Annotated in this window: 104 protein-coding genes and 9 pseudogenes (2 of these 113 only partly in view); 54 read left to right on the forward strand and 59 right to left on the reverse strand. The window is 72.9% G+C overall.

Annotated elements, in window-relative coordinates:
- Positions 1-59, reverse strand: partial view of a dispase autolysis-inducing protein gene (locus ACH4TP_RS12675; protein WP_398437469.1) — the 5' end (the start) only. The gene continues 1,054 nt to the left of window position 1, outside the view; only the first 59 of its 1,113 coding nucleotides appear in the window; its start codon is at positions 57-59; its stop codon lies off the left edge, out of view.
- A gap of 301 nt (positions 60-360) precedes the next feature.
- Here ACH4TP_RS12675 and ACH4TP_RS12680 point away from each other — a divergent pair, with 301 nt between their 5' ends.
- The 4 genes from ACH4TP_RS12680 (at position 361) to ACH4TP_RS12695 (ending at position 5,261) form a co-directional block, all read left to right on the forward strand.
- The gene (locus ACH4TP_RS12680; RefSeq protein WP_398437471.1) at positions 361-1,122 is read left to right on the forward strand and encodes a MerR family transcriptional regulator; all 762 of its coding nucleotides are present in this window, start codon (positions 361-363) and stop codon (positions 1,120-1,122) included.
- 277 nt (positions 1,123-1,399) lie between these two features.
- Positions 1,400-3,226 (forward strand): endonuclease/exonuclease/phosphatase family protein, encoded by a 1,827-nt coding sequence (locus ACH4TP_RS12685; protein WP_398437473.1) that lies wholly within the window; start codon positions 1,400-1,402, stop codon positions 3,224-3,226.
- Positions 3,227-3,310: 84 nt separating this feature from the next.
- Positions 3,311-4,804 carry a carboxylesterase/lipase family protein gene (locus ACH4TP_RS12690; RefSeq protein WP_398437475.1) on the forward strand — a complete coding sequence of 498 codons (1,494 nt, stop codon included), beginning with the start codon at positions 3,311-3,313 and terminating at the stop codon, positions 4,802-4,804.
- A gap of 154 nt (positions 4,805-4,958) precedes the next feature.
- Positions 4,959-5,261 (forward strand): antibiotic biosynthesis monooxygenase, encoded by a 303-nt coding sequence (locus ACH4TP_RS12695; protein WP_389225479.1) that lies wholly within the window; start codon positions 4,959-4,961, stop codon positions 5,259-5,261.
- A gap of 11 nt (positions 5,262-5,272) precedes the next feature.
- On the opposite strand, the gene ACH4TP_RS12700 is transcribed toward ACH4TP_RS12695, so the two are convergent.
- The 9 genes from ACH4TP_RS12700 to ACH4TP_RS12740 all read right to left on the reverse strand — a co-directional run bounded on the left by ACH4TP_RS12700 (position 5,273) and on the right by ACH4TP_RS12740 (position 12,801).
- The gene (locus ACH4TP_RS12700; protein ID WP_398437478.1) at positions 5,273-5,938 is read right to left on the reverse strand and encodes a lactate utilization protein C; all 666 of its coding nucleotides are present in this window, start codon (positions 5,936-5,938) and stop codon (positions 5,273-5,275) included.
- Positions 5,939-5,964: 26 nt separating this feature from the next.
- Complete coding sequence (locus ACH4TP_RS12705; RefSeq protein WP_398437480.1) at positions 5,965-7,389, reverse strand: LutB/LldF family L-lactate oxidation iron-sulfur protein; 1,425 nt, start codon at positions 7,387-7,389, stop codon at positions 5,965-5,967.
- On the reverse strand, positions 7,386-8,102 hold the full coding sequence (locus ACH4TP_RS12710) for a (Fe-S)-binding protein (RefSeq protein ID WP_398437482.1): 717 nt from the start codon (positions 8,100-8,102) through the stop codon (positions 7,386-7,388). The genes ACH4TP_RS12705 and ACH4TP_RS12710 overlap by 4 nt, the downstream gene beginning before the upstream one ends.
- On the reverse strand, positions 8,102-8,368 hold the full coding sequence (locus tag ACH4TP_RS12715; protein ID WP_398437484.1) for a hypothetical protein: 267 nt from the start codon (positions 8,366-8,368) through the stop codon (positions 8,102-8,104). The genes ACH4TP_RS12710 and ACH4TP_RS12715 overlap by 1 nt, the downstream gene beginning before the upstream one ends.
- A 165-nt stretch (positions 8,369-8,533) precedes the next feature.
- The gene (locus ACH4TP_RS12720; protein ID WP_398437486.1) at positions 8,534-9,043 is read right to left on the reverse strand and encodes a hypothetical protein; all 510 of its coding nucleotides are present in this window, start codon (positions 9,041-9,043) and stop codon (positions 8,534-8,536) included.
- Positions 9,044-9,132: 89 nt separating this feature from the next.
- Positions 9,133-10,089 carry a ketopantoate reductase family protein gene (locus ACH4TP_RS12725; RefSeq protein WP_398437488.1) on the reverse strand — a complete coding sequence of 319 codons (957 nt, stop codon included), beginning with the start codon at positions 10,087-10,089 and terminating at the stop codon, positions 9,133-9,135.
- Positions 10,086-10,655, reverse strand: coding sequence for a winged helix-turn-helix transcriptional regulator (locus ACH4TP_RS12730; RefSeq protein ID WP_398437490.1), 570 nt, complete (start codon positions 10,653-10,655; stop codon positions 10,086-10,088). The genes ACH4TP_RS12725 and ACH4TP_RS12730 overlap by 4 nt, the downstream gene beginning before the upstream one ends.
- Positions 10,656-10,726: 71 nt before the next feature.
- On the reverse strand, positions 10,727-11,671 hold the full coding sequence (locus ACH4TP_RS12735; protein WP_398437492.1) for a M23 family metallopeptidase: 945 nt from the start codon (positions 11,669-11,671) through the stop codon (positions 10,727-10,729).
- 8 nt (positions 11,672-11,679) lie between these two features.
- Positions 11,680-12,801: an SPFH domain-containing protein gene (locus ACH4TP_RS12740; RefSeq protein ID WP_398437494.1), complete on the reverse strand. Its 1,122-nt coding sequence runs from the start codon at positions 12,799-12,801 to the stop codon at positions 11,680-11,682.
- 176 nt (positions 12,802-12,977) lie between these two features.
- On the opposite strand from ACH4TP_RS12740, the gene ACH4TP_RS12745 reads away from it, so the two are divergent.
- Together ACH4TP_RS12745 and ACH4TP_RS12750 are read left to right on the forward strand one after the other, a co-directional pair.
- Positions 12,978-14,414: a WGR domain-containing protein gene (locus tag ACH4TP_RS12745; protein ID WP_389225448.1), complete on the forward strand. Its 1,437-nt coding sequence runs from the start codon at positions 12,978-12,980 to the stop codon at positions 14,412-14,414.
- A gap of 44 nt (positions 14,415-14,458) precedes the next feature.
- On the forward strand, positions 14,459-14,911 hold the full coding sequence (locus ACH4TP_RS12750; protein WP_398437496.1) for a hypothetical protein: 453 nt from the start codon (positions 14,459-14,461) through the stop codon (positions 14,909-14,911).
- An 11-nt stretch (positions 14,912-14,922) separates the two neighbouring features.
- Here ACH4TP_RS12750 and ACH4TP_RS12755 read toward each other — a convergent pair whose 3' ends face one another.
- The 3 genes from ACH4TP_RS12755 to ACH4TP_RS12765 all read right to left on the reverse strand — a co-directional run bounded on the left by ACH4TP_RS12755 (position 14,923) and on the right by ACH4TP_RS12765 (position 17,515).
- On the reverse strand, positions 14,923-15,345 hold the full coding sequence (locus tag ACH4TP_RS12755) for a DUF350 domain-containing protein (RefSeq protein ID WP_389225443.1): 423 nt from the start codon (positions 15,343-15,345) through the stop codon (positions 14,923-14,925).
- Positions 15,346-15,481: 136 nt separating this feature from the next.
- The gene (locus tag ACH4TP_RS12760; protein ID WP_041132365.1) at positions 15,482-16,099 is read right to left on the reverse strand and encodes an HdeD family acid-resistance protein; all 618 of its coding nucleotides are present in this window, start codon (positions 16,097-16,099) and stop codon (positions 15,482-15,484) included.
- Positions 16,100-16,138: 39 nt separating this feature from the next.
- Complete coding sequence (locus tag ACH4TP_RS12765; protein ID WP_398437499.1) at positions 16,139-17,515, reverse strand: dipeptidase; 1,377 nt, start codon at positions 17,513-17,515, stop codon at positions 16,139-16,141.
- A 172-nt stretch (positions 17,516-17,687) separates the two neighbouring features.
- Between ACH4TP_RS12765 and ACH4TP_RS12770 the strand changes: the two genes are divergently transcribed.
- Together ACH4TP_RS12770 and opcA are read left to right on the forward strand one after the other, a co-directional pair.
- Positions 17,688-18,233 carry a DoxX family membrane protein gene (locus ACH4TP_RS12770; protein WP_398437844.1) on the forward strand — a complete coding sequence of 182 codons (546 nt, stop codon included), beginning with the start codon at positions 17,688-17,690 and terminating at the stop codon, positions 18,231-18,233.
- 77 nt (positions 18,234-18,310) lie between these two features.
- The gene (gene opcA / locus ACH4TP_RS12775) at positions 18,311-19,222 is read left to right on the forward strand and encodes a glucose-6-phosphate dehydrogenase assembly protein OpcA (protein ID WP_398187609.1); all 912 of its coding nucleotides are present in this window, start codon (positions 18,311-18,313) and stop codon (positions 19,220-19,222) included.
- A gap of 455 nt (positions 19,223-19,677) precedes the next feature.
- Here the strand turns inward: opcA and ACH4TP_RS12780 are convergent, their stop codons facing one another.
- Both ACH4TP_RS12780 and ACH4TP_RS12785 read right to left on the reverse strand, forming a co-directional pair.
- The gene (locus ACH4TP_RS12780) at positions 19,678-20,442 is read right to left on the reverse strand and encodes a class I SAM-dependent methyltransferase (protein WP_398437501.1); all 765 of its coding nucleotides are present in this window, start codon (positions 20,440-20,442) and stop codon (positions 19,678-19,680) included.
- Positions 20,443-20,453: 11 nt separating this feature from the next.
- Complete coding sequence (locus tag ACH4TP_RS12785) at positions 20,454-21,539, reverse strand: cytochrome P450 (RefSeq protein WP_398437503.1); 1,086 nt, start codon at positions 21,537-21,539, stop codon at positions 20,454-20,456.
- A gap of 378 nt (positions 21,540-21,917) precedes the next feature.
- Between ACH4TP_RS12785 and ACH4TP_RS12790 the strand changes: the two genes are divergently transcribed.
- The 3 genes from ACH4TP_RS12790 to ACH4TP_RS12800 all read left to right on the forward strand — a co-directional run bounded on the left by ACH4TP_RS12790 (position 21,918) and on the right by ACH4TP_RS12800 (position 23,963).
- Positions 21,918-23,108, forward strand: a complete 1,191-nt coding sequence (locus ACH4TP_RS12790; protein ID WP_398437505.1) for a cytochrome P450 — start codon at positions 21,918-21,920, stop codon at positions 23,106-23,108.
- Between the two features lie 291 nt (positions 23,109-23,399).
- Complete coding sequence (locus ACH4TP_RS12795; protein WP_398437507.1) at positions 23,400-23,681, forward strand: hypothetical protein; 282 nt, start codon at positions 23,400-23,402, stop codon at positions 23,679-23,681.
- A gap of 96 nt (positions 23,682-23,777) precedes the next feature.
- A complete protein-coding gene (locus ACH4TP_RS12800) occupies positions 23,778-23,963 on the forward strand; it encodes a hypothetical protein (RefSeq protein ID WP_398437509.1) in 186 nt (61 codons plus the stop codon).
- On the opposite strand, the gene ACH4TP_RS12805 is transcribed toward ACH4TP_RS12800, so the two are convergent.
- Together ACH4TP_RS12805 and ACH4TP_RS12810 are read right to left on the reverse strand one after the other, a co-directional pair.
- Positions 23,932-24,348: a hypothetical protein gene (locus ACH4TP_RS12805; RefSeq protein WP_389225421.1), complete on the reverse strand. Its 417-nt coding sequence runs from the start codon at positions 24,346-24,348 to the stop codon at positions 23,932-23,934. The two genes, ACH4TP_RS12800 and ACH4TP_RS12805, sit on opposite strands and share 32 nt — an antisense overlap.
- The gene (locus tag ACH4TP_RS12810; protein ID WP_398437512.1) at positions 24,338-24,847 is read right to left on the reverse strand and encodes a copper-binding protein; all 510 of its coding nucleotides are present in this window, start codon (positions 24,845-24,847) and stop codon (positions 24,338-24,340) included. The genes ACH4TP_RS12805 and ACH4TP_RS12810 overlap by 11 nt, the downstream gene beginning before the upstream one ends.
- A 165-nt stretch (positions 24,848-25,012) precedes the next feature.
- Between ACH4TP_RS12810 and ACH4TP_RS12815 the strand changes: the two genes are divergently transcribed.
- Together ACH4TP_RS12815 and ACH4TP_RS12820 are read left to right on the forward strand one after the other, a co-directional pair.
- Positions 25,013-25,579: an RNA polymerase sigma factor gene (locus tag ACH4TP_RS12815; RefSeq protein ID WP_398437515.1), complete on the forward strand. Its 567-nt coding sequence runs from the start codon at positions 25,013-25,015 to the stop codon at positions 25,577-25,579.
- 5 nt (positions 25,580-25,584) lie between these two features.
- Complete coding sequence (locus tag ACH4TP_RS12820) at positions 25,585-26,436, forward strand: anti-sigma factor family protein (protein WP_398437846.1); 852 nt, start codon at positions 25,585-25,587, stop codon at positions 26,434-26,436.
- 215 nt (positions 26,437-26,651) lie between these two features.
- On the opposite strand, the gene ACH4TP_RS12825 is transcribed toward ACH4TP_RS12820, so the two are convergent.
- Together ACH4TP_RS12825 and ACH4TP_RS12830 are read right to left on the reverse strand one after the other, a co-directional pair.
- Positions 26,652-27,722, reverse strand: a complete 1,071-nt coding sequence (locus ACH4TP_RS12825; protein ID WP_398437848.1) for a protein kinase family protein — start codon at positions 27,720-27,722, stop codon at positions 26,652-26,654.
- A gap of 177 nt (positions 27,723-27,899) precedes the next feature.
- A complete protein-coding gene (locus ACH4TP_RS12830; RefSeq protein WP_398437517.1) occupies positions 27,900-28,523 on the reverse strand; it encodes a type III effector protein in 624 nt (207 codons plus the stop codon).
- 128 nt (positions 28,524-28,651) lie between these two features.
- Here ACH4TP_RS12830 and ACH4TP_RS12835 point away from each other — a divergent pair, with 128 nt between their 5' ends.
- The 5 genes from ACH4TP_RS12835 (at position 28,652) to ACH4TP_RS12855 (ending at position 31,449) form a co-directional block, all read left to right on the forward strand.
- Complete coding sequence (locus ACH4TP_RS12835; RefSeq protein WP_389225409.1) at positions 28,652-29,083, forward strand: Hsp20/alpha crystallin family protein; 432 nt, start codon at positions 28,652-28,654, stop codon at positions 29,081-29,083.
- Between the two features lie 100 nt (positions 29,084-29,183).
- Entirely contained in the window at positions 29,184-29,579 is a 396-nt protein-coding gene (locus ACH4TP_RS12840; protein WP_389225406.1) for a DUF2267 domain-containing protein, read from the forward strand.
- Positions 29,580-29,643: 64 nt separating this feature from the next.
- Entirely contained in the window at positions 29,644-30,087 is a 444-nt protein-coding gene (locus tag ACH4TP_RS12845) for a DUF2267 domain-containing protein (protein WP_398187631.1), read from the forward strand.
- Between the two features lie 689 nt (positions 30,088-30,776).
- Complete coding sequence (locus ACH4TP_RS12850) at positions 30,777-30,899, forward strand: hypothetical protein (RefSeq protein WP_398437520.1); 123 nt, start codon at positions 30,777-30,779, stop codon at positions 30,897-30,899.
- 16 nt (positions 30,900-30,915) lie between these two features.
- Positions 30,916-31,449 (forward strand): SixA phosphatase family protein, encoded by a 534-nt coding sequence (locus ACH4TP_RS12855; RefSeq protein ID WP_398187637.1) that lies wholly within the window; start codon positions 30,916-30,918, stop codon positions 31,447-31,449.
- A 39-nt stretch (positions 31,450-31,488) separates the two neighbouring features.
- Here ACH4TP_RS12855 and ACH4TP_RS12860 read toward each other — a convergent pair.
- Both ACH4TP_RS12860 and ACH4TP_RS12865 read right to left on the reverse strand, forming a co-directional pair.
- A pseudogene (locus ACH4TP_RS12860) lies at positions 31,489-32,108 on the reverse strand (phytoene desaturase family protein); the annotation flags it as partial.
- A gap of 286 nt (positions 32,109-32,394) precedes the next feature.
- Positions 32,395-32,721 (reverse strand): plasmid stabilization protein, encoded by a 327-nt coding sequence (locus tag ACH4TP_RS12865; RefSeq protein WP_398437522.1) that lies wholly within the window; start codon positions 32,719-32,721, stop codon positions 32,395-32,397.
- Between the two features lie 525 nt (positions 32,722-33,246).
- Between ACH4TP_RS12865 and ACH4TP_RS12870 the strand changes: the two genes are divergently transcribed.
- From ACH4TP_RS12870 to ACH4TP_RS12885, 4 genes and pseudogenes are all read left to right on the forward strand, one after another.
- Positions 33,247-34,386: a glutamate--cysteine ligase gene (locus ACH4TP_RS12870; RefSeq protein WP_398187643.1), complete on the forward strand. Its 1,140-nt coding sequence runs from the start codon at positions 33,247-33,249 to the stop codon at positions 34,384-34,386.
- A gap of 399 nt (positions 34,387-34,785) precedes the next feature.
- Positions 34,786-35,262: a hemerythrin domain-containing protein gene (locus ACH4TP_RS12875; RefSeq protein ID WP_398437524.1), complete on the forward strand. Its 477-nt coding sequence runs from the start codon at positions 34,786-34,788 to the stop codon at positions 35,260-35,262.
- A gap of 614 nt (positions 35,263-35,876) precedes the next feature.
- A pseudogene (locus ACH4TP_RS12880) lies at positions 35,877-36,212 on the forward strand (phage holin family protein); the annotation flags it as partial.
- Between the two features lie 199 nt (positions 36,213-36,411).
- On the forward strand, positions 36,412-36,678 hold the full coding sequence (locus ACH4TP_RS12885; protein WP_389225379.1) for a DUF4235 domain-containing protein: 267 nt from the start codon (positions 36,412-36,414) through the stop codon (positions 36,676-36,678).
- A 556-nt stretch (positions 36,679-37,234) separates the two neighbouring features.
- Here the strand turns inward: ACH4TP_RS12885 and ACH4TP_RS12890 are convergent.
- Positions 37,235-37,759: an SRPBCC domain-containing protein gene (locus tag ACH4TP_RS12890; RefSeq protein ID WP_398437527.1), complete on the reverse strand. Its 525-nt coding sequence runs from the start codon at positions 37,757-37,759 to the stop codon at positions 37,235-37,237.
- A 145-nt stretch (positions 37,760-37,904) separates the two neighbouring features.
- Between ACH4TP_RS12890 and ACH4TP_RS12895 the strand changes: the two genes are divergently transcribed.
- The 3 genes and pseudogenes from ACH4TP_RS12895 to ACH4TP_RS12905 all read left to right on the forward strand — a co-directional run bounded on the left by ACH4TP_RS12895 (position 37,905) and on the right by ACH4TP_RS12905 (position 42,073).
- Positions 37,905-38,372: a winged helix-turn-helix transcriptional regulator gene (locus ACH4TP_RS12895; RefSeq protein ID WP_398437529.1), complete on the forward strand. Its 468-nt coding sequence runs from the start codon at positions 37,905-37,907 to the stop codon at positions 38,370-38,372.
- Between the two features lie 303 nt (positions 38,373-38,675).
- Positions 38,676-39,529 (forward strand): annotated as a pseudogene (locus ACH4TP_RS12900) (amino acid decarboxylase).
- A gap of 120 nt (positions 39,530-39,649) precedes the next feature.
- Complete coding sequence (locus tag ACH4TP_RS12905; RefSeq protein ID WP_398437531.1) at positions 39,650-42,073, forward strand: SpoIIE family protein phosphatase; 2,424 nt, start codon at positions 39,650-39,652, stop codon at positions 42,071-42,073.
- Positions 42,074-42,112: 39 nt separating this feature from the next.
- Here the strand turns inward: ACH4TP_RS12905 and ACH4TP_RS12910 are convergent, their stop codons facing one another.
- From ACH4TP_RS12910 to ACH4TP_RS12930, 5 genes are all read right to left on the reverse strand, one after another.
- Positions 42,113-43,006 (reverse strand): SDR family oxidoreductase, encoded by an 894-nt coding sequence (locus ACH4TP_RS12910; protein WP_398437533.1) that lies wholly within the window; start codon positions 43,004-43,006, stop codon positions 42,113-42,115.
- A gap of 48 nt (positions 43,007-43,054) precedes the next feature.
- Positions 43,055-43,681 (reverse strand): flavodoxin family protein, encoded by a 627-nt coding sequence (locus tag ACH4TP_RS12915; RefSeq protein WP_398437535.1) that lies wholly within the window; start codon positions 43,679-43,681, stop codon positions 43,055-43,057.
- An 84-nt stretch (positions 43,682-43,765) separates the two neighbouring features.
- The gene (locus tag ACH4TP_RS12920; RefSeq protein WP_398437537.1) at positions 43,766-44,029 is read right to left on the reverse strand and encodes a hypothetical protein; all 264 of its coding nucleotides are present in this window, start codon (positions 44,027-44,029) and stop codon (positions 43,766-43,768) included.
- Positions 44,030-44,031: 2 nt separating this feature from the next.
- Entirely contained in the window at positions 44,032-44,235 is a 204-nt protein-coding gene (locus tag ACH4TP_RS12925) for a hypothetical protein (protein WP_398437539.1), read from the reverse strand.
- 856 nt (positions 44,236-45,091) lie between these two features.
- Positions 45,092-45,337 carry a hypothetical protein gene (locus tag ACH4TP_RS12930; protein WP_389225352.1) on the reverse strand — a complete coding sequence of 82 codons (246 nt, stop codon included), beginning with the start codon at positions 45,335-45,337 and terminating at the stop codon, positions 45,092-45,094.
- A 322-nt stretch (positions 45,338-45,659) separates the two neighbouring features.
- Here ACH4TP_RS12930 and ACH4TP_RS12935 point away from each other — a divergent pair, with 322 nt between their 5' ends.
- Positions 45,660-46,247, forward strand: a complete 588-nt coding sequence (locus ACH4TP_RS12935) for an isochorismatase family cysteine hydrolase (RefSeq protein WP_389225349.1) — start codon at positions 45,660-45,662, stop codon at positions 46,245-46,247.
- An 84-nt stretch (positions 46,248-46,331) separates the two neighbouring features.
- Here ACH4TP_RS12935 and ACH4TP_RS12940 read toward each other — a convergent pair.
- A pseudogene (locus ACH4TP_RS12940) lies at positions 46,332-46,781 on the reverse strand (DNA topoisomerase IB); the annotation flags it as partial.
- An 89-nt stretch (positions 46,782-46,870) separates the two neighbouring features.
- Here ACH4TP_RS12940 and ACH4TP_RS12945 point away from each other — a divergent pair.
- Positions 46,871-47,047: a hypothetical protein gene (locus ACH4TP_RS12945; protein ID WP_398437542.1), complete on the forward strand. Its 177-nt coding sequence runs from the start codon at positions 46,871-46,873 to the stop codon at positions 47,045-47,047.
- Here ACH4TP_RS12945 and ACH4TP_RS12950 read toward each other — a convergent pair.
- From ACH4TP_RS12950 to ACH4TP_RS12985, 8 genes are all read right to left on the reverse strand, one after another.
- Positions 47,022-47,348, reverse strand: coding sequence for an SCO0607 family lipoprotein (locus tag ACH4TP_RS12950; RefSeq protein ID WP_398437849.1), 327 nt, complete (start codon positions 47,346-47,348; stop codon positions 47,022-47,024). The two genes, ACH4TP_RS12945 and ACH4TP_RS12950, sit on opposite strands and share 26 nt — an antisense overlap.
- Before the next feature lie 237 nt (positions 47,349-47,585).
- Positions 47,586-47,948, reverse strand: coding sequence for a hypothetical protein (locus ACH4TP_RS12955; RefSeq protein WP_398437544.1), 363 nt, complete (start codon positions 47,946-47,948; stop codon positions 47,586-47,588).
- 192 nt (positions 47,949-48,140) lie between these two features.
- Entirely contained in the window at positions 48,141-48,929 is a 789-nt protein-coding gene (locus ACH4TP_RS12960) for an SDR family NAD(P)-dependent oxidoreductase (protein ID WP_398437546.1), read from the reverse strand.
- A gap of 627 nt (positions 48,930-49,556) precedes the next feature.
- The gene (locus ACH4TP_RS12965) at positions 49,557-52,019 is read right to left on the reverse strand and encodes an RICIN domain-containing protein (RefSeq protein ID WP_398437548.1); all 2,463 of its coding nucleotides are present in this window, start codon (positions 52,017-52,019) and stop codon (positions 49,557-49,559) included.
- Positions 52,020-52,105: 86 nt separating this feature from the next.
- Positions 52,106-54,001, reverse strand: coding sequence for a DUF5107 domain-containing protein (locus ACH4TP_RS12970; RefSeq protein ID WP_398437551.1), 1,896 nt, complete (start codon positions 53,999-54,001; stop codon positions 52,106-52,108).
- Positions 53,998-54,843: a carbohydrate ABC transporter permease gene (locus tag ACH4TP_RS12975; protein ID WP_398187691.1), complete on the reverse strand. Its 846-nt coding sequence runs from the start codon at positions 54,841-54,843 to the stop codon at positions 53,998-54,000. The genes ACH4TP_RS12970 and ACH4TP_RS12975 overlap by 4 nt, the downstream gene beginning before the upstream one ends.
- Positions 54,844-54,858: 15 nt before the next feature.
- The gene (locus ACH4TP_RS12980; RefSeq protein WP_398437553.1) at positions 54,859-55,824 is read right to left on the reverse strand and encodes a carbohydrate ABC transporter permease; all 966 of its coding nucleotides are present in this window, start codon (positions 55,822-55,824) and stop codon (positions 54,859-54,861) included.
- Positions 55,825-55,828: 4 nt separating this feature from the next.
- Entirely contained in the window at positions 55,829-57,127 is a 1,299-nt protein-coding gene (locus ACH4TP_RS12985; protein ID WP_398437555.1) for an ABC transporter substrate-binding protein, read from the reverse strand.
- A gap of 229 nt (positions 57,128-57,356) precedes the next feature.
- Between ACH4TP_RS12985 and ACH4TP_RS12990 the strand changes: the two genes are divergently transcribed.
- Positions 57,357-58,373 carry a LacI family DNA-binding transcriptional regulator gene (locus ACH4TP_RS12990; protein ID WP_398437557.1) on the forward strand — a complete coding sequence of 339 codons (1,017 nt, stop codon included), beginning with the start codon at positions 57,357-57,359 and terminating at the stop codon, positions 58,371-58,373.
- A gap of 55 nt (positions 58,374-58,428) precedes the next feature.
- Positions 58,429-60,819 carry a glycosyl hydrolase family 95 catalytic domain-containing protein gene (locus ACH4TP_RS12995; RefSeq protein ID WP_398437559.1) on the forward strand — a complete coding sequence of 797 codons (2,391 nt, stop codon included), beginning with the start codon at positions 58,429-58,431 and terminating at the stop codon, positions 60,817-60,819.
- Here the strand turns inward: ACH4TP_RS12995 and ACH4TP_RS13000 are convergent.
- On the reverse strand, positions 60,809-64,345 hold the full coding sequence (locus ACH4TP_RS13000) for a discoidin domain-containing protein (protein ID WP_398437561.1): 3,537 nt from the start codon (positions 64,343-64,345) through the stop codon (positions 60,809-60,811). The two genes, ACH4TP_RS12995 and ACH4TP_RS13000, sit on opposite strands and share 11 nt — an antisense overlap.
- A 123-nt stretch (positions 64,346-64,468) precedes the next feature.
- A complete protein-coding gene (locus ACH4TP_RS13005; protein WP_398437563.1) occupies positions 64,469-66,949 on the reverse strand; it encodes an RICIN domain-containing protein in 2,481 nt (826 codons plus the stop codon).
- Positions 66,950-67,362: 413 nt separating this feature from the next.
- On the opposite strand from ACH4TP_RS13005, the gene ACH4TP_RS13010 reads away from it, so the two are divergent.
- The 4 genes from ACH4TP_RS13010 to ACH4TP_RS13025 all read left to right on the forward strand — a co-directional run bounded on the left by ACH4TP_RS13010 (position 67,363) and on the right by ACH4TP_RS13025 (position 73,127).
- Positions 67,363-68,418: a substrate-binding domain-containing protein gene (locus ACH4TP_RS13010; protein ID WP_398437565.1), complete on the forward strand. Its 1,056-nt coding sequence runs from the start codon at positions 67,363-67,365 to the stop codon at positions 68,416-68,418.
- 23 nt (positions 68,419-68,441) lie between these two features.
- Complete coding sequence (locus ACH4TP_RS13015) at positions 68,442-70,019, forward strand: sugar ABC transporter ATP-binding protein (protein ID WP_398437567.1); 1,578 nt, start codon at positions 68,442-68,444, stop codon at positions 70,017-70,019.
- Positions 70,016-71,065: an ABC transporter permease gene (locus ACH4TP_RS13020; protein ID WP_398437569.1), complete on the forward strand. Its 1,050-nt coding sequence runs from the start codon at positions 70,016-70,018 to the stop codon at positions 71,063-71,065. The genes ACH4TP_RS13015 and ACH4TP_RS13020 overlap by 4 nt, the downstream gene beginning before the upstream one ends.
- Before the next feature lie 130 nt (positions 71,066-71,195).
- Positions 71,196-73,127, forward strand: coding sequence for an NPCBM/NEW2 domain-containing protein (locus ACH4TP_RS13025; RefSeq protein ID WP_398437851.1), 1,932 nt, complete (start codon positions 71,196-71,198; stop codon positions 73,125-73,127).
- A gap of 11 nt (positions 73,128-73,138) precedes the next feature.
- Here the strand turns inward: ACH4TP_RS13025 and ACH4TP_RS13030 are convergent, their stop codons facing one another.
- Positions 73,139-73,633, reverse strand: coding sequence for an Lrp/AsnC family transcriptional regulator (locus tag ACH4TP_RS13030; protein ID WP_041132895.1), 495 nt, complete (start codon positions 73,631-73,633; stop codon positions 73,139-73,141).
- A gap of 148 nt (positions 73,634-73,781) precedes the next feature.
- Here ACH4TP_RS13030 and ACH4TP_RS13035 point away from each other — a divergent pair, with 148 nt between their 5' ends.
- Positions 73,782-74,759: a DMT family transporter gene (locus tag ACH4TP_RS13035; RefSeq protein WP_398437571.1), complete on the forward strand. Its 978-nt coding sequence runs from the start codon at positions 73,782-73,784 to the stop codon at positions 74,757-74,759.
- Positions 74,752-75,957: an aromatic amino acid transaminase gene (locus ACH4TP_RS13040; protein WP_398437573.1), complete on the forward strand. Its 1,206-nt coding sequence runs from the start codon at positions 74,752-74,754 to the stop codon at positions 75,955-75,957. The genes ACH4TP_RS13035 and ACH4TP_RS13040 overlap by 8 nt, the downstream gene beginning before the upstream one ends.
- 5 nt (positions 75,958-75,962) lie before the next feature.
- Here the strand turns inward: ACH4TP_RS13040 and ACH4TP_RS13045 are convergent, their stop codons facing one another.
- Positions 75,963-76,742 carry a TIGR01458 family HAD-type hydrolase gene (locus tag ACH4TP_RS13045; protein ID WP_398187864.1) on the reverse strand — a complete coding sequence of 260 codons (780 nt, stop codon included), beginning with the start codon at positions 76,740-76,742 and terminating at the stop codon, positions 75,963-75,965.
- Between the two features lie 554 nt (positions 76,743-77,296).
- Positions 77,297-77,602 (reverse strand): annotated as a pseudogene (locus ACH4TP_RS13050) (hypothetical protein); the annotation flags it as partial.
- Here ACH4TP_RS13050 and ACH4TP_RS13055 point away from each other — a divergent pair.
- From ACH4TP_RS13055 to ACH4TP_RS13075, 5 genes are all read left to right on the forward strand, one after another.
- Positions 77,601-78,491, forward strand: a complete 891-nt coding sequence (locus ACH4TP_RS13055) for a universal stress protein (protein ID WP_398437575.1) — start codon at positions 77,601-77,603, stop codon at positions 78,489-78,491. The pseudogene ACH4TP_RS13050 and the gene ACH4TP_RS13055 overlap by 2 nt on opposite strands.
- An 11-nt stretch (positions 78,492-78,502) precedes the next feature.
- Positions 78,503-79,423, forward strand: coding sequence for a universal stress protein (locus ACH4TP_RS13060; protein ID WP_398437577.1), 921 nt, complete (start codon positions 78,503-78,505; stop codon positions 79,421-79,423).
- Between the two features lie 475 nt (positions 79,424-79,898).
- Positions 79,899-80,351 (forward strand): Hsp20/alpha crystallin family protein, encoded by a 453-nt coding sequence (locus ACH4TP_RS13065; protein WP_389225325.1) that lies wholly within the window; start codon positions 79,899-79,901, stop codon positions 80,349-80,351.
- On the forward strand, positions 80,348-80,851 hold the full coding sequence (locus ACH4TP_RS13070) for a flavodoxin domain-containing protein (protein ID WP_389225324.1): 504 nt from the start codon (positions 80,348-80,350) through the stop codon (positions 80,849-80,851). Before ACH4TP_RS13065 ends, ACH4TP_RS13070 begins: the two co-directional genes overlap by 4 nt.
- Positions 80,852-80,898: 47 nt before the next feature.
- On the forward strand, positions 80,899-81,492 hold the full coding sequence (locus ACH4TP_RS13075) for a hypothetical protein (RefSeq protein WP_398437580.1): 594 nt from the start codon (positions 80,899-80,901) through the stop codon (positions 81,490-81,492).
- A 69-nt stretch (positions 81,493-81,561) separates the two neighbouring features.
- Here ACH4TP_RS13075 and ACH4TP_RS13080 read toward each other — a convergent pair whose 3' ends face one another.
- On the reverse strand, positions 81,562-82,437 hold the full coding sequence (locus ACH4TP_RS13080; RefSeq protein WP_398437583.1) for an MBL fold metallo-hydrolase: 876 nt from the start codon (positions 82,435-82,437) through the stop codon (positions 81,562-81,564).
- On the opposite strand from ACH4TP_RS13080, the gene ACH4TP_RS13085 reads away from it, so the two are divergent.
- Both ACH4TP_RS13085 and ACH4TP_RS13090 read left to right on the forward strand, forming a co-directional pair.
- On the forward strand, positions 82,328-83,410 hold the full coding sequence (locus ACH4TP_RS13085; protein WP_398437585.1) for a zinc-dependent alcohol dehydrogenase family protein: 1,083 nt from the start codon (positions 82,328-82,330) through the stop codon (positions 83,408-83,410). The genes ACH4TP_RS13080 and ACH4TP_RS13085 overlap by 110 nt on opposite strands.
- A gap of 76 nt (positions 83,411-83,486) precedes the next feature.
- A pseudogene (locus ACH4TP_RS13090) lies at positions 83,487-83,849 on the forward strand (hydrolase); the annotation flags it as partial.
- 184 nt (positions 83,850-84,033) lie between these two features.
- Here the strand turns inward: ACH4TP_RS13090 and ACH4TP_RS13095 are convergent.
- Positions 84,034-85,020 carry an Acg family FMN-binding oxidoreductase gene (locus ACH4TP_RS13095; RefSeq protein WP_398437587.1) on the reverse strand — a complete coding sequence of 329 codons (987 nt, stop codon included), beginning with the start codon at positions 85,018-85,020 and terminating at the stop codon, positions 84,034-84,036.
- Between the two features lie 34 nt (positions 85,021-85,054).
- Positions 85,055-85,678 (reverse strand): CBS domain-containing protein, encoded by a 624-nt coding sequence (locus ACH4TP_RS13100; RefSeq protein ID WP_398187744.1) that lies wholly within the window; start codon positions 85,676-85,678, stop codon positions 85,055-85,057.
- A 268-nt stretch (positions 85,679-85,946) separates the two neighbouring features.
- On the opposite strand from ACH4TP_RS13100, the gene ACH4TP_RS13105 reads away from it, so the two are divergent.
- The 6 genes and pseudogenes from ACH4TP_RS13105 to ACH4TP_RS13130 all read left to right on the forward strand — a co-directional run bounded on the left by ACH4TP_RS13105 (position 85,947) and on the right by ACH4TP_RS13130 (position 90,264).
- Entirely contained in the window at positions 85,947-86,849 is a 903-nt protein-coding gene (locus ACH4TP_RS13105; RefSeq protein WP_398437589.1) for a universal stress protein, read from the forward strand.
- Entirely contained in the window at positions 86,846-87,706 is an 861-nt protein-coding gene (locus ACH4TP_RS13110; RefSeq protein WP_398187750.1) for a universal stress protein, read from the forward strand. The genes ACH4TP_RS13105 and ACH4TP_RS13110 overlap by 4 nt, the downstream gene beginning before the upstream one ends.
- A 7-nt stretch (positions 87,707-87,713) precedes the next feature.
- A complete protein-coding gene (locus ACH4TP_RS13115) occupies positions 87,714-87,917 on the forward strand; it encodes a cation-transporting P-type ATPase (protein ID WP_398437591.1) in 204 nt (67 codons plus the stop codon).
- Positions 87,918-87,989: 72 nt separating this feature from the next.
- Positions 87,990-88,109: pseudogene (locus tag ACH4TP_RS13120) on the forward strand (hypothetical protein); the annotation flags it as partial.
- 109 nt (positions 88,110-88,218) lie between these two features.
- Positions 88,219-88,479 carry a hypothetical protein gene (locus ACH4TP_RS13125; protein ID WP_398437593.1) on the forward strand — a complete coding sequence of 87 codons (261 nt, stop codon included), beginning with the start codon at positions 88,219-88,221 and terminating at the stop codon, positions 88,477-88,479.
- Between the two features lie 51 nt (positions 88,480-88,530).
- On the forward strand, positions 88,531-90,264 hold the full coding sequence (locus tag ACH4TP_RS13130) for a GAF domain-containing protein (RefSeq protein ID WP_398437595.1): 1,734 nt from the start codon (positions 88,531-88,533) through the stop codon (positions 90,262-90,264).
- 9 nt (positions 90,265-90,273) lie between these two features.
- Here the strand turns inward: ACH4TP_RS13130 and ACH4TP_RS13135 are convergent, their stop codons facing one another.
- On the reverse strand, positions 90,274-90,960 hold the full coding sequence (locus ACH4TP_RS13135; RefSeq protein ID WP_398437597.1) for a response regulator: 687 nt from the start codon (positions 90,958-90,960) through the stop codon (positions 90,274-90,276).
- Between the two features lie 35 nt (positions 90,961-90,995).
- A complete protein-coding gene (locus ACH4TP_RS13140) occupies positions 90,996-91,628 on the reverse strand; it encodes a CBS domain-containing protein (protein WP_398437599.1) in 633 nt (210 codons plus the stop codon).
- Positions 91,629-92,404: 776 nt separating this feature from the next.
- On the opposite strand from ACH4TP_RS13140, the pseudogene ACH4TP_RS13145 reads away from it, so the two are divergent.
- Positions 92,405-92,796 (forward strand): annotated as a pseudogene (locus ACH4TP_RS13145) (transposase family protein); the annotation flags it as partial.
- A gap of 103 nt (positions 92,797-92,899) precedes the next feature.
- Here the strand turns inward: ACH4TP_RS13145 and ACH4TP_RS13150 are convergent.
- The 3 genes from ACH4TP_RS13150 to ACH4TP_RS13160 all read right to left on the reverse strand — a co-directional run bounded on the left by ACH4TP_RS13150 (position 92,900) and on the right by ACH4TP_RS13160 (position 95,563).
- On the reverse strand, positions 92,900-93,733 hold the full coding sequence (locus ACH4TP_RS13150; RefSeq protein ID WP_389225300.1) for a class II glutamine amidotransferase: 834 nt from the start codon (positions 93,731-93,733) through the stop codon (positions 92,900-92,902).
- A gap of 121 nt (positions 93,734-93,854) precedes the next feature.
- The gene (locus ACH4TP_RS13155) at positions 93,855-94,937 is read right to left on the reverse strand and encodes a YihY/virulence factor BrkB family protein (RefSeq protein WP_398437602.1); all 1,083 of its coding nucleotides are present in this window, start codon (positions 94,935-94,937) and stop codon (positions 93,855-93,857) included.
- A 56-nt stretch (positions 94,938-94,993) separates the two neighbouring features.
- Positions 94,994-95,563: a VanZ family protein gene (locus ACH4TP_RS13160; protein ID WP_398187870.1), complete on the reverse strand. Its 570-nt coding sequence runs from the start codon at positions 95,561-95,563 to the stop codon at positions 94,994-94,996.
- A gap of 205 nt (positions 95,564-95,768) precedes the next feature.
- On the opposite strand from ACH4TP_RS13160, the pseudogene ACH4TP_RS13165 reads away from it, so the two are divergent.
- A pseudogene (locus ACH4TP_RS13165) lies at positions 95,769-96,008 on the forward strand (DUF4230 domain-containing protein); the annotation flags it as partial.
- 170 nt (positions 96,009-96,178) lie between these two features.
- A complete protein-coding gene (locus ACH4TP_RS13170) occupies positions 96,179-96,583 on the forward strand; it encodes a hypothetical protein (protein WP_398437604.1) in 405 nt (134 codons plus the stop codon).
- A gap of 72 nt (positions 96,584-96,655) precedes the next feature.
- Here the strand turns inward: ACH4TP_RS13170 and ACH4TP_RS13175 are convergent, their stop codons facing one another.
- Positions 96,656-97,498, reverse strand: a complete 843-nt coding sequence (locus ACH4TP_RS13175) for an RNA polymerase sigma factor SigF (RefSeq protein ID WP_389225511.1) — start codon at positions 97,496-97,498, stop codon at positions 96,656-96,658.
- Positions 97,499-97,681: 183 nt separating this feature from the next.
- On the opposite strand from ACH4TP_RS13175, the gene ACH4TP_RS13180 reads away from it, so the two are divergent.
- The gene (locus ACH4TP_RS13180; RefSeq protein WP_389225294.1) at positions 97,682-98,104 is read left to right on the forward strand and encodes an ATP-binding protein; all 423 of its coding nucleotides are present in this window, start codon (positions 97,682-97,684) and stop codon (positions 98,102-98,104) included.
- Between the two features lie 22 nt (positions 98,105-98,126).
- Here the strand turns inward: ACH4TP_RS13180 and ACH4TP_RS13185 are convergent, their stop codons facing one another.
- From ACH4TP_RS13185 to ACH4TP_RS13195, 3 genes are all read right to left on the reverse strand, one after another.
- Positions 98,127-98,492, reverse strand: a complete 366-nt coding sequence (locus tag ACH4TP_RS13185) for an SsgA family sporulation/cell division regulator (RefSeq protein ID WP_398437606.1) — start codon at positions 98,490-98,492, stop codon at positions 98,127-98,129.
- A gap of 258 nt (positions 98,493-98,750) precedes the next feature.
- Positions 98,751-98,903, reverse strand: a complete 153-nt coding sequence (locus tag ACH4TP_RS13190; RefSeq protein WP_398437608.1) for a hypothetical protein — start codon at positions 98,901-98,903, stop codon at positions 98,751-98,753.
- Positions 98,900-100,570: a SpoIIE family protein phosphatase gene (locus ACH4TP_RS13195; RefSeq protein ID WP_398437610.1), complete on the reverse strand. Its 1,671-nt coding sequence runs from the start codon at positions 100,568-100,570 to the stop codon at positions 98,900-98,902. The genes ACH4TP_RS13190 and ACH4TP_RS13195 overlap by 4 nt, the downstream gene beginning before the upstream one ends.
- 523 nt (positions 100,571-101,093) lie before the next feature.
- On the opposite strand from ACH4TP_RS13195, the gene ACH4TP_RS13200 reads away from it, so the two are divergent.
- Complete coding sequence (locus ACH4TP_RS13200; protein ID WP_398187775.1) at positions 101,094-101,348, forward strand: WhiB family transcriptional regulator; 255 nt, start codon at positions 101,094-101,096, stop codon at positions 101,346-101,348.
- Positions 101,349-101,416: 68 nt separating this feature from the next.
- Here the strand turns inward: ACH4TP_RS13200 and ACH4TP_RS13205 are convergent, their stop codons facing one another.
- Both ACH4TP_RS13205 and ACH4TP_RS13210 read right to left on the reverse strand, forming a co-directional pair.
- Complete coding sequence (locus ACH4TP_RS13205) at positions 101,417-101,902, reverse strand: ATP-binding protein (RefSeq protein ID WP_398187778.1); 486 nt, start codon at positions 101,900-101,902, stop codon at positions 101,417-101,419.
- Between the two features lie 112 nt (positions 101,903-102,014).
- On the reverse strand, positions 102,015-103,217 hold the full coding sequence (locus ACH4TP_RS13210; RefSeq protein WP_398437613.1) for a PP2C family protein-serine/threonine phosphatase: 1,203 nt from the start codon (positions 103,215-103,217) through the stop codon (positions 102,015-102,017).
- Positions 103,218-103,324: 107 nt separating this feature from the next.
- Between ACH4TP_RS13210 and ACH4TP_RS13215 the strand changes: the two genes are divergently transcribed.
- Positions 103,325-103,837, forward strand: a complete 513-nt coding sequence (locus ACH4TP_RS13215; protein WP_041132383.1) for a MarR family winged helix-turn-helix transcriptional regulator — start codon at positions 103,325-103,327, stop codon at positions 103,835-103,837.
- Positions 103,838-103,954: 117 nt separating this feature from the next.
- Here the strand turns inward: ACH4TP_RS13215 and ACH4TP_RS13220 are convergent, their stop codons facing one another.
- The 4 genes in view from ACH4TP_RS13220 to ACH4TP_RS13235 are tightly spaced (at most 57 nt apart) and all read right to left on the reverse strand, a layout consistent with a single transcriptional unit that may run on beyond the window.
- The gene (locus ACH4TP_RS13220) at positions 103,955-105,127 is read right to left on the reverse strand and encodes a PP2C family protein-serine/threonine phosphatase (protein WP_389225280.1); all 1,173 of its coding nucleotides are present in this window, start codon (positions 105,125-105,127) and stop codon (positions 103,955-103,957) included.
- 57 nt (positions 105,128-105,184) lie between these two features.
- On the reverse strand, positions 105,185-105,553 hold the full coding sequence (locus tag ACH4TP_RS13225; protein ID WP_398437616.1) for an STAS domain-containing protein: 369 nt from the start codon (positions 105,551-105,553) through the stop codon (positions 105,185-105,187).
- 48 nt (positions 105,554-105,601) lie between these two features.
- Positions 105,602-108,022, reverse strand: a complete 2,421-nt coding sequence (locus ACH4TP_RS13230) for a SpoIIE family protein phosphatase (RefSeq protein WP_398437618.1) — start codon at positions 108,020-108,022, stop codon at positions 105,602-105,604.
- Positions 108,019-111,093: the 3' portion of a HAMP domain-containing protein gene (locus tag ACH4TP_RS13235; RefSeq protein WP_398437620.1), read on the reverse strand. It continues 954 nt past the right edge of the window; only the last 3,075 of its 4,029 coding nucleotides appear in the window; the start codon falls outside the window, past its right edge — the gene reads right to left on this strand; the stop codon is at positions 108,019-108,021. The genes ACH4TP_RS13230 and ACH4TP_RS13235 overlap by 4 nt, the downstream gene beginning before the upstream one ends.

The following is a 111,093-nucleotide window of genomic DNA, read 5'->3' on the forward strand; positions in this document are numbered from 1 at the left end:
GGCTGGACGAGGGCGAGAGCGGCGGCGGCCGTGATGACGGCGATGCCGGTTCGCTTCATGGTTGCCTCCCTTGTGGGGTGGGGCGCACAGGCGCTTGTTGATCTTGTTTCTATCCGGAGGAGGTGATCTTGGTCAGCATGATCATTTGCCAAACTTGTTGACTGGAAAGCTTCTTGACGAAGGATCTTCGTGAAATGCCGGTGGAGAGAGCAAGAACTCCGCGCGACGCACATGCGGCGAAGCTTCGCCGAAGTCCTGTCAGGGCCCCGCCGGAGCACACTTGCGGTTGACGCGGCGGCAACCCCTACGGTCTTCGAACGGGGCCGGAACACCGGCCCCGGCGAAGGAGAGGACACCGTCATGGCCTGGTCGATCGCGGAGGTGGCCCGGATGTCCGGGGTGACCTCCCGGACGCTGCGGCACTACGACGAGATCGGTCTGCTGGAGCCGGCGTGGACCGCGAGCGACGGGCACCGCCACTACGAGGAGCCCCAGCTGCTGCGCCTCCAGCAGATCCTGCTCATGCGGGAGCTGGACGTGGGCCTGCGCGAGATCCGGGAGGTCCTGGACAGCCGGGCCGACCGCGTGACCGTCCTGCGCGAGCACCATGCCCGGCTGCTCGCGGAGCGGGACCGGCTCGGCACCCTGGCCCGCACGGTCGCCCGCACCATCGCCGAACTCCAGGAGAACGAGGACCAGGACATGGTGAGCATCAACCGCCCCGAGAACCTCTTCGAGGGCTTCCGGCCCGACCCCGCGATCGAGGCCGAGACGCGGGAGCGCTGGCCGGAGGCGTACGAGCAGTCCCGGCAGGTCATCGAGGGGATGAGCCCCGAGACCACCGAGCAGTGGCAGCGTGAGGCCACCGCCCAGATGATCCGCTTCGCCGAGCACATGGCCGCCGGCACGCCCGCCGACGACCCGGCGGTCCAGGTCGAGGTGGACGCCCACTACCGGGACGTCTGCCGCTTCTGGACCCCGAACGCCGAGGGGTACCGGGGCCTGGCGAAGACCTACGCCGAGGACCACCGGTTCCGCGAGAACTTCGACAAGATCGCCGTCGGCCTCGCCGAGTACCAGCAGCGGGCCATGAACGTCTACGCGGACACCCGGCTGGGCTGAGGCCCGCCCGTCCGTGACTCCGGACCGAGCCCCCTCCCGCCTGCGCGGCGGAGGGGGCTCGGCCCGTCAGGCGAGGAGACGGGGAGGTGGTGACAGGGGCATGGCGAGACGGGCACACTGTGCGACGCGCGTAGAAGTGACACGCGCAGCACATCCTCCGGTTCCCTCCGCGCCATTCGCCGCCACTACAACTGCCCTGCCGCCACGGTGTGTCCCCCACGCACACCCGGCGCGGTGCTCCGCGAACCCTCCACGACACCTCGCGAAAGGCACCCCCATGACCTCCCGTCACATACCCGTCCGCGGCCGCCGCACCGGCCTGCTCGCCGCCACCGCCCTCGTCGGCTCCCTCACGGCCGGCCTCCTCGCGCTTCCCGCGCACGCCGCCACCGTCACCATCGCCGCCGTCCAGGGCGCCAAGCGGCTCTCGCCGTACAGCGGCCAGCAGGTCACCGTCACCGGCATCGTGACCGCGATCCGCTCCACCGGAACCTCCCGCGGATACTGGATCCAGGATCCGATCGGCGACGGCAACGCGGCCACCAGCGAAGCCCTCTTCGTGTACACCGGATCCACCACCCCCGCCACCAAGACCGGCAACAAGGTCACCGTCAGGGGCACGGTCTCCGAGTACTACCCCGGCGGCTCCGCCGAGGGCGGCCAGTCCGTCACCGAACTGACCTCCGCGACGATCACCTCCACCCTCTCCACCGGCAACGCGCTCCCGGCCGCCTTCACGCTGGACGCGGCCTCGATCCCGGACGCGTACGCACCCGACGCCGGGGGCGGTTCCATCGAGGGCCTGACCCTCGCCCCCTCGACGTACGCGCTCGACCTCTACGAGTCCCTGGAAGGCATGCGCGTCCAGGTGGGCGGCGCCCGCGTCGTCGGCGCCACCACGCCCTACGGCGAACTCTTCGTCACCGCCGACCCGAACGAGCACGCCACCCCGCGCGGCGGCACCGTCTACGGTTCGTACGCCTCCCAGAACGTCGGCCGCGTCAAGGTCGAGTCCCTGCTGAGCTCCGCCTTCCCGGTCGCCGACGTCGGCGACGTCCTCAGCGGCACGACCGCCGGACCGCTCGACTACGACAACTTCGGCGGCTACGGCATCCAGGCCACCACCCTCGGCACCCTCACCGACAACGCCCTCGCCCCCGAGACCACCCGGGCGCAGACCGCGGGCGAGCTCGCCGTCGCCACGTACAACGTCGAGAACCTCGACCCGACCGACCCGCAGAGCAAGTTCGACCGGCTCGCCGCGGGGATCGTCCGCAACCTCGCCTCGCCCGACGTCGTGGCCCTGGAGGAGGTCCAGGACAACAACGGCGTGACGGACGACGGCGTCGTCGCCGCCGACCAGACCTACGCCAAGCTGATCGCCGCCATCACGGCCGCGGGCGGCCCGGCCTACCAGTACCGCCAGATCAACCCGGTCGACGACCAGGACGGCGGCGAGCCCGGCGGCAACATCCGCGTCGGCTTCCTCTACAACCCGGCCCGCGTCGGCTTCACCGACCGCCCCGGCGGCAGCTCCACCACCGCCGTCTCCGTCGTGGACAACGCCGGCACCGCCGCCCTGTCGGTCTCGCCCGGCCGGATCAACCCGTCCGACTCCGCCTGGAACGCCAGCCGCAAGCCGCTCGTCGGCGAGTTCACCTTCCAGGGCAAGACCGTGTTCGTCGTCGCCGACCACTTCACCTCCAAGGGAGGCGACCAGCCCCTGCACTCCCGCTTCCAGCCGCCGGCCCGCTCCTCGGAGACCCAGCGCGGACAGCAGGCCACGCAGGTCAACGGCTTCGTCAAGCAGATCCTCGCCGTGCAGCCCTCGGCCCGCGTCGTCGTCCTCGGCGACCTCAACGACTTCGAGTTCTCCCGCACGGTCACCACGCTGACCTCCGGCGGAGTCCTCACCCCGCTCGTCGGCACCCTCCCGGCCGCGGAGCGCTACACCTACGTCTACCAGGGCAACTCCCAGGCCATCGACCACATCCTGACGAGCCCGGCCCTCACCTCGTACGACTACGACATCGTCCACGTCAACAGCGAGTTCGCCGACCAGGCCAGCGACCACGACCCGCAGGTCGTCCGCCTCGTCCCCTGAGACGGGGATTGACATCGCCCGTGCGTGAATCGTCCTGATCCCGGTGTTGGCGCCGGGCGGAGGCCCGATGACACGCTGAGCCCCATGGACACCTTCAAGACGACGAGCGGTGCGGTACGGGGCTTCCGGGCGTCCGACGGCGTGGTCGCCGTGCTCGGAATCCCCTACGCCGCACCGCCGTTCGGCGCCCTCCGGTTCCGCGAGCCCGCTCCGGCGGCCGCGTGGACCGGAGCGCGGGACTGTACGGCCTTCGGCCCCGTCGCCCCGCAGTCGGCGGAGCTGCCCGGCGCGCCCCTGTGGTCGCCCGGCGACGAGGACGTCCTCACCGTCAACGTCTGGACCCCGGCCGCGGACCGCGCCCCCCTGCCCGTCCTGGTCTGGATCCACGGCGGCGCCTACACCTTCGGCTCCTCGGCCCAGCCCGACTTCGACGGAGCCGCCCTCGCCCGCGCCGGACTGGTCGTGGTCACCCTCAACCACCGGCTCGGCTTCGAGGGGTTCGGGCACGTCCCGGCTTCCGGCGGGACGTCGTACCCCGACAACCGGGGACTCCTCGACCAGGTCGCGGCCCTGCGCTGGGTGCGGGAGAACATCGCCGCGTTCGGCGGCGACCCCGGCGACGTCACGCTCGCCGGCCAGTCCTCCGGGGCCGCGTCGGTCGCCTGCCTCATGGTGATGGACCGGGCGCGCGGCCTGTTCCACCGCGCCGTCGCGCACAGCCCCGCCAGCCCCCACTACACCCTCGACATCGCCGCCGCGACCACGCGCGAGATCGCCGCGGCGGCCGGTTGCCCGGCCACTCCGGAGGGCCTGACCGCCGCGACTCCGCAGGCCCTGGTCGCCGCCTCCGACCAGGTCGTCGAGGCGTACCGGCGCGACCCCGACTCAGGGTCCCGCCACTACGACCCCTCGCTCTACGCCCCCGTCCTCGACGGGGACGTCCTGCCCGTCGACCCGCTCACGGGCCTCGCCGCCGGGGCGGCCCGGGACGTGGACCTCCTGGTCTGCCACACCACGGAGGAGTACTGGCTGCTCGACGCCGTGGGCAGCTGCGCGAAGGTCACCACCGAGGGGCGACTGGCCCGATTCGCGGAGGACTTCGGGCTCCCCGACGGCCTGATCGCCGGCTACCGCGCCGCGCTGCCCGACGCCCCGCCGTCCGACGTCTACCTGTCCGTCTTCGGTGACCTCCTCTTCGGCGAGTACGCCCACCGGCTCGTCGAGCAGCAGGTCCGGGGCGGGGGCCGGGCGTTCCTCTCGCGCTTCGACCGCCGCCGCACGGGCCCGAACGGGACCGTTCGGGCCTGGCACTGCGCGGACGTCCCCTTCGCCTTCGGCAACGTCGACAAGGACTGCGTGGCCTTCCTCGTCGGCGGCGCCCCCACCCCCGCCGACCACGAGCTGGCGGGCCGGATGACGCGCGCCTGGGCCGACTTCGCCGCCACCGGGGATCCGGGCTGGCCCCCGTACGACGACACCACCCGGCCCGCGATGGTCTGGCGGACCGACGAGGGGGACGAGCCCCCGGCCCTCCGCGCGCTCTGGACGGGGGCCGAGTTCCCGCTCCTGCGGGCCTGAGGAGCGGACCCGGCCGCCGTCGGAGAAGCCGTGAGCCGCCCCGCCCACGGTCGGGTCTACCGAACCGTTCAGTCTTGACCGTGAACTGGTCGGTATAGTTCAGTGCTTCCTGGAGGCGGCGCGGGGTGCCGCACGTGACGAGGGAGGCGGGGAGATGTTCGCTGTGGTGTACCGGTGGCGGGTGCGTCCGGGGAAGGAGCAGCTGCTCGTCGACGGCTGGCACCGGGTGACCGTGGCGATCCACCAGGAGTGCGGGAGCTACGGCTCCCGGCTCCACAAGGCGGACGACGGCAGCTGGGTCGCGTACGCGCGCTGGCCCGACCGGGAGACCCGGGAGAAGTGCGGGACCCCCGACCCGGAGGGCGAGGCGATGATGCGCGAGGCGATCGCCGAGTACTTCCCCGAGACGCGCCTCGCCATCGTCGACGACCTCCTCGCCGAACCGGACGCCGACTGAACCGGCCCGTCTCAGGCCTCCGTCACCAGGATCACCTCCAGGGTCCGCGGCCCGTGCACGCCCTCCACCCGGTCGAGTTCGATGTCGCTCGTCGCGGACGGCCCCGAGATCCACGTCAGCGGACGCGCCGGGTCGAGCCGGGGAAGCGCGAGCGGCACCGAGGCCACGACCTGCTCCGGGGCCCGCACCACGCACAGGTGCAGATCGGGGACGAGGGTGAGCGCCCGGCGGCCCTGGCCCGGACCGCCGTCCAGGACGAGGGTGCCGGTCTCCGCGATCGCCACCGCGCACCCCGTCACCACGGCGTCCGCGCCGTCCAGTTCGTACGGGCTCAGCCGGGGCTCGTCGAACCGCCGGGCGGCCCCGGTCGCGGCGAGCCACTCCTCGGGCAGCCCGGGCGGCACGACGACACCGCGCGCGCCGCGCTCCGCGAGGAGCCGCGCGACGAGCCCGGCGAGGCCGTTCCGGGTGGTGCGGTGGACGTGGGCGCGGTAGTCGGCGAGGTTCTCGTGGAGGAGGTCGAGGAGGCCGTCCGGGTCGTCCGGGACGTGGGCGGCCCGGTAGTCGCGGGCGACGGGGACGGCCTCGGGAGCGTCCGCGACCGCGGTACGGATCCGGGCGAGGATCCGCTCACGGGAATCGGTCGTGTGCGCTTTCCCCGCGCTGGGGTCGGTCATGTGCGGTTCCCTCGCGCCGGAGTCGGTCATGTGCGGTTCTTCCTCCACCAGTCGCGGAACGGCTCGGCCGGCAGTTCGGGCAGGTCGCGGTGGTCCGACCACTGGCGGGCGCCCGGTCCCGGCAGGCGCCTGGGGTGCAGGGCGCGGGTCCGGGACGCGAGGCGCTCCCCGGCCGCGAGCACGCCGGGGTGGTCCAGGACCCAGGTGGACGCCTTGATCGCGGCCCGCTCCAGGCGGTGGCCCTTCCCGCCCTCCTCGGCGACCCGCTCGCGCAGGTGCACCAGGACCTCGGGGATGTCGATGGCGACCGGGCACACCTCGTAGCAGGCGCCGCACAGCGAGGAGGCGTACGGCAGGGAGGCGTCGATCTCGCTCGTGGTGCCCCGGAGTTGCGGGGTGAGGATCGCGCCGATCGGACCGGGGTAGACCGAGCCGTACGCGTGGCCGCCGGCCCGCTCGTACACCGGGCAGACGTTGAGGCAGGCCGAGCAGCGGATGCAGCGCAGCGCCTGTCGTCCCACCTCGTCGGCGAGCGCGTCGGTGCGGCCGTTGTCGAGGAGGACCAGGTGGAAGGTGCTCGGCCCGTCGCCGTCGGTGGTGCCGGTCCACATGCTCGTGTACGGGTTCATCCGCTCGGCCGTCGAGGAGCGGGGGAGCGTCTGGAGGAAGACCTCCAGGTCCCGCCAGGTCGGCACCACCTTCTCGATGCCGACGACGGAGATCAGCGTCTCGGGGAGGGTGAGGCACATCCGCCCGTTGCCCTCGGACTCCACCACCACGAGGGTGCCGGTCTCGGCGACCATGAAGTTGGCGCCCGAGATCCCGACCTTCGCCCGCAGGAACTTCTCACGCAGGTGGAGCCGGGCCGCCTCCGCCAGCTCGGCCGGGGTGTCGCTCAGCCCCTCCGGCGCCGGGCGGCCCCAACTCCCCATCTTCTCGCGGAAGACGTCGCGGATCTCGCCGCGGTTGCGGTGGATCGCCGGGACCAGGATGTGCGAGGGGCGGTCCTCGCCGAGCTGCACGATCAGCTCCGCGAGGTCCGTCTCGTAGGCGGCGATGCCCTCGGCCTCCAGGTGCTCGTTGAGCCCGATCTCCTGCGTGGCCATGGACTTGACCTTGACCACCTCGGTCTCCCCGGTGGCCCGCACGAGCTCGGTGACGATCCGGTCGGCCTCCGCCGCGTCGGCCGCCCAGTGCACGGTGCCGCCGGCCGCCGTCACCGACTCCTCCAACCGGAGGAGGTACGTGTCGAGGTGACGGAGCGTCTGGTCCTTGATCCGCTTGCCCGCCTCGCGCAGCGCGGCCCAGTCGTCCAGCTCGGCCACCGCCCGCGCCCGCTTGTCCCGGATGGTGTGGGTGGCGTGCCGCAGGTTGGCGCGCAGCCGTTCGTCCCGCACGGCCTCGTGCGCGGCCTTCGGAAAGGCCGGCATCCCGAGGAACGTACCGCTCATGCCCAGGGCTCCTCTTCCGTGCTCGCCAGGATCTCCGCCAGGTGCAGCGCGCGCAGCGGCGCGTCCTGCCGTCTCAGCATGCCGCCCACGTGCAGCAGGCAGGAGTTGTCCGCGCCGCAGAGCACCTCCGCGCCCGTGGACAGCGCGTTCGTGATCTTGTCGGCGCCCATCGCCGCCGAGACGTCCGGGTTCTTCACCGCGAAGGTGCCGCCGAAGCCGCAGCACTCCTCCGCGCCCGGCAGCTCCACGAGCTCCAGGCCCTTCACGGCCTCCAGGAGCCGCCGCGGCCGCTCCCCGAGCCCCAGGAGCCGCAGACCGTGACAGGATGGGTGGTACGTCACCCGGTGCGGGAAGTACGCGCCCACGTCCGTCACGCCGAGCACGTCCACCAGGAACTCCGTCAGTTCGTACACGCGCGGCGCCAGGGCCCCGGCCTCCGTGCCGAAGGACGGGTAGTGGTGCCGGACCATCGCCACGCACGAACCGGACGGCGCGACGACGTGCTCGTACCCCTCGAAGGCCCGGACCGTGCGCCGTACGAGCGGCTCGGTCTCCGCGCGGTAGCCGGTGTTGAACTGCGGCTGCCCGCAGCAGGACTGCGCCGCCGGGAAGTCGACCTCCACGCCGAGCCGTTCGAGGAGCCGGACCGTGGCCACGCCCGTGGAGGGGAAGACGGCGTCGTTGACGCAGGTGACGAAGAGGGCGACGCGCATCACGGTTCCTCGGGGACGGCTCGGGTCGGGCGGTGGCCCTGAGGTACGTAGTGTGGCAGGAGCGCGCGGTGCGGAGGGAGCCCTCGGGCCCGTCCCCGCCGGGTGAAGCGGCGCAGGGCCTCGGCCCCGTCGAGGTGATGGGTGGTCGGCACCACGGTCCGGCCGGTCGCGTACAGCTCTCCGACGATCCGCCAGAGGTCCGCGCGCGCCCGGGGGTCGACGCCGACGGTCGGCTCGTCCAGGAAGAGCACCTCGGGCAGGTGCATCAGGGCCCGGCCGATGCGGCACAGGCCACCCGTCCGTCGCGGGCGTCCGTCTCGCGCGCGACCAGTCCGATCCGCTCCGGCGGAGCCGGTCCCCGGGTCACCCCGGAGGCGGTCAGCCCCTTCGGCGTGCCCGGCGGCCTCGGAAAACCGCTGATCGTCTGATCGTCACCCCGCTCGGCGGCGGCGGTGGTACGCGACGGCCACCGCCGTGAGCAGCGGGGCCCAGGCCGCGAGCGGGAGGTAGCAGGCGAGGAAGAGGGTCTTCTGGAGGGGGCTCTCGGTGATGTTGCCGGGGGAGTACGGGGCGAGGTCCGCGAACGCCGCGTACGTGAACCAGCAGGTGAGAACGGCGAGTCCGAACGCGCCGGACAGCGCGGCGAACGTCGCGCCCCGGGCGGCGACCGGGCGGCCGCCGAGGAACGGCAGCCGGCGGGGGAACACCTCGCCCCAGGCGCGGACCAGACCCAGCGTCAGGAAGGCGAGCAGTTCCGCGAAGACGGTCAGGCACAGCTGGTAGACGGCCAGGCCGGGTGTCGGGTCCTCGACCCGGGCCACCGGCGCGCCGAACGTCAGGGCGACGCGCCAGACGCCGGACGGCAGGACGACCAGCGGTACGGCGTGCGCGGCGACGGCGGCCCAACGGGGCACGCCCGGCAGGGCCTCGATCTTCATCATGGAGGCAAGGCTGCCGCCGGACCGGGTGTCCCGGCGTCGCCCCCGCGGGCGCACCGTCTCCCCCGCGCGGGGGAGACGGCGTCCTCCCGTCAGGCCCCGGCGGCCGTGGCCCGGCGCTGGTGGACGCGCAGGTGCAGTGTCGCCAGGTCAAGGAGCGGCGTCGCCACGCCCAGGGCGCGCGCCCGGTCCGTCAGGTCGCCGAAGAGGTGCTCGACCTCGGTCGGGCGGCCCGCCGCCAGGTCGCGGTAGAGCGACGGCACCATCGGCGAGCCCGGGGCGGACACGACGGCGAGGGTCGCCGCCCGCTCCTCCTCCGGTACGGGGTGTCCGGCCGCGGCGGCCACCGCGGCCGCCTCGTCGAGCAGTGCCGGACCGAGGCCGGGGCCGCCGGGCGCGTCGTACACCTCGCCGACCGTGCCGCGCATCAGACTCGTCAGCGCGCCGAACGTCGTGATGAACACCCACTTGTGCCACATCGCCGTGAGGACGTCGGCCGGCACCGGCGCGTCGATCCCCGCCCCTTCGAGGACCTTGCGGATCCGCTCCACGCGCGCGGAGACCGCCCCGTCCCGTACGTCCTGCTCGCCGAAGGCCAGATGGGCGAGCGGGGCGAGCCGCCGGATGTCACCGGAGTCGTCGAGGGTGGTCACCACCTTGGCCACGCCGCCGAGGACGGCCCGCGCGCCGAAGCGGGCGTTGAGGGCGTCGAGGTGGGCGAGGCCGTTGAGGAGCGGGACGACGGCCGTGTCCGGGCCGACGGCCGGTGCGAGGTCCTCGATCGCCCGGTCGAGGCCGGTGGACTTCACCGACAGCAGGACGAGGTCGTACGGCTCGCTCGGTCCGTGCGGATCGCGCAGCTCGTCGGCCGTGACGAGGCGGGGCTCCACCGTCCACTCCTCGTCCCGCCCCACGACCCGCAGTCCGCGTGCGCGCAGCGCGGCCGCCCGGGCCGGCCGGACCAGGAAGGTGACGTCCTCGCCGGCGCGGGCGAGCAGGGCGCCGAAGTAGCCACCGGTGGCACCGGCGCCGACGACCAGGATCTTCATGAGGGTGAACCCTTCGTGGGGCGCCCCGGGGGCGCGGTGGCGAGCAGCGGGGTGAGCAGCCGGTGCGGCCGGGCGAGCGCCGCCGTCACCGGGTCGGCGCCCGGGGCCGCGGGGGCGAGCCCCGGGCCGGGGGCGACCAGGACGTCCTGGACGGGCGCGGCCGCGCCGCAGGCGGTGCAGCGCCCGTCCGGTTCGAGCGGGGCCTCGTCCGCCGCATGCAGGAAGACGCGGCGCGGGCCGCCCTCCGCCGCGTAGAACTCCTCGCCCCAGACGGTGAGCGCGCGGACGGCCGGCCAGAGGGCGACCCCCTTGGGCGTCAGCCCGTACACCTCGCGGCGGCCCGTGCCCGGCTCGGGGCGGCGCGCCAGGACGCCCGCCTCCGTGAGGGCGGCGAGCCGGTCGGTGAGGACGGCCCGGGGGACGCCCAGATGGGCGGCGAACTCCCCGAACCTGCGCACCCCGTAGAAGGCGTCGCGCAGGATCAGCAGCGTCCAGCGCTCGCCGACGATCTCCATCGAGCGGGCGAGGGCGCAGGTCTGGCCGCGGTAGTCGCGCGGAAGCGTCACGGGCGGGAGCCTAGCGCGGAAGAGTTCGGTCACCGAACTGTTTTCGTGTGACCGCAAGGGACCCTCGGGTCCTATACGGACACGCCGTGGCCGCGCAGATAGGCCAGCGGGTCGATGTCCGAGCCGAAGTACGGCGTGGTCCGCGCCTCGAAGTGCAGGTGCGGGCCCGTCACCCGCCCCGTCGCCCCCGACCGGGCGATCCGCTGCCCGCCCGACACGCTCTGCCCGGGCGACACGTCGATCCGGGAGAGATGGGCGTACTGGGTGTAGCGGCCGTCGGGATGGCGGATCACCACCTCGTAGCCGTACGAGCGTCCGTACCCGGCCCTCACCACCCGGCCCGGCCCCACCGCGCGGACCGCCGTGCCGGACGGCACCGCGAAGTCCTGCCCCGTGTGGTAGCCCTTCGACCAGGAGCCCGGCTGCCCGTAGTACCCGGTGAAGACGTACGAGGAGACCGGCGCCGTCCACCCGCGCGCGGAGGGCTTCACGGGGGCGGTCGGTTTCGGGGGGTGCGCGGGGCGGCCCGTCCGCTGCTCGTACTTCCAGGCGTGACTGGTCCAGTACCAGTGGCCGCGCGACGGGTACCAGTAGACGCGGCACGTGGCGTCCCAGCCCTGCTTGCCGTGGAAGACCGGTTCTCCCGCGCGTCCTCCGGTGCGCCCGCCGCCGGCCCTCGCGCCGGTGCGCTGCTGGTACGTGGCGTGGTGGCTGGTCCAGCGCCACTCGCCCGCCGCGTTCCGGAACCAGTACCGGGAGCCGTCCCAGCCCGCGTGCGCCGGGGCGGGTTCGGCGGCGGCCGGGCCCGCGCCCGCGCCGGTCAGGGCGACGACGCCGACGGTCGCCACGACCGCGCGGCGCACCCCGTGCAGGGCGCGCGGCCCGCCCGGCGCGTGGCCGGCGCGGGCGGTGTCCGTGCAGCCCGCGCACGCGCAGTCCGGGGGTATCGCGTCGGTGAACGCGGGAACGTCGAAGGCGGAAACGCCGAACTCGGGGGCGTCGCTGTGCGGATCCATGGTCCTCGTCACTCCTGGTTCGGTTCGGCCGGACCGCCACTCCGGGTGTAGAAGGCCACGGTCAAGTCCTTGACCAGGGCCTGGCGTTCGAAGTCGTCGAGCTCGACGAGCCCCCGCGTGGTCAGCCGGGTGACGGTGTCGTCCACGGCGTCGATCACGCCGGTCAGGACGGAGTCCCGGTGCTTGGCGTCCAGGACGGCGATCTGGCGCCGGCGCATGGCGGCGGCGACCTCGGGGGCGTACTCGATGCGGGTGGGCTGGGCGGAGAAGACGGCGATGCCGACCGGCCGGCACTCGGCCGCGAGCATCCGGGTCAGCGCGTCGCCGACCGCCTCGGCGTTCCGCAGGGTCGGCGCGCCGCCCCGGAACGCGTCCGCCGGCAGCTGCGAGAGCACACGCGCGGCCGCCGCCTCCACCTGCTCGCGCAGATAGCCGAGATGGTCGTCGACCGCGAGCAGCGCGCGGGCGGTGTCCCGCACCGACCAGACGACCAGGACGACCACGCGCAGCGCCGAACCCTCCGCGTCGACGACGGCGATGGGCTCGCTGCGCCAGTGCCGCAGCCGTACGTCGATCCGGCGCCGCAGCACGAACGGGCTGATCCAGACGAGGCCCGTGCGCCGGACGCTGCCCCGGTAGCGGCCGAAGAGCGAGAGCACCCGGGCGGAGCCCGTCCGGCCCCGGGTGAGACCGCCGAAGGACACGACGGCGACGACGGCACAGCAGGCGAGCGCGGCCCACTGCCACGCCGGCAGCTCGACGGCGCGCAGCGGGCGGGCCCGCCACAGCGCCGCCCCCGCGCCCGCGAGCGCGGTGACGCCGGTCAGGACCGCGACCCAGCCGGGGGCGGAGGGCCCCGGACGCTCCGTCAGGTCGGGGTCGGCGGGTGGTGGGCGGCGGGGCAGGGGCAGGGAGGGGGCGGGCGCTTGCCCCGGCCGCTTCGCGGTCCGGTCGGTCAGGTCGGCCCGGTCGGTCCGGTCGGCCCGGTTCGGCGGAGTGCGCACGGTCGCCGGAGTGCGCTCGGTCATCGGCATGCGCTCGGTCGTCGAGCGGAAGAGGTCGTTCATCGGTATGCCGTCCGTGTGCCGGCGGACGCGGACGGGCAGGGGCCGCTTCTGTGGCTCGGTCATGGGGCCCTTCCGGCCGTTCCTGAGGTGACGGCTCGTCGGATGATCTTCACGCACCATCGTTACAGGGGTTAATGTCCGGAATGCCGCGACGAAAGTCCCGAATGCCCGGGTCTTTGGTCCCCTGGCCAAGGCTTCACCGAGGGCCGTTGTCAGTGGTGGCCCCTACCGTTTTCACCATGACGACGACGACCTATCTGGAGCTGTCGCAGGACGGCGGCGGTGCCCACAAGTTCTACGAAGTGACCGTCGACGACCTCGCGGTGTCGGTCCGCTACGGCCGGATCGGCGCGGACGGCCAGACCCAGCGGTCCACCTTCCCGACGGCGGCGAAGGCCCAGGCCGCGGCGGCGAAGAAGATCGGCGAGAAGGTCCGCAAGGGGTACGCCCCCGCGGTCCGGGGGCAGCGTGCCGCGCGCGCCGTGACGCGCCGTGAGGTCACGTCCGCGCCCTCCACCGCGCGGGCCGTCGCCCCCGTCCTGTGGCGCTTCCGCACCGGCTCGGCCGCCTTCGGCATCCACGTCGACGAGGAGCGCTGCTGGGTGGGCAACCAGGCGGGGGACGTCTTCACGCTCGACCGCGCCGGCGAGGTCCAGGCCAGGTTCAGCCTGCCGGACGGCGTCAAGTGCCTGGTCGCCGACGACTTCTGGATCTACGCGGGCTGCGACGACGGCAAGGTGTACGACCTCTCGTCCAAGCTCCCCTTCGCCGCGTACGACATCGCCACCGACGTCGACATCTTCTGGCTCGATATCCACGAGGGCGTCCTGCACGTCGCCGACCGCTCCGGCCGGCTCACCGTCATCGACCACGAGGACGAGCACCAGTGGGCGCGCGGCGGCCAGGGCGAGCACGCCTGGATGGTCCGCGCCGACGGCGACGCCGTCTACTACGGGGACACGCGGGGCGTCGCCGCCCACGCGCCGGACGGCGGCGGCGAGTTGTGGCACACGGCCACCGAAGGAGGGGTCCTCTTCGGCTGGCAGGAGGACACCGCGGTCTACGCGGGCACGTCCCGCAAGAAGGTGCTGCGGCTCGCGAAGAGGGACGGGCGGGTGGAGGCGGTGTACTCCTGCGACAGCCCGGTCTACTCCTGCGCCACCTCGCCCGGCGGCCGGTTCGTCTTCGCCGCCGACTCCGCCTCCTCCGTCTACTGCTTCGCGGAGGACGGCACCCGGCTGTGGAAGCTCGGCACGGGCGGCGGTTCGGCGCTCTCCATGCAGTACCGGGACGAGCGGCTCTACCTGGTGACCACGGACGGTTCGCTGGTCTGCGTGGACGCGAGCGAGACGGCGATCGAGGCCGCCAAGGAGGGCACGGTCCCGGTCGCGCGGGACGTCAAGCTCGCCGCGGCCCTGCCCGTGTACGAGCCGGCGACGACCGTGACCGCCGTGACGGCCGTCAGCGACGCCCCGGCCGGATCGGTGGTCGTGGAGTGTGTGACCGAGTCGGGCCGGACCCGGGTGCGGGTCGTCTCGCAGGGGTACGAGCCCGGGTGGAACGTGCAGTTCCCGCGGGCGATCCGGGAGCCCGGCGCGCGGTACGTGGTGGATGCCCTGCACCCGGCGGCGGGCGGGTTCTACCGGGTCCGCGGCGACATCCGGCGGCTCCTGTGACGAGCGGTGCGAGTGGTGTGAGCGGTACGGGTGGTGGCTCGGGTGTGTTCGAGGCGGCCACGGGCGACGGGCCGCCGGTGCCTCCCGGCGAGGCCGAGCAGCGGTCGCGGGAGATCCGCGCGGCCGTCGAAGGGCTGCTCCAGATCAGGCGGCTGACCCTGCGCCAGGGCGGCGACCCGAGGACCGTCCCGGCCGACTGGGAGCGGAGCCGACCGGTCCGCGCGGTGGCCCTCGCCCTGGAGGCCGGCGGGATCACCCCCTCGTCCGTGGACGCCTCCGGGGCGCGGCGCTCCACCGGCTACCGGGTCAGGGCGGGGGACCGGTCCTGGACGGCCGTGGTGGAGTGGCTCGGCCCGCCGGGCGCGGGCGCCGCCCAGGAGGAGGCGGCGGCCCTGGGCGCCTGCGTCCCCGCGCTCGAACGGCTCGGCTGGGACGCGCTCCTCTACAAGGGGCCGCGCGGCCGCCGCTTCCTGGAGGTCGAGCCCATGTCCCGGTGACGCCCGTCCGGTCAGGCGATCGAGGCGGAGACGATCGCCGAGACCGCGATGTTGCAGGAGGCCGTCACCCAGACCGCCGGATGCGGCTCGGGGTCCACGAGCGTGGCACCGAGCTTGCCCGGCGTGACCAGGTCGACGACGAGGAAGGCCACGGCCATCATCACCAGGCCGAGGAGGCCGAACGCGGCCGTCGAGACGAGCCCCTTGCCGAAGTTCTCGTACGTCGTCCAGATCGAGGTGAAGACGATGCCGCCGATGCCGAGGAGCGCGGAGCTCAGCAGGACCGCCGCGTTGCGGTTGCGGTCCTCCCATATCTGGCGCCCGAGCTTGCCGGGGGTCAGCAGGTCCACCAGCACGATGCCGAGGATCAGCAGGACCACGCCGAGGGCGCCGTACGCTCCGGCCCGGCCGAGACCGTTGACGATGTCGCTCATGGAATGCCGGCTCCGGGAGGTCGCGATCACGGGGGATCGGTGGTCAAGGACCGGCAAAATGTAGCGCACGGATCGAGAAGGCCCGCCGCCCGCCCGGAGACCGGGCGGGCGGCGGACGACGGTGACGCATGCGGGTTCAGGCGCCCGGCGGGAGGTCCTTGGCGCGGGAGCGGACCATGAAGGCCGTGATGAGCTCGACCACGCCGACGACGAGAAGCCAGATGCCGCCGAGGACCGTGAGCACCGTGGCCGACTCCAGCGGGGACACGATGAGCACGATGCCGGCGAGCGCGCTGACGATGCCGAGGAAGATCTGCCAGCCGCGCGCCGGCATCGCCGGGTCGGAGGCGGCCGCCACGGTCTGGGTGATGCCGCGGAAGAGCCAGCCGATCCCGATCCACAGCGCGAGCAGCAGGGTCGACTGCGTCGCGCCGCGGAAGCAGAACAGGCCGAGCAGGATCGACAGCGCGCCACTGATGAAGGCCATGACCCGCAGTGCCGTGGTGGCGTGCGTGCCGAAGGCGGCGACCAGTTGCATCACACCGCTGAGCAGCAGGTACAGGCCGAAGAGCACGCCCACCACGCGCAGGGTGGCCTCCGGCCAGGCCAGCACCATGACGCCGAGGATCAGCGAGACGAGTCCGGCGACGAGCAGGGCCTGCCAGGCGAAGCCCGCGAGGAGTCCCACGGGCCCGGGTGGCACGTCCCCTCGGGTGGGGCGGCCGCCGTAGGGATCTTCATGAGTCTGTGTCATGGAACCGCACCGGTCCTTTCGTTGCGGGTGGGGGTGGGGTCAGAGGGGGGTGGCGTACGAACTCAGGAAGAGGGCCTCGGCCAGCGCCATGCGCTCGATCTCCGAGGGGTCCACGCTCTCGTTCGGCGCGTGGATGAGACAGCCCGGCTCCTCGACGCCGATCAGGGCGATCTCCGCCTCCGGGAAGTGCGCGGCGAGCACGTTGCACAGCGGGATCGAACCGCCCTGCCCCGACTGCACCATGTCCTTGCCGTACGCCGCGCGGAGCGCCGCCCCCAGGGCCCGGTAGGCAGGGCCGTCGGTGCGGGCCTTGAAGGGCTGGCCGGCGCTCTCCGGCTCGACCTCCACCCGGGCGCCCCACGGGGCGGCCGAGGTCAGGTGGTCGGTGAGGGCGCGCAGGGCGTCGTCGGCGTCGATCCCCGGCGGCACCCGCAGGCTGACCCTGGCCCGTACCCTCGCCTGGATCGCGGCCGAGGAACCCACCACCGGCGGGCAGTCGATGCCGAGGACGGTGACGGCGGGCCGGGCCCACAGCTCGTCGGCGACCGAGCCCGTGCCGACGAGGGACACCCCGTCGAGGACGCCCGCGTCGGTGCGGAACTGCTCGGCCGGATAGGCCACCCCCTCCCAGGAGCCGTCGCCGGGCAGCCCCTTGACGGCGGTGTTGCCGTGCTCGTCGCGGAGGCTGTCGAGGATCCGGACGAGCGCGGCCAGCGCGTCGGGCGCCGGGCCGCCGAACATGCCGGAGTGCATCTCGCCCTTGAGGGTGGAGACGGTCACGACGACGTTGGTGAGCCCGCGCAGCGAGGTGGTGGCCGTGGGCAGGCCGAGCGCGAAGTTGCCGGTGTCGCAGACCAGCAGGGTGTCGGCGGCGAACAGTTCGGGCTGGAGCGGCACGAGCCGCTCCAGGCCGCCCGTGCCCTGCTCCTCCGAACCCTCCGCCACGAACTTGAGGTTCACCGGGAAGCCCCGGCCCTCCGGACCGCCGAGCGCGCGCAGCGCCGTCAGGTGCATCGCGATGTTGCCCTTGCAGTCGGCGGCGCCGCGCCCGTACCAGCGCCCGTCGCGCTCGGTCAGCTCGAACGGCGGGGTCCGCCAGGCGGCGTCGTCGAGGGGCGGCTGCACGTCGTAGTGGCAGTACAGCAGCACGGTCGGCGCCCCCTCGGGCCCCGGCGCGTGCCCCACCACCGCGTCCGTGCCGTCCGGGGTAGTCACCCGGCGCATGTCCCGCAGCCCGGCCTCCGTGAAGGCCCGTACGAGGAAGTCGGCGGTCTTCGCGCACTCCTCGGGCGGGAACTGGCGCGGGTCGGCGACGGAGCGCATCGCCACCAGCGCGGTCAGGTCCTCCTTCGCCCGGGGCATCAGCGCCCGGACCCTCTCCCGCAGGGCTGCGGTCTCGGTGGACTCGGCGGACATGCGTACCCACTTCCCTCGGGGACGTAAAGCCCATTCAGTCAAGCAACAGTGGGCAATCGCCGCAAAACATGACTCAAGTGGAGTATTCCGGGCTGGGTTCAGGGGGCGCGCGGGGGCGGACCGGACGAGAGTGGACGGCGTACGCCTCCGCCTCCCGCACCTGGAGAACCTCATGGGCCACCCCAACCGACGCGATCTCGGGCTGCTCGTGCTCAGGGTCGGCACCGGCGCCGTGCTCGCCGCGCACGGCACGCAGAAGCTCCTCGGCTGGTTCGGGGGAGGTGGCATCGAGGGCACCTCCAAGGCGATGGAGGCCATGGGCTTCGACCCGCCCCGCGAGAGCGCGATCGCCGCCGGTCTCGGCGAGGCGGGCGGCGGAGTGCTCCTCGCCCTCGGCCTCGCCACCCCGGCCGCCGGCGCCGCCGCGGCCGGCGCCATGGCGGGAGCCGTCGCCGTCCACGCCCCGGCCGGCTTCTTCGCCATGGGCGGCGGCTACGAGTACCCGGCCTTCCTCGGCTTCGCGGCCGCCGCGATCGGCATCACCGGCGCCGGGCGCTACTCCCTGGACCACGCCACCGGACACGTCCTCGACCGCCCCTGGGTGGTGGCCACCGCCTTCCTCGGCACGGCGGTCGCCGCCTCGGCCGTCATCGGCCGCCGCGCCGAGGCCCGGGCCGCCGCACGCCGCGAGGCGCCCGAGGAGGAACAGTCCGAGTAGGACCTGTCCGGGGACCCGCACGCGCCGGCCGTGCGGGAGGGTTAGGCTCACCGCAGAGGAAGGGACGGGCGGCGCACATGAAGATCGATCTGACGGACACCGACTCCAGCAGGATCAACAAGGCGATCCTGCAAGGTCGCAGGGCCGTGGGCACTCCCGCCGTCGGCGCCGTGCTCACCCTCGTCGTCGTCACCGACGAGGAGAACGCCTACGACTCCGTCAAGGCGGCGAACGAGGCCTCCCGGGAGCATCCCTCCCGCACCCTCGTCGTCATCAAGCGCCACGCCCGCACCCCCCGCGAGCGGTACGAGACCCGGCTCGACGCCGAGGTCCGGCTCGGCACCGACGCCGGCTCGGGCGAGACGGTCCTCCTCCGGCTCTACGGCGAACTCGGCGCCCGCGCCGACTCCGTGGTCCTGCCGCTGCTCCTGCCGGACGCGCCCGTCGTCGTCTGGTGGCCCGTCGACGCGCCCGAGGTGCCCTCCCGGGACCCGCTGGGCTCGCTCGCGCAGCGCCGCATCACCGACATGTACGCGGTCGAGGACCCCCTCGGCGCCCTGGAGCGGCGCGCCGCCTCCTACGCCCCCGGCGACACCGACCTCGCCTGGACTCGGCTCACCCCCTGGCGCTCGATGCTGGCCGCCGCCCTCGACCAGGCCCCGCTCACCGTCACCTCCGCCGCCGTCGAGAGCGAGGCGGAGAACCCCAGCGCCGAGCTCCTCGCCCGCTGGTTCGAGGTCCGCCTCGGCGTCCCCGTCGACCGGGTCGTCACCGACGGCCCCGTCGTCACGGCCGTCCGCATGGGCACCGCCGACGGCGAGATCCGCATCGACCGCCCCGAAGGCCCCGTCGCCCGCCTCGCCATCCCCGGCCAGCCCAGCCGAGTCCTCGCCCTCAAGGTCCGCACCACCGCCGAACTCATCGCCGAGGAACTCCGCCGCCTCGACCCCGACGAGATCTACGCGACGGCACTGCGCGGCCGCGCCTGACACGACCGAGCCACACCCACGCGGGGCGCCGCGCTCCACCCGGGGCTTCGCCCCCGCCCCCCCGTGTGGGGCCCGCCCCGGCGGGGCGGTGCGCTCCGCCCGGGGCTTCGCCCACGCCCCCCGTGTGGGGGCCGCACCCGCTGCCTGTGTGGGCCCGCGCCCGCGCGGGGCGGTGCGCTTCGTTCACCCCCGTGTGGGCAATCGTCCCGCTGGGCGGGACGGGTGGGCACACGGGACGGCGCCCTCTAGCGGCGCCTCCGCGTTCCGCGCCTGGACCCGCACCCGTTGTGCGTTGTGCACAGGGGTGCGGGTTCGGGCTCGTAAGCCTCTGGCGCCGGCAGGGCGCGGGTCCGTTGTGCCCACCCGTTCCGCCCTGCGGAACGATTGCCCACAACGGGGGGGGTGGCGGGCGGGCACCGCCTTGGCGAGCGCGCGCCCGCAACGGGGGCGGGGAGTCAGTCCGTGACGGGTTCTCGGGTGAAGAGCAGGACGACGTCTGCGGACCGTCTGACCCGGGGGACGTCCGGGGAGGGGAGGGCGAGGAGGCGGGAGCGGGTTTCGGTCACGAGGGCGGTGGCGTCGCCGTTCACCGTCCAGGCGCCGGTGAACAGACCGCGCGTCAGGGAGTCGGCCATCGCGCGCGGGGACACGGCGAAGGAGGTGGGGCGTTCGGAGGCCGTTCCCTGGTAGACGAGGCCGTGGGTCGCGGCGATGGGGGCCAGCCACTCCGGGCCGTCGCGGCGGGTGCCGTCGGGGTCGAGGCGGTCCTCCAGTTCTCCGACGAGGGAGCCGACGTCGTCCGTCGGGCGTGTTCCGCCCGCCGGGATCACCAGGTAGCGGCCGCCGGGCCGCAGGATCCGCGCGACCTCGGCGAGGACGGCCCGGTTGTCGGGGCCCGCGTGCAGCAGCCAGGTCGAGACCGCCTGGTCCACGGAACCGCTCCGCACCGGCAGCCGGGAGGCGTCGCCGACGGCGACCCGGGCGCCGAGCCGGGCCCGCGCCAGGGCGAGCATCCCGGGGGAGAGGTCGAGGCCGTGCACGGTGTGCCCGAGCGCGGTCAGTTCGGCCGCCACGATCCCGGTGCCGACGCCGATGTCGAGCACCGGGCGCGCCGGGTCGAGCAGCGGCGCCAGCATGTGCGCGAAGCCGGCCGCCCGTTCCGTACCGCCGCGCGACTCGTCGTACCCCGGGGCGATCTCGTCGAATTCCGCCGCCGTCACCGTCGTGCCCCTCACGCCTGCGGGGTGAAGGTCACGGGCAGCGTCGCCATGCCGCGCAGGATGCCCTCGCGCCGGCTCAGGTCCGCGTCCGGGTCGGCGAGCCGGAGGTCGGGGAAGCGCCGCAGCAGGGTGCCGATGGCGATCCTGGCCTCCGCGCGGGCGAGCGGAGCGCCCAGGCAGAAATGCACACCATGGCCGAAAGCGAGCTGTTGCGGAACCTCGCGGCGGGCCACGTCGAGGATGTCGGCACGGTCGTAGCGCGCGGGGTCGCGGTTGGCCGCGGCGAGCCCGATGATGATCATCTCGCCGGGCGGGACGGTGACGCCGCCGATCTCGTACGCGTCGACCGTGAAGCGCGCGACGCCCCGGCTCACCGGGCCCTCGTAGCGCAGGAGTTCCTCGATCGCGCCGGGCAGCAGCGAGGGGTCGTCGCGCAGCGCGGCGAACTGCTCCGGGTGGCGCAGCAGGGCGTGGACGCCGTTCGCGATGAGGCTCGCCGTGGTCTCGTGGCCGGCGAGCGTGAGCAGGATGGCCATGGCCGTCAGCTCGCGGTCGCTGATCTTCTCCTCGGCCTGCGCGGCGCACAGCGCGCTCAGCAGGTCGTCCTTCGGATCCGCCTTGCGTGCGGCGATCAACGGCTCGAAGAACTCCATGAGTTCGGCGCGCGCCTTGGCTCCCTTGGCGAGCCGCTCCGGGGTGTTGGGCGGCATGATGAGACCGACCGCGAGACGGGCGAAGTCCGGCTGCCCCTCGGCCGGGATGCCGATGAGCTCGCTGAGGACGGCCATCGGCAGCGGCAGCGCGAACTCGGAGACCAGATCGGCGGATCCGCGCCGCGCGATGGCGTCGAGGAAGGCGTCGGTGTGCGCCTGGACGCGCGGTGCGAGCGCCTCCACGCGGCGGAAGGTGAAGGCCTTCGATACGAGGTTGCGCAGCCGGGTGTGGTTCTCGCCGTCGGCCACGAGCATGCTGGCCATCAGGACGTTGGTGCGCTCCTGGTGGGCCATCTCCTCCTCGAGGCCGTTGACCCCGACGGGGCTGCTGCTGAGGCGCGGGTCGGTGAGCGCCGCCACCGCCTCGTCGTAGCCGGTGACCATCCAGACTTCAAGAGTGGGATTCAGCCGGACGCGCTGGACGACGCCGTGCTCACGGATGCGTTCGAAGAGCGGGTAGGGGTTGGGCTGTTGAGCAACGTTTACCGGGACATCGTGAACGATTGTCTGGTCTTGGCTGGTCATCTTCCGTAACTCCCCGAAGGTTTGTGAAAGATCTGTGGCAGGTAGTCATACCAGCCGCCCCAGTTGCGTGGTAGCGTCACCGGCGCTCGACTCGGATCATGCAAGGGAAAGCGCCGGCGAACCGTCGGTGAAGCATCAGCGAGGCGTTCCACCCACCGGTGATCCGGCGTCTCGCACGCTCGACTCGGACAGCAGCCAAGGCCTCGACCAGGCCCGATGCGCAAGGGGAGACGTTTCGTGGAGCAAACGGCAGCCGTGGACCCGATCCTGGATCTGGCCCGTCCGTCGATCCTGCGGAACCCCTACCCGGCCTATGCCCGCCTGCGGGAGGGCACCCCGGTCTTCTGGCACGAACTGCTCGGTTCCTGGGTGCTGACCCGCCATGCCGACTGCCTCGCGGTCCTCACCGACAGCAACCGTTTCGCCTCCGACTGGCGCCGCGCCGGCGAGGACATCCCCGCCCCCCTGCTGAGCGTCCAGACCCTCGACCCGCCGGAGCACACCGCCATCCGGCACCTGCTGCTCGACGGCTTCCGCGCCCAGGACCGCCAGGCCCTGCACGAGGACCTGGAGCACCGGATCGCGGACCTGCTCGCCGGGCTGGCCGACCGTCCCTCCTTCGACTTCGTCGGAGAGCTCGCCGAACCGGTCGCCCTGCGCTTCGTCACCGCCTTCCTCGGCGTCCCCGCGCCCGAGCTCGACTGGTTCGTGCCCATGTCCCGTACCGTCGTCGACGGCATGGACGCCGGGCTGTGGCCCGAGAAGCGCGAACCGGCCGTCGCCGCCCGGGCGCGGCTCGCGGAGTACGCGGGCGGGTGGCTCGCGGATCCGCCCGAGGAAGGGCTCATCGCGTACGTGGCGGAGCACGCGGCGGACAGCGGCGTGGCAGAAACGGTTCTGCGGAACAGTCTGCGCGCCGTCCTCCACGCGGGCTACGAATCGGCCTCGCGGCTCCTCGGCAACGCCGGGGCCGCCCTCCTCACCACCCCCGGCGCGCTCGCCGCGTTCCGGGCGACCCCGGCCACGGCCGTGGACGAACTCATCCGGTACGACGCACCCGTCCAGGCGGACGCCCGGGTCTGCGTCACCGACACCGAACTGGGTGGCGTCACCATCAAGGCGGGTGATCCGGTCACGCTCTTCCTGGGCGCGGCCAACCACGACCCGCTGCGGTTCGACCACCCCGCAGAGCTGCGACTCGACCGCGCCCCGAACCCGCACCTCGGGTTCGGACGCGGGGCCCATGCCTGTCTGGGCGCGTCCATGGCGATCCGGCTCGCCGGATCGGTCCTCGGGGCCCTGGCCAGGGACTACCCGGACGCACGGGCGGTCGCGGAACCGGACCACCGGCGCAATCTGACCCTCCGCGGTCTCGACCGCTTCGAGGTCACCCTGCGCCCACGAGCGGGGGAGGAGGTTCGACCATGAAGTACTGGCACTGAAACCCACGAGCGTGACGCCCGTCCGGGAGGCGGGCGACATGCCGGTGTACGGCTCACGTGCACCCCGCCGGAGCCCGGGCCCGCTGCGCGGCCCGGGCTCCGGCCCTTTCCGGCAAACCCCGGCGCACCCCGGATCCCGCACGTCACCGCTGCACGGACACTCCGCGGCGCGCACGTCACGAGGACCCCACCGGGCCACCAGTCATGACATCCTCGGACGAACCGCCCACGCGGACGTCCAGTCGTGGGCCTTCCTCGTCTCCCGTGCGGAGGGACCATGCTCATCAGCCACGCCGTACGTCACGATGCCCTGCACGTGACGCTCCACCGCGACCTGGACGTCACCAATCGCGCCGCGGCCGCCCTCCGGATCCAGGCCCTCGTCGAGGAGCACCGCCCCGCCCGGGTGGTCATCGCGGTCCCGGCCGCCGACCCCAGCCCCGCCACCCTCAGCGCCCTCGCCCGCACCCACCGCATGTGCGCCGGCCTCGGCGTCCCCCTCGCCCTCAGCGGCGCGAGCGACCGCACCCGCCGCCTCCTGGACGCCAACAGCACCTGACTCCGACCACTTCCCTTCCAGGCCCCGTCCTTCCCCGGGCGTCGGCTCGGCGACGCGTCCCCCGTCATCGGGCCGGCGCTGGTCCACGCCGCCAGGATGGGAGGGCGTTTCCGGGAACCGGCCCTGTGGGGCGACGCGTTCACCCTCCTCGGCCACGGCGCCGTCAAGACGTACATCGGACGGCTCCCGCACAGGCTGCGGGCGCGTGACCGCGCCCAACCGGTGATCGGCGCCTACGAGTCGGGGCTCGTCAGTGCCGACCGGGATGGTGGCGGTGGCTGAGCGCGGACACCGCCAGGGTGGTCAGGACGAGGACGCCCGCCGTCTCGACCCCGATGGTGGGGCGGACCAGGTCGGCGTCGGCCGACTCCTCGAAGCCGAACAGGCCCGTGGTGAGGCTCAGGAACAGCGCGCCGAGCGTGCCCGCCGTGAACAGCGCGGTGGCGGTGGCGACCAGGCCGAGCCAGCGGTACGGGGTGAGCAGCAGGGCCACGGCGAGGAGGCAGCCGAGGACGCCGTTCAGCAGGAACAGGCCGCCGATGGTGGCCAGATCGCGGTAGCCGTCGGCCCACAGGTAGAGGTGGATGGCGCCCATCGCCGCCGTCAGGCCCGCTGCGGCCAGCCGCAGCACCACCACGGCGGCGCGGCGGGTCCGGTCAGTAACCATTGCCGGGAGAGGTCGGAGGAGCGGGAGTGGCCGGGTTGGTGCCGGTCTTGTCGACCGGGGCGCCGGCCACCGTGATCGCGGTCTTCATCCCCAGGTCCTTGTGTCCGTCGACCGGGCAGTAGATCTCGTACTTCCCGTCCTTCAAGGTCACCGTGAGGGTGGTGGACTCCCCCGGGGAGACGGTGCTGGAGCGGTTCTCGCCGCCGGGTCCCTGGATCTCCAGGGCGTGCTCGTGGTGCCCGGTGTTCCTCGCGACGAAGGCGTACGTGCCGGGGGTGAAGGTCTGCCGGGACAGCGTGATCCTGAAGTCGGCCAGGTCCGCGGTCACCCGGGTCGCGCCCGCGGGTGCCGTGCTCTTCTGCGCCGGGGGCGGGGTGGTCGTGCCGCTGCTCGAACCGCCGTCGCCGCCTCCGCAGGCGGCGAGCAGTCCGGCCAGCGAGGCGGCCGACAGGGCGAGCAGCGCGCGGCTGCGCGGTCCGCGGATACGTGGTGTCGTCATCGTTCGGTCCTCCGGTGGTGCCCCCACAGGAGGTACGGCGCCGGGCCGCGCCGGGATTGCGGGTGCGGCGGACAATGGGCTCGGACGATCCCTTCGGGCACCGGCGATCCTTTCGGGACCGGCGATCCCTTCGGGGACTTCGGACGTACCACGGGTGTGGGACGCATGGGCCTTCCGCTGGAGCGGGTTCCCGACGAGGCACTGCTCTCCGGTCTCGCCACGGGCGATCCGGAGATCGCGGTGGCGTTCGTGCGCCGGTTCCAGCGCTCGGTCTACGGGGTGGCGGTCGCCGTGGTCGGCGACCCGGCACTCGCGGAGGACGTGGCCCAGCAGACCTTCGAGCGGGCCTGGCGGCACGCCCAGGTGTACGACGGCCGGCGCGGCTCCGTACGGACCTGGCTGACGGCCATCGCGCACAACCTGGCGATCGACGCGGTACGGGCCCGGCGCGCGACCCCGGTGGCCCCGGAGGACCTGGAGACGCTGGTCGGGATCGTCACGGAGACGCCGGAGCGCCGCGCCCTCGCCGACGACGCGGCCGAGCGGGTCCGGCGGGCGGTGGCCGCACTGCCCCGGGAGCAGGCGCGGGCGCTGGTGATGGCCGGGATCTACGGGATGACGGCGCGGGAGGTCGCCGCCTTCGAGGGCGTGCCGCTGGGCACGGCGAAGACCAGGATCCGGACGGGGACGATCAAGGTGCGGGCGCTCCTGGAGAGCGAGGAGACGCGGTGAGCGGCATGGACTGCGAGCGGCTGCGCGAGGAGGGCGCCGAACTCGCGCTCGGGATCCTCCCCGCGCGCGAGCGCGCCGAGGCGGTGGCCCACCTGGACCGCTGCCCGGACTGCCGGGCCTACGTGGAGCGGCTCACGGCGGTCGGGGACGGTCTGCTCGGGCTGCTGCCGGGAGCGGAACCGCCGGTGGGCTTCGAGAGCCGGGTGGTACGGGCGATGACCCCGGCCCCGGCCCAGGCCCCGGCCCAGGCTCAGGCCTCGACCCCGGCCCCGGCTCAGGCCCCGGCCCCGGCTCAGGCCCCGGCTCAGGCCCCGGCTCAGGCCCCGGCCCCGGCCCAGGCCCAGGCCCCCACACCCGCTCCGGCGGCCCGGCGCCGGGCCCGGGGGCACCGCCTCCGGATCGCCCTGGCGGGTGTGGCCACGGCCCTGGCCTTCGGGTTCGGCGGCTGGACGGTCGGCACCGCGGTGGAGGGCGCGCCCCCGGCCGTGGCCCCGTCGCCGCACGTCCTGGAGGCGGCGCTGCTCACCCCCGCCGGCACCGGGAGCGGCCGCGAGGTGGGCCGGATCTACGCCCACCCGACGGACGCCACCGGCGGCAACGGCTGGGTGTACATGTCCGTCGACCTCGGCCGCAACCGGACGACCGACGGCCCGGTCCGGTGCCTCCTGACCCGGGCCGACGGCTCCACCGTCCCCCTCGGCTCCTTCCCCCTCCGCGCCGGCTACGGCTACTGGGGCGCCCCGACCCCCGTCGACCCCACCACCCTGACCGGCGCCCGCCTCCTGGCCGCGGACGGCACGCTCCTGGCGACGGCCCACTTCACGGGGACCACGACGGGGTCGCCCGCCACGGGGTGAGGGCGGACCCGGCGCCCCGAAGGCCGTGCACGTGGAAGGCCGTGCACGTGCCGATGCCGCCGACAGGTTCCCCAGCACCCGGCCGAAGTACCCGTCTCCGGCCCGCAAGCCCAACCACCGGGCAAGCTCAACCACCGGGCCGACCGGCCGCCGGCCTTCGTCGCCCGGCACGCCACCCGTCACGAGACGTCCTGACGGCGATCTCCAGGCCGGCCTCAGCGGGGTGCCGGGACCGCAGTGTCCCAGGCCCGCTCGATCTCGGCGGCCGGAAACGGCGTCCGCTTGCTCTCGGTGAGCAGACGACGGGCGAATTCGCCGAAGACCACGGCGGCCCGGGAATGCCGGTCGATCATCGCGGCGATCTCGTCCGGGACGCCATCGGGCCGGTGGCCGGCGATCCACTCGCGCAGGAACGCCTGGTGTTCCCTCCCGCCGCGCACGCCATCGGGCAGGTGGTGGCGGAGCAGATGACTCGCGGTGTGGCAGCGGTCGTACGCGAGATGGTCGGAGAGGAACTCCGCCTCGGCCGGCGACAGTTCGAAGCCGGAACTCAGAGCGAGTCCGAAGTCCGTGAAGTAGAGCAGCCGGCCGTCGGTCAGGACATTGGCGAAGTGGGCATCGAAGTGGACGAGTCCGCGCGAGCTCATGAAGGCGCTCCCGCGCGCCAGGGCCTCCTCCACCCATGGGTACGGCGAGCCCTCGCCGACCTCCGGCGTCGCGGTCCGGTGGTCGTGCAGCCAGTCGGCGAGGGTCTGCGGGACGTGTTCCAGGAAGAGCACCAGGCTGAAAGAGGAACGGCCGATGGCCTCCAGCCGTTCACGCACGGCCGATGACCCCTCCCAGTGCGTGACCGCCCCGTCGATGCCCCCGAACTCGTCGACGAAACCCTGGGGAGGGCGGTCGGGCAGGACTCGCCAGTGGTACATCAGCGGAAAGCCCTCGTACTCGTTCCCGAGGACCCAGTTGGTGGTCATGACGTGCACGGCCAGCTCTCGCCAGGCTCCGAACCCCGCTGAGCCCACCCCGTACTGGTAGAACATCGGCAGTCCGAAGAGGTTCGCCGTCGACCGCGCGTTCTCCGGCCGCAACTCGGTGTCCGTGAGGGGGACCCGCTTGACGAACACCCGCGTGCCTTCGACGTCCAGCTCCGCCGATCTGCCGCCGATGCCGGATCCGAGCGGGTCGGCGGCGGCCACGACCTCGCCGAGCCGGCGGTCGCTCAGCAGGGACAGGTGCGTGGCCACGGTCCCGTACGTGGCCAGCCGCACGGCATGCCGCGGGTCCAGGTGGTGCGTCGACGACTCCTCGGCGCCCGGAACCAGGGCCTTGATGATCTCCACGCTGTCGAGCCTATCCGCCCGGCCCGCAGAAGGAGCAGGCACGCGAAGCCACTTGGAGCGCTTGCCCCGGGGCGACTCCTCGAAGGACTCGGTCGGGTTGCTGTCGCGGTGCGCCGGGCGGGGTCAGGGAGGTGTGAGGGAGTCGAGCCGGGCGGTGAGGTCGGGGTGGGCGGTGGCCAGGTGCGGGCGGGCAGCGGTCAGGGGGGCGATGAGGTCGGCGGGATCGTCGTGGGCGAGGGCCGCGTGGAGCTCGCTGATCGGGCGGCGGGCGGCGGGGGGAAGGTCGGTGAGAGCGGTGATCTGGCCGGCGAGGCGGCGCAGGTCGGCCGCGTTGCGGCGGGCCCAGGCGGCGGTGCTGCGGTCGGCGGCCCGGGCCTGACGGGTGGCCTGGACGCGCTGCTCGCCGGTGGTCCCGGCCGGGCCGGGACGGCCGCGCAGGTAGCGGCGTTCGGCGGCCTGGCGGCTGGCGACGCCGAGGGGGTGGGCGAGGTCGGCCCAGCTGGCGCCCGCGTCGCGGGCCGTTTCGATCAGGCCGGTCTCCCACCCGGCGAGCTGCTCGCGCACCTGCCGCAGCAGCGACAAGGAGGCCAGGGCCTGTTCCGGACCCGGGGCAGGGGCGTTCAGGGTCTTGTGCCGGGCTTCGCGCAGGGCGGCGTCTATGGCGTCGAGGGCGGCCGCGGCGGCCAGGTACGACACCGGGCCGTGGACGTCGGCGCGGGACGGGGACGGCTGGTCGGCCGGGGTCACGGGCGCCTCCCTCGGGTTGTCATCGAGCTGACGACATCATGTTTGTCATCCATTGGATGACATGTTACAACGGTGTCAGTGAGGCGCATTGGCAGCAACTGCCTGAACCTGCTGGAGGTGTTTTCACGATGTTGATGCGCACTGACCCCTTCCGTGAGCTGGACCGGCTGACGCAGCAGCTGATGGGCCCGGGGACCTGGTCGAGGCCGTCGGCGATGCCGATGGACGCCTACCGCGAGGGTGACGAGTACGTGGTGGCCTTCGACCTTCCCGGCGTCTCCGCGGACGCGATCGACATCGACGTCGAGCGGAACATGCTGACCGTCAAGGCCGAGCGCCGGCCGGTGGCGAAGTCCGACGACGTGCAGATGGAGCTGTCCGAGCGGCCGCTGGGCGTCTTCTCCCGTCAGATCGTGCTCGCCGACACCCTCGACACCGAGCACATCCAGGCCGACTACGACGCGGGCGTGCTCACCCTGCGGATCCCGATCGCCGAGCGCGCCAAGCCCCGCAAGATCTCCGTCGGCGTCGGATCCGGCCGCAAGGAGATCTCCGGCTGACACCGGCCGGACCGGTGCGGAGGACGGGCACCTGATCTCCCCCTCATCCCGCCCTCCGCACCCCCATGGGCAGTCCGAAGAACAAGGGGTGATGGCCGAGATGACACTGCGACGCGAAGTATTCCTCGACCACGTCAAGGAACGCGGCGAGTACGGCACCGTGGAGGAAGCCGAGCGCGCGGCCCGTGTGGTGCTCGCCCTGCTCGGCGCGCACCTGGTCGGCGGAGTCCGCGCCCGGCTCGCGGCACGCCTGCCGGAGGACTTCGCCCTGATCCTCCTCAACCCGCTCCAGAGCGCCGAACCGCTGTCGCCGGAGCGGTTCGTGCGGGCGACCGCAGCCTGGATCGAGGGAGCCACCGAGCAGACCGCGACCTGGGACGTCAGCGCCGTGCTGTCCACGGTCGCCGACACCGCCGGCGACGCCCTCCTCAAGGAGGTCCTGCTCCAGCTCCCCGCCGGCTACGACCTCCTCTTCGGGCGCCCCCAGCCCACCTGACCACCGACCCGGTGCCGCACACCGGCACCACCCGACCCCGGCTCCACGAAAGGCATGCACCGCAGTGATCACCGACGTGCGCGCACCGCTTGAGCACCAGCAGCCGTACGGGACGGCGTATGAGCAGATGCTGGAGAAGGTCCGCTACGAAGGCGCCTACCCCACCCGCGAGAAAGCCGACGAAGCCGTCCGCCTGGTCCTTTCGGGCCTGGGACGCGCGCTGACCGGCGACGAACGCGTCGACCTGGCCGCCCGGCTGCCCCTGGAGGCCGCCCGCGTCCTGACCGCGCAGATCCCCGACGCGCAGCCGCTGACCGGCTGGGCCTTCGTCAAGGACCTCGCCGCCCGCACCGGCGCCTCCCTCGCCACCACCCGCTGGGACACCGGCTCCGTCTTCTCCGCCGTCGCGGCCTGCGCCGGCCCCGACCTGATCACCCGCATCCTGCACCAGCTCCCCACCGGCTACGCCCTGCTGTTCGGCCGCGCCGAACTCGCCCCCGCCGCGTAAAAGAGCACCCGGGGCGGCCACAGGGCCCCGCCCAGACCCCCTCCGGCCGTCACCCCTGCCTGTCCGTCAGGGGTGGCGGTCTGCCAATCCGGCGGAAAGCAACGCGCCATGCCCGTGGAGCCTGTCGGCGAGGGTCGGATCCTGGCCCTGAACGTGCCGGCTGATCTTGAGGTGGCCTCCCGCGCCGCCGCGGTGCCGCATGTGCGGCACCTGATCCGCGCCTACCGGCTCCGGACCGCGCCCCTCCAGACGGCCGCCCCTGGTGCTGTCGGTACCTGAACCGAGGGAGATCCGTCGCCCTGACGGCCAGCAACCGCTTCCCGTGCGAAGACCGGTACACCTCCGTTGCCGGCCGTCACGTCTACAGCGGACCGGACGGAACCTTCGCGCACCGTGGCCGACCCGCCACCCTCACCGCGCGCTTCCTTCGCCTTGCCACGGAGGCCTCCAGCGCGGCCACCAGGTCCACCACCGGTACCGCCGGAGCCTCCTCACCCCCGGATGCGACAGGCTCACGGTGCTCCGCCTTCGCGCTGATCACTTCGAGCAGCGCCTCGGTGCGACCCCTGGATGCTCAGCCGGCGGACATGTCCCGCACGGCTGCTTGAAGGCGGTACCGGAGGGCAGGCGCAGAGGTACCAGGCCGCCGGGACCGGCCGCGTGGCCGACCGCATCTCGGGAGACGTGTCGTGACCACCGTGCGCGAGATCGTGACGCCGGACGCCACCTGCATCGAGTTCGCCGACACGTTGCCGGTCCGCTTGCCCGAACGGCCGCCGGAGGAGCGGCCGGTGTTGCGCGAGGACATCTGATCGTGAGGAGACGGTGATGCCTTCGGTTCCCGACAGGACGGCTGAGCGCCGGCTGGTGCTGGTGCGGCACGCGAAGGCCGTATCGAAGGACCGGCCGATCGAGGACTTCGATCGGCCGCTGAGCAGACGCGGACGGGCCGACGCGCCCAGGACGGGGCGCTGGCTCGTCACCGCCGGCCTCAGGTGCGACCTGGCGCTGGTCTCTCCGGCCCTCAGAACGCGGCAGACCTGGCAGCTCGCCGTCACCGCGCAGACGGACCCGCCGCCCGCCGTGTACGACCGGCGGATCTACAACGCGGCCCCGAGCGTGCTGGTCGCCGTCCTGGCGGAACGGGGAAGCGGCCTCGGCTGCCTGATGCTGGTCGGCCACAACCCGGGCATCCACGAGCTGGCCGTCGGCCTGTCCGGGGGCGGTTCCCCGGACCTGCTGAGGCGGCTGAGGGAGGGTTTCGCCACCTCCGGCGTGGCGGTGATCGACCTGCCCGGCGACTGGTCGCGGTCGGACCCGGGCAGCGGGACCCTCGCGGCCCTCTGGTCGCCGGACGACTGACGCGTACGGATGGGGGGCGGCGACGCGTTGATTCCGATGGCCCACGAGGTCCCGGTACAGAGCGAGTGCCGACGTGTCGGCGAGTACGGCCCCCGGCGCGCGCACGGTTTCCCCGGCCGCGGCCCTGACCCCGACCGCCGTGCCCCCGCGCACGGCGACGGGGAACCGGGAAGCCGTGGTTCTGGACGAGCATGGAGACGAGCCGGCCGAAGCCCGGAGCGGACCGGGGGAAGGGCGCGAGCAGGGCCTGTACGAGGTACGGCCCCACCCGGGCCCACGCCCCGTACAAGTGCTCCCAGGCGTCGGCGTCGGCAGCGGTGAAGCGGGCCAGGCCGGCGCAGGTGTCCCGCACCCGGCGCCCCAGCACCGCGCACCGCCCGTCCAGCAGGGGGTGGGCCAGCGCGGTGGGGGCGCGGCTCCACCGCAGGCCCTCCGTGGCCAGGTCGGGGCCCGCGAGGACCGGGCGATGCGGCGGCGAGCGGATGAAAGGCGCTGAAGACGTCCGAGACGTGGTCCGGGTGCACACCGCGGTCACTGCGCACGGCACCTCCGGGCTCCTCCTGTGCCTCCAGGACCTCCACGCTCCACCCGGTGTCGAGCAGCGGGTTCGCGGCCACCAGCCCGTTGGGGCCGGCGCCGATCACCACCGCGTCAGGCACGGAGCGCCTCGCCGGGCTGTTGCTCCACGACCCTGGCCAGACGGGCAGGCGTGCCCCGGTGCCGTAGCCGCAGGGCGGTTTCGACGACAGGACCGCGCAGGGAACCGGCCAGGCCGCGAAGGGGGTGCTCGTCACAGACGAGGAGGGTGCCGGATGAGCCGATGACGGATGGCCACGGGACTCCTCCCGCTACCGGAACGGGAACGACCGGACGGGACGCACCGCGCGAGAAGCACCCGGGTCGGGCGAGGGCGGGGCAGCCCGGCGCCCGGGGCGCGTCACACGGTCAGTGGCCGAGGGCGTTCTTGAGCTGCTGCTTGGTCATCTTGGAGCGGCCGTCGATGCCGCGCTTCTTCGCCTCCTGGTAGAGGTCGTCCTTGGTTCGTTCGGAGGAGCCGCTGCCGCGGGACCTCTCGCCGCCGCGTTGAGAGGCGGACTTGCCCTGGGTGGAGCTGCGGCTCGCTGTCTCGCTCTCCCCGGAACGGGCGCGTTCCTTGTTCACCGTTCGGGAGGCCATCTCTTTCGCGCGGCCTTCCGACATGCCGCGCTTCTCGCCCGACTCCTTGATGTGTTCGTACTGACGCTCGCGCTTGGGGCTGGAACCTCGGGGCATGACGCACACCTTTCCTCGACGTGGTGATGTCACCGTCAGAGGGCGCGTACCCCCATAACGTTGCATCTCACGCAATTCGGATTAATTGCCCTCGTTGCGAGGCCGTGGCGTGGTGTGGCGTGCCGTTCGCCGCGGCAGGACACCGGCACCGGCGGTCCGATGCCGAACGGCTTGGGCGGCTGCCCGGCTTTTTCCGCTGTCGCACGGGTGTGAGGCGCAGACGCGAGGGCAGACGAGCGGGGGAGCGCACGGGAACCGCCCCTGTGCCGCCCGTCTCCGGCCGTTCCTGTGCCCGCGGGCGACGGCCTGGCGATCGTCCCGCCCGAACCCCCTTCCGGAGCGGGGCGGTCCCCTTCCCTCCTGCCTCGCGCCACGGCCCGCCCCCGAGGGCGGTACGAAGCGAGGGTGGAGACGGGGAGGACGTACAGCACCAGATCTTTCCTGTCGGAGCAGCTGTTTTCTCTCATAACGGGTAGGCGTCCCGGCACCGAACCCCAGCGATGCCCCGCCCGGAAGGAACGACGCGTGACCCAGACCCCGACGTACCACACGACCCGCACGGTGGGGGTGGAGGAGGAGCTGCTGCTCGTCAGCGCCCGGACCGGGGAACCGCTCGCCCTGTCGTCCGCGGTCCTCGCCGCGGCAGCCGGGGACGGGGAGGGGGACGTCTTCGAGAAGGAGCTGCACCAGGAGCAGCTGGAGTTCGCCACCCGCCCCGTCGGCGACATGGGCGCGCTCCGCGAGGAGATCGTCCGGTGGCGCGGCGAGGCCGGGCGCCACGCCGGAAGCGTCGGCGCCCAGGTCGCCGCCCTGGCGACCTCCCCGCTCGCGGTCGAGCCCTCCCGGAACCTCGGGCGGCGGTACCGCTGGCTTGCCGACCAGTTCGCCCTGACCGCGCAGGAGCAGCTCACCGGCGGATGCCACGTGCACGTCTCCGTCGAGTCCGACGAGGAGGGCGTCGCGGTCCTCGACCGGATCCGTGCGTGGCTGCCGCTGCTCACCGCGATCAGCGCCAACTCGCCCTACTGGCAGGGCAAGGACACGGGGTACGCCAGCTACCGCAGCCGGGTCTGGTACCGCCTCCCCTCCGCGGGCCCCTACGAGCCGTTCGGCAGTGCGGCCGGCTACCACGCCCGGGTGCGCGACATGCTGAGCACCGGCGTCCTGCGCGACCAGGGCATGATCTACTTCGACGCCCGCCTCTCCCACACCTTCCCCACCGTCGAGATCCGCGTCGCCGACGTCTGCCTCGAAGCCGACACCACGGTGCTGGTGGCCACCCTCGCCCGCGCCCTGGTCGAGACCGCTGCACGGGCCTGGCGGTCGGGTGGACCCGTCCCCCGCGTCCCGGTCGAGACGCTGCGCCTGGCGGCCTGGCAGGCCGCCCGCTCAGGACCGGAAGGCCCGCTGCTCGACCCCCGGACACTGCGCCCCGTCCCCCCGGAGGCGGCCTTCGACGCCCTGGTCACGCACACCGAGACCGCGCTGCGGGAGACCGGCGACCTCGACCGGGCACGGGCCGCCCTCAAGGACCTCCTGGCGCGCGGGGGAGGCGCACGGCGGCAGCGCGCCCTCTTCGAGGGCGGAATGGGACTCGGCGAGGTCGTCCGAGCGTGCGCTCGGATCACCACGCAGGACGGCGGCCCGGGGAGTGGCGTCCGGTGAGCGCCACCCGGGCGCGGTGGGCCGCAACGCGAGGCCATCGCCCGGAGAAGCGGCAGTCGCTCAGGACGGGGACGCCCCGCAGGCGAAGGACACGTCCACCCCGGCCGCTTCGACTCGCCGGCGCAACCGCTCGGATGCCTGGGCGTCCTGGCCGGGTGCGGTCGCGAGCCGGTACGCGGCGCGCGGGCGGCCCGGACAGCTACGAGCGGGTCGCGCTCGGCGCGCGCCCTGCCCCGCCGGGCAGCGGCCCGGTCCGGGCGTCGACGCACCGCGACGGAGTGGCGGTCGGCCACCAGACGGGTGAGCTCGCCGGGGGCGGCGGAAACGTGGGGGGAAGACCGGGTAGGGAAGGCACGGTGTGGGCCGTACTGCTGCCCCCTTGTCGCAGAGGAGATCTCGTTGGACGCCATCGTGCTGCTCCGGGAAGACCACAAGACGGTCGAGAAGCTCTTCAAGGCGTTCGAGAAGACGGACGACGAGGACACCGCCGAGCGGCGGCGGATCGTCGACGAGGTGATCGAGGAGCTCACCGTCCACGCGTGGATCGAGGAGCAGTGCTTCTACCCGGCCGCCCGCGAGGCCGCCCCCGACACCAAGGACCACGTCCTGGAGAGCATCGAGGAGCACCACGCGGTGGTGTGGATGCTCTCCGAGCTCAAGGAGATGGACCCGGGCGACGAGCGGTTCAAGGCCAAGATGAGCGTCGTGATGGAGCAGGTGCGCCATCACGTCGAGGAGGAGGAACAGGACTGGTTCCCCGACGTGCGCAAGGCCATGGGCCGTAACCGCCTCCAGGAGCTCGGTGCCCAGCTGGAGGAGGCCAAGGGGAAGGCGCCGCGCGACCCGCTGGAGGTTCCCAGCGCGGAATCGGACTGACCGCCACCACCGCCACGTCGAGCGGCAAAGGGCGTTGTGGGCGAGGTGCGGCTGAGCGGCGACACTCTGTTCCTGTCCCCGTTCGACAAGGGGTGGAAGGCCATCGCGGCCGGTTGTACGCCGCGGCCGGACCTGCCGTTCGACTGCCGGGTCGACGGAGGCTGAGCGTGCGCGGGCTCTTCGTCACCGTCCTGGCCGTCGTCCTCGTCGGCCGGCCTGCTGCACGACGCTCGGAGTGCTGCGGCGATGGCCTCCCACGCGCAGGGCGCGCGGGGATGCCGGGGAACGACAGCCCCACGCCGGCCTTCGGAGGGGCGTTCCCGGTCGTCCCGGCATGCCGGGCGATCGCCGGCCGCCCGCGGGATGGATTCCGTACGGCGGTGCCGCGGGCCGGTGGGCAGCTCGTCGTTTCCCTCCGGCACACCGCCGCCCTCACGGCTGCCGTTGCGTCGACCGGCGGCTGCGGCCGCAGCTCCGCTCCGTACGGCGCCCGGTCTCCCGGTGCGCTGTCGGCGTTGAGCACGTGTGCCACGGCTGTCGTGGCGAGTGACCGGCGGTCGGCGGGGTATGCGCGCCCCGGGAACCCTTGGGGGCGGAGGGAGGCGAAGAGCTCGATGAGCGCCATGGGAAGCCACGGCGACGACGCGCCGGTGGGCGGGCTCGTGACACGGGCGTCGCGGCAGATCTCGGAGCCGGTCCGGGAAGAGACGCGGCCGGCCCGCGCGGAGACGACCCGGAAGGGCAGACGGTACGGGCGGGGCGGGGGTCTCCTCGGGAGTGTCGGCCTCGTCGGCTTCCTGGCCGCCCAAGCTCTGGTGACCGCCGCGATCGCGGCTCTGGCCGCACTGCCGGGGGTGGCCGGCAAGAAGCAGGTCGACCGGGCCGGCAGCCCCGATCCTGAGAAGACCATCGACAGAGTCAAGGCCGATGCCAAGGCACGGACCAAGGCACGGACCAAGGCGCAGACCAAGGCGCAGACCAGGGCGAAGGCAGCCGAAATCAAAGAGCGGGTCGCCGAGAAGGCCCCGGCCGCCGTGCGCGACAAGGCCGCCTCGGCCCCGGCCTGGCGCGGACCAGCCGCGCCCCGCTGGTGGCCGCCGCCGCAGCGCCGGCCGGCTTCCTGCTGCTGTGCCGCGACCGGAGGAACAAGTGAAGGCATCCAAGATCCTCTACAAGCCCGTCGGGCTCACCCTCGGCGCCGTCAGCGGCATGGCCGCGAGCCTGGCCTTCAGGCAGGCATGGAAGATGCTCGGCCACGAAGGCGACGCCCCCGACGCCACCGACGAGAACCGCACCTGGCAAGAGGTGCTTCTCGCCGCGGCCGTGCAAGGCGCGATCTTCGCCGTCGTCAGAGCCGCCGTCGACCGGGCAGGAGCCGCCACCACCCGCCGCCTGACCGGAACCTGGCCCGACTGAGCACCCCCGTACGGGAAGCGCCGGAACGGGCAGCGTCTGCACCTGGACCTGATCGGAGGAAGTGCGTGGCCACCCGCCCGGGTCGTACGCCCTCGCCACGGCCCGGCCTCATGCACTGCAGGAAGAGCCGGTCCGGCATGAAGCCGGAGGGTTCCTCCAGCGGTGCTCGAACCGGCTCGCATCGCTGATCCCGGCGCGTATGCGAGCGCCACGACAGCTGACGCCCCTGATCGCCGAGCGGAAGGGGCCCGGTGAGTACGGTCCGGGGGCCGAGGCGCACGAACCTCGTGTACGAAGACCACCTGCGCGTCGGGAGCGCACTCTGTCCGTCCCGTCCGCGGCGGTCGTCCGCTCGGCGTCCGGTTCAGCCGGCACCAGCTCTGCCCCGATGGGCCGGGCGCGCGGGGTTCTCAGCCCGACGTGATGGGGCCCGACTCGTGCCGTGCGGGGGCGAGTTCAAGTCGGACGGCTCCGTACCCCCGGCCGATGCCGGTGAGGCCGCTCTCGTACGTCGGCGATCCGGGTGCGTTCCCGGGGGACTCCCGATGCGCGGGCTTCATGTCGTCCGCAACGCTGCCGGCAGACCGTTCAAGCGCAGGCGGGTGGCGCCGCGGAGGTGGGGAAGGTCGTCCTCCGGCCGTGCGGACGAGGCCAGGAAGACCGCTTGCTCGGTCCAGCGCAGGCGCGTGCCGCCGTCCTCGGGGTGCAGCTCGACCGTCACCAGCGAGGCCCACCGGGTGACGTCGTCCACGCGGGAGGTGTACGTGTAGACGATCCTCGAGTCCGGGACGATGTCGAGGTACCGGGAGGCGTATTCGAGGTGTTCGGGCGCGGAGCCCGCGAGCGTGAAGACGCTTGAGGCGTTCTCGCCGCCGTTCACCGCGAAGGTGTGGTCGTAGGAGACCTGACGGCCCGGCAACGCGAACCATCGGCGCCGCACCGGGCTGTCGGTGAAAGCCTCGAAAACCGAGCCGGGGGCCGTGACCAGATGCCGTTCCACGGTGAAGGCGTCGTGCCGTACCGTCGCGGGCGCGCCACCGGCGGCCGAGTCCGGGGCCGAAGCAGGCGCAGGGGGTTCCACAGGCATGTTTCCCCACAGAAGAGAAGGCGGGCGGGGCGCAAGCCCCATGGTTACCATCCGTATGTAACGGGGACGGCGACGCTGCGATCAAGAGCCCTTCCTTACGCACTTCGAAGTCAGCTACGCACCCGGAGGGAACAGACGCATGGGATCCACGCCCGGTGCGCGAGCGGACGCCGAGGCGGTGAGCCCCGAGTGCGCCTCGACCATCGAGCTCGTGCGTGATGTGCTCGCCCGTGTCGGGGACAAGTGGACCGTCCTGGTCATCACCCGGCTTGCCGAGGGGCCTCTGCGCTTCACGGCGCTTCACCACCGGATCGCCGGGGTGTCGCAGCGCATGCTCAGCCAGACGCTGCGGCTGCTGACCCGTGACGGCCTCGTGCTGCGGACGGCCTACGCCCAGGTGCCGCCTCGGGTCGAGTACGAGCTCACGCCGCTCGGCCGGTCGCTGAGCGAAACCATCACACATGTCGTGCACTGGGTGCAGGACCACCAGAGCGAGATCGTCCGCAACCGCGACGTGTACGACCTCGGCGATTCCGCGGCACGGGGCATCGGCGACCGGGCGGGCGCCGCCCCTGCTCAGCCCACGCCGAGCCCCGACGCCCGGTAGCGGCGTCGACACCGCTCCTCCGCCCGGTCCGCGCGAGACCGGACGGCTGCCCGCCCCGGGCGGTGGCCTGCCGGCAGCTGGTGGCCGACATGCGGCAGGTGTGCCCCGCCCCCGTCGACGTGCCCGAGGGCGACGGTCCGGTCGCGCTGGTCACCGGCTCCTCCGCCGGATACGGCCTCGCTTGCCGGGCCCAGGCGCGTGGAGGCCCGGCACCGCGGTGCGCTTCGAGTTCACTCCGGCGACCGAGCCGCAGTGGGGCGAACCCGGCGTTTCCGGACCCTCCCGGTGGGCAGGCGCGGACGTATGGACCAGTCGAAGGCCCCCGTACTGGAGGCGTTGGCCGCCTATCACGCAGCCGGCCAGACGCCCTCCACCCCGCCGGGACACAAGCAGGGACGGGGGCCGATCCCCGGGTGCGCGCCGTGCTCGGCGACGCGGTCTTCCGTTCGGATGTCCTGGCCACCAGCGGCCTGGACGACCGCACCTCCTCCCAGGGGGTCGTCGAGGAGGCGCAGGCGCTCATGGCCGAGGCCGTGGGCGCCGAGCACGCCTTCTTCTCGACCTGCGGCAGCTCGCTGTCGGTGAAGTCCGCCATGCTCTCGGTCGCCGGGCCGCACGAGGAGCTGGTGGTCGGCCGGGACGCGCACAAGTCGGTGGTCTCGGGGCTGGTCCTGTCCGGCATCCGGCCGGTCTGGGTCGACCCGCAGTGGGACGCCGACCGCCACCTGGCCCACCCTCCGGTCGCCGAGGCCTTCGAGGAGGCCCTGACCGGCCATCCCGACGCACGGGGAGCGCTGGTCACGACCCCCACCCCCTACGGGACCTGCTCGGACATCGCCGCCCACGCGCTCCGACTGCGCACGGGTCGGCCCGTGGACGTGCCCTCGCCCGCCGGGCTCCGCCTGGAGCAGGCCGTCCTGCCTCGGGACGCGTTCTTCGGGCGCACCGAGCAGATCCCCTGGGAGAGGGCCCAGGGGCGCATCGCCGCCGAGATGCTCACCCCCTACCCGCCCGGCATCCCCGCCGCGCTGCCCGGGGAACGCCTCACCATGGACGTCCTGCGCCACCTCCGCACCGGCGTCGAGGCGGGCATGGTCGTACCCGATGCCGTGGACACCGGCATGACGAGCATCAGGGTCCTGTGCGACGAGGGATGAGCGGCCCGCCCCCAAGCGGGCCGCACAGGCACGGGGTGCCACTGCCACCAGGCTGTTTCCGGCGCGGCAGAGAGCGGCACCAGGGGTGCACGGCGCCCTTGGCGTGGCATGCTCAGACGTATGGAAGGCGAAGGTGCGGCCTCCGGTGCGAGCGGGGTGACCCCCGAGGTGCTGGCACTGTCCAAGGTCGTAGCCAGGCTGCGCGCCGAGGTCGTGGACCTGGAGAGCGGGGCTTCGAGGCTGGCCGTCCTCGAACGCGCCAAAGGCGTTGTCATGGCGAGCGCGGGCGTGTCCGCCGAGGCTGCCTACCAGCTGCTGATCGAGCGGGCGGAGGAGAGCCGCAGGAGCCTTCTCGAGGAATGCTGGATCACCCTGGGGCGGCTGGGGACAGGGGGCGGCGCCGCGCCCGTGGGACCGGCGGGGTCCGAGGCGGTACCGCCACGGGAGTCGGTCCAGTCCGCGTTCAGTGCCCGTCGGTACGTCGCCGGTGACGACCGGTCGGCGGCGCAACGCGCCCTGCTGGCACGGCTGGCCCAGAACCTGGCGGAGGCCCGCACCGGGGACGACGTCGCGGAACTCCTCAGGTCGGCCCTGAACGACGCGGAACGCGTGGACGCCGTGATGATCTACGCCGCCACGGCGGCCGGAAGCCTGCGGCTCATCGGCAGCGCCGGTGTCGACGGCGAGCTGGCCGAGCAGTGGAGCCATGTGCCTCCCCTGAGCGGCATCGCCGCCCACGAGGTCATCGGCACCCAGGAGGCGGTGTGGCTCGAAGACCTCGCGGAGGCCATGGAGGGGTATCAGCTGATCGGGGACCCGCCCGACCGATGGCCCTCGCGTGCCTGGCTCCCCGTGCCCGCCTCTTCGCCGATGACGGCGGTCATCGGATTCTTCCGCAGCGTGGCAGGGCCGTTCGACGCACGGACCAGGACCCTGCTGCGGAGAGCGGTCCGGCTGTGCGGTGGGCCCCTCGGCGGAGACGGCGGGCCGCGTGGAGCAGGGGCGTCCGACGAGGGTGTCGCCACCGTCCAGGCGGTCTTCGACGCCTTGGCCGGGCCGGCGGTCCTCCTCACGCCGCTGAGGTCGGACAGCGGCGAGGTGGAGGACTACAGGATCGACGCGGCTTCTGCCGAGGCCGTCGACGTGGCCGGGCGCCGCGGCAAGGAGCTCGTGGGCCGGCGGATCCTGGAGACGTACCCCACCGTGGCCGGGACCGCCCTGTGGGAGGGTTATCGGAGCACACTGGTGACGGGGACCACCTTCGTCAGCGAACCGTTCGCCTACGAGGAGGTGGACGCCGGCGTCCCCCGGCAGTCCGTGTACTCGGTCCGCTCCTCGCGACACGACGGACGGCTCGTGGTGTCCTGGGCCCGGCACGACACCAGTGAGCGCGAAGCCCGCCGACTGTCGAAGGTGCAGCGCCTGGGCAACCTCGGCTGGGCGAGCTGGAACCTGATCACGGACGTCATCACCTGGTCCGACCAGGTCTACATCATCTTCGGCCGCGATCCCGCTCGCGGCCCCATGCGCCTGGAAGAGCTGCCCGAGCACCTGGCCGCCGAGGACCTGCCCACGCTCGGCGCGGCCGTCCAGCGGCTCCTCGGTGACGGCGAACCCATCGACCAGACCTTTCGCATCACCACCCCGCACGGTCTCCGGCACCTGCGGATCGTCGCCGAGGCCGAGCGCGACGCGGACGGTGCCCCCGTCGAAGTGCACGGCGTCTTCCAGGACCTCAGCGTGCTGAAGGACGCCGAACTGGCACTGCGCGACAGCGAACGCCACAACCTCCTCCAGCGAGGCATGCTCAAGGCCGAACGCGCTCTCGGCGCCCGTCTCCAGGAGGCACTGCTCCCCGTCTCCGAGCAGTCCCTGGAGCTCGCCGGCTTGCGCGTCGACGTCGCCTACCTGCCGGCCGACCGCGGCCTCAACGTCGGCGGTGACTGGTACTCCGCCATCGAACTCCCCGACGGGTGCGCACTGTTCGTGGTGGGTGACGTCGCCGGGCACGGAATGCCGGCCGTCGGCACCATGGCCCAGCTCCGCTTCACCGCCAAGGGCATGGCCGTCACCGGCTCCCCGTTGCCCGACGTCCTCAGCAGGCTCAACGCCCTGCTCCTCCATCCGGCTTCGAACGAGCTGGGCGCCACCGCCACCATGATCATGGGGCGCTACCGGCCCTCGGACCACTGCCTGACCTGGGTCCGGGCCGGGCACCTGCCACCCCTCCTGATCCGGGACGGAAGCGCGGAGTTCCTGGCCCAACCCGACGGTTGCCTCCTCGGCGCCACGTACGACGCGCAGTACGGCCAGTCCGTGGTCACCCTCCAGCCGGGAGACCACCTTCTGCTGTACACGGACGGCCTCGTGGAGGAACCGGCCGAGGACATCGAGACCGGTCTCGACCGCCTCGCCGACAAGGCGGTCCGGCTGGTGGAGCAAGGCGGACACCACTCCCTCGCCCACAGTCTCGCCAACCTGGGGCAGGACATGCGGGACGACATCTGCGTGCTCGACATCCACCTGCCCGACGGCCGGTCGTGAGCACCTCCTGCGGCTGTGCGGGCCGGTCCTCCTCCGGAGTCAGGGCAGGGGCGTTCCGCCGGTGGCGTTGACGATCTCGCCGGTGATGTACGAGGCCTGGCCGGAGGCGAGGAAGACGTACGCCGGCGCCATCTCCGCCGGTTGGGCCGGTCGGCCCAGAGCCGACTGCTCGCCGAAGTTCGTCGGGTCGGGCATCGTCGCGGGGATCAGCGGGGTCCAGACGGGCCCCGGCGCCACGGCGTTCACCCGGATTCCACGCGTGGCCAGCATCTGGGCCAGGCTGTGCGTGAAGGAGATGATCGCGGACTTGGTCATGGCGTAGTCGAGGAGGGGCGGGCTGGGCTGGTAGCCCTGGACGGAAGCCGTGTTGATCACGGAGGAGCCGCGCGGCAGGTGGGCCAGCGCGGCCTTGGTGAGCCAGAACATCCCGTACAGGTTGGTCTTCATCACGCGGTCGAACTGCTCGGTGGTGATCGCCTCGATCCCGTCCGGCTGGGCCATCTGGTAGGCGGCGTTGTTGACGAGCAGGTCGACGCCGCCCAGCTCGCCGACCGCCTTGCCGACGAGTGCGGTGCACTCGTCCTCGTACCGGATGTCGCAGGCGACGGCGACGGCCGTGCGGCCGGCCAGGCGAATCAGGCGGGTGGTCTCCTCGGCCTCCCGCGTCTCCTCCGGAAGGTGGGCGAAGACGACGTCGGCCCCCTCCCGTGCGAAGGCCAGACAGACCGCCCGGCCGATTCCGGAGTCCCCTCCGGTGACCAGCGCCTTGCGTCCGCGCAGCATCGCGTGGCCCCGGTACGTGTCCTCGCCGTGGTCGGGGCGGGGATCCATCGCCTCGGTCGAGCCGGGATGGTCCTGGTCCTGTGGGGGAAACGGGGGGCGGGGGTGGAGCTTTGTCGGATCGACGAGGTGACTCTGCTCGGGGGAGGGCACAGCGGCCTCCTTCCGGATCGGTCGGGTCGAGTGCGGTGGCGGTGACGGTCAGGACGGCGGGTAGGGGGCGGACTTGAGACGGCGCGCCAGGTGCGCGGTGTTCGCGGCGAGCGTGGCCGTCGTGGCCGCGGTCTTCTCGGGCGTCTTGTCGAGGTCCTGGTAGTCGGTGCCCTGCATGGCTTCGCCGACCCAGTAGGTGACGGCGTTGGGGGCGAGGGAGAAACCGACGTCGCCGAGGCCCTGGAAGAGTTCGGCGCTGACGTGGTGTGCGCCGTCCTCGTTGCCGACGACGCACACGGCCGCGGCCTTGCCGTAGGTGAGCATGCGGCCCTCGTCGTCGCTCTCGCCCAGTTCGGCGTCGAGGCGTTCCAGGACGCGCTGGGCGATGCTGGAGGGGTGGCCGAGCCAGATGGGTGTGGACAGGACCAGGATGTCGCAGGCCAGGATCGTGTCGCGGATCTCCGGCCAGGCGTCCCCGTCTCCCATGTCGACCTCGACGCCCGGCTTGACGTCGTGGTCGGCGATCCGGATCACCTTTCCGGTGACGCCGTGATCAGCCAGGGCGGTCATGGTCTGTTCGGCGAGCAGCTGGGAGCTGGAGGGCTTCGGCGACGGGGAGAGCGTGCAGACCAGTGCGACTGCGCGCAGCAAGGTGGTGTCGGTCGTGGTGTCCATGTGGTCCGGCTACCCGGATCTTCCACCTGTATCCCGCTCTTCATGGAGGTACGGAGCATAAAGGAATTACGTCACGGAGCGTGCCTAACGGTCCGCGGATCCCGGTCCGGCCAGGTGGCGGTGTCCTTCGGCCTTGAGGCTGTCGGGAAGGATCCTGCTGGCCACGCTCTGAGCTCTGGTCCTCAAGGATCCGGCGACGACCTTGTCCTGGCCCGCGAAGAGCGCGTCGAGGCCCTGTTCGGCCACCTTTGCCGGATCGTCCTTGCCGCCGCTTCCGACCTCGGTGTCGCCCATGTCGGCGCGGCGGAAGAAGTCGGTGTCGGTGGGGCCGGGCATCAGGGCGGTCACCGTCAGGGGGTGTCCTTGAGCTCGTTCTGCAGCGCCTGGGAGAAGGGCTGCAGGAACGACTTCGAGGCGTTGTACACGGCCTGGAACGGGCCCGTCCCGGCGAACGCATGCGGCCGGCCCTCCATCGGCCACTGTCCCCAACGGCGCCGGAACAAGGCGCCGTTGCGCGGGATGTCGTGGAGGTGCCGGACCGGCGGGTCTCCCACGGGGCGGCACTGGTGAGAGACGGGCGCTCCGCCGGGCCCGCACAGGTCCACGCCGACACGGTGGGCCAGGCGGGCGAAGTCGGTGTCCTCGCCGCCGGTGAGGATGCGGTGCGGGTGCGGGTGCGGGTGCGGGTGCGGGGCGGTCGGGGTGCGGGTCGGCCGAAGGGGGCAGGTCGGCGAGGCGGTAGCCGTTTGTCGGCGGGGGAGGGAGGCAGGCCACTGTCCCGCACAGCAGAGCCCCGTCGCGTGCCGTCTCGGCGTACCGGGCCACGGTGCACGGGCCCGGGACGCAGTCGACACCGAGGAACACCAGGGCGTCCGCGTCGAGCGCGAGGGCGCGGCGGGACTCCCACGTTGCGGCCGACGGGAGGCGGTCGGGATCCGGCCCAGCCACCCGGCGAGGGCGGACACGCGGTCCGCGTAGCCGTCGTGGAAGAGCGGCGCCCAGTGCGGCCGGCCCTGGGCGCGGGTGTCGACGGCGGTGGTGCCACCGGTGTCGAGGGGGAGACGGATCCACGGCCCCGGCCGGTCCTGCCGTTCCTCGTCTCGGGGACGGCGGCTTCCTCGCAGGGCTCGCCCGGTTCGACTTTGCCCGCCGGGAACTGCCATGGACCAACGTTGCCCCTCAGTCACTCGCCGCCGCACGAGCAGTACTTGTCCGCGATGGGCCACGACGGCTGCGGGCAATCCGACGGTCAGGCTGAACAGGGCGTTTCAGCGACGCCTCTCGGGCACTCGTGGCAGCCGTCGTCGTTTGGGGCCAGCAGCCGTGGGCGTCGGCGGGATGCCCGTGCCTGATGGCCTTCGCGTGCCCCCGGTTGCCGTTGCGGGGGATCGCACGGGTGCGTTTCCCGCCTCATCCCTCGAAGAGCGTTTCCTCTACCGCGGCCGGTGCAGCCGCCTCCTGCTGTGCGCGCTCGAATTCGAGCTGCCATGCTCGCGCGTCGGCGTAAGCGACGTGGACCATGCTGCCCGGACACAGCACCAGTGCCCGAGGCTCGACCTTGTGGTCCTTGACCGATCCGTACCCGATCCGTTTGGTGGGCAGCAGGGCGTGCGGAACGGAGCAAGAGGGGCATGGAGCCTTCGGAAGGGTCGCCATGTCACCAGAATGGCCCCATGGGCCCCCGCGCGACAGGGAGCGCACGAGGTTCAAGCGGCGACCGGGACGGCTCCGGTCGTTGTGTTCGCGAACTTCCTCTCCGATCTGGCGGCGGATGCGGCGGCCCCGAAGGGCGGCACGGGACGAAGCGGCCCGGGCCGTTGCGGCGTGGCCGACGCACCGGACCTCGGCCGATGCAGGAGACTGCGTCCATGGCGACCTTGTCTTCTTCCCCGGATGAAGGAGCCCGCGATGCCGCCGTGCTCCCGCCTGACGAAAGCGCCCTTCTCGCCCGTATCGCCGCCATGACGGCGCCACGCCGGTGAACGGCGGTCGCGCGGCGGATGGCGGAGGTGCGGGCCGCACGGCAGTCATCGTGATCGACATGCTCAACACCTACGATCACCAGGACGCGGAGGTGCTGGTGCGGTCCGTCCGCAAAGCCCTCCCGGGCATCGGGGCGCTGCTCGAACGGGCGCGGGAGGCCGGTGCACCGGTCATCTACGTGAACGACAACTTCGGCCGCTGGCGTTCCCACCACGGCGAGATCCTCGAAGCCGCCCTGGCAGGCCGCTACTCCGACCTGGTGGAGCCGATCGCCCCGGACGAGGAGTCCCTGTTCGTCGTCAAGGCGCGGCATTCGGTGTTCTTCGAAACGCCCCTGGCCTACCTGCTGGACCAGCTGGGGGTCCAGCGCGTGGTGCTGTGCGGGCAGGTGACCGAGCAGTGCGTGCTCTACTCGGCACTGGACGCTCACATTCGCCACCTCGACGTCGTCGTCGCCCTCGACGCGGTCGCCCACATCGACGCCGGCCTCGCCGAGGCGGCCCTGCGCATGATGGAACGCAACATGTCGGCCGAGCTCCGTCCGAGCGACGAGATCACCCTCGGAGACGTCCCCTCGGAGTGACGACACCGCTGACGACGCCGTCCGGACGAGTACGAGGCCACGAGGCCGGCTGCGGCGGCCTTGAACGGACGGCCACCGCACCCGTCATGCGGTGCCGGAGCGCAGAAGCCGCAGGACGGCGCGTTCGACGCGGCCGTGGGTCGCGGGTTCGCCGGAGGCGCCGTTCTCGCCCAGCTCGCCGAGGACGGCGGCGATGGTCTCACCCTCCTCGTAGAGCTCGATGACGCGGGGATGGATGTAGGAGGCCCGGCACACCGCCGGTGTGTTCCCCAGGTACTCGCTGACCTCGCGCACGGCACGCGCCACCACCCTGCCGCGGCGGGCACGAGACGCGCCGGCGGTGCTCTCGGACACGGCGAGGGCCACCGCCGCCAGCACGGTGGCGTACCAGGTCCTGAAGTCCTTGGCCGTCACCTCCCGGCCGGACCCTTCCCGAAGGTAGGAGTTGAGGTCCTCGGCGTGGACCTCGTGCCAGGCCCTGTGCTCCCAGTAGGCGAACAGCCCCTCTCCGTCGTCCCGGCGCCTTCGCAGCGCCCGGCGCACGCCGGGTCCGCGGCGCTGCGATCGGAGCAGCGGCCGGGCTCCCGGCTCTGCCCCTCCTCCAGGGCCCGGGCGCCGGGCCCGTGCTGCGCGGCCAGGAGGTCCCCGGCGCGACCGCCGCCCTGAAGCACGACTTCGCCCTCACCGAGCACCACGCCGTCTTCGGCGAGTCCCCGACCGTCGACGACGCGTTCCTCGGCCGGGACCTCGGATCCGCTTCAACCGGTCAACCGGTCAGCCGGCGGCCGGGGCGTCGATGATGTTGCCGTCCTTGTCGAGCGTGTGGGTGTTCCAGTACACGTCCCACTTGTCGTCGACCTGCTGGGGCACCTTGCCCTCCGGGTAGCGTACGAATCCCGCGGGGGGCTCCTGCTTGTCCGGGACGCAGGCGGAGCCGGTTCCGCCCACGGACAGGACGGGGTACTCGCCGCTGCTGCAGACGTCCTCCTTGTACTCGAGGCCGGCGCATCCGGTGAGGGAAACGACCGCAGCCGCGCCCGCGAGAGCGGCGGCCACGAAACGGAACCTTCCGGGACGCGGGGCGGTGGCGGGTCGGTCCATCCTGAGGGACGTGCGCACGGTGATCTCCCATTGCTCGGTGTGCCCCCACTCTCACCGCCGGGGAGCCGCTGTGACTTGAGTACGCGTACTCAAAGGCGTCTGGGTGGACGGATGTTCGGCGGCATTCGGCCCGCGGAGCCGATGCCGACCGTCCGGGCGAAGCGGTTCGGGAGGGCGTGTTGCGGTGCCCGGGTGAGGGCGATGTGTCAGGAACGGGCTGACCTCGAACGGTCCGCGTCACTCGTCCCCCCGTCGGCGAACGGCCGGCCTTCGCCGTTCACCTGCCGGCCGCCGTACGGGGACGAGCGCGGCCGACAGGCACGCTGCGAGGGCGAGTCCCGCGGTGGCGAGGAACGCGGCGCTCGCGCCGGGGACGAACTCGCCGGGGACCGCGCCGGTCGCGTACACCGAGACGATCGCGGCGAGTCCGTCCGCTCCGCCCAGTTGCCGGGTGGCCTGGAGCAGGCCGGACGCCGACCCGGCGTGTTCGGGCTCGATGCCGCCGAGGACGAGTGAGGCCGCGGGCATGAAGGTGAGGCCGGCGGCGATGCCGTCGAGGAGCAGGGGGCCGAGGACGGCGGACGGACGCAACGAGCTCACCGAACTGTGCGACGCCGCGCCCCGGCTCCTCGCGGAGCTGCCACCCCGTGACGCGCTGCGCGCCTGGATGGGCCGCTTCATCGACTACGCCACCGCGAAGCTCGGCATGGCGGACGTCCTGCGCTCCCTCGTCGAAGCGGGCGTGAACCCGTACGAGGCGCGGGCGCGACGCGGTGGCCAGGTCTGTCTGGGTCACAGGGTTTTGACGAGGCCGCCGTCGATGACGAAGTCGGCGCCGGTGATGTTGCCGGCACGCTCGCCCGCCAGGAACAGGACGAGGTCGGCCACTTCTTCGGGCCGGGTGAAGCGGCCGGTGGTGGAGTCGGCGGCGGCCCGCTCGGCCACTTCGTCGGCAGCCAGGCCCGACGCCTGGGCGACCGTGGCCGCGACGCCCGTCGAGCCGAGCCACAACGGGGTGGCGACCGGGCCGGGGCTGACGGTGTTGACGCGGATGCCGTACGGCCCGACCTCCATGGACAGGGCCTTGCAGAAGTTCGCGAGCGCCGCCTTGGCCGCGCCGTAGTCGATCACCAGCGGGTCGGGCAGGACGGCGTTGACGGAGCATACGGTGACGATGCTTCCGGCGCCGTCTGCCATGAGCAACGGCAGGGCTGCTCGCGTGGTACGCACGGCGGTCAGGAAATTGAGGGTGAACGCCGACGTCCAGTCCTCGTCGGTCACCTCCAGGAACCCGCCGGTTCGCGGCCGGACTCCCCCGACGTTGTTGACCAGCACGTCCACACCGCCGAACGCGGCCGTGGCGGCGTCGACCAGCTCCGGAGGACCGGCCGGGTGAGCCAGGTCGACCTCCACCGCGACGACCTGGCCGTCGGCGGCGAGCTCCCCGAGTTCGGCGGTGACCGACCTGGATCCGGCCACCACGCGCGCTCCCGAGTCGGCCAGGGCACGGGTGACCGCCAGACCGATCCCCCGGCCGGCACCGGTGACGATCGCGGTCTTGCCGGCGAGTCCGAGTTCCATGGCGATCCTTTCGAGTCCGCCCTCCGCCACAGGTTCTGCCTGCGCGACCAGGTCAGGGCGGCGTCCGCGCCCTCGCGCCAGCCGCTGCCGATCGTGAGCGGGCGTCCCCGCTCGGGGAAGTCCGTGACGTCGGTGACGGCATCGGAGCGGCGGTACCGCCCGAGGAGCTTCTGGGCCGTCATGCCGCCGAAGGAACGGCCGATCGCGATCGGGAGCGTGTCCAGGCCGCGGATGGTCGCGGTGTGGTGCTTGACGACATCGTCGGTCCCGGTGGAGCCGTCGGCCTGCCCGCCTTCGTCGGCCGGGCCGTCAGACGCGTACTGATCGGCCGCCGAGATCCCGGTGTCGGGTCTGACAGCCTCCATCCCACGTTACCGCCGCGCTGTCCCGCTCGCCTGACCGCGGCACGACCATGCGCCAGGCCGCGCCGCGCCGTCTGCGAGGCCGTCGCCGCCCGGTAGCCCGAGCTCGTCCGGGTGTGGGCGACCGTGCACGTGGCCGAGGTCGAGCAGTGGGTGCGGGGGACGACGCTCGACGCGGTGGAGTCCGAACGCGACCGGCACCGGATCCCCGGGGACCGTCCCCCGGGGATCCGGCGTCAGAGGTGTGCTGCCGTGCGGATCGGGGTCAGTTGATCGACCACCGCTGCAGGGCCGAGCCGGTGTCCGGCTGCTGGGTCACGAGTGCTCCGCTCGCCGTGGAGGCGGTGGTGAGCAGGAGGCCGCTGCGAGCCGAGGCGACCGTGACGGAGCCGTCCGGCAGCTTCCGGAGGTTCCACCGCTGGTTGCTGTCTCCGCTGCACTGCCACTGGATGATGGCGGCGCCGGCGGCGGTGGAGCCGCCGTTGACGTCGGCGCACATGCCCGACCTGACGTTGACGAGCTGGTAGGAGCCGTCGGTCTGTCGGACGAACTGCCACTTCTGGTTGGTCTTGTTGCCGGCGGTCGTCGTGGTGAGCTGACGTCCGGCGGTCGTGCTGTTGCCGTTGTCGAGCGCCTTGCCTCCGGTGAGCAGACGGTGGGTGCCGCTGAAGTCGGGGTTGACGGTCCAGGCGAAGGCGACCGAGCCGGCGGCGGTGCCGGACGAGGCGGTGACCGTGACCTGGGAGCTTCCGGCCGTGGTCGGGGTGCCGGAGATCAGACCGGAGGGGCTGATCGACAGACCGGCGGGGAGGCCGGTCGCGGAGAAGGTCAGCGGCTTGCCGGCGTTGTCCGTGGCGGCCAGCTGCAGGGAGACCGCCGCCCCCGCCGTACCGGACTGGTCACCCGGGCTGTTGAAGACGATCGTCTCGGGGGCCGAGCCGGTCTGGGTGAAGGACAGCGTCTGCTCGGCGGCCGTGCGTCCGCCGCCGACCGCGCTGCCGGTGCTGTCCGTCCAGGAGCGGCCGGGCGTGGTCTCGGCGAGGCGGCCGGTGTTCGCGGACATGCCGATCACCAGTCCGCTGTAGCGGTTGACCAGCCGGAAGGTCCCCGGGTTCGAGGTGCTGGGGACGATCCACCACTGCTGTCCGGCGCTCGCGCCGCCGCTGCCGGCCGCGGTGACGGTGGGGCGGGTGCCCCAGGCGCGGTCGGCGGTGGCGGTCGAGTCGACGCCGAGGAGTCCGCCGGTCGCCGAGTTGACGATCCGGTACGAGCCGTCGCCGTGGGCCAGGAACGTCCACGACTCCAGGGCGGAGCCGGTGGCGGAGGCCGTCGAGGTGGTCGCCGAGCCGCCGGAGACCTGGGCGAGGACCCGGCCGTTCCCGGCGGCGATCCGGTACGCCTTGGTCGTGTCGACCGGAGCGGCCGGTGCGCTGGTGTCCACGGTGACGTTCGCGTACTCGCCGTCGGAGGTGGCGCAGCTGATGGAGCAGTACGAACGGAAGGTCTTGCCGACGATCGTCGAGTCGGTGCGGTTCACGCCGTCCAGGAACCAGCGGTACCAGGAGCCCGAGGTGTAGCTGCCGCTGTCGCCGATCAGGGTCCACTTCTGCGTGGCCAGGTCGTCGGTCGCGTAGAAGCGCTGCGGGGCCGTGCCGGAGACGACCTCGGGCTCGCCGATGTACAGGCCGAGGTGGGCGTCGTAGGCGATGTTCATGATGAACAGATCGGATTTGGGAGGGAGTTGGCCCGCCGCGACTTGCTGGTCGACGGTTCCGGTGTTGGCCGGGTCGTAGTCGTCGGCGACCGGGGTGTAGCCGTTGGGGTTGCTCGCGGTGGCCGGCACCATGTTGCTTTCCCTGCCGCCGACGCCGGGCTGCGTCCAGGCGCCGTCGTACCACTTCTGCCAGGAACCGCTCGCCATCTTGCCGGAGATCGGGGCGCGCGCGACGTGCGCGAGACCGCCGTTGCCGCCGCCGACGCCGCCCTTGGGGATGACGCGGGAGCCGTAGTAGACGTAGAAGTAGCCCGAGGCGGTGTCCACGAACAGGCGGGGATCGCCGTTGCCGTAGTGGTACGTCTGGTTCGGGAAGGCCGCGTTGTCGCCGCGGGTGGTGCTGTACGCGGAGGTGATGGCGTGGCCCTCGATGGTCCAGGTCCGGCCCTGGTCGGTGGACTTGGCGTAGTCGATGGCGTCGTAGTGCAGTCCGTCGCCGAAGGGCTGCGGCGTGAACTCGTTGTGCACGAGCCCGTACCAGTCGCCGGTGTCGGGGTCGACCCAGGTGCCGACGAGGTCGCAGTAGTTCTTCTGCGAGTAGCCGGAGCCGGCGGGCGCGGGGGTGGACTCCACGCCGGTGGGGCCGTTGTTGCAGCGCCAGGTGGTGTCGTTGTTCCGGTCGGAGCCGTTCGCCGGGTTCACGGCGTCGCTGATCGGCGACCTGGTGGCGGACTCCAGGTCCTTGCCCGTGTAGAACTCCCAGTACCGGGGGTCGTTCGCCCCGTAGAGGGCGGCGGACTGCTGGAAGTAGAACGTCCCGTCCTTGTCGATGTACGTCGCGGCCGGGGTGTCCGTGGGGTACGCGTAGCTTCCGATCGATCCGACGGACACCGTGTAGGCGGTCGTGGCGGCGGTGGTGGCCGACGCGGGCGCGGCTGCCGAGGCCGAGGCGACGGCGGCGGTGAGGGCGGTGGCGAGCAGGGCGCCACGGAACCTTCTTCGAGCGGCTGACACTGGTCCTCCCTAGGGGGTGGTGAGGTGCGCATGACACGCACTTGCCCGATGGGCGGCCCCCCGCGGCGGATGCAGGGGGCCGGGTCTCAGTCTTCCGTCATGCGGAAGTCGTACTCCGGGGGTACGGGCTTCCCCGGGTGCACGGCGAGCCACAGCCGGTCGAGGGACACCTCGCCCTCACGCATGTTGTCCACCCGGATGCCCTCGGCGAGCAGCCGCCGCACCCGGTCCTCGTCCCCCAGGGCGTACGCGGCCTTCGCCTCGGCGAGACGGACCCGGCCGTGGGCGCGGGCCGGTCCGCGCAGCGCCTCGACGACGGCGAGCGCCTCCTTCGGGCGCTCGGCCCGCAGGAGCGTGTCCAGGAGCTCGACGGTCAGCTCGAACAGTTCTGGACGGAGCCGGTGCGCCTCGGTCATCCGGTCCGCGGCCCCGGCGGGCGAGTCGTCCAGGAAGGCCAGGGCCCTCAGGACCCACGGCGTACGCCGCAGGGCGAGCGAGCGCCGCCAGGCGTCGCGCGCGGCCTCCCGCTCCCCGTCGGCCAGTCGCAGCAGACCCAGGTGGTACAGGGCGTGCCAGTCGTCCGCGCCCTTCTCCAGGAGCCGCCTCCAGTGCGCCCCGGCCACGGGAGCGGCCGGCGGGTCGCCGGCCGGGAGGGTGCCGGTCGCGAGCAGCCGCCGCCAGGGCTCCTGCTCGGCGCCCGGGACGCCGAACGGCAGCAGGGGAGAGGCGGGGAGGCGGCCCGCCTCGATCTCCAGGGCGGCCCAGCCGGACCCTTCCGCTAGCACGGCCTCGGGATCGCCGAACCGGTCCGCCTCGGCCAGGGCGCGGTCCAGCTCCGCGGCGGGGACCAGCCGGTCCAGGGCGTCGGCCACGGCCCACCGCGCCTCGCCCCAACTTCCGTGCACGGCCTCGGGATCGGCCTCCAGGAGCCCGTACGCCTCGACCCACGACCAGGTGGCTCCGCCGGGCATCGGCAGGTGCTCCAGTTGGGTACGGGCCAGGCCGGCCTGGATCTCCAGATAGGACGAGTCCGGTCCGGAGAGCCACTCCTGCCAGTGGCTCCCGCCCGTGGACGTGCCCCAGCAGAAGAGCTTGCGGCCGCGCAGCCGGTCCGTGGACGTCTGGACCAGGCCCGTGCCGCTCGCGTCGAGCGCGGCGATCCAGCGGCGCTCGCCGGCCGGGACGTCGAGGAAGTGGTCGGCGGCCCGGGCCGCCCGGCCCGGGTAGCTGCGGTCCTCGGCCCCGACGACCGGGAACTCCACCCGCTTCAGGTCGCTGACGTAGTCGCAGTGGAAAGCGTGGTCGGCCGGCGCGAGCACCCGTACGTCGGGGCGCTCCGGCACGGCGATGTTCGACCACCAGTAGACGGGGGTCTCCTCCTCCGCCGGATTGTGCACGCCGACGTGGACGAGGAGGACGGGCGAGTCGGCCGGCAGCCAGGCGTCCATCCGCAGCACCAGGCCGCGCAGCCGCTCGAAGGCGAACATCCGTAGCACCGGCGTGCCGTCCGGCGCGCTCACCCGCACCGCGTGCAGCGGCTCGCAGGTCAGCGGCCAGTGGCCGGTCGTGCCGAGGTTCCACTCCACGCCCCCGGCCAGCCAGGCGTCGCGCAGGGCGAGGTTGGCCGGTTGGAGGACGGGGTTGCGGTGGAGCAGTTCGCGAGTGGTCGGCCGGTGGACGAGCGACCAGAGCCGGCCTCCGTACCCGGGCAGGAAGGTGGCGGTGAGGTGTTCGTTCTCCAGGACCACGGTGGGCAGTTCGCGTGCGGTGCGCTCGCGGTCGTACCCGTCCTGCCGGGTGTACGGCAGCAGTGTGTGCGGGGCTCCGTACGCCAGGTTCCGGCGCATCTCGTCGTCGATCCCGGCGCCTTCCGCGGTGTACGAGGAGATGCCGTGCAGGATCGGCAGCGTGCCGACCGGGTCGGCGGCCCCCTCGATCCGCAGGACGCCGGTGCGCAGCGTCGAGGTCACGTGACGGGTCATTTGCCGATCCCCACGGTCATGCCCTGGATGATCCGCGTCCCCATCCAGGAGAACAGCGCGATCATCGGGGCGAGGATGATGCAGACTCCGGCGAACATCGTTCCGTAGTCGAGCCCGTTGAGCTGTGCGGAGGCGACGAACGACGCGAGCGCCACCGGCAGCGTGATCTGCTCCTGGCTGTGCGTCAGGACGAGGGCGAACAGCGTCTCGTTCCAGGCGCTGATGAACTGCAGGAGGAAGGCAGTGATCAGCCCGCCCCGGGCCACCGGCAGCACGACCTGGACGAAGGAGCGCACCGGTCCCGCGCCGTCCAGGGCCGCGGCCTCCTCCAGCGCGGCGGGGATGCCGGAGAAGAAGCCCGTCAGCATGAAGACGGTGAAGGGCATCGCGAGGCCGACGTAGACGAGGGTCAACCCGAACTGGCTGTCGGTCAGGTCCACTTGGGCCATGCCGACGAAGAGCGGGACCACGAGGACCTGGCCGGGCACGCCCAGGCCCATCGCGAAGGTCATCGTGAGCGCGGAGGAGGTCCGGGTGCGGCGGCGCGCGAGGGCGTAGGCGCACGGCGCGGCGAGCGCGACGGCGACCAGCGAGGACATCGTCGAGACGATGACGCTGTTGAGCGCGGCGGGCCCGAACCCGCCCTCGTCGAACGCCTTGGCGTAGTTGCCGAAGTGCGGCGGGAGGGGGAGCCCGAAGGCCTCGTGCAGGATGTCGGCGCTGCCCCGTGTCGACGTCAGCGCGATCCAGAGGATCAGCAGGAGGTCCGCGGCCACCACGCACCAGACGAACGCCGTCGCGATCCGCCTCACCGGGCCGGGCGACCCGTGTTTGCTTCGCATGTGCTGGGACCTTTCTCAGTACTCGAGGGGCTCGCGGCGCATCAGCCGGCGCATCACGAGCGTCACGACGGTCACCATCACCAGGCTGACCAGCGCGGCCGCCGTGGCCATGCCGAGCCGGGGCACCGTGGCCTGCGGGAACGCCTGCGTGTACACGTACAGCGCGGTGTTCCAGCTCTCGGCCGGCGGATAGGAGCTGCTCGTGCCGCCGAACAGCAGGATCAGCTCGAAGATCTTCACCGAGCTGACCGTCCACAGCACCGCGCAGACCGAGATGACGTCCCAGGCGCACGGCAGGGTCACATGGCGGAAGCGCTGGAAGGCGTTCGCGCCGTCGAGTTCGGCGGCCTCGTAGAGGTGGGGCGGGATCTGGTCGACGGCGGCCATGATGATGGCGGTGTAGTAGCCCGTCGCGGTCCAGATCAGCGTGCCGAGGATCATCGGCAGCAGGTTGTCCGTCGACAGCCACTTCGGCGGTGTCGTGACCCCGAGGAAGTGCAGCGCCTTGTTGACCGGGCCGTCCGGGGAGAACAGGAAGCCCGCGGCGATCCCGAAGACCATGCCGTTGACCAGGCACGGGAAGAACAGCACGGACCGGGCGAAGAGCCGTGCCCTCATCTCCCGCAGGACCAGGGTCAGCAGGAAGCTGACCGCGAAGGTGAGCGTTCCGCCGATCACCATCAGCTTCAGGGTGTTGACCAGCGAGGTCCGGAAGAACGGGTCCTCGAAGAGCAGTTGGTAGTTCTTGAGCCCGCGCCACTCCATCTCGCCCATGCCGTCCCACTTGTACAGGCTGGTCCAGATCGCGTAGCCGACCGGGGCGAGGAACAGGACGGCGTACGCGAGGATCGCGGGCGCGGTGAACGGCAGGAACATCCGGCGCTGCTGACGGGCCTGGGGGCCGACGTCATGGCGTCGGGGGGCCCGGCCGGCGCCCCGGACGGCGTCCGTCCGGGGGCGGTCGTGGAGGGTGGTGGCCACGGTCTCAGCCCTGGGTCTTCCAGTACGAGACCTGGTCGGCCCTGGACTTGGCGACGAACTGCGCGGCGGTGGTCTTGCCGTGCCACAGGTCGAGGTAGTTCTGGCTGAAGACCTTCGCGGGCCACTCGCCGGCGACGCCGTCGAAGGGCAGGCGGACGGTGTCGCCGCTCAGCGCCTTCTGCGCGGCCTCGAGACCGGCCGGGGCCGGGATGTCCTCGCGGGGCGTGATGTTGAGCGCGGTCGTCGCCATGCCCGCCATCTGCTTCTTCTGCATGAAGAAGGCGATGAACTTCTCCGCCGGTTCCGCGTGTTCGGCCTTCTTCGGGATCGAGAAGCCGAACAGCGTGGCGTCCGCGCTCTTCGTCCCGGGCGGCAGGATCGAGCCGAACTTCCACGTCGAGGGGACCTGCTTCGCCACCTCGGCGGTGACCCAGCTGCCGTTCATGAGGAAGCCGGCCTTGCCGCCGGCCCAGTTGGTCTGCTGCGCCGGGTACTTCGTCGCGTCGTAGCCGGGGATGAGGTACCCGCCCTTGACGACCTGCTCGACCTGCTGCGCGGCCCTGAGGACCGCCGGGTCGTCCCAGGCGGCACCGGACTTGTCCGCGGCGAGCTTGTTCACGTCGACGCCGCCCGCGTTCAGCAGGTAGTCGAGGTAGAGGCCGTTGGTCCAGTAGTCCTCGCCCTCGGAGGCGAAGCAGGGCTTCTTCCTGGCCTTGAGCGTGTCGCAGACCTTGAGCAGGCCGGCCCAGTCCGTCGGCGCGCTCGGCATCGCCGCGCTGACGTCCGGGTCCGCCGCGTTGTAGTAGAGGCCGGTCGTGGCGACCTCGTACGGGATGACGTAGTGGTTCGAACCGCCCGGGTCCTTCGGCAGCATGTCGAAGTACTTGGCCGGGATGACCTGCGAGACCGGGACGTTCTCGCCGGGCACCTGCGCCGAGAGGACGGACGACAGGTCACGGGCCTGGCCGGCCGAGGCGACGGCCCCGTAGATCGCGTCGTTGGCCTGGTCCCACAGGTCGGGGGCCTTGTTCGCGGCGATCGCCGGTCCGATCTTCTTCGAGACGTCACGGCCGACCCAGTCCACCTCGACCTTGATGCCCGTCGACTTGGTGAACTCGTCGATCGACGCCTTCAGGACCTTGCCCTGCGGCTCGTCGGCCCGCCACATCGACCAGTAGGTGAAGCTCTTCGCGTCGCCGCCGCCGTCCGCGTCGCCGCCGCACGCACTGAGCCCGAAGACGAGGGCGGTGGCGGTGAGGGCTCCCACGGTCCGGGTGACCGCGGGGAGGGTGGATCTGTGCATGGGGGTGTCCTCTCGGTGGTGCCGAATGGTTGGGAACCGTAGAGGCCAATTGACCGGTAAAACAAGACCCGTGGCGAGAATTGGTGATCGATCATGTTTGGTTGTGGGGTATTGCTGCCAGGCCACTGCACATTCGCCCCGAGGGATGGATCAAGGAGGCTTGACTCGCTTCCGGCGAGAGCTCTACGTTCGAGCCACCTTGATGGACCGGTCAAATGTGGGAGCGCTGATGGTGACGATGCAGGACGTGGCCGAACGCGCCGGCGTCACGAAGCAGACCGTCTCGAACGTCCTCAGCGGCCGTGTGGCCGTGCGTCCCACGACCGCCGCCCGCGTGCGCGCCGCGATCGACGAGCTCGGCTACACGCCCAACCTGGTGGCCCGGTCCCTGGCCACCGGGAGCACCAAGACGATCGGGCTCTTCGTGCCCACCGTGGCGGGCGCCTTCTACTCCGACGTGGTCGAGACCGCCGAGGACGTCCTGGAGGAACACGGCTACCACCTGCTCCTGTGCACCACCCGCCTCGACGGCGAGCGGGCCCGCAGGCACCTGGCCGGCCTCACCAGCCGCTCCGTCGACGCCCTGCTGATCGCGGGCGACCGCGACCTCATCGACCACCTGCCGCTCCTCGACGCCGCCCGCTTCCCGGTCGCCCTGTGCGCCTGGGAGACCGACGCGCCGGTCGACTTCCCGGTCGTCACCATCGACTACGAGCACGCCGGCTTCCTCGCGGGACGCCATCTGCGCGAGCTCGGCCACGAGCGCGTGGCCGTCCTGACCAGCCCGGACCACGCCCCCCGCGTGGCCGGGTTCCGGCGCGCGTTCGCCGCCGACGGCCTGACCGTCCCCGACAGCGCCGTCCACCTGGCGGCCGAGCCCAGCGCGGCGGGCGGCTTCGCCGCGGCGAACGCGGCCTTCGCCGCCGACCCGGCGCTCACCGCGATCTTCGCCACCCACGACATCCTGTCCCTGGGCGTCCTGGAGGCGGCGCGGACCGCCGGACGCTCCGTACCGGACGACCTCTCCCTCGTCGGCCACGACGACGACCCCGAAGTCCGCTTCGGGCTCGGACGACCGGCGCTCACCAGCGTCGCCGTCCCCACCCGTGCCATGGCCCGCCAGGCCGTCGAACTGCTGCTGCGCGCCCTCACCAAGTCGGGCACCGTGGTCAACTCGCTCCAGCTGCTGCGGCCCGAGCTCGTCGTCCGCGACAGCACGTGCGCGCCCCGGCCTGCCCGGGGATGAGCGCGCGGGGTGCGCGGCGGCCTCCGAAACCCCCGAAAGGACACCTCCGTTGCCGATGGACCGCCACCCTCCCGCGGACCGGCTCTGGTACCGCACCCCCGCCACCCGCTTCCTCGAAGCGCTGCCCCTCGGCAACGGACGCCTCGGCGCACTGCTGTACGGGGCGGGGGAGCGGGGCCGCCCGGGAGAGACCGCGCACCTCAACGCCGACACCCTCTGGTCCGGCGGCCCCGGCCCCCGCGACCGCGCCGGCGCGGCCGAGCACCTGCCGGCGCTCCGGGCCGCCGTCCTCGGCGACCGCGACCACGCCGCCGCCGAGGCGCTCGCCGAACGGATGCAAGGCCCTTACTCCCAGGCGTACCAGCCGCTCGCGACCCTCCAACTGACCTGCGGAGATGAGGAGTCGGTCGAGGACTACCTCCGCGAACTGGACCTGGACACCGCCGTTCACCGGGTCTCGTACCGTACGGGCGGCGCCGAACTCCTCCGTGAATCCTTCGTGTCGGCGCCCGCCGGCGTACTCGTCACCCGCCTCACCGCGAGCGGCGGCGGACGCGTCGACCTGACCGCACGCCTCCACACCCCCCACCCGGACGCCCGCCACTCCGGCGACGGAACCGGGGCGGTGGTGTCGGGGCGGGCACCCGCGCACCTCTCCTTCGGAGAGGAGGACCCGGCGCGCTACGCCGCCGACGAGGGCATGGGCTTCGCGGCCGGACTCCGCGTGATCGCCACGGGCGGCCGCGTCACCCGGACCGACGGCACGGTGCGGGTCGACGGGGCGGACGAGGTGCTCCTCCTGGTGGCGACCGGGACCGGCTACCGGGGACCCACCACACCCCCGGGCGGCCCCGACGACGGGCCCGTCGCCGAGGTGCGCCGCCTCCTGGACGCCGCCGCCGGCCTCCCGTACGAGAAGCTGCTCGCCGCACACGTCGCCGACCACCAGCGGCTCTACCGCCGAGCCGCACTGCGCCTGAGCACGACGGCGCCGGAACTCCCCACCGACGAACGGCTCGTGGCGGGCCAGGACGATCCGGGGCTCGCGGCCCTCCTCTTCGCGTACGGCCGCTACCTGCTGATCGCCTCCTCGCGCCCCGGCACCCAGCCCGCCAACCTCCAGGGCATCTGGAACACCGAGGTCGCCCCGCCCTGGAACGCCAACTGGACGACGAACATCAACCTGCAGATGAACTACTGGCACGCCGAGACCACCGGCCTCGCCGACTGCCACGAACCGCTCCTCGACCTGATCGCGGACCTCGCCGAACCCGGCGCGCACACGGCGGCCACCTACTACGGCGCCGACGGCTGGACCGTCCACCACAACCTCGACCTGTGGCGGGGCACCCACCCGGTGTCCGGTTCGCCGTCGTGGGCGAACTGGCCCATGGCGGGTGCGTGGCTCTGCGCGCACCTGTGGGAGCGTCACCTCTTCGGCGGGGACCGCGCGTTCCTGGCGGAGCGGGCGTACCCGCTGATGCGGGGTGCGGCCGAGTTCCTGCTCGACCTCCTGACCGAGGACGGCGAGGGGCGTCTCGTGACCTGCCCGTCCACCTCGCCCGAACACCACTTCCGCCTCCCCGACGGCGGCCTGGCCGCCGTGTCGGCCGGTGCCACCATGGACCACTGGCTCGCCGCGGAACTCCTCGCCCGCACCGCCGAGACGGCCCGCCTCCTGGCCGTGGACCACGACTTCGCGGACACCCTCGACGCGGCGCGGGCCCGCCTGCGCCCGCCTCGCACCGACCGAAACGGCCGCCTGCTCGAATGGTGGGAGGACCTGCCGGAGGAGGACCCCGGTCACCGGCACCTGTCCCACCTCTACGGCCTCTACCCGGGCGACGCCGTCGACCCGCTCACCGCCCCCGCCCTCGTCGAACCGGCCCGGCGGGCCCTCGCCCGCCGCCTGGAGCACGGCAGCGGCAGCACCGGCTGGAGCCGCGCCTGGGCGGCCGCGCTCGCCGCCCGCCTGGGCGACGCGGAACTCGCCCACGAGAGCGTGCGGATCCTCCTCGCGGAGCACACCGCCCCCAACCTCTTCGGCCTGCACCCCCCGGACCTCTTCCAGATCGACGGGAACTTCGGGATCACCGCCGCGATCACCGAGATGCTGCTGCAGAGCCACAACGACGTCCTGCGCCTGCTGCCCGCCCTCCCGGAGGCCTGGCCGACCGGCTCGGCGACGGGACTGCGCGCCCGGGGCGGCACGGTCGTCGACCTCCACTGGGCCGGGGGAGTCCTGACGGAGGCCGCCCTGGACGTGACCCGAAGCGGCATCCTCACGATCCAGCTCCCGGCCGGCACCCCGCCGCACTTCACGGTCACCGACACGGGCGGCGCCCCTGCCGAGGCCGACGTCGACCTCGGCAGGACCGGCTCCGGACCACGTCTCCGCGTCGAAGCCCGTGCGGGGACGGCGTACCGGCTGTCCGTCACCCGCTGACGCCGCGTGCGGCCTGCACGGGTGTGCCGTAGAGGACCACCTCGGCGATGCCGGCGACGGTCTGTGCGCCTCCACCGGCCACCTGGGTGATGACGAAACGGACCTGTCGGACGTTCGCCGCGGTGAACACCTCGGGAAGGATGTACTGGCCCGCTCGCGTCAGACCGGAGTACACGGTGTTCCAGGTCGCCCCGTCGGGGGATGCCTGGAGGTCGTAGGTGTACCAGCTGCTGTCCTTGCCCCAGTGGACGCGGACCCCGGCGAGGTCGTGCGGGTCGGTCAGTTCCACGGTCAGCGTCTGGGGGACCGTCGGGCCGGACGCGCTCCAGCCGGTGCCGAAGGTGATGTCCCCGTCGAAGGCCTTCTCCGGTTCGAAGCCGGCGGCCTGGCTGGACGCGGTGACGGTCTTGATCCGGTCACGGGCGATCTTCGGGCCGGGGTCGGCCGGGGGGACGCCGCCGCTGCCACCGGGCGGCACCGCGCGGAACTCGCGGAGGGACGGCCACCAGTCGCCGGCGGACAGGATGTCCACGCGCACGTGACGCGTGGTGAGCGCCACCTGGTGGGTGACGGCGGCGACCATCGCGGTGTTGTCCGCCGCGTCGACGGCGGTGGTCCAGGTGGTGGCGTCGTCGGAGACCAGGACGCGGTAGCGGTAGGCGGTCCGGTCGGTCTCCCACACGATCTGGAACTGCTCGATCTCGGCCGGTGCCCCGAGGTCGACCTGCCACCAGGCGGGGTCGGGGCCGTTGCCGACCCACTTGGTGCCGCCCTCGTCGTCCACGGCGTTCGCGGGCCCGTTTCCGTACTCCGAGGTGGAGGCGGTCGCCGGCTTGAACAGGGCCAGGTTCTGGGCACCCTGGCCCTCCAGGGTGGAGACGTCCCGCCACACGGGGTGGGTGCCGTCGACGACGTACGTACCGGTGTACGGAGTGGTCCGTACGGTGCACACGCCGGTTCCGAGGCCGTCCGAGGTCGCCGTGAGGGTGACGTCGCCGCTGGTCGTTCCGGCGGCGATCAGGGCGTAGCCGATGCCGCCCCGGACCTTCTGGGTCTGTGCCGAGATCCGCGGGATGCCGTGGCCCACCAGAGTGCCGGCTCCGGTGACGTCGAGGGTGACGACGGCAGAGGAGTCCGGCACCACGGTGCCGTCGGCGTCGACGACCTTGACGAACACGGGGATCAGATCCGAGCCGTCGGCGACGGGCCGGGTGCGGTCGAGCCGGGCCACGCACCCGCGCAGGACGCCCGCCTCCTGGGCCGACAGGGCGCGGCCGCGCGCCGTGCCGATGCGGTCGACGAGGGCCGGTCCGCCCGTCTTCGTCGTGAGGAGTTCCCGGGCCGCCTTCTTCCCTGCCTCGGAGCTGTCCCCGAGCGACGCCGCCACCAGCGAGGTCAGCACGTCCCAGCCGCCGGCGTCGTCGACGACGAGCTCCAGGTGGTGGGCGGCACCGGGGGTCCTGACGACGTGGGTCGCGGCGAGCGTGCCGCCCAGGTAGCCCTCGGCCCGGAGCTCCCCGGCGGCGAACGAGGGCAGGGTGAAGGTGTAGTACGGGCTGCCGCCCTTGCCGGCGATGTGCGGCGCGGTCGCGGCGTTCTGGGCGCGGGTCTTCTGCCCGACGAGCGTGCCGTTCTGGTAGAGGCGGACGCTGTCGGTGTTGCTGAAGACCATGACGTCGAGGCTGGAGGAGGCCGTGTGGGCGCTGGCGACGAAGACCATCGGGCCGCCGTGGTTCGGATTGCCGGCCGGCTGCATGGACGCGAGCCAGTGGTAGCAGTACTTGGGGTAGCGGTCGATGTCGACGGCACCGGACTTCTGGTACGGGTCGTTGGTGCCGTAGTCCTCGAAGACCCACAGGAAGTACCCGCCGATCCGCGGGTTGGCGTCCAGACCGCCCCAGTCCCAGTAGCCGTCGCCCTCCAGGTAGCGCTGGCGGGTGACGACCTGGCCGACCAGCGCGGCCTCGCCCTCGTCCCGGTCGCAGCGGGACGGGTTCTCCCAGTCTCCCCACTCGCGGGTGAGGAACGGCACGGACGGCGCGGGATCCGAGCCGTCCGTGTTGACGACCTTGTAGTCGACCCCGTACTCACCGCCCCACGTGCCGTAGTCCGCCGAGGTGAACATCTGGTCGCCGGGCATCTCCGCGTGGGCGACCGTGTTGGCCTCCTTCGCCCACCACTGCGGATAGTGGGTCTCGTTGAGCGAGGTCTCCCACAGGATGACGGAGGGCCGGTTGCGGTCGCGCCGGATCATCGTGGCGATGTCGCGGTAGGTGCGGCTGACGAAGGTCTGGTCGCCGTTCCAGTACTGCCAGCCCGGCTGGCAGGCCACGACGAGGAGGCCCAGCTCGTCGCAGGCGTCGAGGAAGGCCGGGTCGTGCGGATAGTGCGCCGCCCGCACGGCGTTGAAGCCGCCGAGCTTGAGCCGCAGCGCCTCGCGGTACTTCATCGACGGCGGGGCCGCGTCGCCCACGTAGGCGTAGTTCTGGTGGACGTTGGCGCCACGGAGGTAGACGCGGGTCCCGTTGAGGTAGAAGCCGTCCGCCCGGTAGTCGATCCGGCGTATGCCGGTGCGGGTGGTCACCGTGTCGACGAGGCGGTTGTCGACGAAGACCTGGCTGACCAGGCTGTACAGGGAGGGGGAGTCGGGATGCCACAGCTTCGGCCGGGTCACGCTCAGCGTCTGCGCGTAAGTGGTGGCGTCGCCTCCCGGCACGGAGACGGTGTCCGTGGCCTGTGCGACCGCCGTGCCCTGGGCGTCGTAGAGGACGGTGGTCAGTGTGGTCCGGGCGGCGGTCGCCGTCCGGTTCACCACGTGGGTCCTGACCTTGGCCGTCGCCCGCGTCGGGGTCGCCTTCGGATACGTCACGAACACCCCGCCTCCGGCGACCAGGTCCTCCTGGAGGGCGTCGGAGACGTGGACCTGTTCCGTGACGCGGAGCGTGACACCTCGGTAGATGCCGCCGTAGGTGAGGAAGCCGAGCTCGTTGCGCGGCTTGCCGGGCGGGGTGAGCGGGTCGTCGAGGTTCGACACGCGGACCGCGAGGACGTTGTCGCGGTCGAAGAGGACCTGGTCGGTGATGTCGACGACGAAGCCCATGGTCCCGCCGAAGTGCTCGGCGAGCTTCTCCCCGTTGAGGTAGACGGCGCAGTCGGTCTGAACGCCGTCGAAGACGGCGGTGTGCCGCCGCCCCCGGTCCTGCGGGTCGACCCGGAAGTACCGCCGGTACCAGCCGACTCCGGCGTACACGTCGTACGCGGAGGGCCGTTTCTTCTCCAGCCGCATCGTGTGCGGCAGCGAGACCGCGGCCCACGCCGAGTCGTCGAATCCGGGCTGCTGGGCGCCGGCGGCGTCGTCGCGCCAGAACGCCCAGCCCGTGTTGAGGTTCAGCACACGGCGCCCGCCCGTGGTCGTGGCCTGCACGGGCAGCGCCGGGCCGGCCGGTGTCGCGGCGGCCTGCCCGGCGGGCACCATGACGGCCCCCACACCGGCCAGGCCCGCGGCGAGGACACCTCGCCGCCTCATCCCACTGGTGTTTCCGATCACGTTCGTGTGCTCCTCTGTTGATGTGCCGTCGTGCGAGGACGAAGGGCGGGGCAGATCCGTCGCCGGTCCTGCCCCGCCCCTCGGGGGGTACTGCGGGCGGGGTCAGGCGACCTTGACCAGCCGCCACTGCTGGTTGGTGCCGCCGTTGGTGACGTACTGGTCGACGGAGGCGCCGCCGGTCGTCGACGCTCCGCGTACGTCGAGCGCGTAGCCGTCGGCGCGCGACTCGATGGTGTACGTGCCGTTGTCCGCCGGGGCGATCACCCACTGCTGCTCGGGGCCGCCGGTCGCGGACCAGAGGCCCAGCTGGGTGCCGGGCCAGGTGGTCGCCTGGGGGACCGTCAGGGGCTTCAGGCTCGCGGCGCCGGTGACCGTGTAGTAGCCGTCGCTGTTGCGGGCGAGGGTCCACTGCTGGTTGGCGGCACCGTTGTCGGGCCACTGGATGACGGGCGTGCCGTCGGTGGTCTGGCCGCCCGAGGCGTCGAGGGACTGGCCGCTGTGGGCGTTGACGATCTTGTACGTGCCGGAGAGGTCGGTCGCGGTGCCGGGGGTGACGCGGAAGTTCGCGTACTGGACCGGGTGGTAGCCGGCGGTGCCCAGGCCGACCTGTCCGCCGCCGAAGCCGCTGTCGGTGACCGTGGCCCGCGTCTGGCCGTCGACGGCGACCGTGATCGCGTCGCCCTGGAAGGTCAGGGCGAGGTTGTGCCAGGTGCCGGTGCCGGGTGCGGGCACGGTCCCCTCGGCGAGCGGCGGGGTCGTGGTGTCCCAACCGCCCCACGGGCGGCCGGACTTCAGGAGCTTCCACGTGCCGGTGTCGCTCAGGCGCAGGTGGTACGCGTTCAGGCCGTTGTTGTTCTTGTCCTGGGTGCCGATCCGGCCGAGGAGCTCGGCGGCGCTGCCGCCCTGCTCCAGGAGCACGTCCGCGCTGACGGTGTAGTCGCCCCAGCTCTGCTCACCCATGACGGTGTACGGCTGGTTGGACGTCTCGGCGGTCCACTGGATGGGCGACACGGGCGACATCTGGCGCAGGCAGGAGCCGGTGCGGCCGCCGGCGCAGGGCACCGCCTCGAAGGCGCCGTTCATCGTGGAGAAGTACCTGGCCTCCCGGCCCTTGCCGTAGCCGGCGAAGGAGTCCGAGTACGGGAGCGGGAGCTGCGACCGCCGCGGCGGAGTCGTGACGGCCGCGCCCTGCCCCGTGGTGGTGGTGACCGTGTACACCCGGCCCGGGGCCAGCGTCAGGGCGTAGGTGCCCGCGCTTGCCGTCAGGTCGGCTCCGCGCTCCATGCGCGGGGTGGCGCCGCCGTTCTGGGAGAGGTCGGTGGACCACACGTGCAGGGTGCCGCCGGGGAGGCCGCCGGTGACCTTCAGGTTGACCGTCTGCGGAGCGGTGGCGTCCATCGTCTCGAAGACGGTGCTCCAGGCGGACTTGTCGGGCGCGCGGTAGGTGACGTGGCTGCCCTCGGTGCCGTTGTGCGCGCCGAGGTAGCCGGTGGCGCCGTCCACGTACTTCCAGCCCGGGGAGGTGAACTGGGTGGTCTGGGCGATGGACCAGGTGGTGCGGCCCACGCTGTAGTTGCCGGACCAGGGCTGGTTGGCGGTGATCAGGCCGGCGTCGTGGAAGCCGAGGTTCTGGTACAGGGAGGCGACGAGCGGCCAGTTGATGTAGGCCGTCATCTTCGCGTCGATGTAACCGCGGTTGATGGCGCGGGCGACGGGGGCGGCGCCGACCTCGGCACCCTCCGAGCCGTTCTCGCTGGCCCAGATCGGCTTTCCGAGGTTCTGGGCGTCGGCGGACGAGTCGCAGTGGGTCATCGCCGACATGTAGCCGCAGTTGTAGTGGGAGCCGGCGACGTCCACCGCGTCGTACAGGGCGGGGTCGTTCTTCATGGCGGTGGCGATCGGCCAGCCCCACGACTCGCCGCCGAGGATCTTGGTGGAGGCGTAACCCCGGGTGAGCAGCGCCGACTTGAGGGACTTGTACCAGGCGGCGTCGAAGTCGCGCTCGTTCCACCCGCCCATGTAGTCGACGGTGATCCCGTGCTGCTCGGCGCAGCCGAGCCAGGTGGTCAGGTAGTCGATCATGTCCTGGGAGTAGAAGGTGCGGTCGCCGATCCAGCCCGGCGCTCCCCAGGACAGGGCGGCGATCTTGAGGCGGGGGTTGCGGGCCTTGGCCTGTTCCATCAGCCACCACTCGTAGCCCGCGTCGCAGTCGACGACGCCCCTGCTGTGCTCGATGCTGGCCTCGGCGCCGTCGGTGGAGTTGGTGTCGCCGCCGACCTCGACCTTGAGGATCTGCAGGCTCGCCCCGTAGCCGGGCTTGAAGAGGTAGTCGAGGATCTCGCCCTGCTGGGCGGCCGGATAGTCGCGCAGCAGGCGGGTGTTGCCCCCGCCGCCGCTGATGGCCCCGATGCCGTCGAAGGTCCGTCCGGTGCTGGTGCCGTCGACGGTGATCGTCGCTCTGGGGGCGGCGGCGCGCGCCTGGGTGGATGCCTGGCCGTTCACGGCCGCGAGGGTCAGGAGTGCGGCGGCGACGGTGGCCGCGCGTCTGACGAGTCGGCTGTTCCTGCGGAGAGTCGTGCGCAAGGTGCGGTCCCTTCTGGGCTCGGTGCTGTTGCGCGGGCGTGCGGTTCCGGACGCGATGGCGGTGGCGCGGGAGCCGCGTTCGGGGAGCGGTCGTGAGGATCGGGCCCGGAGTGGGGAGAGGGCTCCCCACGGCGTTCGTCGTCGATGGGGGACGGAGCCGCGGGCCCGCGACGGATCGGATGGATTCTCACCACTCGACTCCTCTCTGTCCAGAGAGTGGACAACAAAATCGCACACTGAATGCTCGAAGTTGCTTGAAAACGCCGTTCTGTAAGCGCTTACTTGCAGAATGACCGGTGAAACCCTTGACGTTCACGCAAACGCGGCGTTTTCTGCGAGGCGTACCGCGTGAAGTTGCGCTGGATTTTGTTCAGTTGTGTTGGCCTCGTGATCCTCGATGCCCAGGAGCTCCCATGTCCGCGATCCGCAACCGTTCCACCGCTCTGGCCGCGACCGGCCTCGTGGCCGCCCTCGCCCTGACCGCCTGCTCCACCGGCCAGGAGTCCGCCGGCTCCTCCGGCTCCGGCGGAGACGCCAAACCGGTACAGGGCAAGATCTCCCTGACGTACCTTCAGAAGCAGGGCGAACAGGAGTACTTCATCGGCGAGGCCGCCGGGGCGAAGGAGAAGGCCGCACAGCTCGGCATCGACCTCCAGGTCGTCAACCTCGGCAACGACGCCAACAAGACGGTCAGCGAGGTGCAGGCGGCGATCGCGCGCAAGAGCGACGGCCTGATCGTCGTCGTGCCCGACCCCGCCGTCGGCCCCCAGGTCGCCCGGACCGCCCAGGACGCCAAGGTCGCCCTGCTCACCTCCGACGACCAGATCTGCACCACCGGCCCCGACCCCGCCTCCTGCGCCCACGACGCCCTCGTACCGCGCATCGGCTTCTCCGGGGCCCAGATGGGGGGCGAGGTCGGCAAGCGGGCCGCCGAGGAGTTCAGGAAGGCGGGCTGGAAGGCGGCCGACACCCGGACCCTCTCCGCCTGGAAGCAGGACGTCACGGTCTGCGGCGACCGGGTCAAGGCCGCGAAGACCGCCTTCGCCGCCGGTGCGGGCGCGACCGTCGAGAACATCGACGTCGCCACCGACAACACCCCGACCGGCGCCCAGGACAAGGTCGCCGCCACCGTCACCGCCAACCCCGGCGTCAAGCACTGGGTGATCTGGGGCTGCAACGACGAGAACGTCCAGGGCGGCGTCACCGCCCTGCAGAACGCCGGCATCGACGCCGACGACATCGTCGGCGTCGGCCTCGGCGCCTACCTCGCCTGCAAGGACTGGAAGTCCGGCAAGCCCTCCGGCATGAAGGCCGCGCTCTTCATCAACGGCAAGGACGTCGGCGCGCTCGCCGTCCAGACCATGTACGACCGCCTCAAGAACGGCAAGGCCTTCCCGGCCGAGGCCTTCGCCCCGACCAAGATGGTCGACGCCGCCGGCTGGCAGGCCGCCGGCGTCGGCTGCAGCTGACCGGGCCCGGGAGGCACGCATCCATGACCGGCACACACGCGCCCGAACCCCCCTCGGAGGCGGCCGGCCTCGCCGCCGACCACGTCTCCAAGAGCTTCGGCCCCGTACAGGCCCTCCACGACGTCACCCTCGCCTTCCCGCCGGGACGGGTCACCGCCCTGATGGGCGAGAACGGAGCCGGGAAGTCGACCCTGCTGCGTGTCCTGACCGGCGATCACCAGCCCACCGAAGGGAGGGTCCTGCTCGACGGGAAGCCGCTCGCGCTCACCTCGCCCGTCGACGCCCGCCGCGCCGGCATCCGGATCATCCCGCAGGAACCCGAGATCATCCCGCACGTCTCCGTCGCCGAGAACGTGTACGCGGGCTCCCTGCCCCGCCGTGCCGGGCGCCGCCTCGACCGCGCCGAGCTGCGCCGCCGCATCACCGCCGACCTCGAACGGCTCGGCTTCGCCCGCGTCCTCGACCCCGAACTGCCCGGCTCCCGACTGACCGCCGCCCAGCGCCAGTTGGTGGAGATCCTGCGCGCCCTCACCGGTCACACCCCGCCCCGCGTGATCGCCTTCGACGAGCCCACCTCCTCGCTCTCCGAACACGAGGCCGAGGCGCTGTTCGCCCTGATCGGGCGCCTGCGCGACGAGGGCATCGCCGTCGTCTACGTCTCCCACCGGATGAAGGAGATCTTCCGGCTCGCCGACCGGATCGCCGTGCTGCGCGACGGTGCCGTCGCCGGTGTGGTCGACGCGGCCGACACCACCGAGGACGAGATCGTCCGCATGATGGTCGGCCGCGACCTGTCGGACCTCTTCGTCCGCCAGGAGGTCGCCACCGACCGGGTCGTGCTCGACGTCCACGACCTGACCACCGACGACGTCCACGGGGTCGGCCTCCAGGTCCGCGCGGGCGAGGTCGTGGCCCTTGCCGGACTCATCGGCGCCGGACGCTCCGAACTCGCCCACGCCCTCGCCGGCGACGTCCCCGTGCGCTCCGGCACCATCACCCTGAACGGCGAACGGCTCACCCTGCGCAGCCCGCGCGACGCCATCGCCGCCGGCCTGGGCCTCGCCCCGGAGGAACGCAAGGCCCAGGCCCTCTTCCTGCACCGGAGCATCCGCGACAACACCGCCCTGGTCAGCTACGCCCGGCTGCGCCGGGGGCGCTTCGTCAGCCGTGCCCGGGAACGCTCCCTGGCCCAGGAGTTCGCGGACCGGCTCCGCGTACGCGCCCCCTCGATCGAGGCCGAGGTCCGCACCCTGTCCGGCGGCAACCAGCAGAAGGTCGTCCTCGCCCGCTGGCTGGCCCGCCGCCCCGAACTCCTCATCCTCGACGAGCCCACCCGCGGCGTCGACATCGGGGCCAAGGCCGAGATCTACCAGATCATCGCCGACCTCGCCCGCGACGGCGTCGCCGTCCTGGTGATCTCCTCCGAACTGCCCGAGGTCCTCGGTCTCGCCGACCGCGTCGTCGTCATGCAGAACGGCCGCGTCACCGGTGAACTCCCGCGCGCCGAGGCCTCCGAGGCGGCGATCCTCGCCCTCGCCATGGCCGACGACCTCGCTACTGCCGCAGCCACCACCGAATCCCGGACCGGAGCCCCACGATGAGCACCGCCACCACCCCGAGCGCCCCGCCCGCGCCCGCCCGTCCCGGCACCGGGTCCGCGAACCGACCCGGCGGCGCACGAGCCGTCCTCGCCTCCGTCGGCGGCCAGAACCTCAGCCTGATCGGCGCCCTCGCCGTCGTCGTCGTTCTGTTCACCTCGCTCAACCCCAACTTCCTCGGCTGGGACAACATCCAGGTGATCGCCGAGGCGGCCACCATCGCCGGCCTCCTCGCCGTCGTCCAGACCGTCGTCATCATCTGCGGCGGCCTCGACATCTCCGTCGGCTCGCAGACCGGCCTCGCCTCCGTGGTCAGCGCGATGGTCTTCACCTCCGCCGGATCCAGCGCCACGCTCGGCATCGCCGCCGCCCTGCTCGTCGGCGCCGCCGTCGGCCTGGTCAACGGAGCCGTGATCATCTACGGCCGGGTCAACCCCACCATCGCCACCCTCGCCGGCCTCGCCGCCTACAAGGGCGTGGCCCAGCTCCTCTCCGACGGCCGCGCCCAGGGCTACGTGCTCGGCGACCCCGTCTTCGTCTTCCTCAGCCGGGGCGCTCTCGCCGGTATCCCGATCATGATCTGGATCCTGGCCCTCGTCGCCGCCGCCGTGCACGTCCTGCTCACCTACACCGACATCGGCCGCAACGTCTACGCCCTCGGCGGCAACGACACCGCCGCCCGCCTGGCCGGCATCAACCTCAACAAGTACCTGCTCGCCGCCTACGCCCTCACCGGCACCGTCGCCGCCCTCGCCGGCGTCCTGCTCACCGCCCGCACCGGCTCCGGCCAGCCCGTCTCCGGCAGCGAGGGCCTCGAACTCCAGGCCATCACCGCCGCCGCCCTCGGCGGCTGCGCCCTCAAGGGCGGCAAGGGCACCATCGGCGGCACCCTCCTCGCCGTCGCCCTCCTCGGCACCCTCCAGAACGGCCTCACCGTCCAGGGCATCAACACCTTCTGGCAGAACGTCGCCCAGGGCACCCTCCTCGTGGCCGCCGTCGTCATCCAGCAGCGCCGCAACCGCGAACGCGCCGTCGGCCTGCCCGCCTGACCAGCCGCACGCACCCGTCCCGTCCCTTCACCACGGAGGTCGAACCGTGCACACCGCACCACGCTCCCGCGCCCCGCGCCGACGGCTCGCCGTCGGACTCGCCGGCGTCCTTCTCGCAGGCGGGTCCTTCATGGCGCCCGCCTCCGCGGCCGACGCCCCGACCCCCGCCGCGGTCGGCGACGGGCTCGCCCTCACACCTCCGATGGGCTTCAACAACTGGAACTCCACCCACTGCCGGGCGGAGTTCGACGAGACCATGGTCAAGGGCATCGCCGACCTCTTCGTCGAGAAGGGCCTGAAGGCCGCCGGATACCAGTACGTCAACCTCGACGACTGCTGGGCGCTGCCCGACCGCGACGCCGACGGCAAGCTCGTCCCCGACCCGGTCCGCTTCCCGAACGGCATCAAGGCCGTCGCCGACTACGTCCACTCCAAGGGACTCAAGTTCGGCATCTACACCAGCGCCGGAACCCACACCTGCGACGGCCTCGGATTCCCCGGCGCGCTCGGCCACGAGTACAGCGACGCCCGGCAGTTCGCCGACTGGGGCGTCGACTACCTCAAGTACGACAACTGCAACAACCAGGGCGTCGACGCCAGGAAGCGCTACACCGACATGCGCGACGCGCTGAGGGCGACGGGGCGGCCCATCGTCTACAGCATCTGCGAATGGGGCGTGAACAGGCCCTGGGAGTGGGCGTCCGACGTGGGCCACCTGTGGCGGACCACCTACGACATCAACGACAGCTGGAGCACCATGCTGTCGATCGCCAAGCAGAACCTGCCGCTCGACGCCTACGCCAAGCCCGGCAACTGGAACGACCCGGACATGCTCGAGGTCGGCAACGGCGGCATGACGGACACCGAGTACCGCAGCCACTTCTCCCTGTGGTCCATCATGGCCGCGCCCCTGATCATCGGCGCCGACCTCCGCACGGCGGACCGGGCGACGCTCGACATCCTCGGCAACCGCGAGGTCATCGCGGTCGACCAGGACCCGCTCGGCAAGCAGGGCAAGGTCATCAGCTCCGAGGGCGGCCGGTGGGTGATCGTCAAGCCGATGGCCGACGGAAGCCGCGCGATCGCCCTGTTCAACGAGTCGGACCGGCCCCAGCGCGTCGCGACCACCGCGAAGGCGGCGGGCCTGCCCGGCGCGCGCGCGTACACGGTGCGCGATCTGTGGCAGCACGCGAGCTACAACGTCGCCGACACGTTCTCGGCCACCGTCCCCGCCCACGGCACCGTGCTCGTCCGCCTCGCCGCCGACGCGGGCTGGGCGTCGTATCCGCCCGCGGTGGAGCTGGGCCAGTCCGCCCCGTTCCTCACCGCCGGTATGGAGTCCACCGTGACCACCACGGTGACCGACCTCGGTCGTACGGAGGCGCGCGACGTGTCGGTGCGGCTCTCGGCCCCCGGCGGCTGGAGCGTCGAGCCGGCGTCCGGAACCACCGCGGAGTCCCTGCGGACCGGGGACCGGCTGGGCACCGACTGGCGCGTACGGCCCCCGGCCGGGACGCCGACCGGCTCGTACGACATGACGCTGACCGCGACGTACACCTCCCGAACCGGCGTCCGGGCGACCAGCACGCTTCCCCTGCGCGTCACCGTCGCGGTGCCGCCCCCGGGCGGGACGTCGTACCTGAGCGACGCCACCTGGCTGAGCGCCGAGAACGGCTGGGGGCCCGTCGAGAAGGACACCAGCGTCGGTGAGGCCGCGGCGGGGGACGGCAGGCCCCTCACCCTGGGCGGCGTCGTCCACGCCAAGGGTCTCGGGGTCCACGCGTACAGCGCGGTGGAGTACTACCTCGGCGGCCGCTGCACCTCGTTCTCGGCGCGGGTGGGCCTCGACGACGAGACGGGATCCAACGGGTCGGTGGCCTTCGAGGTCTGGGCGGACGGCCGCGAGGCGGCGTCCACCGGTGTCCTGACGCACACGACGTCGCCGCGGTCGTTGACCGCCGACCTGGCGGGCGCCGAGACCGTGCGCCTCGTCGTCACCGACGGCGGGGACGGTGTGGGCTACGACCACGCGGACTGGGCCGACGCGACGGTCACCTGCTGACGTACCTCGCGTCACCTCCCGGCGCGGCCGCCCTTCGGTCGCGCCGGGACGCCCGGTCGTGGATACACCCGGGACTGTTTGACGCTGCCGAAGGCGAAGCTCGACTCGATCGACGCGATGCCGGGGATGGCGTGGATCCGGGTGCGCACGAGGGCCTCGTACGCCTCCAGGCTCTCGATGACGACCCGGAGCAGGTAGTCGCTGCTGCCGGCCATCAGATAGCAGTCCTGGATGTGATCGATGAGACCGATGTGCTCCTCGAAGACGTTGACGGCCTCGGCGGTGTGGCGCTCCAGCCTGATCCGTACGAAGACGGTGATCGGCAGCCCGAAGGCGACCTGGTCCACGGTGGCCGTGTAGCCGCTGATCAGGCCCGACTCCTCCAGGCGGCGCACGCGGCGCAGACAGGGGGAGGGGGACAGGCGGATCCGGTCGGCGAGGTCCTGGTTGGTCAGCCGGCCGTCCGCCTGCAACTCGTGGATGATCTCGAAGTCCACGGCGTCCATCGTCACTCCTTGGCAGATTCTGCCCTCACGCTATGTCTGGAGGGCAGAACTGGCAATCATCTGCCCCGGTGCAAGCTCTAGCGTTGCCTGTCGGGGCAAACACCGGCTTTCGGTTCCGCCCGTACGTCGAGAGCGGGAGGAACCGTCGGTGGTCGCACCACAATCGGTCGCGTCGGAATCGGAGCGGACGCCGGGGTCGCGGGTGCTCGCCGCCGCCGGTCCCCGGGGCCTGTCCCCCCAGGGCGTGGGCATGGTCGCGTTGGCGCTCACGGTGATGATCTGGGCCGCGTTCGCCCTCAGCGCCCGCGCGCTGAGCGCCTCCACGCTGCTGCCCGCCGACGCCGCCCTGCTGCGGTTCGGTGTGCCCCTCGTGGTCCTGGCGCCCGCGCTGTGGCGGCGCCGGCGTCGGCTGGCCGCGGTCCGGCCGGGTCCCGCACTCAAGATCGTCTGCGGTGCGGGGGTGCCGTTCTTCCTCGCCGCCATGTACGGCGGATCGCTGACGTCGGCCGCCTTCGTCGGGGCGATCGTGCCCGGCATGGTCCCGCTGTTCGTCTCCGCCCTCGTGGTCGCCGGCGGGAAGCGCGCGCCGCGCGGGACGCAGGCGGCCGGTCTCGCCCTCATCGTGGCCGGGGTCGTGGCCCTGGTCTGGCGCTACACCGCCGCCCTCGACGCCGACGTCCTGCTCGGTACGGGAACGCTGCTCGTCGCCAGCGGTCTGTGGGCCCTGTACACCGTGGGGCTGCGCGAGGTGGACCTCGACCCCGTCGGCTCGATCGGCCTGCTGTGCCTGCCGTCCTTCGCCGTCATCGCGCTCCTCGCCCTGACCGGCGTCCTGCCCACCGGTCTCGCCCGGGCGGCCGGCGGCGACATCCTGCTCTTCCTCGTCGTCCAGGGCCTGGGCGTCGGCCTCTGCGCCGGTCTGCTGTACGCGTTCGCCATCCGCCGGCTCGGCCCCGAACGCAGCTCGGTCGTCGGCAGCCTCAGCCCGGTCGCCGTCGTCCTGCTCGCCGTGCCCCTGCTCGACGAGTCGCCGACCCTGCCCGTCGTGGTCGGCGTCCCCCTCATCACCCTCGGCGTCGCACTCGCCAACCGGCGCCCCCGAACCAAGGTCTCCCCCGATGCTTGAGCTTCTTCCCGCCCCGCCCGCGGACCCGCTGTGGGACCTGGCGGCCGAGTTCGCCGCCGACCCGCGCCCCGAGCGCCTCGACCTCGTCCTCGGCGTCTACCGCGACGCCACCGGGGTCACCCCGGTCATGGCGGCGGTCAGGGAGGCCGAGATACAGCTGGCGGAACGTTCCGGCACCAAGGAGTACCTCGGCCTGTCGGGCAACACCGCCTTCAACCGGGCCATGCTGTCGCTCGTACTGGGCTCCGAGGAGCTCATGGGACGGGCGACCAGCGTGCAGACCGTGGCCGGCACCGGGGCCCTGCGGCTCCTCGCCGACCTCGTCCAGCAGACGCGCCCCGGCGCCACCGTGTGGATCAGCGACCCCGCGTACGTCAACCACCGCCCCATCCTGGAAGGCGCCGGGCTCACCGTCCGGACCTACCGGTGGCGCGACGACACCGGCCGACCGGACACCGAGGGCATGCTCGACGACCTGGCCGGCGCACGCCGCGGCGACGTCGTCCTGCTCCAGGGCTGCTGCCACAACCCCACCGGCGTGGACCCCTCCTCCGGCACGTGGGAGCAGCTCGCCGCACTCGCCGAGGCGAACGGCTGGGTCCCCTTCGTCGACCTCGCCTACCACGGCCTCGGCGACGGCCTCGCCGCCGACCTGGCACCGACCCGGATGCTGGCCGAACGGCTTCCCGAGGTGCTGATCGCCGTCAGCTGCTCGAAGAACTTCGGCCTCTACAGCGACCGCACCGGATGCGCCATCGTCCTCGGCTCGTCGAGGCGGACCCTGCGGCACGTCGAGACCGCCCTGCAGAACGCCGCCCGCACCCTGTACTCGATGCCGCCCGACCACGGTGCCGCGATCGTCGCCACCGTCCTGGACGACGAGCACCTGCGGACGGAGTGGCTCGCGGAGCTCGGCGCGATGCGCCACCGGATCGCGGCCAACAGGACCGACCTCGTCGCCCACCTCCGTGCCCTCGGGCACGAGGAGGAGGCCCGTTCCCTCGCCCGGCAGAAGGGCATGTTCTCGATGCTGCCCCTCACTCCGGACGGGATGCGACGGATGCGCCGTCAGTCCGGCATCTACGGAACGGCCGCCGGGCGCATCAACATCGCGGGCGTCCCCGCGCACCGCATCCCCTTCCTGGCCCACGGCATCGCCACCGCCCTGCAGACGCCCCGCACCGCCCGGTCCGTCTGAGCGGCCTACCCGGCGCCGAGCAGGGCGGGCAGGTCGGCGAAGGAGTCGAGCACGTGGTCGGGTGTCCCCGAGGCGTCGCGGTGCGTCTCGGGAAGGTACTTCCCCGTCTTCACCAGGACGCCGGTGATGCCCGACCGCTGGGCGGCCAGCACGTCGGACTCGACGTCGTCGCCGACCATCAGCGCCTCCGACGCCTCGACGCCGAGGTGCGCGAGGGCGCTCGCGAAGAACGCCGGCGCCGGCTTGCCCGTCACCTCCGCCTCGGTACGGGCGGCCTTCTCCAGCCCTTCGAGAAACGCCCCGGTGTCCAGGTCGAGGCCGGCCTCGGTGCGCCAGTACAGATTCCGGTGCATCGCCACCAACCGCGCTCCGCCCCGCAGTTGCCGGAAGACCCGGTTGAGCGCCTCGTAGCCGAACTCGCTCCCCGCACCCCCGAGCACGACGACCTCCGCGTCACCCTCGTCGACGAGCGTGACCCCCGCCAGGTCGTCCCGCACGTCTCCGCTGTTGAGCAGGAGGCAGCGCGCGCCGGGGAAGTGCTCCCGCAGATACGCCGCCGTGGCCGCCGGCGCGGTCAGAACGTCTTCGGCACCCACGGGAAAGCCCAGGCCGGCCAGCCGCGAGGCGATCACGGCCCGCGTCCGAGACGTGTTGTTCGTGACCAGCGCCACGGCGAGCCCCGCGGCCCGCAGCTGCTCCATGGCCCGGACCGCTCCGGGCAGCGCCTTCCAGGAAACGGTGAGGACACCGTCGATGTCGACCAGGACGGCCCGGATTCCCTCCATGAACCCGACCGTAACCCAGGCACCCACCGACCGCCCCTCCCCGCTCCCGACCGCCCGACCCGGCTGTCCTGTCGCCACGGCAGGAAAGCCGGCAAGGGGTCGGCGCGAGTTCGGCGACAGGCGCCGGGCGCTCCCGGCACCTCGTCCGAGCCCGAGGGCTGACGAGTCCCGGCCCGAAGGCTGACGAGCGCCCCGCCGCCTTCTCGGCCCGGGCCCGAGGATGACCGGCGAGGGACTGCGGTGGATGACCACGTGGGCCACGTGGCCGAGATGAGGGCCGACGGGGACCTTCCTCGTGCGACGTCCCACGATGAGGAGATCCGCGTCCCGTGACGCCTCGAGGCGGGCAGCGTCCGGCTGTGCAGGAAGCGCAGGGGCAGGCCGGTGCGAGCGGCCTCCGCGAACGCGAACCCGAGCAGGCCCTCGCACGGGTGGTGGATGTCGACGCCGACCACGATCCCGTCGTGAGGCGGTCCCATCCGCTCACCCTCCGCGCGCACCGGGGCGACCGGTTGCCGGGCCGCTCCGACGACGGCGAGGGACACCGAGCCGACGACGAAGCCGAGGAGGCCGCCCAAGCCGCGCGATCCGAGCACCGTCGGATCCGCCGCGCCGGCCGCGGCGGTCAGTACCTCGGCCGCCCTGCCGTGGGCCCGTTCGATGAACACCTCCAGATCGGGGTACTCCTTCCGCGCCTGCTCCGCCGTCTCCGTCAGGAGGCTCTCGGCCCGCCCGACGGAGGGGCCGGGCAGGTCTCGATCAGGGCCGAACGGCCCATCCCAGGAGGACCACCACGGTGCCAGCGTGGAGTTGCCCCTCCGGCCCAGTGCCCGGGAGGCGTACTCCGCGGGAGGAACCATGAGCAGCGAGATCCTCGCCCGACCGGACCTCGGCGACGTCCTCGTGGGAGTCGACGGCTCCCCCTCCGCGCGCACGGCCGCGCTCTGGGCCGCCGCCGAGGCGGACCGCCGGGACCGTTCCCTGTGCCTCGTCCACGCCGCCGACACCGACCGGCGCGCCTACTGGAGCGACGCCGAGACGATGCAGGCGGTACGGGAAGCAGCGCGCGACCTGCTGGACGGCACCGCGACCGCGGTCCACGAGCGTTTTCCGGACCTCGTGGTCACCAGAAGACTCGTCCGCCGGGAGCCGGTCGCCGGGCTCCAGGAGGTCGCCGGAGACCGGGGGACGATCGTCGTGGGCAGCAGGGGCCTCGGCGGCTTCTCCGCCCTCATGCTCGGATCCGTCGGTCTGGGCGTCGCGGCGCGTGCCGAGGTGCCCGTGATCGTCGTACGCGGGGGAGACGAGCGACCTGAGACGGGCTCGGTGACGGCGGCCGTGCACGGCGCCGCGGACCTGGACTGGCTCCTGCTGGCCGCCGCCGAGGCCGAGGCCCGCAAGGCGGCCCTGCGCATCGTGAGCGTATGGAACGTGCTGACCCATGTCGGCAGTGTCGCGAGCATGCTCGACGACCTCGACGGGATCGCCCGTCAGCGCGTGCACGAGGTGAAGGCCCTCGCCGACCGGGTCCGCGAGGCCCACCCCGGGCTGATCGTCGGGCACCACGTGGAGACCGGCACGAGCACCCCGGGCATCCTGATCGAGGCGAGCGGCCACACCGACCTGCTGGTGATGGGCCGCGGCCGCCGCACGCTCGGCCTCGGACCGTCCCTGGGCCGCGTCGCCCACGCGGTCATCCACCACTCCCGCTGCCCGGTGGAGGTCGTCCCCTCCGCCTTCGTCACATAGGTGGGGCAGCCGTGAGCGACGTCCTGGCCGGCATCGACCCCCGCGAACTGTCCGTCCCGGCCCTCGTCTGGGCCGCCGACGAAGCCGTCCGCAGAAGCGCGAGGCTGCGCATGGTCGTCGCCGTCCCCCCGGTCCACGACCGGTTCTGGTACGCCGCCGTCGCCCACCAGGGCTCCCTGCGCAGCCGAGCGGAGGCGGCGCTCGTCAACGCCGAGGACCTCGTACGGGAGCTGCACGACGGGCTGTGGACCGCGACGGAGCTCGTCGACGGCGCCCCCGCGACCGTGCTGTGCGACCGGGCACCCGGTGCGGCACTCGCCGTGGTCGGCTCCCGCCGCCTGGGCAGGGCCGCCGAGGTCCTCGGCGAGGGCTCGGTGGCCGTACCGCTGGCGGCACGCGCCGACTGCCCCGTCGTCGTGATCCGCGCACCGGAGCACACGTCCGTCCACCCGCCGCTGATCGTGGTCGGCGTGGACGGCAGCGGGGACTGCGGGGCAGCCGTCGCCTTCGCCGCGGCGGAGGCGAGCCTGCGCGAGGCACGGCTCGTGGCGGCCTGGGTGTGGCCCCGTGGCCCGCTGTCCCACGGAGGCGGGGCCGAGGGCCTGACCGACCGCCGCCGACTGCTCGCCGAGTCGGTGGCCGGCTGCGCGGACCGCTACCCGGACGTCGACGTGGAACAGGTGATCCTGCGTGGACACCCCGTCGAGGAACTCGTCCACGCCTCCCGCGAGGCCCTCGCGGTCGTCGTCGGACGCAGGGGGCGCGGGGGCCGCTCCGGCATGCGGCTCGGTTCCACGGTCCGCGGACTGCTGCACCGCGCCGCCTGCCCCGTGGTCACTGTTCCGCTCCCCGGGACGGGAGCGGCGGACGGCACCGCTTCCGGGGCCGACCGGCCCCGGTCCCGTACGGACCGACCGGCCCCGACGGGCTGACCCCCTCGGCACTGGGGCTTCCCGCTCCCGGGCGGCACAGTGGGAGGACAGGAACGGCCCCGGACAGCGGTCCGGATCTCCCGAAGGGGTGAGGACGATGCAGCGGATCCGGATCGGCCGCCGCCCTCGACGGACCCGTCGGCCCCACCCCCTCGACCTGCGGACGCCTTCCGGCCGCCCGCTCCCGTACTGAGCGCGGCCGGACGGCTTCGCCGCGATCGAGCGGCAGACAGCCGAGGCGGAGCCGCCCCTCGCCAGCACCTCGGAAGAACGGAGTGATCATGCCCCGCAAGACACGACGCCGTCTCGCCCGCGACTCGGAGCCGAGTCCCCGTGGCGGGCGGTGGGCGGCGACGGACGAGCTGTCGCCGCAGCGGCCCGGGACCGTCCCGCGTTCCGCGGCGACGAACGGGCGCCCCCGGCGTCCGGTGCACACGATCCAGGTGTCCGCAGCTTTCCTCTGAGGAGCAGAACGATGACCGGAGACAAGGTGGAACGCAGGCACAGCCGCTTCCCCGACTTCAACGACTGGTTCAACCGGGAATTCCCGGGGCTGCCCGGATGGCGCCCCGGCACCGCGGCCCACTCCATCCCCGTGGAGGTGACCGGCGCCGGGAACGCGTACGTACTCCGGGCAGAACTGCCCGGCATGGACCCCGAGGACATCGCGATCACCGTCGACGACGACCTCATCACGGTGAGCGCCGAGCACAGCGAGAGCACGGAGGACAAGGAACACTCGGAGTTCCGCTACGGATCGTTCCGCAGGACGGTACGACTCCCGGTGACGATCCCGGACGACGTCGACGCCTCGTACCAGGACGGCATCCTCACCATCCGGATCCCGATGCCCGAGGAGAAGGCCGAGACCCGACGGACCATCCCCGTGCGGCGAGCCGACGACACCGGAGGGGGACGGAAGTCATGAACGCCAAGCGCGTCCTGGTCGCCTACGGCAGCAAACACGGCGCGACCGCGGGCATCGCCGACGAGATCGGCAAGGCGCTCCGGGCCGACGGCATCGACGCGGTCGTCCTGCCGGCCGACACCGTCACCGACGTCAGCGGTTACGACGGGGTCGTCCTGGGCGGCGCCCTCTACGCCGGACGCTGGAACGGCAAGGCGCGACGGTGCGCCCGGCGCAACGCCGAGCAACTCCGCGACAGGCCCCTGTGGCTCTTCAGCAGCGGGCCCGTCGACAGCTCCGCCGAGCAGCGCGACATCCCGCCCGTTCCCGGGGTCGCGCGTCGTATGAGGAAGCTCGGCGCACGGGAGCACGTCACGTTCGGCGGCGCCGTGACCGCCGAGACGTCCGGGCGCATCGCCCGATCCATGGTCCGTCACGGCAAGGGCGGAGACTTCCGGAACCCGACGCGGGTCCAGGCATGGGCCCACCACATCGGAACCGAGCTCGGTACCGCACGCTGAGCGCACCGCCGAGACGTCCGGCGGGCGTCCCGTCCCGGAGGTGAACCATGTCGCACCAGGAGTCGTCGGCCCCCGAGCCCACCGTGCCCGGGCGCGGGTCCGCCAGGCGTGCCGCTCTGGTCCTCGTCCTTGCGATCGCCCTGATCTGCGGCGCCGTGGCCGCCGGGATCATGTGGCGCACCGGGGCCAGGGCCGACCGGGACATCGCCGCACACCGCCACCAGGTGCGGGCGACCACCACCGCGCGGTCCGAGGACCCGCCGACCGCCGTCCGGCCGGGCGCCGAGCCGCAGTCCGTCGCACCGGCCGTCTGGGAGTACCCGGACCACGTCCGCAGGTCCGGACCCGTCCACGTCCCGCCCAGGACGCCTCGGGGCCGCGCCGTCACCATCTGGGTGGACGACAGCGGAGCTCCGGCACGCCCGCCGGACACCACCGCGGACCTCGCGCTGAGCGCCATCGCGGGCGGAACGGCTGTGGCGGGCGCCGCGGGGGCCACGGCGGCGGGCGCACTCGTCCTCGTCCGACGCAGCACCGAAGGCCGACGGCTCGCGGTCTGGGAGCGGGAGTGGGAACAGGTGGAACCCGTCTGGTCCGGCCGGCTCCGGCGGGGCAGCGGTCCGGGGGCGGACGATGTCTGATCGCAGCCACGGTCGAGCGAAGTCCGGCGCAGGGCGTGCTCTTCCCCCCGCCGCCGACCGGCGGCGCCGTCAGCGGAGATCCGTCCCCGACTCCTCGCCGCCCTGGTCGAGCCGGGACGGCGGATACGCGTCGGTCATGGGGCTCGCGTAGGCGGCGACCCTCAGGATCCATCGGTTCAGGCCGACGATCAGGGCGAACAGGTCACGGGGATACCGTTCTGCGAAGGCCAGGGCGAAGCCCGCGATGAGGGTGAGCAGGGTGATCAGACCACCGCCCCGCCAGCCGGCGCGCATGCCCCCGGCGAAGAAGGCGAGCACCAGGTGGTGGGGAATGGCGAGCAGCCACCACTTGACCAGGACCTGCACGCGCGAGAGGCGCTCCGGGTAGGCGATGTCGAGCCTGGCCAGACAGCCGCAGTGGTCCAGATGGGCATGGGTGACGACCACGGCGTCGACGTCCGCGGCGTCGCGGGCGAACCGCTCCCGGTGGCGGCGCCGCAGGGCCGCGAAACCCTGGAAGAGACCGCAGTCGAGGAGGATCTGCGCGTGGTCGCTCTCGACCAGGAACTTGCTGCCGGTGACCGTGCCCACCCCGCCCAGGAAGCTGAGCAGAGCCGGTCGCGGGGCCGTGGGCGCGGGGGTCGGGGCTGCCTCGGACATGGCCGGCCCTCCTTCGGAAGGTGATCCGCTCTCCACCGTCGCAGCGGATCGCGCGGCATGCAGGGCCCGACCGGTCCCCTGGTGGGGGCCGATCGGCACGTGCGCCGCCGCGGCACGACGGCCGAGCCTGATCGAGGAGGACACCCGAACGCACCGAAGGAAGTGGGTGGGCGCCATGAAGGCAGCCGTCTTCGAGGGACCGGGCCCGATCGCCTGGCGGGACGTGCCCGACCCGGGAATCAAGGATCCCGGCGACGCGATCGTCAGGGTCGACGTCGTCACCATCTGCGGTACCGATCTCCACATCCTCAAGGGCGACGTGCCCGAGGTGACGCCCGGCCGGGTGCTCGGCCACGAGGCCGTGGGCACGGTGGTCGAGACCGGCCGGGACGTCCGTTCCGTACGGCCGGGGGACCGCGTCCTGATCTCCTGCATCTCGGCCTGCGGCCGCTGTCGTTCCTGCCGCGAGGGCCGCTACGGCCAGTGCGTCGGAGGAGGAGGCTGGGTCCTCGGACACACCGTCGACGGCACGCAGGCGGAGTACGTACGGGTGCCGTTCGCCGACCTGTCCGTGCACCCGCTGCCGAACGCGGTCGACAGCTTCGACGCCGTCCTGCTCGCGGACGTCTTCCCCACCTCCTACGAGGTGGGCGTCCTCAACGGCGGGGTACGGCCGGCCGACACGGTCGTCGTGGTCGGCGCGGGCCCCATCGGCCTCGCCGCCATCGCCACGGCACGGCTCTACAGCCCCGGTCGCATCATCGCCGTCGACCTCGCCGAGTCCCGGCTCGCCGCCGCGCGCACGCTCGGCGCCGATGCCACCGTGACCGTCGGCGAAGGCCCGGAGCAGCTCGTCGAGGATCTGACGGACGGCCTGGGTGCCGATGTCGCCATCGAGGCGGTCGGGGTCCCCGAGACCTTCGAGATGTGCACCCGCATGGTCCGGCCCGGCGGCCGGGTCGCGAACATCGGCGTCCACGGCAAGCCCGCGGTCCTGCACCTCGAAGACCTGTGGATCAGGGACGTCACCATCACCACCGGCCTCGTGGACACGTCGTCCACCCCGATGCTGCTGCGCATGATGGCCGCCGGCCGGCTGCCGACGGCGGATCTGGTCACCCACCGCTTCGAACTGGCGCAGATGGAGGAGGCGTACGACGTGTTCGGCCGCGCGGCCGACACCGGTGCCCTGAAGGTCACACTCGGCGGCCCGCAGCACACGGCCCTCCAGGCCCCCGCACCTCCAGTGGTCGGATGAACGACCGACGCACGGGTTCCCGCCTCCGCGGGGTGCCGTGTTCGACACCGACGGTGTTCTGCTCGACTCCGCCGCCGTGGACGCGGCGGCGTGGAAGAGCGCGTTCGACGCCCGTCTCGACCGACCGACGCCCGAGGAAGGCGGGCGGGCGCCGTTCGACACGGACGCCGGGTACCGGCGGTTCGTCGACGGCAGGTCGCGGCACGACGGCGCCGAAGCGTTCCTGACCGCCCGTGGCATCCGCCTCCCACCAGGAGCGCCCGGAGACCCGCCTGGCTGCGACACCGTCCGGGCCGCGGCGGCCGGCAAGGAGCAGGCCTTCCAGGACGCTCTCGACCGCGTACCGGTCGCCTGCTACGAGGACGCCGAGGAGGCACTGGCCGTCCTGCGCTCCCTCGGTGTGCCCTGTGCCGCCGTGTCGGCGTCCCGGCACGCCCGGGCCCTGCTCGACACCGCCGGGCTCGTCCCGTTCCTCGCCGTCGTCACGGGTTCCGGCCTCGTCGAGGCCCCCGCTCGCCGTCGTGCTCCCGGGCGAACGGCGGTTCGAGGTCGCACCGGGAGAGGAGCGCTGGTTCCGCCTGTGATCCGGGGCCGCGACGTGGGCGACCGGTGGGGAAGGCCACTCAGTCGAAGGCGAGCACCTCGGAGACAGGCCTCCGCGGGGTGGCGCGGCCCCGGGGGCCGTAGCCCAGGCGGATCATCATGTGGACGTAGCCGATCGGGGAACTCGGGTCGCGCGCGTCGGCGCGGAGTTCGGGCCATTCGAGGGGCTGGGACATGAGGGAGGTGGAGAGACCGTCGAGGGTGGCCCTGAGCAGTACGTGCTGCATCGCCTGGCCCGCCTCCAGCCAGTCCCCCGGGGTGTCCGTGGTCGTCCCCAGGAGGGCGATCAGGGGGCGCTTCTCGAATCGGAGGGAGGGCCGGCCGGTCGCACGGCGGGCGAGGTCGAAGTCCCGGACCGGAGAGGTCACGTCGTACTGCCGTGGGCCGAGGGCGTACGAGGGGATGCCCTCGTGCGCACTGTCCTCCTCGGCCGCGCCCGTCCGGATCCAGGCGGCGATCTCCGCCCGGACCGAGGCGTCCGCGGCTTCGAAGAGTTCGGAGGCATGCACGAGGTCCATGACGGTGTCGGTGTGCCACGCTCCCGGCAGGACCAGGCGACACCCTTCCAGGAGGGCGGCGGCCTGGAGGCCGTCCAGGATCTCCGGGGGTATCCGCTCGTCGGTGAAGGGGAACCGGCTGGTGTGCCTGCTCCGCAGGGCAGGGCGGAGTGCGGCCAGGTCGTCGTCGACGGGGGCCTTCCGCATCTGCACGTCGGCGAGGTGCCAGGGGTCGTCACGACGGGGCAGCAGTCGGGTCACGGCCCTCCGGCCGTGGTGAGCGGCGGCGACGCGCAGGTTGAACAGGGCGGCGCCGCAGCCGAGATGGAGGGCGCGGTGGTCGGGGTCCTCGCGCGGCATCTCGCGCGAGGGGTCGCCGTGCAGCTCGACGGTGTCGGTGCCGGTGCGGTGGACGAACTTCCACGGCTGGGCGTTGTGCATCGACGGTGCGGTGATGGCGTCCTCGACCATCGACGTCACGAGCGCCCGGGGCAGATCGGTGGTGGTCACGGCTCTTCCTGCCTGTGTGCGGGGTTCAAGGGATTCATTCGAAGGTGTCGTGTGCGGTCCGCGCGGCGGGGGCGAACCGGGTGCCGTCCTCCTGGGCGGTGATCCGGTCCACGACCGCGACGACGCCGTCGACGCGCTCGGTGAGGTTCACGAGCATCCGTGCCTGGCTCTGCCACCGGAGGCGGCCCGCCAGGGTCACCACACCGTCCAGGACGTGCACGTCCACCGCGTCACCGGGCAGGCCCATGACGTCGGAGAGGACGTCCTCGCGCACGTGGTGCCGTATCTCCGCGTCCGGACGGAGGTACACGCACAGCAGATCGCGCCGGGTCACGATGCCCACCAGCCGCTCCTCCTCGTCGACCACCGGAAGGCGCTCGACTCCGCGCCGCACCATCAGGCGGGCCGCGTCCGCCACCGACTGCTCGGCATGCACGGTGACGGCCGGCTCGGTCATCAGGGCCCGCGCGGTCGGCTCCCGGGCGGCCAGCAGGTCGCTCTCGGACACGACGCCGAGCACGTGGTCGTCCCCGTCCACGACGGGGACTCCGGTGATGTCGTGTTCGGCGAGCAGCTTCGCCACTTCCTTGAACGTGGTCTCAGGGGTGGCCGAGACCACGTTGCCGGTCATCAGGCCGCCGACCTTCATGTGCCTCATCGTCGCGCCTCCTGTTCGCGCGTGCCGCTGCCGTGCGCTGTTCCGTGTCACCACCCTGATCGGACGGCCGGCGCTCTGCGAGGGCCGAACGGTCCACAGCGGGACCCGACCGGACTCCGAACCGGCCCGCGCCCCCGAGGGACCTTTGGTCCCCGTATTGCCCCCAGCGGCCCTCCGCCGGCGCCGTCATCCGCCGTGAGGGTGGAGAGCAGTCCTACGAATCGGACTCCCATCGGTTGGACTCCCGCGGACCGGACGAAGAGGAGCCATGGACGGAACCAGGGACGGTCCCGGCCCGGGCAGGGTCGTCGTCGGCGTGGACGGGTCGCTGTCCGCCCAGGCAGCGGTGATGTGGGCGGCGCACGAGGCGGTGCTGCGCGGTGGCACCCTGTGCCTCGTCCACGCGACGGACGTCGAAGCGGCGTCCCGGTTCCTTGCCCCGACGGAGGCCGGCCGGGCCAGGCAGGCCGGTCGGGAACTGCTCGACCGGACCGCGGAGACCGTCGCGGCACGTCACCCCGACCTCGTGGTCGTCACGGAACTCGGCGGAGGCTCGCCCGTCGAAGCCCTGCGCGGTGCCGCCGCGCTGAGCGGCACGATCGTGGTCGGGCACCGGGGCCGCGGCGGGTTCTCCTCCCTGCTGCTCGGATCGGTCGGCCTCGAACTCGCCGCCGACGCCACCACACCGGTGGTCGTCGTGCGCGGAGCCGTGGAGGGTGCCGAAGCGGGGGCCGTCCTCGTGGCGGTCAGGGACGAGAACGACGTGGACCGCGCGAGGGCGGCGGCCCGCGAGGCTCTGCTGCGCAAGGTGCCGCTGAGACTCCTGCACGTGTGGGGCACGGACCCCCACGCCGGGGTACGGGGCGCGCTGCGCAACGGCACGGTCGGGGACGCTGGCGCGCACGTGCGCGCGTTGGTGGAGGTCATCGACCGGATCCGGGAGGAGTTCCCGGAACTCGCACTGGACGCCGAGGGCGAGAAGAGCCGCAGCGTGCCCGGCGCGCTCGTGGAGGCGTCACGCCGAGCCGACCTCCTGGTCGTCGGCGGCCGGCGGGCGCCCGGATACCTCGGGCCGACGCTCGGCCGGACCACGCTGGGCCTGTTGCAGCACGCCCACTGCCCGGTGGAGCTGATCCCACGGCACGGACCTGGACACGGGAGCACATCATGACCAGCACGCTCGGACACCGCGACATCGTCATCGGCCTCGACCCCGTCCGGAACTGGCACCTCGCACTGGCCTGGGCCGCCGACGAGGCCCACCGGCGTCTCCGCGCACTGCGCCTCGTCGTCGCCGTACCGCCCTCGCACGACCTCCCTCAGGGCGAGGACACCGCTCGGCGCCACGCACGGGCGGTCGCGGGAGAGGACGTGCTGCGCGTCGCCTCGGCCTGGGCGCAGGACCGGCAGCCCGACGTCCGCGTGACCACGGCCCTTCTCGCCGGGGCCCCGGCGAAGGCTTTGGCCGGCCTGTCGCGGGAGGCCGCCATGGTGGTGCTCGGCTCCCGGCACCTCAGCCGCACCGAGGAGTTCCTGAGCGCGGGCTCCCTCGTGGTCCCGGTCGCCGCCCAGGCGCGGTGCCCCGTGGTCGTCGTGGGCGATGCCGAGCACAGCACACAGGACCCGCCCTACCTGGTCGTCGGCGTCGACGGCAGCCCATCCTCCCGGGCCGCGCTGGCCCTCGCCTTCGAGGAGGCGGACCTCAGGCGCTGCGCGCTGCGCGCCATCGCCGTCTGGGCCCCGCCCGTCTTCACCCTGCACACCGGCGACACCCTGTTCCACGCCGAGCGCCGGATGCTCTCCGAGACCACGGCCGGATGGGCGGAGAAGTACCCCGACGTCCGGCTCACCCACGAGGTCCTCATCGGCTCGCCCGTCGAGATCCTCGCGGAAGCGGCCGAGCACGCCCTGGCCGTCGTCGTCGGCCGCCGTGGCCGGGGCGGGTACTCGGGAATGCGCCTCGGCTCCGTCGTCCACGGGCTCCTGCACCGCGCCCACTGCCCGGTGATCACCGTCCCCGCCGAGTGAGGCCGCCATGACGTCCTCGGCCACCCTGTCGGTCGGCGCGGCAACCGGCCTCACCACCGCAGAGGCCGCCCGCCGGCTCGCCGACACCGGCCCCAACGAGGGGGGCGGCGAGGAAGTCCCCATGGCTCCGCACCCGGGTCCCGGCACAGCTGCGAGACCCACTGATCATGGCGTTGCTTGGGGCCGTCGTGCTCACGCTCGCCATCGGTGACCATCCCGACGTCCTCGTTCTCGGCGAGGGGACATCGTCGCCGCCGACGCCGAACTCGCCGAGGCGTCCGCGCTGCTCCCGGACGAGTCGATGCTCACGGGGGAATCGGCGCCCGTGGACAAGGCGACCGGGCACGGGCTGAGCGCGGGCACGGTCGTCGTACGGGGCAGGGGAGTGGCCACGGTCACGGCGACGGGCCCCGCCAGTGCGCTCGGCCGCATCACGGCCCTCCTCGACGAGCGCCGCGAACCGACGGCCGCCGCAGCGGCGTCTCGCCGCCCTCGGACGGGTTCTCGCCGCCGTGACGCTCGCCCTGTGCGTGCTGGTCCTCGCCCTCGGCCTGGTACGAGGGCTGCCCCTGGGCACGATGGCGGCCACCGCCATCGGCCTGGCCGTGGCGGCCGTCCCCGACTCCCCGCCCGCCGTCGTCACCCTCGGCTGGTCCGGCACCGGCATCGCCCTCACCTGCGCGCCGGCCGGATTCCTCGCGGCACGCCTGGTCCGGACCGCGTTCAGGCCGCCCTGCCCGGCAGGAAAGGATCGGGCATCCGGGCTACCGTGAAACCGGGCGCGACGGGCGTCGTGCACGCGCTCGACGCGACCGGAGGCTTCGATGGGCCGGGAGAACACCGAGTCCGCGGACGCGCGGCCGCCACGACTGAGACTGGACGAACTCCTCGACGAGCTCCAGGCGCGCATCGACGAGGTGCGGGGCACCAGGGACCGGCTCAACGGGCTCCTGGAAGCGGTCATGTCGGTCGGTCGCGGGCTCGACCTGCCCCAGGTGCTGCGCGGCATCGTGGAGGCGGCGGTCTCCCTGGTGGACGCCGAGTACGGGGCCCTGGGCGTCATCGGCGACGACCGGAAGCTCTCCGAATTCGTCCCCGTCGGCATCGGCGAGGAGTTGCGCGAGCGGATCGGGGCCCTGCCGTCCGGCCACGGCATCCTCGGCGAGCTGATCCGCAACCCGCGGCCGCTGCGCCTCTCGGAGCTGTCCGAGCACTCCGCCTCGTACGGCTTCCCGGCCCACCATCCGCCGATGCACACGTTCCTCGGCGTCCCGATCCGCGTGCGCGACGAGGTGTTCGGGAACCTCTACCTCACGGAGAAGCGCGGCGGGGCCGACTTCGACGCGGAGGACGAGACCGTCGTCACGACCCTGGCCGTCGCGGCCGGCATCGCCATCGAGAACGCCCGCCTCTACGAGGAGGGACGGCTGCGTCAGCGCTGGCTGGCCGCGAGTTCCGACTTCACCAGCGCTCTCCTGTCCGGCGCGGAGGAGACCGAGGTCCTCGGCGGCATGTTGGAGCGGGCCGTGGACATCGCCGGTGCCGACATCGGGGTTTTCTACCTGGTCGGACCGGGCGGTGAGCTCCGTGGATCCCTGGCCAGCGGCGAGGGCGCCGAGGCACACCGGGATGTCGTGCTGCCCAGCGTCGAGGGAACCCTCGCCGCAGCGGCCCTGACCCAGGACGGGCTCATCACCGTGGCCGACGTGAGGAAGGACCCTCGCATCACGGTGCAGCCCGAACGCTGGAAGGGGTTCGGGCCGGCGGTGGCCGTCACCCTGGGCACGAAGGAACGGCTGAGCGGTGTGCTCATCCTCGCGCGGTCCGCGGGACGCTCCCCCTTCACGGGCGTGGAGATCAGCGTCCTGCCCGGCTTCGCCGGGCAGGCGGCCCTCGCCCTCGAACTGGCCGACCGGCGGCGCGACGCCGAGCAGGTCAGCCTCCTGGAGGACCGCGACCGGATCGCCCGCGACCTGCACGACCTCGCGATCCAGCGGCTGTTCGCCACCGGCATGACCCTGCAGAGCGCACGCCGGTTCGTCGAGCACCCGGAGGCCGTGGACCGGCTGACCCGGGCGATCGACGACCTCGACTCCACCATCAAGATCATCCGCTCGACCATCTTCGGCCTGCGCGAGCACGACACTCCCGGGACGGCGCCGAAGCTCAGGAACCGCGTCGTGAAGGCGGTCGACGCGGCCGTGCCGACGCTCGGATTCGCCCCGGCGCTGCGTATGGAAGGCCTCCTCGACACGGACGTGCCGCCCGACGCGGCCGACGAGGTGGTCGCGGTCATCGGCGAAGCCCTCACCAACGTGGCGCGCCACGCGAACGCACACCGCGCGGAGGTGTCCGTCGTCGTCGAGGAAGGCGTCCTCGCGGTGACGGTGAGCGACGACGGAGTGGGCGTGCGACCGGGCGGCGCGCGCAGCGGACTGCGGAACCTCGCCGAACGGGCCGAACGCCTGCACGGTGACCTGTCGATCCGCGCGCGGCCGGAACCGGCCGGAGGCACGCTGCTCGAATGGCGTGTTCCCCTGCCGGCCGAACGCGACTGAGACGCCGCCCTACTTCTCGCCCGCGTCGTGCTCGTGGGCTTGTGCGGCGATCACGGCCGCCTGCACGCGCCGCTCCACACCCAGCTTGCCGAGCAGCCGCGAGATGTGGTTCTTGACCGTCTTCTCCGACAAGTACAGCTGCTTGGCGATCTGCCGGTTGGTGAGCCCCTCGCCGATCAGGTCGAGCACCGAACGTTCCCGCTCGGACAGCACCGTGAGCCGCTCGTCCTCCGGCGGCTCGGCGGCTGCGGGATCCCGTAGCGAGTGCATGAGCCGGGCGGTGGTGGCGGGGTCGAGCATCGACTGGCCCGTGGCCACGGTCCGTACCGCCGACACCAGATCGGAGCCCTTGATCTGCTTGAGCACGTACCCTGCGGCCCCGGCCATGATCGCGTCGATGAGGGCGTCCTCGTCGTCGAACGAGGTCAGCATCAGGCATGCGAGCTCGGGCATCCGTGACCGCAGCTCGCGGCAGAGCGAGATCCCGTCGCCGTCCGGCAGCCGTACGTCGAGCACGGCCACCTCCGGCCGCAGCGCGGGCCCCCTGGCCAGCGCCTGGTCCACGCTCGACGCCTCCCCGACGACCTCCATGTCGGACTCGTCGTCGATCAGGTCACGCAGGCCCCGTCGGACCACTTCGTGATCGTCCACGAGGAAGACACGCGTGGGCGGTGCGGCTGCCGGCAGCTCGGTCATGGCGACCCCTGTGGTCGATGGGTTCCTGCCCGCCCCTACGAGGATTGTCCGTCGAGATCCATGCGTACGTCGACCACGCCCTCCACGGCCCGCACGGCGCGCGCGAGCAGCGGCACCAGCGCCCGGTCGAGGAGCGCACCACGCAGGGTGGCCACACCCTCCACCACGGCGACGTCCAACTCCGCGAGGGCGGCCGACCCGCCCAGTACCGTACGGCGGATCTCCGCCTCGATCTCCTCGTCCTTGCGCAGGAACACCTTGAGCAGGTCGCTGCGGCTGACGACCCCCTCCAGCATCCCGATCCCGTTCACCACCGGCAGCCGCTTCACCTGCCGCCGCGCCATGATCCGCGCGGCCTCGGCGAGCGAGGCGTCAGGATGCACGGTCACGGCCGGGCTCGACATGAGCTCCACGGCGCGCACGGCCCCGGCCTTGGCGGCTTCGGGGAACTCCTCCGGGCGCGGTTCGACGCCCCGGAACTCCTCCTTGGGCAGCAGGTCCGCCTCCGATACGACCCCGATGACGCGCCCCTCGCCCTCGAGGACGGGCAGCGCGCTCACCTTCCACTCGTCCATGAGCGCGACGATCTCCTTGTAGGGCGCGTCACGGCCGATCGCGATGGCGGTGTGCGTCATGACGTCACTGACGGTGTAGCGCGAGGAGGGCATCCTGTGCTCCTCAGGACGGAGGCTTCGCCGGGTCTTCCCTACCGAGTCTCCCCCTGCGAGCCGTTCCTGAGGAGGGCCGGACGGCCCCCCTCGGGCCCGTCTCTCGGTTGGCTGCCCTGGGGAGCGCCGTACACCCTGGGCATGGTGATCTCCCTGATCGTCTGCGGGTTCTTCGGCGGCGCGAGGGCCTGCGTGCTGATGACCCGGGTGCCGGTTTCCTGGGGGCCCCGGCCGGCTTCGTCAGCACGCGCCTCACGACACCCTGCTTGATTCCTTGCCGATAGGGGTGGTCGAGGAGGAGGAGACCGGGGAAGGCGCATTCCCGGTCCAGGTCTCGCTCCGGTGTCCACGGCCGACCGGCCGGTCGTCTGCGAGGCCGGAAACCGGTTGCCCGGTTCCTCGACGGCTCGCTGTGCGAACACGAGGTCATCATGTGCCTGATCGCGCCGCGAGAGGAGCGCCCCGACGGCGGGGAAGGCGGTCAGCCTGTGTTCCAGCCGCGCGATCTGAGCGGAGGGCTCTTCCAACGTGGCGACGAATGAAGCGAGTCGGGCGGCACGCTCCGCGCTGAGCCGCTGAGCGAGTTCGGCCTGCCGGCTCCGAAGCTCTCCTCGCAGGGCGGTCGCGGTGTCGAGGTCGACGGCCGTGCGGGAGATGACCTCGTTGCTTGAGTCAGAGCTGCCACCTCGTCGGTGAACCTCTTCCATCCTGGGGTGCAGGGGTGAAATGGGCTGGTCAGCGAGGGTGGTGACGCGGCAGGGCCCCTCGTCGCCGGCGTGGTGGTCTCACTCGTCACACCGGCGACCGAGGGGCTCTGTTGGCTCCGTATCGAGCCGTGCTCGACGTCCCGTACGAGCTCGTCGAGCATGTCTCCCGGCTGATCTACGCCCGAAGGCGTGAACTGAACTCACCGTGGAGACGGCTCGGCCGCTTCACGCAGACCCTCCTCGCACTGGCCCGTCTTCGTAAGAACGAGACGTTCGCCCGGCTCGCGGCCGGGTTCGGCGTCTCGACCGCGACGGCCTGGCGCTACGTCGACGAGACGATCGAGGTGCTCGCCGCCTGGGCACCGGGCCTGCACGAAGCCCTCACCGGACTGGGCGAGGGCGACTTCGTCACAGACACGGGAACGGCCACGAGCGGTAGGAGACCCAGGGCCGCCGTACCCCCCCTGCTTCCCCGGCCTGGTCCGGGGCGGGTGACGGTCTGCCCCTCCGCCGGGGTAGCCCGTGTACGGGCCGCCCCACGGACGCGTCTTCCCGGCGGTGCGGTCAGACCGCCGCCGGAGCGAAGCGGTGGAGTTCGTCCGCGCCCGGCTGTACGACGCCGTAGCTGTTCTCCGGCACCTCGTTCCAGGCGCCCGGCAGATCTCCCAGGGGCTCGGAGACGACGAGGCGGGTCTCCTCCGAGATGTCACGCAGGAACGCGACGTCGGGGTGGAGGCGGCGCAGGGCGTCGACGCGGCTGCTGTAGAAGAGCGAGCGGGACGCCCGGGCGGTGGAGTAGCGGAAGACCCAGACGCGCTCGCCGTCGGTGAGGGCGAGCGTCATCTGGAGGGGGTGTTCCACCCCGTGATCGCGTCCGACCCGCTCCACGACGCCCGCCATCCTGGCGACGGCCGCGGGCGGGTCGTCGTCGAGGCCGTAGGTGAGGGCCAGGTAGAACATGACCTCGGAGTCCGTGGTGCCCTCGATGTCGGCGTAGAGCGCGGGGTCGACGAGCAGGGTCAGGTCGCGGCGCAGCAGCGGGAAACCCGCGATGGCGCCGTTGTGCATGAACATCCAGCGGCCGTGCCGGAAGGGGTGGCAGTTCGACTGCTGCACGGCCGTGCCGGTCGAGGCCCTGATGTGGGCGAAGAAGAGCGGGGACTCGACGTGGTCCGCCAGCTCGCGCAGATTGCGGTTGTTCCACGCGGGCCCGATCTCCCGCAGCAGCGCGGGGGTGCCGGTGTGCTCCGAGTACCAGCCGATGCCGAATCCGTCGCCGTTGGTCGTCTCCACGCCCATCTTGGAGTGCAGGCTCTGGTCGATCAGAGAGTGGGCGGGCTGGTAGAGGAGCGTTTCGAGCAGCACCGGCGTCCCCCGGTACGCGAGCCACCTGCACATACGCGATCACCTGAATCCCTGTGCGGCACCGGTCCGGCACGCCGTCCGGTCCTCTCATTCTCGGCCCCGCCGCTCCGGGAGGCCACAGCGGCGGTGTCCCCGGCGGTGTCCGTCGTGCCCCTCACGCGTCGTGGTGGTGCGTCCGGTCCGGCAGCCCCGCCTCGCGGCGCTCCTCGTCGCTCCACGCCCGGGTGTCGCGCGGCCTGACGTACGGTTCCCGGTCCGGCGGCATGCCGCCGACCACCGCGCGCCGGCGCAGCAGCTCGGCGTCGAACTCCAGCCCCAGCAGCACGGCCAGATTGCCGATCCACAGCCAGACGAGGAAGACGACGACGCCGGCCATGGTGCCGTAGACCCGGTTGTACGAGGCGAACGCGGAGACGTACGCCGCGAAGCCCGCCGAGGCAGCCATCCAGATCAGCAGGGCGAGCACGCTGCCCGGGGTGATCCAGCGCCATCCGCGGCCCTTGGCGTTCGGGCTCCCCCAGTACAGCAGGGCGATCATGACCACGGCGAGCAGGAGGAGGGCGGGCCATCTGGCCACCGACCAGATCGTCAGGGCGGTGTCGCCGACGCCCAGCGCGTCTCCGGCCCGGCGTGCCGCGTCGCCGCTGAGCACGAGCAGCAGGGCGCCCGCGGCGGCGGTCACCATGAGCGCCGCCGTCATGCCGAGCCGGACCGGCAGCAGCTTCCACAGGGGGCGGCCCTCGGGGACGTCGTGGACGCGGTTCGCGGCGCGCATGAAGGCGCCGACGTAGCCGGACGAGGACCACAGCGCCACCAGGAGCCCGACCCCGGCCATGAAGGCGCCGGTGCCGGTGCTGCCGCTCAGGGCCCGCAGGGCCTGTTCCAGGACGTCGCGGGCCGGTCCCGGCGCCAGCTCCCGGAGGCTTTCCGTCACCCGCTCGGTGGTGCGCCGTCCGCTGATCCCGAGCAGCGAGACCAGGGCGAGCAGTGCGGGGAAGAGCGACAGGACGCCGTAGTACGTCAGCGCCGCCGCCCGGTCCATGAGCTCGTCGTCCGTGAACTCGCGCACCGACCCCTTCAGCACCGCGAACCAGGAGGACGCGGAGAGGTCGGCGGGCGAATCGGGGGCGCGCTCCTCGACGGCGGTGCCCGGTCCGGCGCCCTCGGCGCCGGACGGGCCGGGGGTCGGGGTCGGGGGCTCGGGAGTCCGGCGTTCGGGGACGCTGTTTTCGGCCATGCCCCGACCGCTACCCGCCCCGGCCGGTCCCATGCCGGAGCCCTCCGTCCCGGCCGTCACGCCGAGGTGCCGGCCGGACGCCGGCGCCGCCACCAGCGGGGGCGGGTGCGGGGGTGCACGGCCCGGCCCAGCCGCCGGCCGACGGCCACGTACCCGAGCAGCGCGCCCGTCGTGTTGAGGAGGACGTCGTCGACGTCGAAGGCGCGGCCCGTCACGAGCGCCCCCTGCACCAGTTCCACGAGCAGCATGGTGGCGGCGGTGAGGAGCGCGACCCGGAGGAAGCCGCGGGCCCTGCGGGACAGCAGCGGCAGCAGGATCCCGAAGGGGACGCCGAGGAGGACGTTGCCCCCGAGCTGCTTGACGGTGTCCAAGAACGCGGGCCGGCCGAGGTACGCCTCGATCGAGCGCCCGGGCGTCAGGTTGTCGCGGGTGAGGGGCACGGACGCCGGCGAGGCCTCCAGCGTCAGCCGGGCCAGGACCACGGCGAACGCCACCATGCCGGCGAGGGCCGTGAGGGCGACGAGCGCCCGCACGAAGCGGCCCGGCCCGCGCGGGACAGGGGCCCCGGCACGGGGCGCGGCGGTGCCGGGGTCCGCAGGCTCCGGGCTCCCGGCGGCCCGCGCCACGTCGTCCGCGCGCCGTATGCCTCCCCCGGTACCCCCGTCCCCGCCGACGGCATCGGCGTCCCGTTCCTTCGGCACCCTTCTCGGAACTCTTCGACCGAACATGAGCCGTCTCCTCCCCTGGGCGTCCTCGTGCGATCGGACCCCGCGTACCCGCGCCCGGGGACGACATGCGCCGCGGTTCCCCGGGCCCCCACCTCCGGTCGACCCGGCGCTCGATCCGGAGAAGTCGTACGCCGTGTCGAAGCAGCGCGGCCTGCTCGACCGGATCGGGGATCTGTTCTCGGACGGCCCCGCGAGCGAACAGGCCGTCCACGTCCTCGCCGCCCGGCGCATCGGCGACGCGGCCCGCGCGTCCGACCTGACGTCCCGGGCGGAACGGAACACCGCCGCGATGCTGCGGGAACTGCTGCGGGGCCTGGGCTTCGAGCGGGTGACCGTGACCTTCGTCCGACCGGGGTCCACCGGGCCCGAAGCCGCCCGTCCGGGGACACGCGGACCGACGCGCCCGTGTCGGTCCGCCTACCGGGCAAGGGACTTCCACGAGCACTCACGACGACGACCGGGCCGCCCCGGACGCCACCACCGTCGAGGGCCCTGGGCTCGCTGTCCAAGGCGTTGGAGACCGCGGAGCGCGCCCGGGGCCGTCTGTACGGTTTCCACCGGCTGACCGGCACCGCGGACTTCGCACTCGACCGGGCGGCCCGGCTCCTGCGGGAGGCCGGGCACCGCGCCTGGGCGGACCGGGTGGAGACGGAGATCCTGGGACGCGACGCCATGTCGGGCCACTGGACGTACCAGATCGTCGACGCCTCCAACGAGACCTCCTACGAGCCGTTCCGGCACCTGGAGCGCACCGCGGTCGCGGCCCCGCCCGGCGGCCGGGAGCACCGCTTCGAGCCCCGGCTCCGGAGGGAGCGCCGCACTCCCGGCCACCCCGGCCGCGGGAACCGACGCGTGAGCCCCGCCGGCGTCCTCCCGGGTGCGAGGGCCGTGGGCCGGGGCCGGCACCCGTACGGATGAGGACGGCTCCGGGGTTCCCGCACCGGAGGCGTGTCCGGTGCGGGAACCCCGGAGCCGTTCGGGGCGATCGGATCAGTCGGCGGCAGTGCCCAGCAGACCCTCGCGCAGGCGCTTCACGGTGCGCGAGAGGAGCCGCGAGACGTGCATCTGTGAGCAGCCCAGCCGCTCACCGATCTGAGCCTGGGTCAGTTCCTCGACGAACCGCATGTGGATGATCCGGCGGTCGCGCTCGTCGAGGTCGGCGATGAGCGGGGCCAGCGAGTGGAAGTCCTCCACCAGCTCCATGGCGGGGTCCTCGGTGCCGATGAAGTCGGCCAGTGAGGCGTCGTTGTCCTCGTCCTCGCCGCTGAGGGCGGCGTCGAGCGACGAGGAGTTGTAGCCGTTGGAAGCCAGCCGCGCCTCGGTGACCTCCTCCTCGCTGAGGCTCATCAGCTCGGCCAGTTCCCTGACCGTCGGCATCCGTCCCAGGCGGGTGCTGAGTTCCTCGGTCGCCTTGGCCAGCTCCACGCGCGCCTCCTGGAGCCTGCGGGGAACGTGCACCGCCCAGGAGGTGTCCCGGAAGAACCGCTTGATCTCGCCGACGATGTAGGGGACCGCGAAGGTGGTGAACTCGACCTCGCGCGACAGCTCGAACCGGTCGATCGCCTTGATCAGGCCGATCATGCCGACCTGGACGATGTCCTCCATCTCGTCGGCGCGGTGCCGGAAGCGCCCGGCGGCGTAGCGGACCAGGCTCATGTTCATCTCGATGAGGGTGTTCCGCGCGTACTGGTACGCGGGCGTCCCCTCCTCCAGCGTCGCGAGCTCCTGGAAGAAGACCTTCGACAGGGCCCTCGCGTCCCTGGGTGCGACCGCCGACGTGTCCGCGATCTCCGGCAGCGCCCGTGCTCCGGACTCGACTCCCGCCATCGACATCGTGGTGACCGTCACACCTGTCTCCTTTCACGTGTGTTCCTCAGGGGTACGCGTGGCCCGAGACTGGCCGCCTACCCCGACTTCTCGCGTTCAGACCTGTCGAATCCGCATGGGTTTCCGGTCGGTTTTCCCCACCGTGCGAGGGGCAGACGCAATCCCTGACCGACCCTCAGGAGGAGAGACATGACACGGGACCCCTCGATGAGGGCCGTCGGCTGGGCGCGTTCGCTGCCGATGGGCAGCAGCGTGAAGACGGCCCGCGACTGGACGCGCGAGCACCTGGCGGCGCTCGGCTGGGACCGTACCGCCCCCGGCGTGGCGGACTCCGTCGTGCTGGCGGTCTCCGAACTCGTCACCAACGCCCACGTGCACGCCCGCAGCGACGCGCAGCTGATCCTCACCTGGGACGAGGAGTGCCTGCACGTCACCGTGCACGACGCCTCCCCGCGGGTGCCCGAGCAGCGCAGCCCGGACGACGGCGCGCCGGGCGGCCGCGGACTGCTCCTGGTCGACGCCCTCGCCGACGACGTGCGGACCCGCCCCTGCCCGCGGGGCAAGGACGTCACGGCCTGTTTCCGCCCGTCCGACCGCGGCCGTCCCGGCTGAGGGGGCCGCTTCCCGCCGCACTTCAGTGGCCCAGGGACGCGAGCAGCGGACCCCAGTCGATGTGGCGTTCCTCCGTGCCCTGCGGCACCAGGACGAAGGTCTCGCGCACGAAGCGGCCGATCGCCTCCTGCTCGCAGCGGACGACGGCGCACTGTGCCGCCGGCCCGAGCCGGAGCAGGAGCCCGCCGTCGGGGGTGGGACGGATCCGGACCTCGCCGTCGCCGGTGGGGCCGAGCGATCCGGCGAGGATCATCTCGCGGTCGACGCGCCACACCACCGGGTCCTCGCCGAGGAGGTGGAAGGCGATGCTCAGGGCATGGGGGTCGCGGGAGTCGTAGCCGACGGTGGTGTCGATCCGGACCGCCGCGTCCGCGGTGAACAGGTCCATGGCCATCGACTGGATGAGGCCGCGCGGTGCGGGGAGCGGTGCGACGGGGGCTGGGGCATGAGGTCCTCCGGCTGAGGGGCTGTCAGCGAGCGGGTGCGGTGTCCGCTTGTCCCGTCCCGTCCCTGTTACACCTCGTGCCGTCGTGGTGGATGCGTCGATGGTGTCGCGACTCGGTGAAGGCCGTGAAGGACCGTCAGGGACCGGCGGGACGGGGCTCTCCGCCGTGCCGGTCGGGTCCCGCGGTCTCGGACCGGCCCGTCAGGTGTTCGCAGGTGCCGGTGAGGAGGAGCAGCCGGCCGAGGAAGGGCAGTCGGCGGTGGCGGCCGGTTCGTCCCTCGTCTCCAGGGCCGCCCGCAGCCGTCGGCGGGCGGCGGCGAGGACGTCGGCCGGGGTGGTGGTCCGCCTGCTCATGCGGTGTACCTGTTTTGGGTGCGGCCGTTCACCGCGGACAGACGGGTGGTGTGCGGCGCGGTGATGGCGACGACCGCCATGTCGTCGTGAGGACCGTCGCCCACCCAGTCCCCGGCGATCGTCTGCACGCGCTCGACGACGGCCCCGGCCGGGAGCCCCACGCACTCGGAGAGCGCGGAGCGCAGCCGGTCCTCGCCGAACATGGCGGGGCCGAGCGGCCCGCCCCGGGCCTCCGTGATCCCGTCCGTGTAGAGCAGGCAGGTCTCGCCGGGGGAGAGGTCCACGGTCGCGGACCGGCTGGTGACGACGGGGAGGGCGCCCACCAGGGTCCCGCCGGTGTCGGCCTCCTCCACCTCTCCCGTGGCCCGCAGGACGAGCGGGCGGGGGTGGCCGGCGCTGGTGAGCCGGAGCCGCACCCGGCCGCCCGTGCGCCGCACCGAGGCCAGGACCAGGGTGGCGAAGCGGGTGTGCCGGGCGGTCAGCAGGGCGCCGTTGAGCAGCCGCAGGACGTCCTGGTGGTCGCCGGCGAGGGGCAGCAGGGCCTGCACGGTGCTGCGGATCCGGCCCGTGAGCACGGCGGCGTCCAGCCCCTTGCCGCACACGTCGCCCAGGACGGCGAGCGTGTCGCGGCCGTCGTCGGTGCCGGGGTGCACGTCGTAGAAGTCGCCGCCGATCCTCTCGGTGTCCCGGGACGTGCGGTAGCCGCCGGCGAAGTCGACGCCGTCGACGTGGTGGAGCCGGGGCGGGAGGAGTTCGGCGATCAGCGCGCGGGTGACGCGGGCCTGCTCCGCGTAGAGGCGCGCGGCCGAGAGGGCGGCGCCCGCGCGGGCGGCGAACAGCCGGGCGAAGTGCTCCTCGGAGGCGTCGAAGGCCCGCTGTCCGCCGCGCCGCAGCAGGACCAGGGCGCCCGCGGGCGCGCCGTGGCCGGGCAGCGGGGTGATGGCGACGGACCCGGGGGTCCCGTCGAAGCCCTCGGGCACGGCCCAGGACGGCAGTTCGGCCGGGTCGATCCAGCGGGCGGGCACCGGCGGGAAACCCCGGAGCGCCTCGGCGAGACCGGGCACGAGGGCCGGGTCCAGGGTGAGCTGCGTCCGCTCGAAGCCCCCGGCCATGGCGGTGACCACGGTGGAGCGGTTCCGCATCCCGGGCGGGGAGATCACGAGGGCCGCGTCGCCGAGGTGGTCGGCGGCGAGCAGGGCCGCCTTCTCCAGGCAGCGGTCGGGGTTGAGCGAGGCCAGCAGCTGGGTGGAGGCCTCGGCCAGGATCGCGTGGCGCTCCCGTTCGGTGCGCAGGGCGTCCTGCGCGGCCGTCAGGTCGGAGTCGTCGACCAGCCACCAAGCCACGTCGCCGTGGCCGGACTCGGTGGGGTGGGCCCTCAGGAGCCTGCCGTCGTGGCTGCCGCGCAGCGGGGCGGGTCCCGCCCCGGCGGGTGCGCGCGCCGGGCGGGCCAGCCGCCGGTGGGCGTCGGCGAGCCATCGCGGGACGGCTTCGTCCAGCCCCTTGCCGACCCCCAGTCGCGGGAAGAGGTCGGCCGCGGCGGCGTTGAACTCCACGACGCCGCCCTCGCGGTCGGCCACCACCGCAGGGTGCGGCGAACCGCGCCACCAGGGGTTCCCCGCTTCCGCGGTCTCCCGGGAGCGGCTGGACTCGTCCTCGAAAACAGTCATAAGCGTGGCCCGCGCGTCGTGGCCCGCCACCTTCCCACTCGACGACAGCTAGTCCGTCCACCCTTGCGCAGGGGGCTCCGCACATCAAGTGAACCCCCCTCTTCCGGTACGCGTACCGCCCGGCCCCGCACGATCCCCCCGGTTCCGGCACAGGTGCTTCACCGGAAGCGGCCCTCAGGCGGCGGACGGTCCAGCTCGGGGAAGCGGCGTGGACGTCACCGTCTCCTTCCACGTTTGCCCGTCCTCCGGATTCATGGCGGAGGACGGAGTTTCGGGGTGGTGTTCGGGGTCAGTCGGATTCCGGAACGCGGTCCGCTCCCGGAAGGATTCCGCCGTGCCGGTCTTGCTGGTCCTGGTGTTCGGTGTCGGTGTGGCGATGACGTGGTGGAGCGTCGTGCCCGCCCCGCGCGGTCCGCGGCGCGGTCCCCGGTGACGCCCCGGCGCGGCCCCGCGGGTTTCACGGACGGACGAGCGGTCAGGCGGACGGGGACACGAATCCCTGCTCCTGTGCCAGGAGGCTCACATGGGAGGCCGGCGTGCGGCCGCGGCCTGTCAGGAGGTCGACCCCGATCTGTTCTTCCCGGTGGGGACCGGGGCTCCCGCGCTCGCGCAGGAGGAGGCCAAGAGGGTCTGCCTGCGCTGCCCGGTACGCGAACCGTGCCTGCGCTCGGCCCTGGCGCAGCCGCGTCCGCCGTCGGGCGTGTGGGGCGGCCTGACCGAGGCCCAGCGGCGGTCCCCGGCACGCCGGGCACGCCGACGGGCGGACGACCGCGGGTGACCGGCCCGCGGATCACGCCCCCGGACGTTCCCGGAGGCGTCCGGGGACCCGGGCGTGGTGCCGGTGCGTCACCGCGCCCGCCGGTTCCGCGGGTCCGCGGGGTCGGCGGGCTCCGGCAGCAGGGAGAGGCGGGCGCGGACCCGCTTCCCCGCCGGGGCGGGCTCCACGGTCAGGCTCTCGCAGACGGCGACGACGATCTCGACGCCGTGCTGGCCGATGCGGCGGGGGTCGTGCCCGCGGGGTACGGGAGCGGCGGCCTCCTGGTCGAAGACCGAGATCTCCAGGACGTCGCGGCCCAGTTCGAGCAGGAGTCGGCAGGGACCGGCCGTGTGCCGGATCGCGTTGGTGACCAGTTCGCTGACCACCAGCTGCGCGAGCTCGACGCGCTCGTCGCCGACCGGTCCGCGCAGCACGGCCGGGGCGGCCGCGAGGAATTCGGCCGTGAAGGCACGTGCCGACGCGATCGCCCCGCCCCGGGAGGCGTCGCCGTAGACGACGCCCGCGGACAGCAGGGGCTCCGGGACCGCGCGCTCCGCGGTGATCGCGTCCGTCATGGCGCTGGTACTCCCCTCGTCCTGGGCCGGTGGCCGGGCTCCTCGTACCCGCCTTTCCCCTCTTCATGGTTCTCACACCGCACGCCCCGCGGATCACCCCGAGGGCAGCGCGTCAGGGGGACGCCGGCCAGGTCCCCCCGTGCCGTCCCCCGTCCGGCGTCTCGGCCCCGTGGCCGCGCCAGTCGAGACAGAGTACGAGGACGGGGGCCGACGCGCCACGACGGGCGTCACGCAGCGCCCGTACGACGGCCCGGGGGACGTCCGCGCCCTTCCGGTGGCGTACCCGGGTGAGGGCGCGGGCGACGGGACCGTCCGGTGCCTCGTCCCCGCCGCCGGCCGTCGGCTCCCCGGCGCCGTGGGCGACGAAGACCAGCCGGTCGCCGCGCAGGAGGCGCAGGCGCTGGGGAGCGTAGACGGTGTCCTCGAACATGCCCAGGGGCAGTTGGCGGTCCAGGTCGATGCGCTCGGTCCCGGTGGGGCGGAGGCGCCAGAGCGTCGGCGACCCGGCGTCCACCACCTCGGCCTCGCCGGTGGCCAGGTCGATCCGGAGCAGCAGGGCGGAGAGCGGGTGCCGGCCGCGGTACTGCCCGTAGAGCGCCTGGTCGGTGAGGCTGGCCTGGGCCACCAGGTCGAGCCCGGCCCGCCGGGCGTTGCGGAACGCCATCAGGGCGAGGGTGCTCGCCAGGGCGGCCGGGGTGCCGGGGCCGGCGCTGTCGGCGACGACGATCACGAGGTCCCGCTCGGTGGCGCTCCAGTCGAGGAGGTGCCCCCCGGAGGCGTAGGCGGGCTCCCAGTGGGCGTGGAGGTCGAAGGCGGGTCCGGCGCAGGCCCGGCCCGGCAGGGTGTCCCACTGCATTTCCCCCGCGATGCTGAGGGCGTGCGTCCTGCGGGTGCGGCGGTACAGGTCGGTGTGGCGGTCGGCGACGCGCAGGGCGTGCCCGAGGGTCTCGGCGACCCGGGCGAGGCTCGCGGCGGTCTCCGGCGCGGAGCGCTCGGCGGGCAGGACGACGACCAGGACGCCGAACCGTTCTCCGCGGACCGTGACGGGCAGGTAAACGGTCGCCGTGGGCCCGACATCACGGAAAAGATATGGTTGCTGGGTGCGGAAGACGCGGCCGGCGGGGCCCGCGTCCACGGGCGTGTGCGACATCCCGGCAGGGGCCTGGACGGGCTCCACGGGGCGCAGGGTCGTGCATCCGTAGTCGATGAGCAGCAGATCGGCGGAGGTCGCGGCGTACAGCTGCGCGAGACTGGTACGGAGGGAGTCCAGGAGGAGGTGTGGTGCCGCCCCGCGCAGTGCGCCTTCCACTGTCACGTATCGATCCACCGGATCCGTACCGCCTTCTGGAGAGATGTGGAGATGACCGGTCCGTCGCAAGGCCGCTGTCCCCGGCCCCGGACGTCCGAGGAGGGTCGGCAGGCATGACGAGCAACCCCGCCCCGCCGCCACGGGAGCCGCAGCGGACGGCCGAGTCCGCCCGGGAGCTCATCGAGCTGCTGGAGGTGCTGTGGGAGCGCGGCCGGGACATGGTGTCGTCGACACCCGTCTCGGCGAGTCAGCTGCGCGTGCTGTACAGCCTGGACCGTGAGGAGGGGATCAGCCTGCGCACCCTGGGGGAGCTGCTCGGCTCCGCCCCGCCCTCGGTGAGCCGCATGTGCGACCGGCTGGAGGCGCTGGGCTTCGTGCAGCGGCTGCCCAGCCCCGTGAGCCGCCGGCAGCTGGAGCTGCACCTGACCGCGCACGGCAAGGCGTACCTGCGGGACCTCAGGGCCCAGCGCGAGGAGGCCCTGCTCGCGGTCATCGCGGACATGTCGCCGACGAGCCGCAAGGCGCTGCTGCGGGGGCTCACCGGGTTCCACGACGCGGTGGGAGGGGGCGGAGCGGCCGCCTCGTCACGCGCCCGCACTCCGCTGAAGGACGTCAGTTCGGCCTGACCCCCGCGCGACGCCGGCTCCGGCCGGGCGCACACCCCATGTCCTCATTGCCACCTCTGGTCGTCCTCGACGCGTTCTTCCGGGCACCGCCCGGGTGTTGCCCCAAGGATACAGTTGTCATACTGCAACTGTTGACGCGGTGCCGTGCCAGTCGAGGCAGACGACCAGGGCGTCGTCCTCCAGCGGGCTGCCGCCGTGGTGGACGGCGAGCTCCCGGAGCACCGCCTGCGGCACGTGCGTGGGCGGCAGCAGTCTCGTCCCCCGCAGCGCGCGGGCCAGTGCCCGGTCCCCGTAGCTCTCCCCGGCCGGCGAGACGGCCGCGTACACGCCGTCGCTCCCGAACAGCAGCCGGTCGCCCGGCCGCACCGAGAACCGCTCCGGTACGTACACGGTGTCCTCGAACATGCCGAGGGGCAGCTGCGCCTCGAAGCCGACGGACTCCACCACCTGTCCCCGCTGCCGCCACAGCCGGGGCGAACCGGCGTCCACGGCCTCCACCTCGCCCGTGGTCAGGTCGAAGCAGAGCAGCAGCACCGACACGAAGGACTCGCCCCGGTACTGGGCGTACACGGCCTGGTCCGCCAGAGCGGCCTGGTCCGCCAGGGGGAGGCCGGCCCGGCGGGCGTTGCGGAGCGCGTTGATCGCGAGGTTCGTCAGCAGGGCGGCCTCGATGCCCTCTCCCATGCCGTTGGTGACCGTCAGCGTCAGCCGGCCGTCCGAGACCGACCAGTCGTAGTTGTCGCCGAAGATGGCGTAGGCGGGCTCCAGATGGGCGGCCAGGGCGAACTCGGGACGGGCGCAGGAACGGCCGGGCAGCAGCTGCCACTGCATCTCCGCCGCGAGCGTGAGCCGGGTCGCGCGCCGCGCCAGGACGTACAGGTCCGTGTCGCGCTCCGCCACCAGGATCTCGTGGCCGAGCGCCTCGCAGAGCTGGTCGAGCCCCGGCAGCAGCTGCCCGACGTCGGCCCGCGGAGGCAGCTCGGCCGTCAGCACCCCCAGCCGGTCCCCGCGGACCGTGACGGGCAGATGGAGCCGGAGCGCCCCGGACTCCCGGGCCGCGTACGGCTCCTGGGAGCCGAAGGCGCGCCCCTGGGGACTGTCGTGGATCGGCACCGACGGGTCCGCACCGGGAACGTGCCCGACGAGCTGGAGCGTCCGCAGGCCGTAGTCGGCCATGCGGAGCTCCACCCGCAGCACCCCGTGCTCCCTGAGGGCGTCCTCGACGACTCCCACGAGCCGGTGGGGGGCCGCCCGGCGGAGCGCCTGCTCGATCTCGGCGATCTCGCGCACGGTCTTCCTCTTCCTCTTCCCTGCGCCCGGTCCCTGTGCACGGGACTGTGCCGTCCGCTACCTCGTGCCGCCGGCCGCGGCCAGCGCGTCCGCCACGGCGTCGTGCGGCGGGATGGTCGTCGTCACGCCGGTGATCTCCAGGATGCGGCGCACGGCCGGGGTCGGCGCGGCGAGGTACAGGTCGCCGTCGCTCTCCCGCGCCTTGTTGACCGCCCGGATCAGGACGTTCAGCCCCGAGGAGTCCATGAAGTCGAGGGCGGACAGGTCCAGCACGAGGCGGTGCCGCCCCTGGCCGAACTGCTCCGTCAGCAGCTCCTGGAGCCGGCCGGCCGTCTCCATGTCCAGCTCGCCCGCCACGGTCAGCACCGCCGTGCGGCCGTCGCGGATCTCGACGTCGACATCAAGGTTCGGTTCACGCTCGGACATGTCTCCTGCTTTCCGTGGGGGAGGGGGCCGGTCTCTGGGTGGGCGGGGTCAGAACACCTGGACACCGACCACGCACGTGTCGTCGTCCGTGTCCGACTTGCTGCGCGCGAGCAGCTGGTCCAGCCGGTGTTCGAGGCTGTCGGACGGCTGCCGGGCGACGGCGAGCAGCTGGGCGACGGAATCGTGGACGGCGGTGTCGCGCCGCTCGACGAGCCCGTCGGTGTACATCAGCACCGTGTCGCCGGGTTCGAGCCGCAGCTCCGTCTCCTCGTACTCGGCCTCCGCGAGGGCTCCCAGCAGCACCCCGCGCAGGAGCGGCAGGTCGAGCGCCTCCTCCCCGCGCACCAGCACCGGCGGGAGGTGTCCCGCGCGGGCCCAGCGCAGCGTACGGCTCTCCGGGTCGTAGACGCCGCAGACGGCGGTGGCCGTCACGTGGGCGGTGAGGTGGTGGGCGACGCTGTTGAGCCAGGACAGCAGCTGCCCCGGGCCCGCGCCCGTGACGGCCAGGCCGCGGAGGGCGTTGCGCAGCACCACCATGCCGGTGGCGGCCTCCACGCCGTGGCCGGCGACGTCCCCGACGCACAGGAGCACCTTCTTGGACGGCAGCACGACCGCGTCGTACCAGTCGCCGCCGACCAGGGCCCCGGACTCCGCGGGCCGGTAGCGCACGGCCACGTCGAGTCCCGGGGCGTCCAGCGGCGGCATGGCCGGCGGCATGATCGCGTGCTGGAGCTGGAGGGTGAGCCGGTTGCGTTCCTCGGCCGCCTCCTCCGTCGCCGCCAGCCGGTCGCGGGTGGCCGTGAGGGCGACCTCGGTCCAGTGCTGCGCCGAGATGTCCTGGTACGCGCCCCGGACGGTCTGGAGACCGCCGTCGCCGCCCGGGGCGGGTTCGGCGGTCACCCGGATGTGCCGGGTGACGCCGTCGTGGCGGAGCATGCGGAAGGCGGCGGAGCCCACCCGTCGATGGTGCAGCACCTTCTGGAGGAAGCGGCGGACGGTGTCGGCGTCGTCGGGGTGGACGTGGTCGGCGAGGTCGCGCAGGGCGACCGGCGGCTCCGTCGTCCCGCGGCCGAAGAGCTCGTACAGCTGGCTGTGCCAGGTGATGTCACCGGTGACGAGGTCCTCCTCGAAGGCACCGACCCGGCCGAGGCGCTGGGCGTGCTGGAGGAGGCTGGCGAGGCGCGCCGACTCGTCCTCGACGCGCCAGATGAACAGGACGCTCGCGCCGTACCGGCTGATGCTGATGTCGGCGAGCGAGGCGAGCGGCACCTGGTCCACCAGGGCCGTGAGCCGGACCCGGCGGGCGCGGAACGGCTCCCCCGTGGCGTAGACCCGCTCGATCCGTTCGAAGAGTTCGCTGCCGCCCGCCGTCGCCGGGTACGCCTCCAGGAGCAGGGCTCCGTCGACGGAGCCGCGGGGCCGTCCGGCCGGATCCTGGAAGTGCGCGTTGGCGTGCCGGATGCGGAAGTCGACGAGCTTCCCCGTCTCGTCCAGGTGGGGGGTCAGGACGAGGGCGGGGTCGTAGAGCCCGTCCGAGAGTTCGGCCAGCGCCGTCGCCCCCTCCCCGCCGGGGACCGGGAGGCCGTCGGGGACGGAGAAGCCCCCGGGGGGCGCCTCGGGCAGGGTCTCCAGGGTGTGGGCGCAGAGCTCGGCGAGGGCCTCGATCTGGCGCTCCACGACCTGCGGCAGGGGATCGAGCGGGCGGGCCCAGCAGATCTCCAGGACGCCGTGGATGCGGCCGCCGGTCCCGGCGGGGACGACGACCCGGCCGCCGTCGGGATGGCGCCCGCGGCCGATGGAGGGGATGCCCGAGGCCGCCAGGGAGGCGTGGCGGACGGTTCGGCGTCCGATGAGCGCCTGGCGGGCCGCGGTGGTCACGCCCGGCGGCACGTAGTGCCAGCGGGCCGCCTCGTCGAGACCGAAGCCGGCGTGCCCGCGCAGGCTCAGCGAGGTGTCCGGACCGGTGGTCCAGATCGCGACGGCGACGGCGCCCAGCGGTTCGAGGGCGTGCCGGAGCAGGGACTCGGCGACGGCCTGGGTGTCGCCGGCGCCGAGCGCCGCGCTCTCCGCCGTGCGCAGCCGCACGGCGACCGAGGCGGCGGCGGTGGCCGGGGGCTCGCCGACGGCCGTTCTCACGAACTCGTCCACCGCCTCGGCCATCCGGTCACGGGCCGCCTGGTTGATGATGTCCGCGGCCAGCTCCAGCCGGGACAGTCCGGCCCGGTCGGCGAGCTCCGCGAGCTGGCGGGCCGCCTGGGCCGGGCCGCAGCCCAGGCGCTCGACGATGACTCCCTTGGCGAGCTCGATCAGGGCGCGGCCCTCGGCCGCCGCGTGCGCGGCGCGCACCTCGCCGCGCAGCCGTTCCACCGTGGCGGCCAGCCGGCCGTCGACGGCCGCGGTGTCCGAGACGGCCGGGACGTCGTCGCCGGGGTGCGGGACGCCGCTGCCGGAGGGCGGGGGAGTGGTCACGAGGCCGTCCCTCCGTCCAGCCAGCGGCGGACGCAGGCGATGAGTTCGTCGGCGTCGACGGGCTTGGTGACGTAGTCGCTGGCCCCCGACGCGAGGCTCTTCTCCCGGTCGCCCGGCATGGCCTTCGCGGTGACGGCGATCACGGGCAGGTCCGCGTACTGGGGCAGCTCCCTGATCCGCGCGGTCGCGGTGTAGCCGTCCATCTCCGGCATCATCACGTCCATCAGGACGAGGGAGACGGCCGGGTTCGCCAGCAGCGTCTCGATGCCCTTCCGCCCGTTCTCGGCATGCAGCACCGTGATGCCGTGCAGCTCCAGGATGCCGCTGAGGGCGTACAGGTTGCGGGCGTCGTCGTCGACGGCGAGCACGGTCCTGCCGCTCAGGGTGCTGTCGACGGCCCGGGGCGCGGGCACCCGGTGGTCGCCGCGCACCAGGGGCACGACGTCGCCGGGCTGCTCCGCGGACAGGTGCAGGGCGATCCGCTCGCGCAGCTCGTCGAGGCTGGAGAGGAGTTCCAGCGGTCGGCGGCGGGCGAGGTCCTGGAGGGCGCCCTCCTCGTCGGCGGGGAGCCGGCGGTTGTTGTGGGCGAGGACGGGGACGGTGCGCAGCGCCTCGTCCCCGTCCACGGCGTCCAGGAAGCGCAGGGCGTCGCCGTCCGCCATGTCGACGTCGAGCACGACGCAGTGGAACGGCTGGGCGGCGAGCGCGGCGGCGGCCTCCTGGGGGCCGACGACCGCGACCAGTTCGATGTCCGACCGGCCCGTCTGCCCGCCGTCGGCCGAGAGCTGGCCGACCGCGTTCTCGGCGACGACGGCGAGGAGCCCGCGCGGGCGCTCCTCGATCACGAGGAGGCGCCGGGGCGGCCGGGCGGCCGTGCCGGCGGGCAGCGCGAGCCCGCCGCCCCGGCCGGGGGCCGCGCCGGCGGGCCCTGCCGGGGAGTCCGTCGGCAGGGCGGAAGGGGCGGGCTGCTCGGCGAAGTCGGCGCGGGCGACGGGGAGGTAGAGGGTGAAGGTGCTGCCCTCGCCCGGCACGCTGGTGACGGTGAGGGCGGCGCCGAGGAGATGGGCGATCTCGCGGCTGATGGAGAGGCCCAGGCCGGTGCCGCCGTACTTGCGGTTGGTCGTCCCGTCGGCCTGCTGGAAGGCTCCGAAGATGGCCTCCAGGTTCTCGGGGGCGATGCCGATGCCGGTGTCGGCGACGCGGAAGGCGACGACGGGGCCGCCGCGGTGCACGGACACGGGCAGCTCGTCGTCCGACGCCGGTTCGATGCGCAGCTCGACGCTGCCGTGCTCGGTGAACTTGACCGCGTTCGACAGCAGGTTGCGCAGCACCTGCCGGAGCCGCGTGTCATCGGTGACGAGGTCGACGGGGACGCCGGCGGCCGTGGAGACCGTGAAGGCGAGGCTCTTCTGCGAGGTGAGGGGGCGGAACGTGGCCTCGACGTAGTCGAGGAGCCTGCGCAGCGGCACGCGCTCCGGGTTGAGGTCCATCTTCCCGGCCTCCACCTTGGAGAGGTCGAGGATGTCGTTGATCAGCTGGAGCAGGTCGGATCCGGCCGAGTGGATGATGCCGGCGTACTCGACCTGCTTGGCCGTGAGGTTGCGGGTCGGGTTCTGGGCCAGCAACTGGGCCAGGATCAGCAGGCTGTTGAGAGGGGTGCGCAGTTCGTGGCTCATGTTGGCCAGGAACTCCGACTTGTACGTGGAGGCCAGGTCGAGCTGCTGGGCGCGGTCCTCCAGCTCCTGCCGGGCCTGCTCGATCTGGAGGTTCTTGGCCTCGATGTCGCGGTTCTGCGTGGCGAGCAGGGCCGCCTTCTCCTCCAGCTCGGCGTTGGAGCGCTGGAGCTCCTCCTGCCGCACCTGGAGTTCCTCGGTGCGCGAGCGGAGTTCGCCGGCCAGCCGCTGGGACTCGTCCAGGAGTTCGTCGGTGCGGACGTTGGCGACGATGGTGCTCAGGTTGACGCCGACGGTCTCCATGAGCTGTTCCAGGAAGTCCCGGTGCACGGAGGTGAAGGGGCTGAAGGACATCAGCTCGATGACGCCGAGCACCTGCTCCTCGACGACGACCGGCAGCACCACGAGGCTGCCCCGGGACGTGCTGCCGAGCCCCGAGGAGATCGTGACGTAGTCCTCGGGGACGTTCTCGGCGGTGACGGTGCGGCGGCTGCGGGCGGCCTGCCCGACGAGCGACTCGCCCAGCCGGAAGCGCACCAGGTCCCGGTCGCCCGCGGGGCGTCCGTAGGAGCCGACGAGGCCCAGCTCGACGCCGTCGGCACCTTCCTCGGCGAGGTAGAACGCGCCGTACTGGGCGCCCACGAGCGGGGTCAGCTCGTCCATGACGAGTTCGGCGACGACGGCCAGGTCGCGGTGGCCCTGCATCAGCGCGGACATCCGGGCCAGACTGGACTTGAGCCAGTCCTGCTCCTGGTTGGCCCGCGTCGTCTCGCGCAGCGAGCCCACCATGGCGTTGATGTTGTCCTTGAGCTCGGCCACCTCGCCCGACGCCTCGACGGTGATCGAGCGGGTGAGGTCGCCCTCGGCGACGGCGCTCGCGACCTCGGCGATGGCGCGAACCTGGCGGGTGAGGTTGCCCGCCAGCTCGTTGACGTTCTCGGTCAGCCGCTTCCAGGTGCCGGAGACCCCCTCGACCTCGGCCTGGCCGCCGAGCCTGCCCTCGCTGCCGACCTCGCGGGCCACCCGGGTCACCTCGGCCGCGAACGAGGACAGCTGGTCGACCATCGTGTTGATGGTCGTCTTCAGCTCCAGGATCTCGCCCCGGGCGTCCACGTCGATCTTCTTCGACAGGTCGCCGTTGGCGACGGCGGTCGTGACCTGGGCGATGTTCCGGACCTGTCCGGTCAGGTTGTTCGCCATGGAGTTGACGTTGTCGGTGAGGTCCTTCCAGGTCCCGGCCACGTTCGGCACCCTGGCCTGGCCGCCGAGCCGGCCCTCGGTGCCGACCTCGCGGGCGACCCGGGTCACCTCGTCGGCGAAGGCGGACAGGGTGTCCACCATGGTGTTGATGGTGTCGGCGAGGGCGGCGACCTCGCCCTTGGCCTCCACGGTGATCCG

It is taken from the genome of Streptomyces sp. NPDC021012, from assembly GCF_044333355.1.
In the GTDB taxonomy this organism is placed as follows: Bacteria; Actinomycetota; Actinomycetes; order Streptomycetales; family Streptomycetaceae; genus Streptomyces.

Coding starts and splice junctions, on each gene's coding strand:
- ACH4TP_RS12715 (WP_398437484.1), bottom strand. CDS start 8,368: ATGCACCTGCCCGAGGTGCTCTTCCTGGACGAGCCGACCGTCGGCGTC.
- ACH4TP_RS13215 (WP_041132383.1), top strand. CDS start 103,325: ATGACGAGCAACCCCGCCCCGCCGCCACGGGAGCCGCAGCGGACGGCC.
- ACH4TP_RS13085 (WP_398437585.1), top strand. CDS start 82,328: ATGAAGGCAGCCGTCTTCGAGGGACCGGGCCCGATCGCCTGGCGGGAC.
- ACH4TP_RS12970 (WP_398437551.1), bottom strand. CDS start 54,001: ATGACCCGTCACGTGACCTCGACGCTGCGCACCGGCGTCCTGCGGATC.
- ACH4TP_RS13140 (WP_398437599.1), bottom strand. CDS start 91,628: ATGCCCTCCTCGCGCTACACCGTCAGTGACGTCATGACGCACACCGCC.
- ACH4TP_RS13080 (WP_398437583.1), bottom strand. CDS start 82,437: ATGGTGACGACGTCGACCCTGACGATCGCGTCGCCGGGATCCTTGATT.
- ACH4TP_RS13190 (WP_398437608.1), bottom strand. CDS start 98,903: ATGAGCAGGCGGACCACCACCCCGGCCGACGTCCTCGCCGCCGCCCGC.
- ACH4TP_RS13115 (WP_398437591.1), top strand. CDS start 87,714: ATGACGTCCTCGGCCACCCTGTCGGTCGGCGCGGCAACCGGCCTCACC.
- opcA (WP_398187609.1), top strand. CDS start 18,311: ATGAAGATCGATCTGACGGACACCGACTCCAGCAGGATCAACAAGGCG.
- ACH4TP_RS12895 (WP_398437529.1), top strand. CDS start 37,905: ATGGGATCCACGCCCGGTGCGCGAGCGGACGCCGAGGCGGTGAGCCCC.
- ACH4TP_RS13110 (WP_398187750.1), top strand. CDS start 86,846: ATGACCAGCACGCTCGGACACCGCGACATCGTCATCGGCCTCGACCCC.
- ACH4TP_RS12855 (WP_398187637.1), top strand. CDS start 30,916: ATGCCTTCGGTTCCCGACAGGACGGCTGAGCGCCGGCTGGTGCTGGTG.
- ACH4TP_RS12735 (WP_398437492.1), bottom strand. CDS start 11,671: ATGGATCCGCACAGCGACGCCCCCGAGTTCGGCGTTTCCGCCTTCGAC.
- ACH4TP_RS12795 (WP_398437507.1), top strand. CDS start 23,400: ATGCTCATCAGCCACGCCGTACGTCACGATGCCCTGCACGTGACGCTC.
- ACH4TP_RS12690 (WP_398437475.1), top strand. CDS start 3,311: ATGGACACCTTCAAGACGACGAGCGGTGCGGTACGGGGCTTCCGGGCG.
- ACH4TP_RS12725 (WP_398437488.1), bottom strand. CDS start 10,089: ATGAAGATCCTGGTCGTCGGCGCCGGTGCCACCGGTGGCTACTTCGGC.
- ACH4TP_RS12960 (WP_398437546.1), bottom strand. CDS start 48,929: ATGGAACTCGGACTCGCCGGCAAGACCGCGATCGTCACCGGTGCCGGC.
- ACH4TP_RS13180 (WP_389225294.1), top strand. CDS start 97,682: ATGACACGGGACCCCTCGATGAGGGCCGTCGGCTGGGCGCGTTCGCTG.
- ACH4TP_RS12755 (WP_389225443.1), bottom strand. CDS start 15,345: ATGAGCGACATCGTCAACGGTCTCGGCCGGGCCGGAGCGTACGGCGCC.
- ACH4TP_RS12685 (WP_398437473.1), top strand. CDS start 1,400: ATGACCTCCCGTCACATACCCGTCCGCGGCCGCCGCACCGGCCTGCTC.
- ACH4TP_RS12865 (WP_398437522.1), bottom strand. CDS start 32,721: ATGCCCCGAGGTTCCAGCCCCAAGCGCGAGCGTCAGTACGAACACATC.
- ACH4TP_RS12805 (WP_389225421.1), bottom strand. CDS start 24,348: ATGGTTACTGACCGGACCCGCCGCGCCGCCGTGGTGGTGCTGCGGCTG.
- ACH4TP_RS13055 (WP_398437575.1), top strand. CDS start 77,601: ATGAGCAGCGAGATCCTCGCCCGACCGGACCTCGGCGACGTCCTCGTG.
- ACH4TP_RS13150 (WP_389225300.1), bottom strand. CDS start 93,733: ATGTGCAGGTGGCTCGCGTACCGGGGGACGCCGGTGCTGCTCGAAACG.
- ACH4TP_RS12765 (WP_398437499.1), bottom strand. CDS start 17,515: ATGTCCGCCGAGTCCACCGAGACCGCAGCCCTGCGGGAGAGGGTCCGG.
- ACH4TP_RS13130 (WP_398437595.1), top strand. CDS start 88,531: ATGGGCCGGGAGAACACCGAGTCCGCGGACGCGCGGCCGCCACGACTG.
- ACH4TP_RS13135 (WP_398437597.1), bottom strand. CDS start 90,960: ATGACCGAGCTGCCGGCAGCCGCACCGCCCACGCGTGTCTTCCTCGTG.
- ACH4TP_RS13225 (WP_398437616.1), bottom strand. CDS start 105,553: ATGTCCGAGCGTGAACCGAACCTTGATGTCGACGTCGAGATCCGCGAC.
- ACH4TP_RS12720 (WP_398437486.1), bottom strand. CDS start 9,043: ATGATGAAGATCGAGGCCCTGCCGGGCGTGCCCCGTTGGGCCGCCGTC.
- ACH4TP_RS12930 (WP_389225352.1), bottom strand. CDS start 45,337: ATGGCGACCCTTCCGAAGGCTCCATGCCCCTCTTGCTCCGTTCCGCAC.
- ACH4TP_RS12995 (WP_398437559.1), top strand. CDS start 58,429: ATGGACCGCCACCCTCCCGCGGACCGGCTCTGGTACCGCACCCCCGCC.
- ACH4TP_RS13040 (WP_398437573.1), top strand. CDS start 74,752: ATGCTTGAGCTTCTTCCCGCCCCGCCCGCGGACCCGCTGTGGGACCTG.
- ACH4TP_RS12815 (WP_398437515.1), top strand. CDS start 25,013: ATGGGCCTTCCGCTGGAGCGGGTTCCCGACGAGGCACTGCTCTCCGGT.
- ACH4TP_RS12820 (WP_398437846.1), top strand. CDS start 25,585: ATGGACTGCGAGCGGCTGCGCGAGGAGGGCGCCGAACTCGCGCTCGGG.
- ACH4TP_RS13025 (WP_398437851.1), top strand. CDS start 71,196: ATGGCGCCCGCCTCCGCGGCCGACGCCCCGACCCCCGCCGCGGTCGGC.
- ACH4TP_RS12705 (WP_398437480.1), bottom strand. CDS start 7,389: ATGAGCGGTACGTTCCTCGGGATGCCGGCCTTTCCGAAGGCCGCGCAC.
- ACH4TP_RS13030 (WP_041132895.1), bottom strand. CDS start 73,633: ATGGACGCCGTGGACTTCGAGATCATCCACGAGTTGCAGGCGGACGGC.
- ACH4TP_RS13075 (WP_398437580.1), top strand. CDS start 80,899: ATGTCGCACCAGGAGTCGTCGGCCCCCGAGCCCACCGTGCCCGGGCGC.
- ACH4TP_RS12915 (WP_398437535.1), bottom strand. CDS start 43,681: ATGGACACCACGACCGACACCACCTTGCTGCGCGCAGTCGCACTGGTC.
- ACH4TP_RS13065 (WP_389225325.1), top strand. CDS start 79,899: ATGACCGGAGACAAGGTGGAACGCAGGCACAGCCGCTTCCCCGACTTC.
- ACH4TP_RS13070 (WP_389225324.1), top strand. CDS start 80,348: ATGAACGCCAAGCGCGTCCTGGTCGCCTACGGCAGCAAACACGGCGCG.
- ACH4TP_RS13195 (WP_398437610.1), bottom strand. CDS start 100,570: ATGACTGTTTTCGAGGACGAGTCCAGCCGCTCCCGGGAGACCGCGGAA.
- ACH4TP_RS13010 (WP_398437565.1), top strand. CDS start 67,363: ATGTCCGCGATCCGCAACCGTTCCACCGCTCTGGCCGCGACCGGCCTC.
- ACH4TP_RS13200 (WP_398187775.1), top strand. CDS start 101,094: ATGGGAGGCCGGCGTGCGGCCGCGGCCTGTCAGGAGGTCGACCCCGAT.
- ACH4TP_RS12985 (WP_398437555.1), bottom strand. CDS start 57,127: ATGCACAGATCCACCCTCCCCGCGGTCACCCGGACCGTGGGAGCCCTC.
- ACH4TP_RS12760 (WP_041132365.1), bottom strand. CDS start 16,099: ATGACACAGACTCATGAAGATCCCTACGGCGGCCGCCCCACCCGAGGG.
- ACH4TP_RS12785 (WP_398437503.1), bottom strand. CDS start 21,539: ATGGTCACCGGCTACGACGAGGCGGTGGCGGCGCTCACCGACCCGCGC.
- ACH4TP_RS12975 (WP_398187691.1), bottom strand. CDS start 54,843: ATGCGAAGCAAACACGGGTCGCCCGGCCCGGTGAGGCGGATCGCGACG.
- ACH4TP_RS12770 (WP_398437844.1), top strand. CDS start 17,688: ATGGGCCACCCCAACCGACGCGATCTCGGGCTGCTCGTGCTCAGGGTC.
- ACH4TP_RS12990 (WP_398437557.1), top strand. CDS start 57,357: ATGGTGACGATGCAGGACGTGGCCGAACGCGCCGGCGTCACGAAGCAG.
- ACH4TP_RS13015 (WP_398437567.1), top strand. CDS start 68,442: ATGACCGGCACACACGCGCCCGAACCCCCCTCGGAGGCGGCCGGCCTC.
- ACH4TP_RS13185 (WP_398437606.1), bottom strand. CDS start 98,492: ATGGACCTGTTCACCGCGGACGCGGCGGTCCGGATCGACACCACCGTC.
- ACH4TP_RS12905 (WP_398437531.1), top strand. CDS start 39,650: ATGGAAGGCGAAGGTGCGGCCTCCGGTGCGAGCGGGGTGACCCCCGAG.
- ACH4TP_RS12800 (WP_398437509.1), top strand. CDS start 23,778: ATGGGAGGGCGTTTCCGGGAACCGGCCCTGTGGGGCGACGCGTTCACC.
- ACH4TP_RS12710 (WP_398437482.1), bottom strand. CDS start 8,102: ATGCGCGTCGCCCTCTTCGTCACCTGCGTCAACGACGCCGTCTTCCCC.
- ACH4TP_RS13000 (WP_398437561.1), bottom strand. CDS start 64,345: ATGAGGCGGCGAGGTGTCCTCGCCGCGGGCCTGGCCGGTGTGGGGGCC.
- ACH4TP_RS12680 (WP_398437471.1), top strand. CDS start 361: ATGGCCTGGTCGATCGCGGAGGTGGCCCGGATGTCCGGGGTGACCTCC.
- ACH4TP_RS13175 (WP_389225511.1), bottom strand. CDS start 97,498: ATGTCGATGGCGGGAGTCGAGTCCGGAGCACGGGCGCTGCCGGAGATC.
- ACH4TP_RS12835 (WP_389225409.1), top strand. CDS start 28,652: ATGTTGATGCGCACTGACCCCTTCCGTGAGCTGGACCGGCTGACGCAG.
- ACH4TP_RS12950 (WP_398437849.1), bottom strand. CDS start 47,348: ATGGACCGACCCGCCACCGCCCCGCGTCCCGGAAGGTTCCGTTTCGTG.
- ACH4TP_RS12745 (WP_389225448.1), top strand. CDS start 12,978: ATGACGACGACGACCTATCTGGAGCTGTCGCAGGACGGCGGCGGTGCC.
- ACH4TP_RS12810 (WP_398437512.1), bottom strand. CDS start 24,847: ATGACGACACCACGTATCCGCGGACCGCGCAGCCGCGCGCTGCTCGCC.
- ACH4TP_RS13100 (WP_398187744.1), bottom strand. CDS start 85,678: ATGAGGCACATGAAGGTCGGCGGCCTGATGACCGGCAACGTGGTCTCG.
- ACH4TP_RS12700 (WP_398437478.1), bottom strand. CDS start 5,938: ATGACCGACCCCAGCGCGGGGAAAGCGCACACGACCGATTCCCGTGAG.
- ACH4TP_RS12740 (WP_398437494.1), bottom strand. CDS start 12,801: ATGACCGAGCCACAGAAGCGGCCCCTGCCCGTCCGCGTCCGCCGGCAC.
- ACH4TP_RS12695 (WP_389225479.1), top strand. CDS start 4,959: ATGTTCGCTGTGGTGTACCGGTGGCGGGTGCGTCCGGGGAAGGAGCAG.
- ACH4TP_RS13105 (WP_398437589.1), top strand. CDS start 85,947: ATGGACGGAACCAGGGACGGTCCCGGCCCGGGCAGGGTCGTCGTCGGC.
- ACH4TP_RS13020 (WP_398437569.1), top strand. CDS start 70,016: ATGAGCACCGCCACCACCCCGAGCGCCCCGCCCGCGCCCGCCCGTCCC.
- ACH4TP_RS13205 (WP_398187778.1), bottom strand. CDS start 101,902: ATGACGGACGCGATCACCGCGGAGCGCGCGGTCCCGGAGCCCCTGCTG.
- ACH4TP_RS13045 (WP_398187864.1), bottom strand. CDS start 76,742: ATGGAGGGAATCCGGGCCGTCCTGGTCGACATCGACGGTGTCCTCACC.
- ACH4TP_RS13155 (WP_398437602.1), bottom strand. CDS start 94,937: ATGGCCGAAAACAGCGTCCCCGAACGCCGGACTCCCGAGCCCCCGACC.
- ACH4TP_RS12840 (WP_389225406.1), top strand. CDS start 29,184: ATGACACTGCGACGCGAAGTATTCCTCGACCACGTCAAGGAACGCGGC.